This is a genomic window from Hwangdonia sp. (genome assembly GCF_048381975.1).
Lineage (GTDB): Bacteria > Bacteroidota > Bacteroidia > Flavobacteriales > Flavobacteriaceae > Hwangdonia > Hwangdonia seohaensis.
In genome coordinates this window covers 1-115343 of sequence record NZ_JBLWYT010000005.1, presented here as the reverse complement: position 1 = coordinate 115343, position 115343 = coordinate 1, and the positions used below count along the sequence as shown (strand labels likewise).

General features: G+C 34.5%; 96 protein-coding genes. 56 read left to right on the top strand and 40 right to left on the bottom strand.

Going from position 1 to position 115343, the window contains the following annotated elements; all coding sequences use genetic code 11:
* Positions 1–111 precede the first annotated feature (111 nt).
* The 16 genes from ACN5J7_RS10575 to ACN5J7_RS10500 all read left to right on the top strand — a co-directional run bounded on the left by ACN5J7_RS10575 (position 112) and on the right by ACN5J7_RS10500 (position 18169).
* The gene (locus ACN5J7_RS10575) at positions 112–744 is read left to right on the top strand and encodes a sugar transferase (RefSeq protein ID WP_418603865.1); all 633 of its coding nucleotides are present in this window, start codon (positions 112–114) and stop codon (positions 742–744) included.
* Positions 745–826: 82 nt separating this feature from the next.
* The gene (locus ACN5J7_RS10570) at positions 827–1471 is read left to right on the top strand and encodes an acetyltransferase (RefSeq protein ID WP_418603864.1); all 645 of its coding nucleotides are present in this window, start codon (positions 827–829) and stop codon (positions 1469–1471) included.
* On the top strand, positions 1471–4134 hold the full coding sequence (locus ACN5J7_RS10565; protein ID WP_418603863.1) for a peptidoglycan bridge formation glycyltransferase FemA/FemB family protein: 2664 nt from the start codon (positions 1471–1473) through the stop codon (positions 4132–4134). Before ACN5J7_RS10570 ends, ACN5J7_RS10565 begins: the two co-directional genes overlap by 1 nt.
* 155 nt (positions 4135–4289) lie before the next feature.
* Positions 4290–5342 (top strand): sugar-transfer associated ATP-grasp domain-containing protein, encoded by a 1053-nt coding sequence (locus tag ACN5J7_RS10560; RefSeq protein ID WP_311938415.1) that lies wholly within the window; start codon positions 4290–4292, stop codon positions 5340–5342.
* 3 nt (positions 5343–5345) lie between these two features.
* Positions 5346–6650: a CoF synthetase gene (locus ACN5J7_RS10555; RefSeq protein WP_418603862.1), complete on the top strand. Its 1305-nt coding sequence runs from the start codon at positions 5346–5348 to the stop codon at positions 6648–6650.
* Between the two features lie 103 nt (positions 6651–6753).
* The gene (locus ACN5J7_RS10550) at positions 6754–7455 is read left to right on the top strand and encodes an acetyltransferase (RefSeq protein ID WP_418603861.1); all 702 of its coding nucleotides are present in this window, start codon (positions 6754–6756) and stop codon (positions 7453–7455) included.
* A 43-nt stretch (positions 7456–7498) separates the two neighbouring features.
* Entirely contained in the window at positions 7499–8746 is a 1248-nt protein-coding gene (locus ACN5J7_RS10545) for a GNAT family N-acetyltransferase (protein WP_418603860.1), read from the top strand.
* Positions 8747–8972: 226 nt separating this feature from the next.
* Positions 8973–10181 carry a GNAT family N-acetyltransferase gene (locus tag ACN5J7_RS10540; protein WP_418603859.1) on the top strand — a complete coding sequence of 403 codons (1209 nt, stop codon included), beginning with the start codon at positions 8973–8975 and terminating at the stop codon, positions 10179–10181.
* Between the two features lie 10 nt (positions 10182–10191).
* Complete coding sequence (locus ACN5J7_RS10535) at positions 10192–11367, top strand: GNAT family N-acetyltransferase (RefSeq protein WP_418603858.1); 1176 nt, start codon at positions 10192–10194, stop codon at positions 11365–11367.
* 17 nt (positions 11368–11384) lie between these two features.
* Positions 11385–12320 carry a GNAT family N-acetyltransferase gene (locus ACN5J7_RS10530; protein ID WP_418603857.1) on the top strand — a complete coding sequence of 312 codons (936 nt, stop codon included), beginning with the start codon at positions 11385–11387 and terminating at the stop codon, positions 12318–12320.
* A gap of 9 nt (positions 12321–12329) precedes the next feature.
* Positions 12330–13502 (top strand): GNAT family N-acetyltransferase, encoded by a 1173-nt coding sequence (locus tag ACN5J7_RS10525; protein ID WP_418603856.1) that lies wholly within the window; start codon positions 12330–12332, stop codon positions 13500–13502.
* Between the two features lie 8 nt (positions 13503–13510).
* On the top strand, positions 13511–14674 hold the full coding sequence (locus ACN5J7_RS10520) for a GNAT family N-acetyltransferase (protein WP_418603855.1): 1164 nt from the start codon (positions 13511–13513) through the stop codon (positions 14672–14674).
* Positions 14675–14849: 175 nt separating this feature from the next.
* Positions 14850–15797 (top strand): hypothetical protein, encoded by a 948-nt coding sequence (locus ACN5J7_RS10515; RefSeq protein WP_418603854.1) that lies wholly within the window; start codon positions 14850–14852, stop codon positions 15795–15797.
* A 15-nt stretch (positions 15798–15812) separates the two neighbouring features.
* Positions 15813–16643, top strand: coding sequence for a cupin-like domain-containing protein (locus ACN5J7_RS10510; RefSeq protein ID WP_418603853.1), 831 nt, complete (start codon positions 15813–15815; stop codon positions 16641–16643).
* Positions 16633–17151 carry a hypothetical protein gene (locus ACN5J7_RS10505; protein WP_418603852.1) on the top strand — a complete coding sequence of 173 codons (519 nt, stop codon included), beginning with the start codon at positions 16633–16635 and terminating at the stop codon, positions 17149–17151. Before ACN5J7_RS10510 ends, ACN5J7_RS10505 begins: the two co-directional genes overlap by 11 nt.
* Positions 17135–18169, top strand: a complete 1035-nt coding sequence (locus ACN5J7_RS10500; protein ID WP_418603851.1) for a hypothetical protein — start codon at positions 17135–17137, stop codon at positions 18167–18169. Before ACN5J7_RS10505 ends, ACN5J7_RS10500 begins: the two co-directional genes overlap by 17 nt.
* Positions 18170–18176: 7 nt before the next feature.
* On the opposite strand, the gene ACN5J7_RS10495 is transcribed toward ACN5J7_RS10500, so the two are convergent.
* From ACN5J7_RS10495 to ACN5J7_RS10480, 4 genes are all read right to left on the bottom strand, one after another.
* Entirely contained in the window at positions 18177–19112 is a 936-nt protein-coding gene (locus ACN5J7_RS10495) for a hypothetical protein (RefSeq protein ID WP_418603850.1), read from the bottom strand.
* A 31-nt stretch (positions 19113–19143) separates the two neighbouring features.
* Positions 19144–20496 carry an MBOAT family O-acyltransferase gene (locus tag ACN5J7_RS10490; protein ID WP_418603849.1) on the bottom strand — a complete coding sequence of 451 codons (1353 nt, stop codon included), beginning with the start codon at positions 20494–20496 and terminating at the stop codon, positions 19144–19146.
* Positions 20497–20815: 319 nt separating this feature from the next.
* The gene (locus tag ACN5J7_RS10485) at positions 20816–21295 is read right to left on the bottom strand and encodes an Lrp/AsnC family transcriptional regulator (protein WP_311938443.1); all 480 of its coding nucleotides are present in this window, start codon (positions 21293–21295) and stop codon (positions 20816–20818) included.
* Positions 21296–21365: 70 nt separating this feature from the next.
* Positions 21366–22514 (bottom strand): M14 family zinc carboxypeptidase, encoded by a 1149-nt coding sequence (locus ACN5J7_RS10480; RefSeq protein WP_418603848.1) that lies wholly within the window; start codon positions 22512–22514, stop codon positions 21366–21368.
* Positions 22515–22806: 292 nt separating this feature from the next.
* Between ACN5J7_RS10480 and ACN5J7_RS10475 the strand changes: the two genes are divergently transcribed.
* Together ACN5J7_RS10475 and ACN5J7_RS10470 are read left to right on the top strand one after the other, a co-directional pair.
* A complete protein-coding gene (locus ACN5J7_RS10475; protein ID WP_418603847.1) occupies positions 22807–23178 on the top strand; it encodes a helix-turn-helix domain-containing protein in 372 nt (123 codons plus the stop codon).
* Between the two features lie 65 nt (positions 23179–23243).
* Positions 23244–23612, top strand: coding sequence for a DNA topoisomerase IV (locus ACN5J7_RS10470; RefSeq protein WP_418603846.1), 369 nt, complete (start codon positions 23244–23246; stop codon positions 23610–23612).
* Between the two features lie 157 nt (positions 23613–23769).
* Here ACN5J7_RS10470 and ACN5J7_RS10465 read toward each other — a convergent pair whose 3' ends face one another.
* Together ACN5J7_RS10465 and ACN5J7_RS10460 are read right to left on the bottom strand one after the other, a co-directional pair.
* Entirely contained in the window at positions 23770–24273 is a 504-nt protein-coding gene (locus ACN5J7_RS10465) for a hydrolase (RefSeq protein WP_418603845.1), read from the bottom strand.
* Between the two features lie 13 nt (positions 24274–24286).
* Complete coding sequence (locus ACN5J7_RS10460) at positions 24287–25048, bottom strand: MBL fold metallo-hydrolase (RefSeq protein ID WP_418603844.1); 762 nt, start codon at positions 25046–25048, stop codon at positions 24287–24289.
* A gap of 96 nt (positions 25049–25144) precedes the next feature.
* Between ACN5J7_RS10460 and ACN5J7_RS10455 the strand changes: the two genes are divergently transcribed.
* Positions 25145–26623 (top strand): TonB-dependent receptor, encoded by a 1479-nt coding sequence (locus tag ACN5J7_RS10455; protein ID WP_418603843.1) that lies wholly within the window; start codon positions 25145–25147, stop codon positions 26621–26623.
* A 167-nt stretch (positions 26624–26790) separates the two neighbouring features.
* Here ACN5J7_RS10455 and bcp read toward each other — a convergent pair whose 3' ends face one another.
* The gene (bcp, locus tag ACN5J7_RS10450; RefSeq protein WP_311938458.1) at positions 26791–27243 is read right to left on the bottom strand and encodes a thioredoxin-dependent thiol peroxidase; all 453 of its coding nucleotides are present in this window, start codon (positions 27241–27243) and stop codon (positions 26791–26793) included.
* A 36-nt stretch (positions 27244–27279) separates the two neighbouring features.
* Here bcp and ACN5J7_RS10445 point away from each other — a divergent pair, with 36 nt between their 5' ends.
* Positions 27280–27939 (top strand): endonuclease III domain-containing protein, encoded by a 660-nt coding sequence (locus ACN5J7_RS10445; RefSeq protein WP_418603842.1) that lies wholly within the window; start codon positions 27280–27282, stop codon positions 27937–27939.
* Positions 27940–28172: 233 nt separating this feature from the next.
* On the opposite strand, the gene ACN5J7_RS10440 is transcribed toward ACN5J7_RS10445, so the two are convergent.
* Positions 28173–28757 carry an RNA polymerase sigma factor gene (locus ACN5J7_RS10440; RefSeq protein WP_418603841.1) on the bottom strand — a complete coding sequence of 195 codons (585 nt, stop codon included), beginning with the start codon at positions 28755–28757 and terminating at the stop codon, positions 28173–28175.
* 233 nt (positions 28758–28990) lie between these two features.
* Between ACN5J7_RS10440 and uvrA (ACN5J7_RS10435) the strand changes: the two genes are divergently transcribed.
* Positions 28991–31774: an excinuclease ABC subunit UvrA gene (gene uvrA / locus ACN5J7_RS10435; protein ID WP_418603840.1), complete on the top strand. Its 2784-nt coding sequence runs from the start codon at positions 28991–28993 to the stop codon at positions 31772–31774.
* A gap of 62 nt (positions 31775–31836) precedes the next feature.
* Here uvrA (ACN5J7_RS10435) and ACN5J7_RS10430 read toward each other — a convergent pair whose 3' ends face one another.
* Positions 31837–32409 carry a porin family protein gene (locus ACN5J7_RS10430; protein WP_418603839.1) on the bottom strand — a complete coding sequence of 191 codons (573 nt, stop codon included), beginning with the start codon at positions 32407–32409 and terminating at the stop codon, positions 31837–31839.
* Between the two features lie 114 nt (positions 32410–32523).
* Positions 32524–33600, bottom strand: coding sequence for a DUF3667 domain-containing protein (locus tag ACN5J7_RS10425; RefSeq protein WP_418603838.1), 1077 nt, complete (start codon positions 33598–33600; stop codon positions 32524–32526).
* 167 nt (positions 33601–33767) lie between these two features.
* On the opposite strand from ACN5J7_RS10425, the gene ACN5J7_RS10420 reads away from it, so the two are divergent.
* On the top strand, positions 33768–34475 hold the full coding sequence (locus ACN5J7_RS10420; RefSeq protein ID WP_418603837.1) for a hypothetical protein: 708 nt from the start codon (positions 33768–33770) through the stop codon (positions 34473–34475).
* Between the two features lie 79 nt (positions 34476–34554).
* Here the strand turns inward: ACN5J7_RS10420 and ACN5J7_RS10415 are convergent, their stop codons facing one another.
* Positions 34555–35955, bottom strand: a complete 1401-nt coding sequence (locus ACN5J7_RS10415) for a Gfo/Idh/MocA family oxidoreductase (protein WP_418603836.1) — start codon at positions 35953–35955, stop codon at positions 34555–34557.
* 379 nt (positions 35956–36334) lie between these two features.
* Between ACN5J7_RS10415 and ACN5J7_RS10410 the strand changes: the two genes are divergently transcribed.
* The gene (locus ACN5J7_RS10410; protein WP_418603835.1) at positions 36335–37570 is read left to right on the top strand and encodes a hypothetical protein; all 1236 of its coding nucleotides are present in this window, start codon (positions 36335–36337) and stop codon (positions 37568–37570) included.
* Between the two features lie 187 nt (positions 37571–37757).
* Here the strand turns inward: ACN5J7_RS10410 and ACN5J7_RS10405 are convergent, their stop codons facing one another.
* The 4 genes from ACN5J7_RS10405 to ACN5J7_RS10390 all read right to left on the bottom strand — a co-directional run bounded on the left by ACN5J7_RS10405 (position 37758) and on the right by ACN5J7_RS10390 (position 43390).
* Positions 37758–39215 (bottom strand): polysaccharide biosynthesis C-terminal domain-containing protein, encoded by a 1458-nt coding sequence (locus ACN5J7_RS10405; protein WP_418603834.1) that lies wholly within the window; start codon positions 39213–39215, stop codon positions 37758–37760.
* A complete protein-coding gene (locus ACN5J7_RS10400; RefSeq protein ID WP_418603833.1) occupies positions 39215–40495 on the bottom strand; it encodes a glycosyltransferase family 4 protein in 1281 nt (426 codons plus the stop codon). Before ACN5J7_RS10400 ends, ACN5J7_RS10405 begins: the two co-directional genes overlap by 1 nt.
* A gap of 82 nt (positions 40496–40577) precedes the next feature.
* Positions 40578–43007 carry a hypothetical protein gene (locus ACN5J7_RS10395; RefSeq protein WP_418603832.1) on the bottom strand — a complete coding sequence of 810 codons (2430 nt, stop codon included), beginning with the start codon at positions 43005–43007 and terminating at the stop codon, positions 40578–40580.
* Between the two features lie 119 nt (positions 43008–43126).
* Positions 43127–43390, bottom strand: coding sequence for a DUF4834 family protein (locus ACN5J7_RS10390; protein ID WP_418603831.1), 264 nt, complete (start codon positions 43388–43390; stop codon positions 43127–43129).
* A 166-nt stretch (positions 43391–43556) separates the two neighbouring features.
* On the opposite strand from ACN5J7_RS10390, the gene ACN5J7_RS10385 reads away from it, so the two are divergent.
* Positions 43557–44561, top strand: a complete 1005-nt coding sequence (locus ACN5J7_RS10385) for a transporter (RefSeq protein ID WP_418603830.1) — start codon at positions 43557–43559, stop codon at positions 44559–44561.
* A gap of 28 nt (positions 44562–44589) precedes the next feature.
* The gene (locus tag ACN5J7_RS10380) at positions 44590–45711 is read left to right on the top strand and encodes a GNAT family N-acetyltransferase (protein WP_418603829.1); all 1122 of its coding nucleotides are present in this window, start codon (positions 44590–44592) and stop codon (positions 45709–45711) included.
* Positions 45712–45817: 106 nt separating this feature from the next.
* On the opposite strand, the gene ACN5J7_RS10375 is transcribed toward ACN5J7_RS10380, so the two are convergent.
* The 3 genes from ACN5J7_RS10375 to ACN5J7_RS10365 form a co-directional block, all read right to left on the bottom strand.
* Positions 45818–47077, bottom strand: a complete 1260-nt coding sequence (locus tag ACN5J7_RS10375; protein ID WP_311938487.1) for an aminotransferase class I/II-fold pyridoxal phosphate-dependent enzyme — start codon at positions 47075–47077, stop codon at positions 45818–45820.
* 229 nt (positions 47078–47306) lie between these two features.
* A complete protein-coding gene (locus ACN5J7_RS10370; protein ID WP_311938489.1) occupies positions 47307–48347 on the bottom strand; it encodes a cysteine synthase family protein in 1041 nt (346 codons plus the stop codon).
* A 78-nt stretch (positions 48348–48425) separates the two neighbouring features.
* Positions 48426–50486: a S9 family peptidase gene (locus tag ACN5J7_RS10365; protein ID WP_418603828.1), complete on the bottom strand. Its 2061-nt coding sequence runs from the start codon at positions 50484–50486 to the stop codon at positions 48426–48428.
* Positions 50487–50702: 216 nt separating this feature from the next.
* Here ACN5J7_RS10365 and ACN5J7_RS10360 point away from each other — a divergent pair, with 216 nt between their 5' ends.
* Entirely contained in the window at positions 50703–51026 is a 324-nt protein-coding gene (locus tag ACN5J7_RS10360; protein ID WP_418603827.1) for a YbaB/EbfC family nucleoid-associated protein, read from the top strand.
* Positions 51027–51059: 33 nt separating this feature from the next.
* On the opposite strand, the gene ACN5J7_RS10355 is transcribed toward ACN5J7_RS10360, so the two are convergent.
* The 3 genes from ACN5J7_RS10355 to ACN5J7_RS10345 all read right to left on the bottom strand — a co-directional run bounded on the left by ACN5J7_RS10355 (position 51060) and on the right by ACN5J7_RS10345 (position 54400).
* A complete protein-coding gene (locus tag ACN5J7_RS10355; protein ID WP_418603826.1) occupies positions 51060–52124 on the bottom strand; it encodes a glycosyltransferase in 1065 nt (354 codons plus the stop codon).
* Positions 52125–52413: 289 nt separating this feature from the next.
* Complete coding sequence (locus tag ACN5J7_RS10350) at positions 52414–53313, bottom strand: beta-1,6-N-acetylglucosaminyltransferase (RefSeq protein ID WP_418603825.1); 900 nt, start codon at positions 53311–53313, stop codon at positions 52414–52416.
* A gap of 55 nt (positions 53314–53368) precedes the next feature.
* Complete coding sequence (locus ACN5J7_RS10345; protein ID WP_311938500.1) at positions 53369–54400, bottom strand: glycosyltransferase; 1032 nt, start codon at positions 54398–54400, stop codon at positions 53369–53371.
* A 133-nt stretch (positions 54401–54533) separates the two neighbouring features.
* Between ACN5J7_RS10345 and ACN5J7_RS10340 the strand changes: the two genes are divergently transcribed.
* The 3 genes from ACN5J7_RS10340 to ACN5J7_RS10330 are packed head-to-tail and all read left to right on the top strand — an operon-like array spanning position 54534 to position 56708.
* Positions 54534–55229, top strand: a complete 696-nt coding sequence (locus ACN5J7_RS10340; RefSeq protein WP_311938501.1) for a hypothetical protein — start codon at positions 54534–54536, stop codon at positions 55227–55229.
* Between the two features lie 38 nt (positions 55230–55267).
* A complete protein-coding gene (locus ACN5J7_RS10335; RefSeq protein ID WP_418603824.1) occupies positions 55268–55954 on the top strand; it encodes a hypothetical protein in 687 nt (228 codons plus the stop codon).
* A 34-nt stretch (positions 55955–55988) separates the two neighbouring features.
* Positions 55989–56708, top strand: coding sequence for a hypothetical protein (locus ACN5J7_RS10330; RefSeq protein WP_418603823.1), 720 nt, complete (start codon positions 55989–55991; stop codon positions 56706–56708).
* On the opposite strand, the gene ACN5J7_RS10325 is transcribed toward ACN5J7_RS10330, so the two are convergent.
* From ACN5J7_RS10325 to ACN5J7_RS10305, 5 genes are all read right to left on the bottom strand, one after another.
* A complete protein-coding gene (locus tag ACN5J7_RS10325) occupies positions 56705–57304 on the bottom strand; it encodes a hypothetical protein (RefSeq protein WP_311938506.1) in 600 nt (199 codons plus the stop codon). The genes ACN5J7_RS10330 and ACN5J7_RS10325 overlap by 4 nt on opposite strands.
* A gap of 58 nt (positions 57305–57362) precedes the next feature.
* Positions 57363–58028: an HAD family hydrolase gene (locus tag ACN5J7_RS10320; protein ID WP_311938508.1), complete on the bottom strand. Its 666-nt coding sequence runs from the start codon at positions 58026–58028 to the stop codon at positions 57363–57365.
* Positions 58018–58986 (bottom strand): ATP-grasp domain-containing protein, encoded by a 969-nt coding sequence (locus ACN5J7_RS10315; protein ID WP_418603822.1) that lies wholly within the window; start codon positions 58984–58986, stop codon positions 58018–58020. The genes ACN5J7_RS10320 and ACN5J7_RS10315 overlap by 11 nt, the downstream gene beginning before the upstream one ends.
* A gap of 18 nt (positions 58987–59004) precedes the next feature.
* On the bottom strand, positions 59005–60024 hold the full coding sequence (locus ACN5J7_RS10310; protein ID WP_418603821.1) for a glycosyltransferase: 1020 nt from the start codon (positions 60022–60024) through the stop codon (positions 59005–59007).
* Between the two features lie 202 nt (positions 60025–60226).
* Complete coding sequence (locus tag ACN5J7_RS10305; protein WP_418603820.1) at positions 60227–61246, bottom strand: threonine aldolase family protein; 1020 nt, start codon at positions 61244–61246, stop codon at positions 60227–60229.
* A gap of 95 nt (positions 61247–61341) precedes the next feature.
* On the opposite strand from ACN5J7_RS10305, the gene prfB reads away from it, so the two are divergent.
* The 4 genes from prfB to ACN5J7_RS10285 all read left to right on the top strand — a co-directional run bounded on the left by prfB (position 61342) and on the right by ACN5J7_RS10285 (position 65991).
* A protein-coding gene (prfB, locus tag ACN5J7_RS10300; RefSeq protein WP_418603819.1) for a peptide chain release factor 2 occupies positions 61342–62452 on the top strand; the annotation gives its coding sequence in 2 pieces (ribosomal slippage) (positions 61342–61404 and positions 61406–62452; 1110 coding nt in all).
* Positions 62453–62499: 47 nt separating this feature from the next.
* The gene (locus ACN5J7_RS10295) at positions 62500–63117 is read left to right on the top strand and encodes an HAD family hydrolase (protein WP_418603818.1); all 618 of its coding nucleotides are present in this window, start codon (positions 62500–62502) and stop codon (positions 63115–63117) included.
* Entirely contained in the window at positions 63117–63458 is a 342-nt protein-coding gene (gene arsC / locus ACN5J7_RS10290) for an arsenate reductase (glutaredoxin) (protein ID WP_418603817.1), read from the top strand. Before ACN5J7_RS10295 ends, arsC begins: the two co-directional genes overlap by 1 nt.
* 82 nt (positions 63459–63540) lie before the next feature.
* Positions 63541–65991, top strand: coding sequence for a TonB-dependent receptor domain-containing protein (locus tag ACN5J7_RS10285; protein ID WP_418603816.1), 2451 nt, complete (start codon positions 63541–63543; stop codon positions 65989–65991).
* Between the two features lie 163 nt (positions 65992–66154).
* Here the strand turns inward: ACN5J7_RS10285 and ACN5J7_RS10280 are convergent, their stop codons facing one another.
* Both ACN5J7_RS10280 and ACN5J7_RS10275 read right to left on the bottom strand, forming a co-directional pair.
* Positions 66155–66337 (bottom strand): hypothetical protein, encoded by a 183-nt coding sequence (locus ACN5J7_RS10280; protein WP_418603815.1) that lies wholly within the window; start codon positions 66335–66337, stop codon positions 66155–66157.
* Positions 66338–66503: 166 nt separating this feature from the next.
* Positions 66504–67145 carry a peroxiredoxin gene (locus tag ACN5J7_RS10275; RefSeq protein ID WP_311938522.1) on the bottom strand — a complete coding sequence of 214 codons (642 nt, stop codon included), beginning with the start codon at positions 67143–67145 and terminating at the stop codon, positions 66504–66506.
* A gap of 177 nt (positions 67146–67322) precedes the next feature.
* On the opposite strand from ACN5J7_RS10275, the gene fumC reads away from it, so the two are divergent.
* A complete protein-coding gene (gene fumC / locus ACN5J7_RS10270; protein ID WP_418603814.1) occupies positions 67323–68720 on the top strand; it encodes a class II fumarate hydratase in 1398 nt (465 codons plus the stop codon).
* A gap of 138 nt (positions 68721–68858) precedes the next feature.
* Here the strand turns inward: fumC and ACN5J7_RS10265 are convergent, their stop codons facing one another.
* Together ACN5J7_RS10265 and ACN5J7_RS10260 are read right to left on the bottom strand one after the other, a co-directional pair.
* A complete protein-coding gene (locus ACN5J7_RS10265; RefSeq protein WP_418603813.1) occupies positions 68859–69467 on the bottom strand; it encodes a Crp/Fnr family transcriptional regulator in 609 nt (202 codons plus the stop codon).
* 168 nt (positions 69468–69635) lie between these two features.
* On the bottom strand, positions 69636–70520 hold the full coding sequence (locus tag ACN5J7_RS10260; RefSeq protein WP_311938527.1) for a chromosome partitioning protein ParA: 885 nt from the start codon (positions 70518–70520) through the stop codon (positions 69636–69638).
* An 86-nt stretch (positions 70521–70606) separates the two neighbouring features.
* Between ACN5J7_RS10260 and ACN5J7_RS10255 the strand changes: the two genes are divergently transcribed.
* On the top strand, positions 70607–71626 hold the full coding sequence (locus tag ACN5J7_RS10255; protein WP_418603811.1) for a formimidoylglutamase: 1020 nt from the start codon (positions 70607–70609) through the stop codon (positions 71624–71626).
* Positions 71616–72080, top strand: a complete 465-nt coding sequence (locus ACN5J7_RS10250) for a GNAT family N-acetyltransferase (protein ID WP_418603810.1) — start codon at positions 71616–71618, stop codon at positions 72078–72080. The genes ACN5J7_RS10255 and ACN5J7_RS10250 overlap by 11 nt, the downstream gene beginning before the upstream one ends.
* Positions 72081–72261: 181 nt before the next feature.
* Here the strand turns inward: ACN5J7_RS10250 and rpsA are convergent, their stop codons facing one another.
* A complete protein-coding gene (gene rpsA / locus ACN5J7_RS10245; RefSeq protein WP_418603809.1) occupies positions 72262–74094 on the bottom strand; it encodes a 30S ribosomal protein S1 in 1833 nt (610 codons plus the stop codon).
* Between the two features lie 344 nt (positions 74095–74438).
* On the opposite strand from rpsA, the gene ACN5J7_RS10240 reads away from it, so the two are divergent.
* Entirely contained in the window at positions 74439–74819 is a 381-nt protein-coding gene (locus tag ACN5J7_RS10240) for a LysM peptidoglycan-binding domain-containing protein (protein ID WP_311938535.1), read from the top strand.
* Positions 74820–74928: 109 nt separating this feature from the next.
* Here ACN5J7_RS10240 and cmk read toward each other — a convergent pair whose 3' ends face one another.
* The 4 genes from cmk to ACN5J7_RS10220 all read right to left on the bottom strand — a co-directional run bounded on the left by cmk (position 74929) and on the right by ACN5J7_RS10220 (position 80320).
* Complete coding sequence (cmk, locus tag ACN5J7_RS10235) at positions 74929–75624, bottom strand: (d)CMP kinase (RefSeq protein WP_418603808.1); 696 nt, start codon at positions 75622–75624, stop codon at positions 74929–74931.
* 188 nt (positions 75625–75812) lie between these two features.
* Positions 75813–76832, bottom strand: coding sequence for a type IX secretion system protein PorQ (gene porQ, locus ACN5J7_RS10230; RefSeq protein ID WP_418603807.1), 1020 nt, complete (start codon positions 76830–76832; stop codon positions 75813–75815).
* Between the two features lie 205 nt (positions 76833–77037).
* Entirely contained in the window at positions 77038–79488 is a 2451-nt protein-coding gene (gene lon / locus ACN5J7_RS10225; RefSeq protein WP_418603806.1) for an endopeptidase La, read from the bottom strand.
* A 181-nt stretch (positions 79489–79669) separates the two neighbouring features.
* Positions 79670–80320: a rhomboid family intramembrane serine protease gene (locus ACN5J7_RS10220; protein ID WP_418603805.1), complete on the bottom strand. Its 651-nt coding sequence runs from the start codon at positions 80318–80320 to the stop codon at positions 79670–79672.
* A 54-nt stretch (positions 80321–80374) separates the two neighbouring features.
* Here ACN5J7_RS10220 and ACN5J7_RS10215 point away from each other — a divergent pair, with 54 nt between their 5' ends.
* Positions 80375–81256, top strand: a complete 882-nt coding sequence (locus ACN5J7_RS10215; protein WP_418603804.1) for a lysophospholipid acyltransferase family protein — start codon at positions 80375–80377, stop codon at positions 81254–81256.
* Positions 81257–81390: 134 nt separating this feature from the next.
* Here ACN5J7_RS10215 and glmM read toward each other — a convergent pair whose 3' ends face one another.
* Positions 81391–82779, bottom strand: a complete 1389-nt coding sequence (glmM, locus tag ACN5J7_RS10210) for a phosphoglucosamine mutase (protein ID WP_418603803.1) — start codon at positions 82777–82779, stop codon at positions 81391–81393.
* An 81-nt stretch (positions 82780–82860) separates the two neighbouring features.
* Between glmM and ACN5J7_RS10205 the strand changes: the two genes are divergently transcribed.
* The 12 genes from ACN5J7_RS10205 (at position 82861) to ACN5J7_RS10150 (ending at position 102599) form a co-directional block, all read left to right on the top strand.
* Complete coding sequence (locus ACN5J7_RS10205) at positions 82861–83457, top strand: ACP phosphodiesterase (protein WP_418603802.1); 597 nt, start codon at positions 82861–82863, stop codon at positions 83455–83457.
* Complete coding sequence (gene ggt, locus ACN5J7_RS10200; protein WP_418603801.1) at positions 83454–85157, top strand: gamma-glutamyltransferase; 1704 nt, start codon at positions 83454–83456, stop codon at positions 85155–85157. Before ACN5J7_RS10205 ends, ggt begins: the two co-directional genes overlap by 4 nt.
* An 88-nt stretch (positions 85158–85245) precedes the next feature.
* Positions 85246–85974, top strand: coding sequence for a hypothetical protein (locus ACN5J7_RS10195; RefSeq protein WP_418603800.1), 729 nt, complete (start codon positions 85246–85248; stop codon positions 85972–85974).
* Positions 85975–86158: 184 nt separating this feature from the next.
* Positions 86159–89422: a VCBS repeat-containing protein gene (locus ACN5J7_RS10190; protein ID WP_418603799.1), complete on the top strand. Its 3264-nt coding sequence runs from the start codon at positions 86159–86161 to the stop codon at positions 89420–89422.
* A gap of 13 nt (positions 89423–89435) precedes the next feature.
* Positions 89436–90770, top strand: coding sequence for a vanadium-dependent haloperoxidase (locus ACN5J7_RS10185; RefSeq protein WP_418603798.1), 1335 nt, complete (start codon positions 89436–89438; stop codon positions 90768–90770).
* A gap of 121 nt (positions 90771–90891) precedes the next feature.
* Positions 90892–93723 carry an excinuclease ABC subunit UvrA gene (gene uvrA / locus ACN5J7_RS10180; RefSeq protein WP_418603797.1) on the top strand — a complete coding sequence of 944 codons (2832 nt, stop codon included), beginning with the start codon at positions 90892–90894 and terminating at the stop codon, positions 93721–93723.
* A 92-nt stretch (positions 93724–93815) separates the two neighbouring features.
* A complete protein-coding gene (locus ACN5J7_RS10175) occupies positions 93816–93983 on the top strand; it encodes a lmo0937 family membrane protein (protein WP_311938561.1) in 168 nt (55 codons plus the stop codon).
* Between the two features lie 142 nt (positions 93984–94125).
* Positions 94126–94815 (top strand): TIGR00730 family Rossman fold protein, encoded by a 690-nt coding sequence (locus tag ACN5J7_RS10170; RefSeq protein WP_311938564.1) that lies wholly within the window; start codon positions 94126–94128, stop codon positions 94813–94815.
* 133 nt (positions 94816–94948) lie between these two features.
* On the top strand, positions 94949–97753 hold the full coding sequence (locus ACN5J7_RS10165) for a metalloprotease (protein ID WP_418603796.1): 2805 nt from the start codon (positions 94949–94951) through the stop codon (positions 97751–97753).
* A gap of 170 nt (positions 97754–97923) precedes the next feature.
* On the top strand, positions 97924–100335 hold the full coding sequence (locus ACN5J7_RS10160) for an alpha-ketoacid dehydrogenase subunit alpha/beta (protein ID WP_418603795.1): 2412 nt from the start codon (positions 97924–97926) through the stop codon (positions 100333–100335).
* A 79-nt stretch (positions 100336–100414) separates the two neighbouring features.
* On the top strand, positions 100415–102019 hold the full coding sequence (locus ACN5J7_RS10155; protein ID WP_418603794.1) for a class I SAM-dependent methyltransferase: 1605 nt from the start codon (positions 100415–100417) through the stop codon (positions 102017–102019).
* A gap of 109 nt (positions 102020–102128) precedes the next feature.
* Positions 102129–102599, top strand: coding sequence for a hypothetical protein (locus ACN5J7_RS10150; protein ID WP_418603793.1), 471 nt, complete (start codon positions 102129–102131; stop codon positions 102597–102599).
* Between the two features lie 90 nt (positions 102600–102689).
* Here ACN5J7_RS10150 and ACN5J7_RS10145 read toward each other — a convergent pair whose 3' ends face one another.
* Positions 102690–103613 (bottom strand): hypothetical protein, encoded by a 924-nt coding sequence (locus ACN5J7_RS10145; protein WP_418603792.1) that lies wholly within the window; start codon positions 103611–103613, stop codon positions 102690–102692.
* A 348-nt stretch (positions 103614–103961) separates the two neighbouring features.
* Between ACN5J7_RS10145 and pheT the strand changes: the two genes are divergently transcribed.
* From pheT to ACN5J7_RS10130, 3 genes are all read left to right on the top strand, one after another.
* On the top strand, positions 103962–106388 hold the full coding sequence (gene pheT, locus ACN5J7_RS10140; RefSeq protein ID WP_418603791.1) for a phenylalanine--tRNA ligase subunit beta: 2427 nt from the start codon (positions 103962–103964) through the stop codon (positions 106386–106388).
* A 102-nt stretch (positions 106389–106490) separates the two neighbouring features.
* Positions 106491–106715, top strand: coding sequence for a DUF2007 domain-containing protein (locus tag ACN5J7_RS10135; RefSeq protein ID WP_311938580.1), 225 nt, complete (start codon positions 106491–106493; stop codon positions 106713–106715).
* A gap of 12 nt (positions 106716–106727) precedes the next feature.
* Positions 106728–106964, top strand: a complete 237-nt coding sequence (locus ACN5J7_RS10130) for a putative signal transducing protein (protein WP_418603790.1) — start codon at positions 106728–106730, stop codon at positions 106962–106964.
* 101 nt (positions 106965–107065) lie between these two features.
* Here ACN5J7_RS10130 and ACN5J7_RS10125 read toward each other — a convergent pair whose 3' ends face one another.
* Positions 107066–108691 carry an ABC-F family ATP-binding cassette domain-containing protein gene (locus tag ACN5J7_RS10125; protein WP_418603789.1) on the bottom strand — a complete coding sequence of 542 codons (1626 nt, stop codon included), beginning with the start codon at positions 108689–108691 and terminating at the stop codon, positions 107066–107068.
* Positions 108692–108891: 200 nt separating this feature from the next.
* On the opposite strand from ACN5J7_RS10125, the gene ACN5J7_RS10120 reads away from it, so the two are divergent.
* Positions 108892–110313, top strand: coding sequence for a TlpA family protein disulfide reductase (locus ACN5J7_RS10120; RefSeq protein WP_418603788.1), 1422 nt, complete (start codon positions 108892–108894; stop codon positions 110311–110313).
* Between the two features lie 121 nt (positions 110314–110434).
* Here ACN5J7_RS10120 and fsa read toward each other — a convergent pair whose 3' ends face one another.
* The gene (gene fsa, locus ACN5J7_RS10115; protein ID WP_311938589.1) at positions 110435–111088 is read right to left on the bottom strand and encodes a fructose-6-phosphate aldolase; all 654 of its coding nucleotides are present in this window, start codon (positions 111086–111088) and stop codon (positions 110435–110437) included.
* Between the two features lie 170 nt (positions 111089–111258).
* Positions 111259–112263, bottom strand: coding sequence for a beta-ketoacyl-ACP synthase III (locus ACN5J7_RS10110; protein WP_311938591.1), 1005 nt, complete (start codon positions 112261–112263; stop codon positions 111259–111261).
* A gap of 292 nt (positions 112264–112555) precedes the next feature.
* On the opposite strand from ACN5J7_RS10110, the gene htpG reads away from it, so the two are divergent.
* Both htpG and ACN5J7_RS10100 read left to right on the top strand, forming a co-directional pair.
* Positions 112556–114466: a molecular chaperone HtpG gene (gene htpG, locus ACN5J7_RS10105; protein WP_418603787.1), complete on the top strand. Its 1911-nt coding sequence runs from the start codon at positions 112556–112558 to the stop codon at positions 114464–114466.
* 276 nt (positions 114467–114742) lie between these two features.
* On the top strand, positions 114743–115343 hold a 601-nt coding region (locus tag ACN5J7_RS10100; protein ID WP_418603786.1), incomplete at its 3' end, for a DEAD/DEAH box helicase family protein.

Genomic DNA, 115343 nt, shown 5'->3' with positions numbered 1-115343 from the left:
AGTATAAACGGAATTTTATTGAGATAATCCCATAGTATAAAAGATAATTTTATATTTGATTTATTATTTAACCAAAACCTCATTGAAATTTTATAACCTACCGCTCTTCTAATGAATTATAGGACCACATTTAAACCCATATTAGACTTTCTAGTTTCAATAATATTAATTACGCTGCTGTCGCCAATAATAATTATTACTACAATTTTACTCTGGTTTGCAAATAGCGGAAAGCCATTTTTTCTTCAAAAACGCCCTGGAAAAAATGAAAAAATATTCAACATTATCAAGTTTAAAACCATGACGGATAAAACAGATTCGGAGGGAAAGCTACTTCCCGATTCAGATAGGTTAACCTCAATTGGTATGTTTGTTAGAAAAGCGTCCATTGATGAAATACCTCAATTATTTAATGTAATTAAAGGAGATATGTCCATTATTGGCCCAAGACCGTTATTACCTCAATATCTGCCATACTACACCAAGGAAGAACGAAAAAGACACCATGTAAAACCTGGCATTACCGGTTTAGCCCAGGTAAATGGAAGAAATTATTTAGATTGGGTTCCTAGATTAAAGCTTGATGTAGAATACGTAAATACCGTTTCATTTAAAGTGGATTTTAATATATTGATGAAAACTATATATAAAGTGCTGGCATCAAAAGATGTTGCTATTGATGCTACCAAATCACAGCCCTATTTAGATGAATTACGACGAGGACAAATAAATAATAAAGCTTAAATTAGAAGCACATAAACATTTAATGTTAGTTATTAGATTAAGTCATTAATTTTAAAAAGAATTCCAGACCGAAAACCTATTTATGATTAGTTTAAAAGAAAACAATAAAGTACGAATTTATGGAGCGGGCGGTCATTCGCAAGTTATAAAGGAAGTTTTGCAAGAAAATGACTTTAATGTTGTTGAAACTTTTGATGATAACCCATCAGGAAGCCACCATGCGTCTAAAAACGTTGTTATGGGTGCTAGAGGAGATTTAAAAAAATTCCCTCATAATGGGCCTCCGGTAATCATAGCTGTTGGTATAAACTCAGATAGGGCCGAAATTGCAGGCTTTTTAAAATGCAAGTATGAAAAAGCCATCCATAAATCTGCAATAATATCATCTACTTCAAAAGTTGGAGAAGGTACTGTAGTTTTTGCTGGAGCGATTATACAGCCCAACACAACAGTGGGAAAACACGTAATTGTTAATACCGGTGCAAGTATTGACCATGACAATGTTATTGGGGATTTTGCACACATATCGCCTAAAGCAGCTTTGTGTGGCCATGTAGAAGTTGGTGAAGGTTCACACGTGGGTGTTGGTGCCGTTGTAATCCCAAAAGTTAAAATAGGTAAATGGTGCACTATTGGAGCTGGTACCATAGTTATAACGGATATACCCGATTACTGTACTGTTGTTGGCAACCCTGGAAGAATAATAAAAACAAACACGCCTAAGTAATGTTTAGAGACCCTAACAAAATATCAGACATTTCCTTTATTGGTTCCGGAATTTCGGCATCATTCACTATTTTAAATTTTTTAGACCTTATTAAAAATGGTCCAAAATTAAAAAATAGACTATCCATACATGTCATTGATAAATACCCTGAGTTTAATACAGGCATTCCTTACGGAGCTAGGTCTGGTAAATCAACACTTTTAATAACATCGTTGAGAAACTTTTTACCAGAACCAGAGCTTACCAAATTTATAAAATGGCTAAATGTAAATAAGGATTGGCTTTTAAAGGAATTTAAAAATGAAGGCGGCATTTTATCTGAGAAATGGTTAGATATAAATGGTGTTGATATACAAAACAATAAATGGAAAGATATTTTTATTCCACGTCGTTTTTTTGGCTATTATATTAACGAAATGGTTGAAAGTAGTATAAAAGAATTATCAAGCAATAAAACCATTGAGATTAATTACATAACCGATGAAGTTATAAACCTAAGTAAAGAAAACAACACCTATACCATTACTTTAGAAAACAATAAGCCTGTTTTATCAGAAAAGGTTATTCTATCCGTGGGCTCATTACCCGTAAATAACTTATGGAAGAATGAAGCCTTAATTGAAGAAGAAAACTTAATGTTTATCAACACCCCGTATGATCCTCAACTTGAAATCACGTTAAAAAACGTTAAGCATTTTATAAAAAACAGAGCAGACAAAGGAACTAACGTGCTAATAATTGGTGCCAATGCAAGTGCACTTGAGTTATTGTATAAATTAAACGATGTTTCAAAAGCTGGAGATCATACTCCAAATAATTTTGTGTTTCTATCTACCCAAGGAAGGGCTCCAGACGCGATAATAGATGAAAAAAGAAAAAAGGAATTTAAACCAATTCATTTAAATAAACTTCAAAATGCAAGCACTTTAAGTGCAGATTCTATAGCGGAAGCCACATTTAAGGATATTGATTTATCAGATGAAATTAACTTAGGTGCGGCGTCCACGGTCGAAATTATATCATCGGCCTTTGGTAGTTTATTGGAAAAACTTAACGAAACTGAACTTGAAAAATTTGCCTGTTATTACGGTAACGAAATAGGAAAAAAACAACGGTGCGCAGGTGTCCATTACTCCAACACGATAGAAATGCTTAAAGCGGACAGGCGTTTTGAGCATATTGCAGGCAGGTTTGTCGACCTTCAAGAAAACAATAACAATTACTTTTTAAAGTATCTCGACACAAACACTAAGGAAGTAAAAACATATAACAAAGAATTCAACTTAATATTTAACTGTATTGGCGGCAAAAACCTAACTCAAAACGATATCCCTAAATTAATTTTAAATTTAATAGAAAATGGTTATTGCAAACCAAACGAGTCAAAAATTGGATTCCACGTTAACCACAATCTTGAAGCATCAAACAATTTGCACGTCATGGGACCTCTGTTAGCAGGTAATGTAATTGATAATAAAGCTGTTTGGCATGTTGAGCACTGTGGTAGAATAATTTGGATATCTCAAATACTCGCTAAAAATTTATATAATTACTTTCTTGAACAGGATAATAATGCAGAAGTTTCTCAAGCTAAAATTATTCACAAAGAAAAAGAAACCAATAAATCATACTTCGAAGCGGTTATTAATAAGAAAGACTGGGATACTTTTTTAGATAGTATAGAGTCTTATGATTTTTATCATACCTATGATTATCACAAATTATCGGTGTCGGAAAATGAAACACCAATATTATTGAAATATGTAAATAAAGAAGTCCAAATTGGTCTGCCGTTAATTATTCGTGATATTCCAAACTCCAAATACAAAGATGCTACTTCTGTTTATGGCTATGTTGGCCCGATTTCCAAAGGGCTAGATGCCTCTTTTAACAATTTGAAATTTTCAAAAGGGATAACTAATTATTTCAATAACAATAATATTATATCAGTTTTTTCTAGGTTAAACCCGTATATAGAGCATCAACATGCCATATTAAATAATTTTGGGGAAATCTTCCCGCAAGGCAAAGTGGTAAACATAGACCTGACTTTGGATTTTGATTCACAACGAAAAAACTATAGAAACAGACTTAAAACCCACATTAATAAAGCAAGAAGATTGTGTACAGTTAAAGCATCCTCTTCAAATAAAGATTTACAAAAATTTATTGAGCTGTATAATGAAAATATGGATCGCGTAAACGCTAAAAAATACTATTATTTTAGCCAATCTTATTTTGAAAATATTCTAAAAAGCAACGATTTTGAAACTACTATATTATCTGTAGTCGATAACAAATCTGGAGAAGTTATTGGTGCTAGTATGTTTATTGCTACTAATTCTATTTTGCAATACCATTTATCTGGATCAAAAAACGAGTATTTGCATTTAATGCCCACAAAATTATTGATTGATGAAATGAGGGTAATCGCCAATGAAAAAGGATGTTATAATTCTTTTAATTTAGGTGGCGGATTAGGCGGTAGAGATGACGATTCATTATTTCATTTTAAATCGTCGTTTTCAAAAGATTTCAAACAATTTAATTTATGGAAATTCATTGTGAACCAAGAAATTTATGATGAGCTCGTAGAAATCCATAAAGTTAATGCTAATTCGGATTATTTCCCAAATTATAGATCTAACGAAGTAATCAAATAATATTTATAAATATACACACTGATGTTTTGGTACTGATAATGAAAAAAATTAAAAAAATCGATTTCCTGTATATAACATCAATTATATGTCTAGAATATTGTGTTAAATGACTTTAATATGTTATTGTTATACAAGTATTTAAACAAGACCATAAAATGTTATCAAGAATTAAAAATCTAAATGTATTTTTAAATGATTCGGACAAAAAAAGTTTTTTAAAAATAATCAAAGAAGTTATCCATTTTTCATGGATAAAAAAAGCACTACCAACCGATTATTTTAGAAAGTATTTGTACCGAAGAGATGTGACTGATTACACAAGTTACTTATCGTTCAAGGAATACAATAGCATTTTGTCATCTAAACAATTAGTGTTTCCAGAAATATCTGCATTGCTGAATAATAAATTAAGTTTTAGTTTATTGTGTAAAACAAATCATATTAAAACTCCTAAATTATTTAGTTATCATATAAAAAACAGATTTTATTTTAATGATAAAATTTTTGTGATACATACCGAAAATGATCTTTTAAGTTTTTTTGAAAACGTATTCGAAACACAAAATATTGATGCGCTTTTTTTAAAACCTCTTCAAGGTATTGGAGGCCAAGGTTGTATACTATTAAATAAAAACAATTTAAAAAACAAAATACAACACGCTAAAAAATCACTTTTAAAAGCCAGTTATTTACATCAAGAGTGCATTGAACAACATACAGAGATAAACAAAATACACGCTAAATCTATAAACACATTACGATGTGTCACCTATATAGATAAAGAAAACAAAATACACATTGTTTCAATTTTTATGCGATTTGGTGTTGGAAATAGTGTGACCGACAACGTAACTAGTGGTGGTTTTTATATAGCAGTAAATACTGAAACGGGGGTTTTACAAGGCCAAGGAAGGCAAAGTGTTGTTATGGGGGGCAATGTATTTAATAACCACCCAAATTCAAATTTTAAATTAGATGGCTTTAAAATCCCATATTTTACAGAAGCTTGTGATTTGGTAAAATATGCCGCTTTATATTTTCCTAGCAGAATTATAGGTTGGGATGTCGCCATAACCCACACTGGCCCTATAATTATTGAAGGGAACCATAATCCGGATTTACAAACTTCAGACACTGCGTACGGCGGCTATTGCAAAAGCCCTATTATAAAAGAGATTTTAAAAGAAATCAATACATTACCTGCTTAAAATATGATACCTTTTTCAAATCCTAGATTATTTATTTTTAATGCATTAGACGCTTTCAATGGAAATAAAAAAAGACAACAATTTAACGATGTAAAGACTATTATAGAAAACACGTCATTAAACGGTATTCATAATAAAACAATCCAATACCTTTCAGAAATTTTAAACCATGCTTGTAATACTACCCCGTTTTACACTAAATATACAGGAATAGAACAGTTAGAAGATTTTCCCGTAATTGATAAAAATATTATTAAAGCTAATTTTAAGACATTCGAATCTGCCGTGTATAAAAATCTAAAAAAAACAACGGTAAAAACAAGCGGATCTACAGGTACACCATTTAAAGTTTATCAAAACATCAATAAAATAAACCGCAATGAGGCAGATAATTTATATTTCTCTCAAAAGGCAGGTTACACGATTGGCAATAAACTCTTTTATTTTAGAATGTGGGATGCATTCGGCAAAAAAAGTTTTCTAGCAAAGTGGGCACAAAATATTGAACCTATAGACGTATTTGATTTAAACGACACCTATTTAAAAAAATTTATTGCAAAATTAAAAAAGAATAAATCAGCAAAAAGCTGGATAGGTTATGCCTCAGCATTCGATCAAGTTTGTAAATACTTAAACAACATTAAAGCAAAACCCATAAATTGTAATTTAAAATCGGTGATTGCTATTTCTGAAAGCTTATCCCCTAGCACAAAAAAGGCTTTAAAAAAATATTTCAATGTTGATACCGTGTCGAGATACTCTAATGTTGAAAACGGTATTATTGCACAACAATTTCCTAATACTTCCTATTTTGTAATCAATTCAGCAAGCTATTATGTTGAGATTTTAGAACTCAATTCAAACAAGCCGGTAAAACTTGGTGAAAAAGGTAGAATTGTAATCACCGATTTATTTAATTATTGTATGCCCATGATTCGATACGACACTGGAGACATTGGGTGTATGGACCATGCAGATGGTAAGCTCGTTTTAAAACAAATTGAAGGTAGGAAAATTGATGTTATAACTAATACCAAAGGCGAAATAATAGCTAATAACCTACTTTTATTAATTAATAAATATCACGAATTAAATCAATGTCAGCTTATTCAAAAAACAAGGAATAAATATATCTTTAAAATAAATATTGATGGAGAATTTAAAAACGAAAAAAAGTTTGTTGACGAGTTTAAATCGTATTTAGGAAATAATGCCATAATAGAAATACATTATGTTAACGAAATCCCTTTATTGGCATCAGGAAAAAGAAGAGTTATGGTAAATGAAACAATTAAAGCAAAAGCATAAAAAAACTTAAAATAATTAAGGTATGCGCAAGTAAACAGAAAATATAACATTGCTCAACAGAAAAAAACTATATTATAGCGTTTAATAATAAATCAAAATCAATTTGACAATTTCAAATAAACATAATATTGTAATTATAGGCGCATCAGGGCATGCTAAAGTTATTATTGATATAATTGAAAAGTTAAATCAGTATACTATTGTTGGTTTAATAGACTCCTTTAAGCCTATTGGAACAAAATTATTTAATTATAAAATAATTGGCAGAAAAGAGCATATTCCTGAGTTAAAAAAAACACATAACTTTAATAAAGGCATTATAGCCATAGGTGATAATTGGGCACGTAAAAAAAACCATGAAAAGATAACCACAATCGATCCGGGTTTTGAATTTATCAGTGCCATTCACCCAAATGCTGTTATTGGAAAAAATGTAAATATTGGTAAAGGTACCGTTATCCTTGCAGGAGTTATAATTAATAGTGATGCTACTGTTGGTGAGTTTTGTATTATTAATACCAAAGCTTCGCTTGGGCACGATAGTGAAATAAAAAAATACTCAAGCTTAGGGCCAAATGCTACAGTTGGTGGTCATGTATCAATTAAAACCTGCACTTATATTGCTATGAGTGCTACTATAATACAAAGCATTAAAATTGGTAAACACTCCATTGTAGGTTCTGGCGCTTTAATTGTTAGAGATGTGCCAGATTTTAGTATGGTTTATGGTGTACCCGGAAAATTTATTAGAAAAGTAGCTAAAGCTGAAAAATACTTTTATCATAAAAACAATACCAATCCATAATTTTCGTCGTAAAATTGATTTTACCAAACAATTAAGCAAACTCATGATAAAAAGCAACCCTTTTTTTTCTTCAACCTTTATTAAAAAATGGCATAGACATTTTAATACTGAAAAACCATTATATAGTTTTGATTTTATCAAAAACATTTCTTTTTATAAACCTAGGTCCTTTCCCCTATTTATCAATTCAGGTAAAAATTTAACAAAAGGGGTTTCGTATAGTTTAGATGATGAAAGCGCAGCAACCGATTTTAAGTCCAAATGTTTTTTAATCTACGATGTTCCAAAATTTTTTAATGTTAAAACCAACAGCGGTAACAAAAACCTAAAAGTAAAAAAGGCAAAACAATACCCTGGTTTTTTAATTCATTTAGATAAACATAAAGATTTTAACACGTACTTTAAATCTACTTTTAGCAAAAGTAGTGTGCAAAAATTTAGAAGATACAATAGGCGTTTGGAACATTGCTTTTCAATAACCTATAAAATGTATTATGGAGAAATTGACAAAAAAGAATACGATTTTGTTTTTAGCTACTTTAATAAATTATTGACCAAAAGATTTGATGACAAACAAATAACAAACAATAATTTGAATCCTGAGGAATGGAATTTTTATTACGATGTGGTTTATCCTTTAATTTTAGAAAAAAAAGCCTCTCTTTTTGTTATTTATAATGATGGTATTCCTATTACCGTTAGGCTAAACTATTTTTCAGAAGACATTATTTTTGATGCCATTACAGTTTTTGATATTGATTACAGCAAATTTCACATCGGAAAAATTTCAATTATGAAAATATTGGAATGGGCTTTTAATAACGATTTTAAAACATTTGATTTCACCAAAGGGTATTTTGATTACAAAGAGAGCTGGAGTGATTTAAAGTACGATTTTGAATATCATATTTATTACGACTCCAAATCTGTAACCGCTGCATTAATTGCTAATTACCTTTATCTATTTTTTAAACTAAAACAATCTTTAAGAGAAAAAGACATAAACACAAAGCTGCATAAGGCATTGTTTTTCCTTAAAAACAACAAAAGTAGCAATGCCAATAATTACCACATAAAACCAATTATTAATAGTAAGGATTTTGAGCCTGAAAAAACACAAGAAATTGATATTAACAGTACTGAAAACACTTTTTTAAGAAAGATCGTTTTCGATTACCTGTATACGAGCTCAGAAAACCTAAAGCATATTAATTTGTATAAATGTAAAACCGCTTCAAATAGCTATATATTAACAGGTAATAAAGACTCTCAATTAATTACGCACAGCTAATTGCGAACCTTCTAATAGTTACTAATTTGATCTATTTTTATGTATTTAAAAAACTAATATTTCACTTTTTTTTCAAACTCCACTTGGTCAATTATTATTACTTTTTATCTAATAAAGAATAAAATTACATATTATAATAATTACCTTTAAAATGAAAAATACAACTTTTGTTTTTTTTAGTTTTATTAGCCAAAAATTTACCACATAATTATCAACTAAATTATTAATGATTAAAAAAATACTTAATGTTGGGCATTACAGCTTTGATTATTTTGAGAACAGAAAACTACCTGCTTTTTACAGTAGCATTCAATATAAACTTAATGGTAAAGTTGTAACTTATAAGGAATTTGAGGGTATCAAAATTTCAAATGAAAATAAGTTATATCGCGTTTACAATATTCCGCCTTATCTGGATTTATTGTTAGAAAACACAAATACCTACCGTAAAATAAGCCTTCCTGAAATTGACAAAGGTCTGTTGGTCGACATTAGCAAATTTGCTACTATTGAAGATTATACAGCAAAACAATTTAACTCCAGAAAAAGAAAACAAATTCGATCTGCTTTAAAACGAGCAGAGACTTGCTTTAATATTGATTATAAATTTTACTATGGAGAAATTAATAAGGAACAGTATGAGTTTTTATTAAACACGGCGTACACTTTTATAACACGACGGTTTAATCAAATTAATAAAAAACATTTTCATCTGTCCCGTTGGAATTTAATTAAAGAGAATTTATTCCAATTGATTTTAGAGAAAAAAGCCTCCATTTTTGTGATTTATGATAATGACAAGCCTATAAATATTTGTTTTAATTATCATTTTAATAAAATCACGTGCAATGTACTTGCCAGCTACGATATAGATTACGCAAAATTTAGTTTAGGCAGTATTGACCTCTATAAACAGTTGGAATGGAATATCAATAACGATTTTGAGATTTTTGACCTGTCCATGGGAGCATCAGAATACAAATTTAAATGGAGCAACAACCATTACGATTTAAGCCATAATATAATTATCAAAAAAAAATCGGTTATCAGTAATCTTTTGGCGTTGCTGTTGTGTTGCTATTTAAAATTAAAATTTTATGTTTTTAGGTATTACTACAAACATCCAAACAATAAGTTACTCTTCTTTTTAAACAGATTTATACCAAGTCCAACAAATGATAGTAATCAAAATATTGAAAAACCCGTAGAAATCGAATCAAAAACCATTGACGCTTTTAATTTTGAATCGGACAGCCAAGAAAAAATTGACATTGAAACCGAAACTTACGAATTTTTAAGAAAACCAATTTACGATTTTTTACACGCAAACCCTCAGTTAAAAAACAACGTTTTGGTTTATAAACTAAATAATGAAGAAAAGAGCTATATTATAAAAGGAACCAATAAGATACAAAAACTTATAATTACTAATTAGGTATAAAAATATGGCATCAAAATATGTTTCTAGATCAAATTTTTACTCAGATATTTTTGAAGAAAATGCGATTCCATCTATATATGAAAAAATTAAACTAAAAGGTGATGACGAAGCGTTTTATAGCCCTGAAACCAAATTATTACCAACATCAAAAATATATGCTTTTGAGTTGGTTCCCAATTATTTTGAACTCCAGGTTAAAGATGGTTTTTTTTGTACAGAAGTATTTCAAAAATATGGATATGCCATAAATTTAACGGGTTACAACTCGGTTGACAGTTACATAAAATCTGAGTTTAAAACGAGTATAAGAAAAAATTTTAATCGTACAAAAAACAAATTAGAAAACTGCTACAATATAAAGCACGAATTTTTTTACGGCGCAATAAGCAATGAGCAATATTATGCGCTAATGCATGCTTTACACGACATGCTAATAAAAAGGTTTAAAGAGCGAAACGACAGAAACCCTGTACTAGAAAATTGGGCGTATTATGAAAATAACACACTCCAGCTCATAGCAAGTAAAAAAGCATCCTTACTTGTTGTTTTTAGTGATAATGAGCCCATTGCAATTACCTTAAATTATCATCAAAAAAAAGTGATATACAGCGCCATTGCATCATATAATATAGATTTTTACAAATATAGCCTTGGCAATCTTATGATCTACAAGCTTGTTGAATGGTCGGTTTTAAATCATTATAAGCTTATCGATTTGGGCTACGGAAACTTTAGCCACAAACAAATTTGGAACAATAAACAATATAGCTTTAACCACCATGTAATACGTACAGAAAAAGAATGGTTTGGCAAAGTGTATGCCATTTTTATAAAATATAAATACCAATTAATAAACTATTTGCTTTCTAAAAAAGTAAACGTTTTATACAAAAACTTTAAACAGTTTTTTAAAGGTGTTCCGAATGAAGAGCCATTGGAATCTTTCGAAATTAAAACTATTAAAATCAACCACTTATCAAGTGATGAGATTGAAAAACTAAACCAGATTAATTTTAAAAAAGATGATTATTTATTCTTGAGAAAATCAATTAATGATTTTATTTACACTAATAACAATCACATTGATAATATGTCTATTTTTAAGGCAAATACCGAGGACAATGTTTTTTATTTAAAAGGAGAAAAATGTTCAATAAAATTAACCTATACCAGAGATTAAGGTTTTAACTATATAAAATGGCACAATTAAAAAGAGAACAATTTATATATGATTTTTATATGAACAGCAAAGCAATAGTCCCAGGTTGTTATGAGTATGTTTATATAAACAACAAGGCTTTTTTAAACAAAGATGCCTCTAAACCAAATCAATTAAGCGATGTTATTTATGTAAGCTTGTTCCCTACTTTTTTGAATTCTAAAATTGTAAATGAGTCTGGGTTCCACTCAAAAAAAATTATACATCACGGCATTACAGGTGCTGGCATTCTGTTGGATGAAAGTTATACCGTCGAATCTTATTTGGCTAAACATACAAAATCACAACTTAGGACCAACTTAAGAAAATCGTTTAAACTGCTTGAAAAATCTTGTAAAGTAAAATACGAATATAACTACGGGGAAATCTCTGAAGAGAAATGTGATTTTTTACTCAAATCGCTTCGCGAAATGATTGAAAAAAGGTTTAAAACTAAGAACACACAGCATGTTTTTATGATGGAATGGGATAAAAATATTAAGGATTTACGAGAATTGATAAATCAAAAGAAATCATCATTATTTGTGATTTATGATGATGATAAACCCATTAGCATATCATTAAACAGGCACATAAACAACAGTATTCTTTTTAACGAAACGCACTCTTATGATGTGGGATATGGTAAATTTGGACTTGGGCACATAAATAATTATATGCTTTTAAAATGGTGCATTGATAACCACTTTGATTTTTTAGATTTAGGCATTGGCGTTTTTGATAATAAGAGAAAATGGTACAATACATTTTATAAAGTGGAATATCACCTATACTATAAAAAAAACTCTGTTAAAGCAAAAGCCATCGCCCTAATGGAAAGCTATAAAATCCACTTTAAAAATTTTATAAAGTCGAAGAACATTATGGGTTCGATTAAAAAAATAAAAGCTTCTTTTACCAATAAAGGAAATTAAAAACTTATTATGGCGCTTTTAAATAAAGAAGATTTTTATAACACGTTTTTTCAAAAAGACAAAATATCACCGGTATTTTCTAAACTATTTTATAAATACAATAATTCAAAATTTTACAATTCAGAAAGCACAGAGATAAATAAAGATAAACCCAAGGTAAATTTTATAAGTTTATTTCCAAAATATCTCTACCCAGAAATTGCAAATACCAACAATGTTACAGTAAAAAAGATTCAGCAAAATAAACTTGATGGGTTTGCTATTGTAATTGATGGCGTTAAAAATGTCGACACGTATTTGGCAAACACCTTTAAATCTAGCACTCGTGGGCCCATAAAAAAGAAAATCAAGCGTTTAGAGTCTTGTTTTAACATACATTATAAAATGTTTTATGGCGACATTACTGAAGTCGATTACAATATTATAATGCCTCAGTTAAAAACCATGATTAAGCGCAGGTTTATTCAACGGAACAATACAAACGAAGCTTTGGGAAAATGGGATTCGTATCTCAACACTACACTATCGCAAATCAAAACAAAGGAAGCTTCGCTTTTTGTGCTTTATTCAGACAATGAGATTATTGGCATTTCGCTTAATTACCACGTTAACAAAGTTTTTATCGGTCATATTATTGCTTATAATATCGATTATTCAAAATTTGGCTTAGGTAACACTATAGTTTATAAATTATTGGAGTGGAGCATAAAAAACGATTACGCTATCTTTGATATGGGTAATGGCGCCTTAGATTACAAACGGATTTGGAGCAATCTTTCATATAATTACGAATATTATATAGTTTATAAGAAATCGTCGTTTTTAGCCTTGTTTTTTGGACAACTTCAAGTTTTTAAAGTACAGTTTAAAAACCTTTTAAAGAAATATAATGTTGTTGATAATTTCAGAAAAATTAAAGCACACCTTTTAGGGAAAAACAAACAAGATGTAAACCTTAAAAAATCACTTAGTTTTGAAGAAATTAAAGCCGAAGTTTTTATACAATTAAAATTAACAAAAATTGAATTTCATAATGTTGCAAACAATCTCTTAAAAAAAGCAGTAATAGATTTTACATTTGCACATCGAGATCATATAAATGATATCGAGGTTTTTAAAGTAGATCATTCGACTTTTATTATAAAAGGGACAAAGAACATACAAAAAATTATAATCGATTAAAACACAAAATGGGATTATTTAATACATATGATTTTTACAATACACTATCAAAAAAGCATAGAGTGTTTGATAGCTATGAAAAATTACATCTTGCTCATAATAATTACGAGATTTATAGTGCAGATGCTGGAAACAATTCCGTTGCTTCAAAAAAAGTGCACACTTTTGATTTGTTTCCCTCCTACTTAAAGCCCACGTACAGAAATAATGAGCAGAAAATAGTAAAAAATATTCCGCAAAAAAAAATTATTGGATATGCTATTCGAATCAATGATAACAAGGGATTTGATGACTTTTTTAAAAACGAGTTTAGCAAAAGCTTTAGAAGCAACACAAAGCGCTTTGTAAATAGATTTGAAGCTTGTTTTAATGCGAGCTATAAAATGTTTTATGGCAACATTGATAAAACTGAGTATAACGACCTAATGAGCGCATTGCACACCATGCTTACCAAAAGGTTTAACCAGCGTGAAGAATCAAACAAAATGCTTGATAACTGGGAGTTTTACTTAACCACAACATACAAAAATATCAACTCTAAAAAAGCATCGTTATTTGTTATTTACCACGATAATATTCCGGTACAAATATCGCTTAACTACCATTTTAACAACATTCTTTTTATAGCCATTCCCTCTTATAACATTGATTATGCAAAGTTTTCTTTGGGAAACATTTCCATTTATAAATTATTGGAATGGGCAGTAACCCAAAAGTATGATCTCTTGGATTTAGAGTATGGTTATTTGGAGTACAAGCGCCGGTGGAGTAATTATATTTACGAATTCGAACATCATGTTATTTATTCGAAAAATAATATTCAAGCTACTTTTATGGCTACTCGCTCCATTTTAAAACTTAAACTTAAAAACTTCTTCAAAACAATAAATGTAGATGAACTAATTAAAAATTTAAAAAGTTATTTCTATAAGCAAAAATCAACGTTTAAGGATATAGCTTACAAGACTGAATCCATTGATTTTGATAACGCAAACAATCTAGATTCCTTAAATATAAATAGTCCGAAAGTTGAGGATATTAAAAAGGCCATGTTCGATTTTCTGTTTGTAAATAAAGAGCATGTCAACGATTTAAAAATCTACGAAGTGGTCTCTTTTAAAGAATATGTTTTTTGCGGTAAAACTGTGTCACAAAAAGTCGTTGTTTTATAAGTAAGCATGTTTTTGTTCAAAAAATTTACACAAATATTTTAAAGAATTTAAAATGTCTTTTTTTAGGAAAAACCTCTATTAAAAGCAAAAAGAATGTATTTAAACGATTATTGATTTAATACTTGTAAATTGTAATTATATTTACCTTACAACTAAACTTCTATGCTTTAAAAAAATGAAATTATTAATTGGTAAAATGATTTTATATTTTATTCTAATCTTGGTATTCTTGGAAGTTTGCGTGCGTGTATTTCATTTATATTTTGAATATCCAACTTATTATATTAACGAATTGAATGTAAAAACATATTTACCAAAACAGCAAGGGTACTATGTTACTGGCAACAGGCGCATGAAATATGCAAAATATAATATTAACGACAGTGGCTTCAATTCCTATAAAGAATATAACCCTAGTAACACTACAACAGATATTGCTCTTATAGGCGACTCATTTATAGAGGGTTTTCATCAAGATTACCATAGATCTATTGGAAAAAAAATAGAAACCAAATTAAAAAACACGGTAAACGTTTTTGAATATGGGCACTCTGGCTACGATTTGGCCGATCAATTACACCTTATTCAAGCCTATCAAGAACATTTTAAAAACATTGATTATATTTTTATTTATATTAAGTTCAATAACGATTTAAAACGAGGTAAATACACTCCCAATCAGTGGCGGGTGGACTTACAATACTCTACCACCTTTCAAATTAGAGACAAAATTAAACTAACCACCTATGCCGAAGGTATTGGTGTTTTTGAACCAATCTTAAGGTTACGGGATAGGTTTTTTGGAATTGTACCCGAAACATATGAAGACGAGGCAGTTTCTGAAGCTGATGCCAAAAAATATTTAGATAATCTTAAAACATTAATAGATACATTTGGATTTGATAAAACCAAAACTACCTTTCTGCTCGATAAAGACAAAACCAGTACATATTTTTTAGATTATTGCGATAAAATGGGCTATAATTATATCGATTTTAGCAAGGCATTTAAACAATCGGAAAAGCCCACTACTTTAATATACGATATGCACTGGAACAATCATGGCAGAGCTTTAATAGCCAACAGTATAGTTGATTATCTGAATAAAAAAATTAGTAACTAAAAACACCATCGGGAAATGAATATTTTAAATGACATTTTATCTCAAAGCATACCCATTGAAGAAATCACATCATTTGATTCCTCTATCTTTAAAAAAAAATATTACAATAAAAAACCAGTTGTTTTTAAAGGTCTGGCCAAAGATTGGGGCGCGACAAAAAATTGGGATTTAGATTTTTTATTGAACTTAAAAGAAGATAAAGATATTCTTTTACTATCTGGTAATTTTATACAAGACGATAACCGCTACACAAAAGCATCCTTTAAAGATTATATTAAAAAATTAAAAACGGCTGATGCCAATAAAGAGTCCTTTAAAGATTACTTAACTACACTGAATATTTTTAATTATTACCCACATTTAAAAAATGCGATCGATTTTTCGTTTTTTGAAAGCTATAATAAAATAAACGACGTTACAGCTTGGATTGGGCCGTCAAACACAGTGTCTGGGTTTCATAACGACACAGGAAAAAACATGTACGCCCAAATAAAAGGCAAAAAAATGTTTATCATCAGTTCTACAAAATTTAACAAAAAGATGTATCCGAGTGCTAAATACATCAATGGCGCAATAGCCAGTCAAGTTGATATAAATAATTTTGATGAAAGCAAGTTCCCTAAATTCAAAGAGGTGGAATTTTTAAGTGTTACGTTGGAGCCCGGAGATGTTCTGCATGTGCCTTCAAAGTGGTGGCATTATGTACAGTCGTTAGACACTTCAATTAGCATAAGTAATTTTGGTTACTCAAAACAGGAAATGTTTATTATAAAAGCAATTGATTATTTGCACAGACGAGGATACTATAAATCTAAAAATTGTTTTTGCTGTAATAATGAGAAATAAGTTATTTGAAAAAAAGGCATATTTTAAAATTGTTACTGCACTAATATTGGTGCCAAATATCTTTGTGGCTATTTTGGGTATTGAGAGCTTTCCGTATACCTGCGCTCCCATGTTTGGGCATTATATTGATGATAACACAGATTTATACCTATTTAAATTTGAAGGTGTAACCGATTCCACACAAGTTGATTTAACGAGGTATTACGGTAAGTCTGAAGATCTTTTTATCAGGCATTTTTTTAGCAAAGTTTACGGTTCAACTCATGCCATTTCACCTTTTGATAGCAAATTGAGCGAAAGCAAATCCGATTTTCAAGATAGGATGGATGCCTTTTTCAACTATTATTCTGGTTTTATTTTAAGTGAATACAACCTCTCGTTTAACCAAATAAGTTTATCTGTTAAAAGCGTAGACCAAAATAGAAACATCATTAAATACTTTAAACCTATTGGCTATTTCGATTATAGCGATAAAAAATACCATGCGTTATATGAAAATAGGAATTAAGCTAATTGGTTTACTAAGGTTGGTAATAGCACAACCTTTAAGCATTTTAAGATTTTCGCTTTCAATATTAATGGGGAAATATGTATTGGAACGCCTTAACGCTATTTTTCAGTTAGAAAATAACATTCAGTATGCTTTATCAAAAACTTGGTTTACCAGCCTTTTGCCCGATGCGTTTTTAGTACTGGATTCAAACCTTTACACAACCGTTAAGTTTTTAATTATAGTTTCTGCTTTTGGTGCGGCCCTGGGCATTTTAGGCAGACTAAATTTATTGGTATTGGCCTTTTTATGTTATTACGTATTCGGGGTTGGCGAGGGTATTGGGGTTTTTGATCATCACACTTCTTTACCAAGTCAGGTTATTTTCGCTCTTGCGCTTGTGCCCGGATCCATGAAGCTATCAATTGATTATCTTTTAATGCATTTTTATTATAAACGTAAAAACAGGGTTTTAGATTTTGCAAGCAATCCAAAGTGGGGTTTAAATTTAGTTTTGGCTTTGGTAGCCATTACTTACTTTTCTGCCGGAGTTTCGAAGCTTAGATATGGCCATGGGGTATCTTGGTTGGATGGCTCGACTTTAGGGTTTTACTTAAAGGAAAGAACCATAAAATATGAAGGAGGCGAATCGCAACTCATTATTGGTGATAGCAAAATTAAAGAGAATGAAAAATGGAAGGATGAATTTGGTTTTATAGCTCATACTTACGGCAACTTTCAAACGAACAAAAAACTGAATGATATTGCCGAATATATAGCGAATAATAAATTTCTGGTAGTTGCCCTCTCAATTGGTTCGGTTTTATTTGAATTACTCGCTTTTGTAGTGTTTATTAACTCAAAATACAGAAACATATATCTTATATCTGCCATTGTTTTCCATCTGTCCATAGGCTCTTTAATGGGTATTTCATTTAGGCAGTATCGATTGATTTGCTTTTTCTTAATAGATTGGGATTATTATTTAAGATTTACATTTAAAAAACTTAAAATGCAGCATCTTTTAAATGGGTGAAGAAATGTTATTTGCCTGCATTGTTTTTAACGTAATCGGCTATTACCGAAGCCACAATTTCCCTGCCGTGGTTATTCCAATGGCGGTCGTAAATTAAATCGGTTGGTCTGCTAGACTTTTCAAAAACCGCTCCAAAATCAAGGTATTTGTATCCCATCTTTTCACAATGTTCGACAAAAAGGGGGCTGGTTTTTCTTTTGTCAAATAAAAAGACATTTTTTTCTTTATTAAAACCATAGGTTTTGACTAGCGTTTTAAAATTATCTAAATATTCAGCGTCGAATTTATCGCTGATATTATCACTATCAGATATAAAAGTATCAAAAGTTTCTTCATTAAAATTTGACCCGTACCAAAACCTTCTAAAAGCATCAAAAAGACCTATGGCATTAGCGTACTTAAGCAACCTAATTTGTCTTTTAATCTTAAATTTAAAAGAATGTTTTAAATTCACTAAACGATGGTCTGGCTTAATTTCAGTTCTTTTTAAATCATTTTCAAATTTCATATAAATAAAAACATAATCTATAAGATCAAATTGATCTTTGTAAGATTTTATTATATGAAACTGGTCCGCCATATCATATCCGCCTCGACCATATTCGAACACCTTTGTCCCATCATTTAAATAGTTTTCAACTTTTTTTCCTGTGGAATCATAAAAATGCTGATTGAAACCTTCAATAAAAGAGTCGCCTATTAGTGCAATCTCAACTTCATTTGCTGTTGGAATAAACTCCCTATACGAATTATAACCAAAATTATTAATTCTGAATTCTGCAAAATTCTGTCTTCTATTTCCAGTAACCGAAAATCCAGTTTGTCCTGGTACTGTTTTTTGAATATCATATTCATCAATATACAAGTGCAAAGGCACATCATTATATAAATGAAAGAGCCGTACAAGGCCTTCTAAACATAAAAGGATTAGAAATATGTACAAACAAGTATTTAGAACAAACCTTTTCACGATTTTAAAATTGAAAATATATAAACGACCTATCAATGCCATCATCATAAAACAACATCATCAATAAAACCACTATCGCATAAGCTATAAACCTAACGACTTTAGATTTGAACTTAAAGGGTACGCGTTCATCTTTTCTCATCCTATATTCATAAATTACAAATACCGCTATTAGAATGTAATAATCGATCATCCTGTAACCCATGGGATGGTAATACACTTCGTAACTAAAATCAGAAACTATTCTTTTTATAAAAGCAAAGGCATCGGTGATGGATTCCGATCTAAAAAATATTCTTGAAAAAGTTACAATTCCAAAGGTTAATATAACTTGGCCAATTTCTTTAAGCGAAGGAAAAAAGGAGTGCTCTCCCACTACATTGTTTTTATAAATGGTGTTTCGGCCCAATAGAAAAACAGGGATAAATGCCAAGGCATGAAATGCACCCCAAAAAATAAAGGTCCAATTGGCACCGTGCCAAAAGCCACTGACAAGAAAAATAATAATAATATTTCTAACCGATTTAAGCTTGCTAACACGCGATCCACCTAAAGGTATATAAACGTAATGCCTAAACCATGTTGAGAGCGATACGTGCCACCGCTGCCAGTATTCCGCGACATTTCTCGAGAAATTTGGGAATTTAAAATTAGACATTAATTCTATCCCAAAAAGTTTGGCGGTACCAATGGCAATATCAGAATAACCGCTAAAATCGCCGTACACTTGAAAGCTAAACATTGTAACTCCCAAAATGAGTGTAGAGGCCGGATAATCGGCATAATTGGCGAAAATATCATCAACCATTGGCCCAAGAGAATCTGCAATAACCACTTTTTTAAATAATCCCCACAATATCAATTTAAGCCCGCTAACGGATTGGTCGTAACTAAATGTTCTTTTATGGGTAATTTGCGATAACAGGTTCGAGGCACGCTCAATGGGTCCTGCCACTAACTGTGGAAAAAAACTAACGAAGGCGGCAAAGGACAAAAAATCTCTTGTGGGCGTTAATTTTTTATAATAAATATCGAACGAATACGACATGGTTTGGAAGGTATAAAACGATATACCTATTGGTAATATAACACGCAATGTCCACGTACTTTGCATGTTATAGCCAAACATTGCGAACATGTCCACCCAAGAATCAACGAAGAAATTGAAATATTTAAAAAAGCCTAAAAGCCCAACATTGAAAATAACCGTTACCCAAAGCCATGCTTTTCGAGCGGATTTTTTTTCATTGGCATGAATTTTTAACCCAACAAAATAATCTACTAATGTGCTGAGCAATATTAATGAGAGGAATCTCCAATCCCACCAGCCATAAAATAAATAACTGGCAAAAAGCAATAACCAATTTTGTGATTTTAAACTTTTTTTAAAAACTATCCAATAGAGGAAAAAAACTATTGGTAAAAAAATAAAAAACTCTAAAGAATTAAATACCATATGGGTTAGTCAAATTGGTTGGTAAAATCCGAAAATCAATTATTATTGTTATAAAAATGACGAAACTTACATATTAAATCAAAAAATTTCTTTGAAATGCTTAAATAGTTACACAAGAAGCATTTTAGGATTAAACTATATGCAGAAAAGTAGATTTTATGTATAAAAAAAGCCCTTTTTGAAGGGCTTTTTTTATTACTGATCTTTAATTTAAAGCAAATTACAACTCATTAAAAATAGAGTGCATCAAACGTTTTTTGTCGTTTAGGCTTTCTTCAAGCGATATCATGGTTTCTGTTCTGTAAACACCTTCAATATCGTCAAGCATAAAAATAACTTCTTTGGCGTGCTCTGTGCTTCTGGCTCTAATTTTACAGAATATATTGAATTTTCCTGTAGTTATATGTGCCACCGTTACAAAAGGAATATTGTTAATGCGTTCTAACACAAATTTAGTTTGAGAGGTGTTATTTAAAAATACGCCAACATAGGCAATAAAAGAGTAGCCTAATTTTTTATAATCCAATGTTAAGGATGACCCTCTAATAATTCCGGATTCTTCCATTTTTTTTACACGCACATGAACTGTACCTGCAGAGATTAATAATTTTTTTGCAATGTCTGTAAACGGAATTCTTGTATTATCGATTAACATATCAAGAATTTGATGATCGATTTCGTCTAATTTAATTTTCCCCATAATTAATTATTCTTAAATAAAAAGCAAAATTACTACATTTTCATCAAAAAATACATATTATTTCTGTCTTTTATTGCCATAATAATGCGATTTTATTGTTATTTATTATTACGAAATCGTTTTCGTTATTAACTTTTACGCAATCACCACGCTCATCCAATACAACCAAATTATTGGCATCAAACTCTTTATGCCCATAAAAGCCCGTCAATTTTTCAATTTTTACGATTTTTGGGATAAACTCAATTTTGCCATGTATTAGTTTTTCTTGATGCACAATGCCGATATCCACTACTCTATCGTCATCTGTTTTGGTATTTCGTATAATCACATCAAAAAAACATTTTTCGTTTTCTGGAATATCAAAATAAGCCTCATATAAATCTCCTTCAACCATATTATTGGCTATATAGTCCAGTGATTGCATCATAGCCATATAAATATACTCTCGCGTTATTTCTCGGGCGTAATCCTTCTGAAAATGTCCCGCTTCAAACAAAATAGTGGGTACATTTTCACTCTGAAACGTATCACCAACACAATTCAAATTAAATACATCGTCGTAAACACCAACTTGATTGGGTATTACTTTCTGAAGCACTTTATTCATAACTCCAATAATTTCCATGGCAACCTTCCGATTTGCCGTAATTGTACAATCTTTATCCTGTGCTGGCGACAGAAAAGAAACCGTAGCCGATTTATTCGTTTTTCCAGCACTAAAAATAGTACGTTGCCCATGCAGGTTATAGCAGAAATGAGGTTTGAAATCGTTAAAAACAGCCCTTAACAGCTTACTTTCCGGTTGAGATAAGTCTTGGGCGTCTCTATTCAAATCTACCGCATTTGCATTCACCCTAGTGTACGCTGTGGCGCCATCTGGATTTAAAATGGGAATGATGTATAAAGTACAGGCTTTTAAAATATAGTTAAGTTCCGATTTTTTATCTAAAAGTGTATTTAAAACGTCGAATAACGCCTTGGTCGTGGTCGATTCGTTGCCGTGCATTTGCGACCACATCAATATTTTTTTTTCGCCATTACCAATTTTTAAGGAATAAATGGGTTGCCCTAAAACCGATTTTCCAATAGTATTTACATCTATTATTTTTTCTAAGTCATTTAATAAAGGTTCAATATTAAGATTGGTAATATACCGATGGGTGAGACTATTTTCTTTGTGCTTTAAAAACAGTGATTTTAAATGTGCTACGTTCATTGAAATTTTTTAATATACAAATGTAAACATTTACTAATTTACATTTGTAAACAAGTAAAACTATCATTTTTGTATACATTAGTTAACAAAAGTAACACACGAAATGGTTAGAGATCAATAAATTATGCGGAATTTTTAATAATGTAAATTTATATACTCATTTTCAGATATTTAAATGTTACTATATAAACTATTGGTTCAGTATATTGTGATTTATTTAAGGATGTAAACACTACTTTTAAAATTAATTCGTTACATTTGTAACACAACTTATTTAAAACTCGTGTTTACAATGATAAACAATGAAGCTTTCGTAAAACGACTCCAAAAAGTAATAGATTATTACGGTGAATCTGCTTCCTCTTTCGCAGAAAAAATCGGTGTACAGCGATCTAGTATTTCGCACATTTTGTCGGGCAGGAACAAACCGAGTTTAGACTTTGTTTTAAAAGTACTTTCCTCCTTTCCGGAGGTTGAGTTGTATTGGCTATTAAATGGCAAAGGCGAATTTCCTTCAAATAAAAATATAGCCAATACAACTACTAAACCCCAGGAATTAAAAATTGAAGACACTTTGAAGCCTGATAGCGAAAACGGAAAAAAAATTGAGCGTATTGTTATTTTTTACTCTGACGGCAGTTTTGAAAACTTTCAAAACGACTAGCAATTTTAGCTTAAAAGGTCGCAAATAAATTCTTTGTTTAGTAGCTTTGCCCAAAAATATATGTTATGCGTTTATTCTGTTTTATATTGTTGTTTAGCCTATTGAGCTGCTACGAAACTTCCAGGGATTGCAAAGCCTATAAAACAGGTGAGTTTTATAGCGAGGTTTCCATAAATGATGTGCTGTATAAATCTACTTTTAAAAGAAGTGGGGATTTACAAATTGAAACGTACAATAAAAAAATAGATTCTTCTAAATTGCGATGGATAAACGATTGCGAGGTTATTTTTAAAACCATTAATCCTAAAAACAGAGCCGAAAGAAAGGATGTGCACTTAAAAATTTTAACCACAACCGATTCATCGTACACGTTTGAATATTCGTATGTAGGCGAAACAAAGAAACAAAAAGGCGTAGCTTACAAAATCAAGTAAATTATCTGATTGTCCTTAATGATACATAATTGGTTCGTCACCTTGTACTTGTTTCAAGGTCGTATTCAACAAATGATTGTATGTCAAATAATTATGAGATGCTGAAACGAGTTCAGCATGACGTTATGTTCATTACTGATTACGGGTATACAATAAATTAATTATCAAAAGGATATAAAAACGATTCTACCAGATTGAATTTTAGTTGCCTGTCTTCTGTTATTTCGTAGGTTAAAAATATTTCGCCCCAAAATTCGCCATCCGAAAAATCGGCAATAATCCATTTATGATTTAACATCTTTACCGTATTAATCATCATTCTTCTGCCTTCACTTGCAGCATAAGGTACAATGGGGTGCTGTCCGCTGGTTTCGTTTAATTTATAAAGTTCATCTTTAATAAAGGGAATCAATTCATCTACATTATACCCATCGTTTTCAAAATAACTGATGGCATCTTCATTTCTATATAAATTAAAATGCGAGAGATTTAATATATCATCCTGCAAAACTGCTATGGAATCATTATATTTTATTGATTTTGATTTATACTTTTCCAGTTTATTGTTCATGTCTTCAAAAATTCGTTTGGAGTTAACATACTGAAACAGTACCAACAATACCGAAAACACAAATAAATACATAAAAATTTTTTGCTTCATTTTATTACTTTTTTTAAAGGGTTATTTGTAAGCCGTCATAGGCCAGAAAAACATTTTTTGGCAGTGATTGTTGTACCTCGTCATGAAAGCCCAATAAATGGCTTATATGTGTAAAATAGACTCTTTCGGGCTTTATTTTTTCAACAAATCGCAAGGCTTCTTCTAAATTAAAATGGGAAATATGCGGCTCTATTCTCAGTGCATTTACTACCAAAATCTTAAGGTTCTTCAGTTTTTCCATTTCTTTCTCTTCTATTGTTTTCACATCGGTTAAATATGCAAAATCCTTGAACCTGTAGCCAAAAACCTGGACAAAGTAATGGTTAACGTTGATGGGCACAACTTCAATTCCAGATAAGTGAAACGGTTTGTTTTCAATTCTATTAACTATTACCGTTGGCGCACCGGGATATTTGTTTTCGGTTTTAAAGATATAATCAAAACGATTTTTTATGGATGCAATAACGCGTTGGTGGGCATAAATATTCATATCGCCATTCATATAACACAGCGGCCTGATATCGTCCAGTCCTGCAACATGGTCCGAATGCTCATGCGTAAATAAAATACCATTAATTTTTTCGCATTTACTGCGCAGCATTTGCTGTCTGAAGTCCGGGCCACAATCTATCACGTAAGCATAATCATCCCATTCTATTAAAGCAGACACCCTTAACCGTTTATCTTTAGGGTTATCACTTAAGCATACAGGGTGTTTGCTTCCAATAACTGGAATGCCTTGAGATGTACCCGTGCCAAGAAATGTAATTTTCAAGAAAGTAATATTTAATCACAAAAATAAACTTATTTTTTTGTAAGCTATAGTTATTTGATACCTTTGTAAACATTAGCAACAACTCAAAAAAAAACTATGGAAATTACCATAAAGGGTGATAAGGAATTTGATGATATACCGTCGTTAAAATCTAAAGCTTTAAGAATAAATTTAAACGAAAATATTTACGGCACATTTGCAGAAATTGGTGCGGGTCAAGAAACTTGCCGTCATTTTTTTAGAGCGGGTGGAGCATCTGGTACGATTGCAAAAGCGATGTCGGCTTACGATAAAGATTTTAGTGATGCCATTTATGGTATTGAAGATGATAGACGCTATGTAACCGAAGCGCGTTTGCGCAAGATGCTTTCGCATGAAATGAACCTCATGGAAAAGCGTATTACCAGAGAAAAACACCCGAATAAGATATTTTTTACCTACGCCAACACCGTTGCTACCATAGATTTTTCAAAGAAGTTTAAAGGCCATGGCTGGGTAGGAATTAAATATCAAGTTGAAGCCGATGGCGGTTATAACGAAATAATATTACATGTTCGTTTTAAGGAAACCGATGCACGCTTACAACAAGAAACGTTGGGCGTTTTGGGCACAAATCTTATTTATGGCGCTTTTTACAAATACAACGAACCCAAAAAATTACTGCGTTATTTATACGACCATTTAGATCAAGATCAATTGGAAATTGACACCATTAACTTTTCGGGCCCTGTTTTTAAGGATGTAGATAATAGGTTAATGAGTTTGCAATTAGTTAAAAATGGCATGACCGATGCCGTAATGTTCGGTCCCGATGGCAACAACGTACTTCCGGCGAGAGTGTTGTACAAAAAAAACATACTGGCTTTACGCGGTAGTTTCAGACCCGTAACCAAAGTCAATATGGCCATGTACGAGAAATCATACGAAATGTTTGTAAAAGAAAACAAAGTTGATGAAAATAAAACAGAGGTTGTTTTTGAAATTACTTTATCAAACTTACGAGCCGAGGGCGAAATAGACGAACAGGATTTTATGGATAGAGCCGATTTACTGTGCTCGCTCGGACAATCGGTAATGATTTCCAATTTCCAAGAATATTATAAAGTGGTTGAGTATTTTTCAACCTATACAAAAGCAAGAATGGGACTTGCCATGGGCGTTAATAATTTGATTGATATTTTTGACGAAAAGTACTATCGTCATTTAAGTGGTGGGATTCTTGAAGCGTTTGGCAAATTGTTCTTTAAAGATTTAAAAGTGTATTTATACCCTATGCTCGATCCGGAAACCGGTGAACTTATTAATAGTGAAAACTTGAAGGTTTACCCACGAATGAAAGAGCTTTATAAATTCTTTAAATACAACGGAAAAGTGATTGACATTAAAGAATACGACGAAAGTATTATGAGTATTTTTTCAAGGGAAATTCTTCATAAAATTGAAAATGGCGAACGAGGATGGGAAGATATGCTACCTGAAGGTATCTCAGATTTAATTAAAGATTATAGGTTGTTTGGCTACACGCGCAAACCATTAAAACCTATTCGCATTAAAAAAAGAGCGGTAAAAAAATAACGGCTTATTTTGATACATACGAAAAAAAAGCTGTCTGAAAAGTTATCATCGTTGTCCGTTTGAATGCCGTATAAATCTATAATATCTTGATTTTCAACGTATTTATACTGCGCTCAACATGACATTCGTCGTTAAATTATTCTTTTCAGACAGTTCCTTTTTGGTGCTTACTCCAATATTTGTGCGGCGTGGTCTTTGGTTTTTACTTTATCTATAACACGTTCCACTAGGCCTTTTTCATCAATAATAAAGGTTTTTCTGTGAATACCGTCAAACTCCCTACCCATAAACTTTTTGGGCCCCCAAACGCCAAAGGCATTAATTACGGTTTTATCTTCGTCTGCCAATAACGGAAACGGAAAATTATATTTCTTTTTAAAATTAGATTGCTTTCGTGCAGAATCGGCGCTTACACCTAACAACTCATAGCCTTTTTCTTTTAAAACCTCATAATTATCCCTCAAATTACATGCTTCTGCGGTACAGCCCGGTGTATTTGCCCTTGGGTAAAAAAACACGATTAGCTTTTTTCCTTTGTAATTACTTAATGAAACCGTGTTTCCCTGTTCATCTTTAGCTGAAAAATTAGACACAGCATCACCTTGTTTTAGTGTATTCATAATCTTAACTTTGATTTTTAAGCAAAAATACGACTTATGACCAAGAAAGAGAAAGTGAACTTTGTTATTAATACATTATACAAGCTTTATCCAGAAATTCCCGTTCCTTTAGACCACAAAGACCCATATACATTACTTATAGCAGTATTGATGTCTGCGCAGAGCACCGACGTTCGTGTAAATAAAATAACGCCTTTACTTTTTGAGAGGGCCGACAATCCGTACGATATGGTTAAACTTTCGGTTGAAGAGATTCGCGACATTATAAAACCCGTTGGGCTTTCACCCATGAAAAGCAAAGGCATCCATGGTTTATCTGAAATTTTAATTGAAAAACACGATGGCAAAGTCCCAAAGAGTTTTGAAGCTTTAGAAGCACTTCCAGCCGTAGGGCATAAAACAGCTAGCGTAGTGATGTCGCAGGCATTTGGTGTGCCTGCTTTTCCTGTAGACACGCATATTCATCGATTAATGTACCGATGGAATTTAAGCAATGGCAAAAACGTAGTGCAAACCGAAAAAGATGCAAAGCGCTTGTTTCCAAAAGAATTATGGAACGAATTGCATTTACAGATTATTTGGTACGGACGCGAGTATTCTCCAGCACGCGGTTGGGATTTGGAGAAAGATATCATCACAAAAACAATAGGTAGAAAAAGCGTTATTAACGAATACTACAAACAAAAAAAGTCCTGATTTTTTTAAATCAGGACTTTTCCATTAAACTTAATTTAGAAGCGCTTCAAACTTCATTTTATTACAATTTATAACACTTAAAGCCTTGGAATAATTTAGAAGAAAATTAACCGTTTCTTCCTTCGGTTTTAGATCGTTTAAATTTTTAATAGAATTTTCAGTGTAAAGTTTTGCCATTTCAATAAATTATAAGTTATTTATTAAGCTAACGCAGCAAAACTTACTTTATTGTACTAATTGGTTAAAACTATATTGTGCTTGTCTATTATTTTTCGCAAATTAATTAAAGCATAACGCATACGCCCCAACGCCGTGTTTATACTTACGCCTGTTCTTTCCGAGATTTCCTTAAAACTCATATCGTTGTAAATACGCATCATTAGCACCTCTTTTTGGTCTTCGGGCAACTCATTAACCAATCGTCTTACATCGTGTTCAACCTGTTCTTTTATAATGGTTTTTTCAGCATTCAAACTCGTATCGCTAAGCACGGAAAAAATACTAAAATCGCCACTGTTATCAAATTTTGGCATGCGGTTGTTCTTTCTAAAAAAGTCAATAACCAGATTATGCGAGATACGCATCACCCACGGTAAAAACTTGCCCTCTTCGTTATAAGCCCCGCGTTTAAGCGTTCTGATAACTTTAATAAATGTGTCTTGGAAAATATCTTCAGCCACATCCCTATCGTAAACTTTTGAATAAATAAAACTGTAAACTTTTTGCTTGTGCCTTGTGATGAGAATTTCTAAAGCACTTTCATCACCTTGAATATAACTGCTAACTAATGTAGCATCAGAAATATGTTTGTATTTCATAATCATTACTTTTAATGCATCGAAGCAAAAGCCTCATTGCTTGGGGTTAAGTTTTTAAAAGTAATGTTATGCTATAGGCGAGAGTTGTTTTTTAATTGATAAACCAAATATAACAACAATCGTTCCTAAAAAACAAAAAAAATCTATTTTTTTTAACAATCCTTTAAACAATAATCTATTTTTTAAGCTGATTTACTTATAGTATCTTTGCAAAATTATCCTTTTAAAAGCTTATGATTCCCAATATTTCTGAAGTAAACCCTAAACAAAACATCATCATTAAAGGTGCAAAATTGCATAACCTAAAAAATATTGATGTAATTATTCCTAGAAACAAATTGGTGGTTATTACGGGATTGTCGGGTTCGGGAAAATCCAGTTTAGCTTTTGATACGCTTTACGCGGAAGGACAACGGCGCTATGTGGAGAGCTTATCGAGCTACGCACGCCAATTTTTGGGCAGACTAAACAAGCCCAAAGTAGATTACATAAAGGGTATTGCACCGGCCATTGCCATTGAGCAAAAAGTGAATTCTACCAACCCTCGATCAACCGTTGGCACCACGACCGAGATTTACGATTATTTAAAACTTTTATTCGCCAGAATCGGGAAAACGTATTCGCCGGTTTCTGGAAATGAGGTGAAAAAAGATACGGTTTCAGATGTTTTAAAGTATTTAAAAACATTTCCCGAAGGTGAAAAATTACTGCTCCTCGCCCCTATTCATTTGGAAGAAGGCCGTAGTATGAGTGACAAACTTCAAGCTTTGAACCAACAAGGCTATGCCAGAATTAAAATCAACAATACCGTTATTAGAATTGATGAAGCAAAAGATGTTTCCGATAAAGAAAACATCTATTTAGTTGTCGACAGAATTATAATTAGAGACGAAGAAGATTTTTTCAATCGATTGGCCGATGCCATTCAAACCGCTTTTTTTGAAGGTAAGGGAACCTGTATTGTAGAAACGCTTGCTGATAACGGGCAACGGGAATTCAGCAACATATTTGAATTGGATGGCATTACTTTTTTAGAGCCCAATGTGCATTTATTCAGCTTTAATAATCCGTACGGCGCTTGCCCAAAATGCGAAGGCTATGGCGATATTATCGGTATTGACGACGATTTGGTTATTCCAAACACTGGGTTATCGGTTTACGAAAACGCTATTTTTCCTTGGCGTGGTGAAAGCATGAGTTGGTACAGAGATCAATTGGTAAATAATTCGCATAAGTTTGATTTCCCTATCCATAAGCCATATTTCGAGTTAAGCGAGGCTCAAAAGCAACTTATTTGGACGGGCAACAAGCATTTTGAAGGTTTGAATTCCTTTTTTGCCGAACTGGAATCTAAAGCTTATAAAATTCAAAATCGTGTGATGCTATCGCGTTACCGCGGAAAAACAAAATGCAAAACCTGTAATGGCAAACGCTTACGAATTGAAGCCAATTACGTAAAAATTGCGGGTGCGACCATTACTGATTTAGTGGAAATGCCGCTGGATAAATTGGCTATCTTTTTTAAGCAATTGGAGCTAAACGACTATGATGCGCAAATTGCCAATAGACTTTTAAAGGAAATTAATAACAGGCTATTATTCCTTTCGAATGTCGGGTTGGATTACTTGACTTTAAACCGAAAATCGAATACACTTTCAGGTGGCGAAAGCCAACGTATCAATCTCGCCACATCGTTGGGCAGCAGTTTGGTTGGCTCGATGTATATTTTAGACGAGCCCAGTATTGGCCTGCATCCAAAGGACACCGAGCGTTTAATTTTGGTTTTAAAACAACTGCGCGATTTAGGCAATACGGTTATTGTTGTGGAACACGATGAGGACATTATGAAAGCCGCCGATAGCATTATTGATATTGGTCCGGAAGCCGGTACTTTTGGTGGTCATGTGGTGGCACATGGCACTTATGCTGATATTTTGGCGTCGGACTCCTTAACGGCTCGATACCTTAATGAAACATTAAAAATTGAAGTTCCCAAAACACGAAGAACCTCTAAATATTATGTTGATATTATTGGAGCGCGCGAAAATAACTTGAAAAATATCGATGTTCGGTTTCCACTGGATATGCTCACGGTAATTACTGGTGTTTCCGGTAGCGGAAAAAGTACTTTGGTCAAAAAGATTTTGTACCCAGCTTTACAAAAAAAATTGACCGATTTTGGTGATAAACCTGGTCAGTTTACAGCTTTAGAAGGCAATTTTGGCAACATTAACCATATTGAGTTTGTAGATCAAAATCCAATTGGGCGTTCCTCACGATCAAATCCGGTAACTTATATTAAAGCTTACGACGATATTCGTGCTTTATTTTCAAAACAGAAATTAAGCCAAATACGAAACTACCAGCCCAAACATTTTTCGTTTAACGTAGATGGCGGACGCTGTGAGACTTGTAAAGGCGAAGGTGAAGTAACCATTGAAATGCAATTTATGGCCGATGTACATTTGGAATGCGAAACCTGTAAAGGCAAACGCTTTAAAAAAGAGGTTTTAGAAGTAACATTTGCCAATAAAAGTATCGATGATATTTTAAACTTAACCATTGACGATGCCGTTGCCTTTTTTGAAACCAATAAGCAAACAAAAATAACAACCAAATTAAAACCTTTACAGGATGTTGGTTTAGGTTATGTTACTTTAGGACAAAGTTCTTCTACCCTTTCTGGTGGCGAAGCACAGCGTATAAAACTCGCTTCGTTTTTAGGCAAAGGAAACACAAAGGAAAAAGCTCTTTTTATTTTTGATGAACCCACAACGGGATTGCATTTTCATGATATTCAAAAACTTTTAAAATCGTTTAATGCGCTGATTGAAAAAGGACACTCGATTATTGTTGTTGAACATAATTTAGAGCTTATTAAGTGTGCCGACCATATTATTGATTTAGGGCCAAATGGCGGCGAAACCGGTGGAAAATTAGTTGCGGCAGGCACTCCTGAGGAAATTATAAAAATTAAAACTTCAGAAACCGCTAAGTATTTAAAGGATAAACTATAATAAAAAAGAAAAGCACTCATTTGCAACAAGCACTTTTCCTTTCCTTGAAAATTTAGAAAATATTAAAACTTATACCCTAGCCCAACTTGAATTCCTCTTAATTTCACGGAGTTTCCTCCTGGGTTTTTCAACAAGTTAGTTAATCCTAAATCGTACCTGGCATTAACATTGAATTTTTCATCAATATCATAAGCTGCACCAAAATCAACTCCAAAATTAAAAGACTTCCATCCGTTTGGAGCATCCAATAAGAAGCCTAGATTTGGTCCTGCTAAAAGGCTAAAAGCATCAGCAACATTATATTTTACTAAAATAGGAGCTTGAATTTCATTCAAATTCTTAACCAGAAGAAAATCTATTTCTGGTTGAAGCTCAAAGTCTTCACTTAAGGTTAAATCGGTAAAATAAATGCCAATGAGAAAACCCGATGTCGAGTTAGAATTGGAAGCCCTTAAGCTATTGGAAGCAGAGGCTTTACTTGTGGTGGCTGATTTTGAAGTATTAGGCGCTAGCGCAACTCCAGATGATGAAAAGCTACTGCTTTCTTCACGAGCAAGATAAGCAGCTCGGGTACTACAGGAAACTAATAACAAGGTAATAAAACAAAAAGAAATGAGGTTGGTAAAATTTTTCATAATTAAATGTTTTAGGATTAATACGATTCAATATACTAAATATCAAGCACTTAATAAAGCGTCAAAATATATTATTACTCACAAAAACCTTATTAACAAGAAATTTTAAAGCGTTTAATAAAACAAAAATCCTACGAAAAATATAATAACTATGGCAACAGGAATAACAATCATTAAATAAATAAAAGAAGCCAATCCAGACTTAAATAAGCTTAAAAACCAACCCTGTTGATAAAAATGCTTTATGGCCATTAATAGATAAAAATAGGTCGACAACGTGATTAAAAAATCTATCCAATCGGGCAAATCCCATATATAATTAAAGATGAGCAAAATGCTAAACACGGTAAACAAAAACGAAAAGAAATAAAAACTAAACACTAAATGATGGGCATAAGTGCCTCGGTTGAAAAACAACAATTTTAAAATCAATGCGAAAATGGGCAAGAGAACAAACAGTGAAATGGGTATGGTATCAATGGCAGCTTGCATTATTTGTCCGCCATTGCGCTGTTTATAAAACTTAAGGCTTTGCTCGTAAAACTTTCTTTTAATAAATCCTGCGTCATCATTCATTCCCATAGCCTTAAAAATAGTATCATTGGTAGCGTTTGCTGCTATTAGCGAATCAACTTCTTTGGTATTAAAATCAAATGATGTTCCATAGTTCTTCTTTCCATTTGCTTCTTTTTTTATTAAAGAATCCAATAGTTTTACTTGATTTTCATCTATTCCAGTTAGTCCTTTTTCCTTTAATGGCATTAAAATACTATCTAGTTTTACAGAATCCAGGACCTTTTTCGCTTTTACTTTTGCACTATCAGAAATTATTGGCTTTTCCAATGTTTTCTTTAGTGCCGTATCTAACTCTTCAACTGTATCTCTTACCACAACTACAGTCAATAAAAAGAAAAACACTACCGAAATAAACAAATAGAGTTGTGCCGGATGTAAATACTGTAAGCGTTTACCACCAATAAATTTGCTTGCCAAATAACCTGGTTTTAAAAGCAACGGCAAAAAACTTTTAAAAAAACGTGCGTCGAACGAAAAATAGTTGGTTATAGTATTGTAGAACAAAACACCAATGGTAAGCTCGTCTTTTGCTTTTTGTCCACAATGCGGGCAAAAAGCAAAGCCTTCTTCAAAATTTTCTTCACAGTTTTTGCAAGTTTCGTATTGCTTTTCCATTAAAATGATTGGTTTCTATAAAAGTAAAAAAAAGTAATTACAAATACAGAATACTAAAAACCTGACAATGAGAAACTTACGATTTTGGCACATTAATTGAAAACCATAAAGTAAATAGCGTAAGCCGAAAAGCTAAAGAGTAGGCAGAAATTAAATCCTATATGATTATGAAAAGATTATTACTATTATTTACAGGCTTGTTAATAGGATTAACAACAGTATCAGCAACAGAGCTAAACCACCAAAAACAAAAAACCAAGTTAGATAAAACAAAACGCTATCGTTACGCGCAACCTATTATGTTTGTTGAACGCGGTATCGAATTTTTAGTTTTTCCTGACGGAAGTTTTGATTTTAATACAAATTACGAAGACACTTTTTATAACGATTCGTATTACAAAACACGGGCTTCTAAAAGAAGTAGTGTGAACATTACTTATGGGACACCTGGTAAACGTTTTAAGTACACATCTAAAAGATATCGAAATAGAGGGGTTTCTATCTCTCATGATAGAGATGGCAAAGTAAGGCGCATTGGCAATTTGTTTTTAAACTACGATAGATATGGCAAGCTTAAACGAGTAGGCTCCATTTATATGAGCTATAAACGTAATGGCACTTTAACCCAAGTTGGTGGTTTAAGAGTAAAGTACAACCACTGGGGAGAAATTGTTTTTACCCGAGGACAAGTAAATCGTTTTAGTAATAGCTGTAATATTTGTGGTGTAAGCAGTTGTAATATGGACCATAACCACGGAGATAGAGATTATGACGAGGACGATTGGTATGACAATGATTATGATGATAACGATGACAATTACTACTATTACAAACAGAATGGTAAAGTAAAAAAGCAAAAAAAGAGAAAGCATTAAAGCCTTTTTTTGCTCATAAATTGAAAAACCCCCTTAGCCATTATGGCTAAGGGGGTTTTTTATTAATATTGAAAATGCATTATTTTAATATAGCAAGTGGCTCGGTGGTTTTCCATTTTCCTCTGGTAAAATCCGGAAAGACTTGAGGTGCACCACCTTGAGCAACCGATCTTTCACTTAAAGGCGCTACAGCACTCCAATGGCAACCTTCGTAAACATTTTGGTCTAATGGTTCGCCGTTACGTAAACATTCAATAGCCCTGAATAGCATCATAAAATCCATGCCGCCATGGCCTCCCATTTTTTTAGCTAACTCACCAACGCGCTTATATAATGGGTGCTCGTATTTTTCGTAAATTTTTTCTAATTGCTCACCTTGAGCCCAACTATGGTGGTCTTTGGTGGCACCTTCTATACCACCTTCTAAAGCTACTCGCGTTGGGAAACCAGCTAAAGTGCCTTTGGTGCCTTGCACTAAATTATGACGCGAATAGGGTCTCGGACTGGTTTCGTCCCATTGCACCATGATGGTTCTGCCTAAAGTGGTTTTTATAATCGATGTATTTAAATCGCCCCCTTTATAATCCAGCTTATTCCATTTATGGTCTGCTGGATAATTTTTTTCAGCATACTGTTTTCTACCCAAAGAAGGTGTTGAAAACGATACCAAACTATTAAAATTATCTTCACCTCTAGCCAGATTCATATATTGCGCCACAGGACCTAAACCATGTGTTGGATAAAGGTTGCCGTTTCTTTTGGCATAATGAGGCGTTCGCCAGGACCCCGTACCTCTTTCCTGCTCTTCCATTTGGAATCTTAATTCGTGTATATAAGAAGCTTCACCGTGTAGAATATCGCCAATAACACCTTGTCTGCACATGTTTAAATACAAAAGCTCGTCTCTTCCGTAATTCACATTTTCCAACATCATACAGTGCTTTTGGGTCTGCTCGGAGGTAAACACAATATCCCACATTTCTTCTAAAGTTACCGCAATTGGCACTTCTACAAAGGCATGCGCGCCTTTTTTCATTGCCTCAATAGCCATTGGTGCATGGTTTTTCCAGTTTGTTGAAATAAAAACAGCGTCTGGTTTTATTTCATCAAGCATGGTTCTCCATTTATCTTCGCCACCATAGTAAAGGGCAATGTTTTTATGGCGCTCTCCGTTTCCTATGGCTTTACATTTTTTTGCCGATCGGTTAGCATAATCTTCATACAAATCGCTTATAGCCACTATTTCCGTACCCTCAATAGTTGCTAATTGTGCGGCATGACTACTACCACGCGCACCAACACCAATTAAGGCAACGCGTACTTTATTTAATTTTGGTGCCGCAAATCCGCCCATATATTTTCCCTCGTGGTCAAAAAATGGGTGGTTGCTTGGGTAAGCAGGCAACATGCTCCCTAAACCCAAGGCAACACCTGTAAGCGATGTTTTTTTAATAAAACTTCTTCTGTCTAAATTTTTCATTACTATGATTTTATATGTTTTCTACATTAGCCGAATTGAGTTTTGAAAGTTACTTTATTTTTGCTGTTTAATACAAATACTTTTTTGGCAGTTGCTAATAGGTATTTGTTGAAGTTGATGAAGAAGAAACTAGAGATCTTATAAGGTTTCGAGTTTTTTTATTACGATTATATGAATCGACACAAAATAAATTTATTATTTGACACCCAATATATTACATATTTCATAAATTTTTCGTACAAAACCAATCAATTCCATTTCAACTTAAAAATAAGTTATCAACCATTGTTCGTTGATTTTAAAGGCTTTAGAATACGTTCCCGTTTTTTGGCACGTTGTTTGTAAATACATAAGCGTAACACAATTAAAACACACAATTATGAAAAAATTTATATTCTTATTAGCAGGTTTGGTCCTTTCAGGGTTTACTGCTACCGCAACCACAACCAACGCCACAGCAAATTCAACAGCAACTTATTATGGAGGTTATGGCAATTCTTTCATTTTTGTAGAAGATGGTATTGAGTTTTCGGTGTTCCGCGATGGGCAATTCGATTTTAATATTTTAAGAGGCAACTCGCGTTTGGGCGTGTCTATTGGTTCGCCAAATGTTAGCATCAGTTTTAATTCGGGTTACGATTACAACGCTTACGTGCAATACGATGAGTACGGTGCCATTATTCAAATAGAAAACACCCCAATTTATTATGATTACTACGGACGTGTAAGTCAAGTTGGTAATGTAAATATTCACTACAACAGACATGGTTATATTTCGCGTGTTGGTGGTTTATATGTGCATTATAACCGTTACAACCGCTACTCACATTTTTCTGGATTTATAAACATTTATAACAGGCATTATGTTTACAAACCTTGGCACAGGTATTACAGTGTTCCGGCTTACGATTACTGCGTAGTTTACAACAGACCTTATAGACAATATTACAACCCGGTTCGATACACGTACAGCAGACCGTTTTATAACAACTACAGACCAAGAACCGCTATTGCCACAAGACGTGGACATAAAGTTTATAGAAATAGAAATTATGCAACGGTTAACCGAAGCACTAGAAATAAAACAGAAATAAACAGACGTGCCAATTCTAGACGAGATGTGGCTCAAGTAAATGCGTCAAGACGAAATAATACTTCGACCGTAAACAGAAATACTAGAGCTAATTCTGAAAACGTTAATAGAAGAACATCGACAAGACGTGATGATGCTAGAACAAGTACAACTAGAACCAATACACGTGCAAATGATAATAAAAGAACCAGAGAAAGCGTTACTAGAACTACAAGACCAAATGTAAATAATACCAGAACAGTAACCAGAACTAGAAATACTTCGGTTACCAGAAAACCAAATAACGCAAATACTCGTACATATAGTAAAAGAGAGAAAACAACTAGAAATACACAACGTGTAGCTACAAGAACTACTCAAAACAAACCTAGAACTGCGCAACGTACAGTAACTAGAACGAGTAAACCGAAAACGACACAAAGAACCGTTTCAAGGTCTACAAAAAGTAAACCAAGAGCAACACAAAGCAGAAGTAACTCTAGTAATAAAAATACAAGATCGACTTCGAGAAGAAGATCATAACAATTTTGGTTGGTTAGTTGGAAAGCCCCACGATAAGTTTGCCTCAAAGCAAATTCGTGGGGTTTTCTTTTTTCAATGAAACCCCATGTTTAAAAAATTGCGAAACCATGCATTGCAAATTGATGGTTGAACTAGAGTCTATCTAAATGGCAAAATTTACGTCAACCTGAGCTTGCCTGTGCTGAATTTATTTACGTTGTATTACTTTATCAATAAGCTCAGTGATGTTTTCCGAAAACTTAAACAAATAAATAACGAGACCGTATAAAACGGTGATAACTGCCGTCTTTAAAACGATGTTAAGGATTGGGTGAAAAGAAAAATCCCAGAAATAAAACAGTAATACCCCAATAAGAATACACATTCCTATTTTTAAAGTATTTGCACTAAAAGGCAGCATTTTAAATTTTCTGTAAACAAAAAACAGCTTAATGGTGTTATATAAAAATACAGCTAAAAAGGTAGCTAATGCGGCGCCATTAATACCGTAAAGCGGTATAAAAAGGATGTTCAAAAGAATCATTACAATTACCAAGATCACCCCGAAAAACAACACCATTCTGTAATAATCGCTATTGAACAAAATAGCATTATTGCTTCCTAAAATGGCGTCATATAATTTAGAAACGCTGATTATAAAAACCACAAATAATCCATTGTTGAATTCTTCTGGAATGATGTTGTAAAGCTGATTGATATTGAGCACAATTAACAAAAAGATAAATCCGCTAACAATAAACAGGTTTAGCGAACTTCGTTTGTATAAATCCTTTAAGGAATCAAAATCCCTTTCGTTTAAATATTTGGCCGATAATGGCAACAATATTTGATGCATTGAGCGTTGCGGCACCGCAATAACGGCGGCAATAAAAATAGCCACGTTGTAATATGCAATTTGCTCGATTGGAATATAATGCCCCAACATTACTTTATCAATATCCAACAGAATCGTAGCGATGGAACCCGCAATAATGATTAAAAACGAATATTTTAAAATAGGGCTTAAATAAGCAACTTTTTTAAAGATGATAACAGGGAGCTTAATACTGAATGCGTACAACTTCATCACAAGCATTCGCAATACATAAACAACTACCAATCCCACCATAAACTGCTCTACATCAACCACGTTAAAATACAAACAGAATAGTAAAATCATAGTACCAACACGATGGAACACTTCTTTCATAAAATTACCAAACACGGTTTGCATTTGCACTTTGGTCCACGCAAAAAACACTTCAAAATACGCTAAAGAAATGGCGATAAATACCGTATGCCACAAATAATTTTCTATGATGGGGTTTTCAGTCGATAAAAATCCCCCAATCATGTCGTAACTAAAATGTGTAATGATAATGAGCGGAAAAATAATCAACAAAGGCAAAAACAACATTAAAGTCAAAAAGCTATTTAACGACACGCGTGTTTTAAATGAGGTATAAAATTTCACCAAAGTGTTGTGCACGCCAAAGGCCATTAACGGCATAATAACATAGGCCAAAGACAGCATGTAGCCTACCATACCATAGTATTCGTCGCTTAAAAACTCGGTGTACAGAAACAAGGTATTTATTGCACCAACAAAAAAACCCAAATACGTGGATATGATGTTTTTAAAAGATTGCGTTGCAACAATGCCCATTATAATAATTTAGATAAAGATGCGGTTAACGATTTTCTGCTATATTTTTGCAAGCTAATGGCATGCGACTGTAATGCGTTGTTTTTATAGGCTTTATAATGTGTTAATATAGTTGTTTTTAACGATTCATAATCATCGTAATAAAAGTAGTTGCCGGTATTGGTTTCTTTTATGATTTTTTCGACATCCGACCCGTTTGGTCCCAAGGCTAAAATAGGTCGGTTTGAAACCATATATTCAAATAATTTACCAGGAATAATTGATTTAGTGTCTTCTGAATCAATCTCAATCAACAACAATACTTGTGATTTTTTTTGAAATTTAATCGATTCATTGTGTGAAACATAACCCACATTATTTGTATAATCACTTAAATTATTTTTTTCGATTGAACGAAGCACATCTTCGCTAACTGCACCAACAAAATTAAGTTGAAAATCTTTAGCAAAACCATCATTCGTTTTAATTAAATCGCTTAAAACCTGCCAAAGAACTTTGGGGTTTCTTTTGGATAATAACGACCCAATATGCGCCATTGAAAAAACAGTATCCAACTCAACCTTTCCAACGGACTCATAATCGTACCCATTTGTAATCACCTCGATAGGCTTTGTGGTATGGCTTTTAAATTCTTTTTTAGTCACCGAACTGGTCACAATAATTTGATCGGCAGCATTAAGAACTTTTTTTTCAAGCGTTTTATGTTTTTGTTGTGCGCTTTTAGTTAGCTTTAGTTGTTTGTGATAACCAATCGTAGTCCACGGGTCTCTAAAATCTGCCAACCACTTTACCCCTAGTTTTTCTTTTAATTGCAACCCAATAAGATGCAAGCTGTGTGGCGGACCGGTAGTGATCACGGTACTTATATTGTTTTCAGAGATATAATTCGAAAGATAAGCTACTGAAGGCTTTACCCAGTTTTTACGAGCATCTGGAATAAAAAAGTTACCACGGATGTAAAGCATCACTCTTTCAATAAAACTTTGCTTATTTTTCTCAGAAATAATCCCCTTACTAATGGTTTTTGATGCCTTTTTGGAAAACAACCCAGCTAATTTATAAGGTTCCTTTATGGGGTGTTTTAGTATCGTTAAGTCTTCTGAAACTTCATCAATTAAACTTTCATCTACCAAAGGATAATTTGGGTTTTCCGGAATATAAACAATAGGCTCCACTTGATATTCTGGCAAGTATTTAACAAACTTTAACCAACGCTGAACACCCGGACCACCTGATGGTGGCCAATAATAGGTTATGATGAGTACTTTTCTTTTTGCCATCTTTGTCATTCCCTCAAAGAAGGGAATCCATTTTTAATTTAGTTTCAATTTTAAAGATTCCTGCCTTTGCAGGAATGACAAACTATTTCTTTTTAAATTCATAAAACAAACCAGCCAAAAGCAATAATCCAAAAAGGACGGAACTTGCCAATGCAATTTTACTACCTGTTTTAACAACATCTGGATCGAAACTAAACTCAATTATGTGTTTGCCTGCTGGAATCTCCATGCCTCGCAACGTGTAATTTACACGCATGTGCGCTGCTTCCTTTCCATCAATAAATGTTTTCCAACCGTTACCGTAGTACACCTCGGAAAATACTGCAAACCCATCATTTGAATTATTTGACTCGTATTTTAGATAATTCGGTTTGTTTTCAATCAATTCAATTGAAGCTAGAGAATCAACATCAAAGGAGTTATAAGCCCTACTTTCTTTCAACAAATCTTTCGGCTTGTTAACATAGGTGTAAATTGCTTTATTCTTATTATCTAAACTATCTAATGCGTTAATTTCCTCATTTGCAGAATTAACGCGTTCTAAGGTTTTTACAAACCACGCATTTCCGTTGGCTTCTTCGTTGGTGTAAGGCACAGGATTACCGTTATCGTCTTGAACAATAATGTACTTTGTGTTTAACATATTAAGCACATTGATGTTGTTTTGTGAAATATACCAATCGGAAACCTCTCTGTAACGTTTCAACCCTGCAGCGTGATAACCGCTTAATGAATTGTGGTAATACGATGGTTTTGACTGCCCAGAAACCAAATCCAACACCCTAAAATGTGTTGTGTCTTTTAGTATTTCCTTATCGGCCTCGCTTTTAGTGAAAGGTTGATTAACCTGCATTGCCGAAACAAAATTATCGTTGTTTACATAGCGCCTATCAACACCTACTAAATCAAAAAGAATAAGTGCAGCAAACGCCACCATAGCCCATTTTTCCTTTAGCTTGTCTTTTAAAAAAGCCCAAATAACACCAGCAGATAGCAGCACCAAAATCAGCGTTCTCATGGTATCTTGGGTGAAAATCGCCTTTCTATCGGATTTGATCGCATCAATAAATGCCTGACCGTAATTTTGGCGGTAAAACCCATCGTTTACGCCAGCAAAATCGAAGGATGATTTAAACAACAGAAACAGAATAGCTACACCACCGGTTATCATTGCCGAAAACTTTAAAGCTTTTAGTTTCTCTTCTTTCTTTTCAAAATCGTTAAATAATTTAACTAATCCGAAAATCGCTAAAACCGGAATGCACAATTCTAAAATAACTTGAATGGAACTTACGGCTCTAAATTTGTTGTAAAGCGGCACGTAATCAATAAAAAAGTCCGTTAAAAACCCTAAATTCTTTCCATAGGATAACAATAGCGATAGTATGGTACCGCCAACGAGCCACCATTTTAAGCGGCCTTTTACCAGAAATAAGGCAAATACAAACAAAAACAAAACAACGGCCCCTATGTAAGCCGGAGCCTCAACAATGGGTTGATTGCCCCAATACATGGGCGCGCGCTTCGATTCTTGTAAAGCCTGTGTTGGCGATGCGCCTAATTTCCTGTAAGCCTCGTAAGTAGCGGAGTCTTTCCCGAGGTTCTCACCGTTTCCGCCACCCATAAAACGCGGAATGTAAAGATTAAACGTTTCTAAAATCCCGTAACTAAACTGGGTAATATAGTCTCTATCCAAACCTGAAGTTGCCTCTTTTGGCGTGCCATCGGGATTAATGGTCAATTCACTTTTACCACGTGTGCTTTCTTTTACATATTCTTTAGTGGCCAGAATCCCGGTCGCATTTAATGCAATCGACAAAAAAACCGCAGCAAATAAAATACCGACAGATTTAAAGTAATGCGGCAATATCTTCTTTTTATAAGCATCGATTAAATAAGCGATTCCCAATACGATAACCAATAGCATTAAATAATAGGTCATTTGAAAATGGTTTGCCACAATTTCCAAACCCATAGCGACAACGGTGAGTAAAAAACCAGTTATGTATTTTCGTTGGAACGTGAGCAGAATACCGCTTAAAACCAACGGCATGTAAGCAATGGCGTGTGCTTTACTATTATGTCCAACCCCAAGAATGATGATTAAATACGTTGAAAACCCAAAGGCCAAAGCACCAATGGCGGCGAGCTTAAAATCGACTTTTAAAACGAGTAAAAGTACATAAAAACTCAACAAATACAGAAATAAATAGTCGGCCGGTCGGGGTAAAAACCGCAAGGCCAAGTCTAATTTTTTAATATAGTTATGCGGATACTTCGCACCCAATTGATAAGTTGGCATCCCACTGAATGCACTATTTGTCCAATAGGTTTCCTCTCCGGTTTCAGCACGAAAATCCTTTTGCTGTTTACTCATGCCAATATATTGCACGATATCGCTTTGAAAAATCTGTTTCCCTTTTAAAACAGGGCTAAAATAAGCTAAAGAAAGTATTACAAAACCTACTAAAACAAGTAAGTGCGGAAGTGTTTTTTTAAATGAAAATTGCATGAAAATGTGTTAAAAACAATGGTTGTGAAATTAACTATTATTTTCGAGATATACTTAACCTAAAAGAATCAAAATTTAATTGTTAAGATTTCGGTCTGTACGAAAATGGCAAAAGAAGATTATTCTATTTCTTCAAAATCCACATAATCGCCCACTTTTTTATTTGATGCTTTAGTGTTTGGCATTTTATCAATAGTCACTTCGCCTTCGCGTATTGGCTTTTCTTGTCCTTGTTTTCCTCTGAATTGCCCAAATTGTTCACCAAATTGTTTTTCGGCTTTTTTAGCGGCATATTTAATCAAAAAAGGTGCAAATATTCTAGAAAGAACTTTAATGCCATAATATACCAACACAATAATAAGTATGGTTCTTAATAAACCCATTATAGACTTTTTTTAAAAATTTATACAAAAATACGATTCTAAACATTTAAAAAACCCTTAAAAATGATAAAAAAAGTATAAAATATCTATATTTGAGCATCCTATATAATAATTAGTGAAAGTATTACATAACTATAAATTATAGATATTTTACAAAACATTCATTATGAACCCAATCAAATCTACCTTAATTTTACTACTAAGCTTAGTTAGCACACAGGCTTTTAGTCAATATACAGATGTTATTAACTCCAACCGACCAGGTGTTTCACGTAGTGCATTTTCTGTGGGAACAAACGTTGCGCAATTTGAAGTTGGCCCATATATCATAAAAGAAAAAAGAACGCCCGCTATGGCTTTTGAAGTTTCTGGTTTTGGAGTGGATTTTGCAGCACGATACGGCTTGCTTTGGGAAGAACTGGAGTTAAATGTGGAAGGCACGTATCAAAACGACACCAAAACATACACCTCTAATTTAGCAGCTGAAGATGCGCGTTCAAATTTTAAATTTGTAAGTGTTGGTGCAAAATATTTGATTTATGACCCTTATAAAAATTCCGAGAACGACAAGCCTAATTTATATAGCTGGAAAGCTAATAATCGCTTTAAATGGAGCTCGTTAATTCCAGCTGTTTCAGTTTATTTGGGCGCAAATTACGACACCAAGCAAAACCCATACACAGCCCCCGGAATTGAAGGTTTTAGCCCTAAAGTTATGGTGGCCACCCAAAATAATTTTGCCGGCGGTTGGGTTATGGTAATTAATTTAATTAAAGATAGAATTGGCACAGATCAGTCCGATTTTCAATACATACTAACCCTAACGCATTCCTTTAGCCCAAAATGGGTAATATTTGGGGAGGCACAAGGTATTAAAAGTGATTTTTATGCCGATAATTTGTTTAGATTTGGGGGCGCTTATTTATGGGGGAAGGACTTTCAGCTGGATACTGCCCTTACCTTTAACACCAAAGACACACCATCTGTTTTTAGCGTTAACTTAGGGGCGTCGTACAGATTGGATTTTCATAAGGACAAAGAAATTGACAACGGCAATTCCGCCGAAGATGAATTAGAAAGAAAATCAAGAAGAAACAAAAAAGTCAAAAATAAAGACGCTGCAGAATCAAAGAAAAAGCAAAAAAGAAGAGATACCGATTTTGATAATTAAAACAGTCAAGATTTTTCGTTAATAATATATGATTACACTTAAAGAAGTAACCACCAAAAAAGGCCTAAAAACTTTCGTAAAGTTTCCTTTTAAGCTTTATAAAGACTCGAAATACTGGGTACCTCCTATCATTTCAGAAGAAGTAAGAACATTAAATAAAAATGTAAATCCAGCATTTAACGATGCCGATGCGCGCTTTTTTTTAGCTTATAAAGACAATGAGATTGTTGGCAGAATTGCTTGTATTATCAACTGGATAGAGGTCAACAAACAAAACCAAAAGAAAATGCGCTTTGGATGGTTTGATGTTATTGACGATATTGAGGTGACTAAAAAACTGTTGGAAAAAGTCAATGAAATTGGAAAGGCCAATAATTTAGAATTTATCGAAGGCCCTGTAGGGTTTTCCAATTTGGATAAGGTTGGCGTGCTAACGCATGGCTTTGATGAAATAGGCAGCATGATTACATGGCACAACCACCCGTATTATGCGACACATTTTGAAAAACTAGGTTTTGAGGTTGCAAAAACCTACTCTGAGAACAAAATGGAGTTTAAAAATATTCTTCCTGAGTATTTCTCGAAAATCCAAGATTTAATAAAAAGACGCTACAAATTAAAGGCTTTGAATTTTACAAAGAATAAGGATATTATGCCTTATACCGATGAAATGTTTGAGGTTTTCTCAAAATCGCACGCAACACTTTCTTCCTTTGTAGAAATCAACCACGAGCAAAAAGCGTATTTTAAAAAGAAGTTTATTGGTTTTTTAAATCCGGAATACGTGAAGTTTGTATTGGACAAAGATGACAAATTGATTGGTTTTGGCATTGTAACACCCTCGTACGCTGAAGCTTTACAAAAAATGAAGGGTAAATTATTCCCTTTTGGAATAAAGCACTTATTGCACGCTAAAAAGCATGCTAAAACCGTAACTTTTTATTTAATCGGGGTTTTACCAGAATATCAAAACAAAGGTATTACGGCTATTATTTTTGAAGAATTTTATAAAACCTTTAAGGAGAAAGGTATTGAGTTATGCGTTAGAGGACCTGAACTGGATGACAATGAAGCTATCCATAAACTTTGGAAAAACTTTAAGCCCGTAACCCATAAAAGACGATGTACATTTAGAAAAGACATCTTGTAAAAGATATCGCTTTTAAGCACAAAAAAAAACAGACGATTCTACGTTAAAAGAAAAATCCGATTCATTTTAATGAATCGGATTTTTTTATATTCTAAATACGTTGTAATTACTCGCCCATGGCCGCCATTACCGCTGCCGATAAACGCTTGTACGTTCCGTTTTCCAATCGGTCTCTAATCGCATCAAAAGCATCTAAGGTTTCTTCAACATCTTTTAAAGTATGTGTTGCCGTAGGAATCATTCTAAGTAAAATCAATCCTTTAGGTATCACCGGGTAAACCACTATAGAACAGAATATTCCGTAATTTTCACGCAAGTCTCTAACCAACGCCATAGCCTCTGGAATACTACCTTTTAAATACACTGGGGTAACGCAACTTTGAGTTGTACCAATATCGAAACCACGTGCTTTTAATCCAGATTGTAAGGCGTTAACAATAGTCCATAAATCCTGTTTTAACTCTGGCATTGTTTTTAGCATTTCCAAACGTTTTAATGCCCCAACCACTAACTGCATTTGAAGTGATTTAGCAAACATTTGAGAGCGCAAATTGTATTTTAAATAATCAATAATTTCTTGGTCGGCGGCAATAAAAGCGCCCGTACTCGCCATAGATTTTGCGAATGTTGCAAAATACACGTCAATCCCGTCTTGAACGCCTTGCTCCTCTCCTGCTCCGGCGCCTGTTTTTCCTAATGTCCCGAAACCATGGGCATCATCAACAAAAAACCTGAAGTTATATTTCTTTTTAAGTGCTACTATCTCTTTTAAACGCCCTTGTTCCCCGCGCATTCCAAATACTCCTTCGGAAATAACCAAAATACCGCCACCGGTTTGTTCGGCCATTTTGGTAGCGCGCTCTAAGTTTTTTTCTAAACTTTCAACATCGTTATGCTTATATGTAAAACGTTTACCCATGTGTAAACGTACCCCATCAATAATACAGGCGTGTGCATCGACATCGTAAACTATAATATCATCTTTAGCAACTAAAGCATCAATGGTAGATACCATGCCTTGATAACCAAAATTTAAAAGATAAGCCGCTTCTTTATTAACGAATTCAGCCAATTCATCTTGAAGTTTTTCGTGCAAATCTGTGTGACCAGACATCATTCTTGCTCCCATAGGATAAGCCGAACCGTAATCTGCTGCTGCTTGTGCATCCACTTTTCGAACTTCGGGGTGGTTTGCCAAGCCTAAATAATCGTTGATACTCCAAGTGATGACATCTTTCCCCTGGAACTTCATGCGATTTGAAATCTCTCCTTCTAATTTTGGAAATACAAAATACCCTTCAGCTTGAGATGCCCATTTACCTAACGGACCTTTATCCTTGTAAATCTTTTCGAATAAATCTTTCATTTATTATAAATCTTTTTTGCTATGAAAAAACAAACATGTGTAACACTTTAATTGTGCAGATGTACGCTTTTAGTTCTTTAGTTAGTTGCTGCAAAATTAAATATTTAAATTGTTTGAACATAATTTTTAAGGTTCAATTATTCATTATATCATTTCTTGATTGATATTAAACCAAAAAAAGAGCCTTATTTTAAAAATAAAGCTCTTTTTAGTATATATTTTATGTTCATTATTTTATGTATTGAACCGTTTTTTCCGTTTCGTGGTTAACACTATCAAAAAAGCCTTGTTCGTTCATCCATTTATCACTGTAAACCTTACTCATATAGCGCGATCCGTGATCTGGAAATATAATAACAACATTGTCGTTTTCATTAAATTCGCCAATTTCATCCAATTGAGCAACCGCTTGCATGGCAGCTCCAGAAGTATAGCCCACAAACAACCCTTCGGTTTTTGCAATTAATCTTGCAGTGTGCGCACTTTCTTCATCGGTTACTTTAACAAACTCATCAATGGTATCGAAATCTGTTGCGGTTGGAATTAAATTTTTGCCCAAACCTTCAATTCTGTACGGATAAATTTCTTTTTCGTCGAACTCTCTGGTTTCGTGGTATTTTTTAAGCACGGATCCAAAAGCATCAACACCAATAACTTTAATGTTTGGGTTTTGCGCCTTTAAATACTTAGCTGTTCCGGAAATGGTTCCACCAGTACCACTACACGCCACCAAGTGTGTGATTTTGCCTTCGGTTTGATTCCAAATTTCCGGACCGGTAGAAAGGTAGTGTGCATCAATATTCAATTCATTGAAATACTGATTGATATAAACCGAACCTTTAATTTCTTCGTGCAAACGTTTAGCGACTTGGTAATACGATCTTGGATCGTCTGCGCTAACGTGCGCGGGACAAACATAAACCTTGGCGCCCATGGTTTTGAGCATGTCTATTTTATCTGCCGACGATTTAGAACTTACTGCCAAAACACAATCGTAGCCCTTAATGATACTAACCATGGCGATACTAAAACCTGTATTGCCCGAAGTAGTTTCAATGATGGTATCACCTGGGTTAAGAATTCCTTTTCGTTCTGCTTCTTCTATAATGTGTAATGCTATTCTATCCTTTGAAGAATGACCTGGATTAAAAGCTTCTACTTTAGCAAAAAAGTTGCCTTTAAATTTTGATGTGATTTTATTAAGTCTAATAAGCGGTGTGTTGCCTATTAAGTCTAATACATTATCAAAAACCTGATTGTTTTGTTTCATAAATGCTTTTTAAAAGCTACTCAATATTACTAAAAATATTTGTAACTTAAAACTTGGCAAAAATAAGCAATTTTTTTGTTATGCACTAATTCCTTCTAAATCTAAAATAAAAGCATACTCTAAGGCTACTTCCTTTAGGCTTTCAAAGCGCCCCGAAGCACCACCATGGCCAGAATCCATATCGGTGTGCAATAATAATTTGTTATGGTCTTTTTTTAATTCCCTTAATTTCGCGACCCATTTTGCGGGTTCCCAATATTGCACCTGCGAATCGTGCAAACCTGTTGTTACCAACATGTTCGGATAGTGTTTGGCTTCTACATTATCATACGGTGAATAGGATTTCATGTAATTATAAAATTCTTTTTCATTTGGGTTTCCCCATTCATCGTATTCTCCGGTGGTTAACGGAATGGTATCATCGAGCATGGTAGTAACGACGTCAACAAACGGAACCGCTGCTAAAATACCGTTGTACAATTCTGGGTTCATGTTTATTATAGCGCCCATCAACAAACCACCTGCCGAACCACCGTAAGCGTAAAGGTGTTTGCTGGAAGTATATTTTTGCTCGATTAAATATTTAGAGCAATCAATAAAATCTGTGAATGTGTTTTTTTTGGTCAACAGTTTCCCGTTTTCGTACCAATCCCTTCCCAAATACTCTCCACCGCGGATGTGCGTTATGGCGTAAATAAATCCACGATCCAATAAACTCAAGCGTATCGTTGAAAAAGAAGGGTCGATTGTAGAACCGTAAGAGCCATAAGCGTATTGCAATAACGGGTTTTTACCGTTTAACTTTACCCCTTTTTTATAAACCAACGATATGGGTATTTTTACACCATCTCTTGCCGTTGCCCAAAGGCGCTGGGATTTGTAATTTTCTTTTTTAAAATTACCACCCAAAACAGCTTGTTCTTTTTTTATTTCGCTTTGTTTGGTTTTTAGATTATAATCAATAATAGCATTCGGATGCGTTAGTCCACTATATCCGTAACGTAGAGTATCACTGTTAAAATCCGGGTTGGTGCCAATATAAGTGGTGTAGGTTTCTGAATTGAACGGCAAATAATAATCTTCACTCCCATCCCATTTAATAATACGAAGTTTATTGAGTCCATTTTCGCGTTCGTTAACCACTAAAAAGTTTTTAAAAATTTCAATATCTTCAATTAAAACGTTTTTTCTGTGCGGTATAACATCTTCCCAAAATTCTTTTTCCGTGGTGGTTGAACTTGTCTTTGAAAGCTTGAAATTAGTGGCTTTATCAATGTTTGAAATGATATAAAAGGCATCGTTAAAGTGTGCAATGTTATATTCTAAATCCGTAATTCTTTTTTGAAATATTTTGAAATCACCGTCAGGCGTATCGGCATTTAAAATGCGGTATTCCGAACTCAACGTACTCGAAGACCCTATAATGATGTATTTTCTGGATTTCGATTTATAAACAAAGGTGTTGAAGGTGTCGTCAGTTTCATGGAAAACCTCGATATCCTCGTTTGTTTCGGTGTGCAGTTTATGTTTAAAGATTTTAAAAGAGCGCAGTGTAACCTCGTCTTTCATGGCATAAAATAAGGTTTTGTTATCGTTTGCCCAAGTTACGCTTCCCGTGGTATTTAAAATTTTATCGGCGTAAACCTCCGCTGTTTCCAGATTTTTAATTTGAATGGTGTATTGGCGTCTGCTTACCGTATCGGTTGAAAACGCTGCCAATTTATTATTTGGGCTAATGGCAATGCTTCCTAAATTAAAATAGGCTAAACCTTGGGCCATGCGGTTGCAGTCGAATAAAATTTCCTCTTCCGCTTCTAAACTTTCCTTTTTTCTGGCATAAATGGGGTAATCGCTGCCTTTTTCAAAACGCGTAATGTACCAATAGCCATTAAGCTTGTAAGGTACGCTGGTATCGTCTTCTTTAATGCGCGCCTTCATTTCTTCAAATAAATCCTTTTGAAAACCTTCCGTATGCTGCATCATCTGTTTTGTGTATGCGTTTTCTGCATTTAAATACGCTATGGTTTCGGGGTTTTCCTTATCGTTCAACCAATAATAATTATCGATTCGGGTATCGTTATGAACCTGTAATGCTTTCGGTATTTTTTTAGCTATTGGTGGCTGAATTGTATTTTTCAAATGAAGCTGTTTTTATTCTTGAATTAAGGCCTCAAAAGTACATGATTTTTTTTCATTTAGAAATTGACAAAAAACTAAATGAATAAAATTATGAACTAACATAGTGGTTACTGAAGTGAAATTAAATTTTGGGTTTTTTTGATACAAAATTTAATTTTACAGAAGAAAAATAGAAAAATTAAATAGTTTTGTATTGTAAAACAAAAATTTAAAATTATGTTTGGAGATATGATGAATATGATGGGGAAACTTAAAGAAACCCAGAAAAAAGTTGAAGAAACAAAAAAGCGCTTGGATACGGTTTTAATAGACGAAAAAAGCAGCGACGGATTGTTGAGCATAACTTTAACGGCAAACCGAACCATTAAGTCTGTTGACATTGCTGATGAACTACTTGAAGACAAAGAACAACTTGAAGATTACCTGGTTTTAACCTTAAATAAAGCTATTGAAAAAGCCACCAAAGTTAATGAAGCGGAATTGGCTGCCGTTGCCAAGGAAGGTATGCCGAATATTCCGGGGATGGATATGTTTAAGTAAAGCGTTGGTTTTTACAACACTTCAATCTCAACCTTAAAAGCGCGTGTTTTTTCCTAAGACATTCTTAGAGTTTAAAATATATTTTCTAGACTTAGAACGATAAGCTTTAAGAACAAAATACAGTGTCCATTTATTATTGAGCAAGCTTTTTAGTACTTTATAATGTAATGCGCTAAACTCTTCGGCGTTAAAATGTTTTATGGGGTAAGCGCCAACAGCTTCACACTTTGTCAAATTATGCTTAATTTCCTTAAAGTTTAGGTTGCCCTTAACCATTTTTGTAATAGTAAAAAAAACAAATACATCCCTTCTAAAATTAAAATTGTTGATTATTGTTTTTTTGTGTTCGATTTCTTTTTCTTTTACTTCGTCAATAAGTCTGCTAAAGTCATCAATTAAAGCTACAAAATAATCTATAATTCGTTTTTTTGCTTTATCGCTCCCACTTCTAACGGTTGATTCTGACGATTGAAAATACCTATAAATCTTAACAGGGAAATAGGCTACTTTTTTAGCTTCTAAAAATAATTTGAGTGTAAACACCACATCGCCATCGTAATCAGTTCTATCAAAAGTTACTTGGTGCTTGTTTAAAAAATCTTTTTTGATAAAATACCACCAAATTTCAATTCTAAGATTTTTATTGTCACGTAGAAATTCGGTGCCTGTTACTATTTTTGATAACTCTGAGTCCTCTAATGTGCTATCTAATGTGTTTACTTCTCTACTTCGGGTAATCAATGTATCAAACCCGACAAGATCCAATTGATTTGAAACAGCAAAATCAAGTACCGTGTTTAATGAATTATTAGCTACATAATCATCAGCATCAACAAAATAGATATATTCTCCTTTAGCTAATTTCAGCATTTTATTTCTTGTAAACACAGCTCCCCTATTTTCTTGGGAATAGATAAAGATATTGCTATGGTTTTTCGAGAATGTTTCTGCTATTTGCAAGCTATTATCTGTAGAGCCATCATTAACAACAATAATCTCATAATCCCGAGTGCTTATACCTTGAGCCAACAAACTGCTAAGACATTTTTCAATGTAGCTTTCTACATTGTACATGGGAATAAGAATACTTAACTTCATATTTCTAAACAAGGCGATTTGGCTTTTTATGATTTCCCGTAGACACTACAAACATAGTTATTACTAATTAAAATAAAATATAAAATTTATCTGCCTAATACTGTTTCGCGTAAAACATTTCTTTGGGTACTGATTTAATATTTTTCTGTGCTAACCAAACCCCATAAGGCCTGTTTAAAAACCACTGCATCCTTATTGAGCCAGCATTTATTTTTCAAACTACTTATAAATTATAGCAGAACCGTTTTGGGTCAATGCTTTTATATTTGAATATATATAATTGTATTTTTTAATTACCCACTTTTCTGGAGTTTAAAATAGCATGTTTTAAATCATCTGAAAAAGGAACATCAAATTTTCTTGCAAATAATTTATTTGAATTCTTTATTTTCTCAAAATCACTTAGGTCCAAAAGTGCAGGTGATGGATTGTACTTACCTATTCTTTCAGGACTCCAATCAATATACCTTAAATTATCGTTAATTACATTTTTAGCATACGCCGAATTCATTATTACTGTTTGAAAATAGATTTCATCCGAGGCTAAAGTATATTTCATTCTTTTTAATAAATACGGATTTTCTTTGGTATAACCAATTACATATTGAAGTGTGTCTCTAGTTAGGCTCCACCAACTTGAGCCGCCATAATATTTTTTAATTTTACTTGGAAAAGACCTTTTTATTGAAAGTTTTTTTTGAATTTTGACTAAAAACAAGATCTCTTTCTTAAACTTATGTGCATAAGAAATATCAAAAAAATAATAATACAAAAACCTATCGAAACCTCCATTTTCGTTTTTCCATTTTTCCCTTGGCAATTCAAAGTTTTCTAAATAATCATGTTTTATAGGGTTATCAAATAATTTTTTAAATTCAGTAATACTTTTAACAGGAAAATCTTGTCCGCTTATTAAATGAAAATAAACATTTTCTTTAGTCTTAATAGCTTCTTCAGCTAATAACAAATAACAATTTAATTGATTCGTGCCTCCCCAATTTACAGTGTATTTGCGGGATAATAATTTTAAATTACCAGCCGCATTTAATTTTCTAACAAAACTTTTAGGTAATTTTGTTTTCTTGTCGATATGCAAGTATATTTCAAAAACGTCATCATTAAAGAAATTTATTATCTCGAGTAAGTGATCAAAATTTTTATAGGCAGCGATTAAAATGGCTTGCTTCATTTTCGAACTCGTTTTTAACTAAAATTATTAACAATTAATTGAATGATTAACCACATTAATAAAGCTTTATCAATTTTAGCTTATGCATTGCTCTCAATGGGTACAAAAATAAATAGAACAGATACTTATGGTTAAATACAAAAGCTGTTATTTTGATTTTTCGATGATTGTATACGTCGCCTATAAAGTTTGTTAAAGGATAAACGTTTATTTTCTCTAAATCTCTTAGGATTTCATGAATTTTTGGTATTGAAATTTTTAGCCTAATTAGTTTAAAGAACATAAAATAAATACTAACAGTGCTTTTAAATTTTATATTTTTAATAATCGCATCAGCATCTTTTATTTCCTTTTTTGCAATTTCGTTTATAAGTGTATCAAAACGGTAAGCTAAACTAACATAATCTGCAACAACTTTTTTTATGTGTGTTTGGTCCTCGTTGTTCATTATGGAATTAGGAGATTTAACATATCGATGAATTGCTATTGGTAAAAACATGGTACGGTTTGCTTCTAAAAAAATTTTAATGGTAAAAATGGCATCTTCCATAAATTTACCTTCTTCAAATTTTAGATTTGTTTTTAATAAAAACTCACGCTTTAATATGTACCACCATGCCTCTAATCGGTTGTTTTTATTTTTTGCCAAAAATTCATTTCCGGTAATTACCTCAATATTCCCAATAGGTTTCAGCTGGTATGAAAACAAATCCACCTTATCAGTAGGGAGGGTTGAAAACCCAATTATATCTAAGTCGATTTTTAGTAGATATTCTAAAAGTATTTCCAAGGTGTTAAACGCTATGTAATCATCGGCATCAATAAAATAGATGTAATCGCCTTTTGCGAGGTGCATGCCAATATTTCGAGTAGCTCCCAGGCCTTTGTTTTTTTGGCAATGGACAGAAATGTTACCGTGTTTATTTTTGAATTGTTCTGCTATAGCAATGCCATTGTCAGTAGACCCATCATTTATAAGTATTATTTCATAATCAGATTTGGGTAGGTTTTGATTTGTTAAACTAGTCAAACATCGTTCTAAATGGTCTTCCGCATTATAAAAAGGAACAACAATACTTAATTTCATATGAGAGATTAGAATTAAGCTGTCAATTTAATAAGAAAAAAAAAATATACCATTAGTAATAGACAAACAGCATATATATACTTTAAATTTGTTATTATTACATGTAATAAAAAAAAATGACCAATATATTTAAATGAAGTTTTTTTATAAGCACCTTAACTTAGTCCGTTATAACCTTTCAAAAAAAACAGGGCGATTTATTTTTATTTCACCAATACTGTTAACTGGAATTATTGGTTTATTGATGATTACCAAGGCTACAAGAGGATTTGGCTTTTGGTTGCTTGAAGAAAACGCGCCCGTAGAATTATTAACATTTGCTTTTTTAATTACGGGCTCTTTTTTCGGAGTTTGGTTCAGCATTCGTTTTAAAATAATTTTAGGTCGTTTTAATTTTATATTCTATCTATTCTTTGCTATGGGTTTGTTTTTAGTTGCCATGGAGGAAATAGCTTGGGGCCAATGGTTTTTTAATTTTGACACTCCAAAAGATTGGGCAAATATTAACATACAGAAAGAAACCACTCTGCATAATATTGAGGGCTTACATGGATACAACGAAAACTTGAGGCTTATTTTTGGTTTAGCTGGTTTAATGGGAATGTTTTTAGGTCGTTTTAAACTATTTAAAAACATTAGTGTTCCTAAGGTTTTGTTTTTTTGGTTTTTTATAATTTTTTTACATTCGTTGTTAGATGTTTTAACCCAAATGGATGACAACAAGCAAGTAATGCAACGAATTTCTGAGCTAGTTGAAATGTTTATTGGTGTAAGTGCTTTTTTATATCTATACTTAAACTACAGACGTATAAAAATGGATGCAAATTAAAACATCAACAAACTATTTATAATGAATAAATTTTTAAAATGCTGATATCTAAAGACATTGCTCCTATTAATAAAAAGACAGCAACATTAATTGTTTTCACCCCAATAGTAGCCACTCTTTTTATTGTGTTAACCCTAGCAGTACCTCCATTCAGAACGTTTGGATTCTCTTTATTAAAGGAAAATAATGTTGTAGAGTTGTTAACATTCGCCACGTTTCTCATTGGCGGTATTTTCGGTTTAATTAATACCTTTAAGCATTCTAAGTATTTAGGAATAGGATTTTCTACCTTTTATGGCATATTTTCTTTTTTTTTAATTTTAATAGCAATGGAAGAAATTGCTTGGGGACAATGGTTTTTTGGGTTTAAAACTCCAGAAAATTGGATAGAAATTAATGCTCAAAAAGAAACAACTTTGCACAATCTAAAGGGTATGCAAGGTAATACTGAATTTCTTAGATTGGCTTTTGGAGTAGGCGGATTAATAGGAATATTACTAAACAAGTATTCAATTTTAAAAAAAATAAACGTGCATAGCATTCTTGCGATTTGGTTTATAATCATTACTTTACATGCGATTGTAGATATTTATTCAGACTTTATAGAGCTTGATAAAACCTTGGATTTATTTTTAACACTTTCATCAGAATTTATTGAATTGCTTATTGCGGGTAGCGCCTTTTTATACCTTTGGATTAACACAAAACGAATACTACAAAATTAATTAGCCCGATAACATTTCGGTAAAAGCACTATTTATGCCAATTAAAAAAATTTCACAGGGTTTAATCAATAATTATAATGTATCTAAAAAAGCGGCCATGTTTATTTTTTTTCTCCCCATGGCACTAATTATTTGTTATAATATTTTACTTGCAGTTCCTACGTGTAGAAGTTTTGCTTTTTGGTTACAGGATGAAAACAAACCAATTGAAACTTTAACATTTCTGTTTTTTTTATTTGGTGGCATATTGGGTATATATTTAGCTATTAAAATGTCAAAATACTCTGAAAAATTAATGGTTCTTTTTTATGTATTCTTTTCTATTTGCTTAATTTTAATAGCTATGGAAGAAATTGCCTGGGGGCAATGGTTTTTATTTTTTGACACACCAGAATATTGGAAAAAAATGAATACACAGGGTGAAACCACCATTCATAACTTAAAAGGTTTTCATGGACATAATGAAATCCTTCGATTACTTTTTGGCTTTGGTGGAATACTTGGTATTGCTTTAGGCAAGTATGCTATGTTTAAAAAAATTGGGGTCCATATAATTTTGTTACCTTGGTTTATAATAATCATTTTTCATTCCATTGCAGATATATTTACCAACTCCGAAAATATCAGTAATAGCATTTATAGAGGGCTGCAAGCCAATTCTGAACTTATAGAATTACTGATCAGCATAAGTGCTTTTCTATACTTGTGGTTAAACTCAAAAATGTTGAAAAAGTATTATACCGTAAATACTTAACTTAGTTCGTATTTTAAGTTAAAAATATACCACAATAATATACTCAAAACAATCATTTCTCCACCATCTTCAATAACCGCAAGTTTGTTTTCTCCAAAAGGTAACGCAATGTGAAGCACATCTATAAAAACACCAAAAAAGGCCAACGCAAAAACCAAAACAGCAAGATTCTTTATCACTATCTTTTCTTCAATTTTCCCTTTTATATAAGTGAATAAGAATAAAATTAGAAATGCAAAACCAACTAAAAAAGAAACTAAAATTTCACCAAAATCCACAGAGCGTAAATTAAACCTTGGTTGAATGTTAAAATAATTTGCTAAATATTCACCAACATTTTCATGGATGCTTAACGAATCATCTAGTAATAAATATAAAAAAAATGCGGACCATATTAGATAAGTCAGTTTTTGTTTGTCTACAAATACAAAAAACAATAGTAAAAAGCTCCAATATTCTTTTAGGTATTGGAATATTTCTGAATAACCAAAATCTTTTTCTAACGAAAAATAAGAATTTCCATCAATCATTCCATAAACATAAAATGTATGTAATGCAATAAATATTAAATCGGTTGAAATTAATATTAAAAGCAAACCTTTTCTTTTGCTAAAAAAAGTTTTTGTATTGTTGAAAATCTGATTCAAATTCATATTAAAAAACAATTTCGATTAGCTCTGAAAACTTTGAAATATTATGATGTGCCAAAAACTGTTTATTAATATTCGATGTGTTTTGGGTATGAATATTCTGTCCGTTATCTTTTAAGCATATGGTTGTCCAACCTAATTTGTTTGGAGTTATAAAATCTTTTTTAATATTGTCTCCAATGTAATAATACTTAGCGTTTCCGAATAATTTTTCAAAATGTTTATAATTATTGATATTTGGTTTTTCGCTACCAAATTCTTCTGATATTAACATTTCAGAAATCCAAGTATCCAGTTTTAATGCTTCTATTTTGCTTCGTTGCTGGACACTTCTACCATCTGTAATAAGCCCTATGTTTACTCCCCGTTTCTTTAATTCGTTAAGCACTTCAACTTTATCTTTCGTTAATTTTAATTTTGGTTTGTGATTTCTATAAACATCAAGTAATTCCGATACACTTAAGGGCACATTATACTTTTTAATTACGGATTCAAATACATTATCATTGTTATAAAAATAGGTTAGCATTTGATTGTAAATCGTATTAGGTAATACGGAAATGGCTTTGCTGATTATTAATGAAATTTCATTATATGCGGATTTTAAATAATCAATTTCATTGTACAAAGTATCGTCTAAATCAAAAACAACTACCTTTTTAGTCTTCAAAATCACGTATTAAAATTTCATCATCGTAGCGCAACATTAACAAATTGTTTTCCCAGTCATCAAAATACGCTATGCTTTGTCCCAAGATATATTCTTGAATTATCCATTTCGGATAATTTCCACCGGCCAAATAGGATAGCGGAAAGCCACCGCCAAATCTCGGATTTATTTCTATGCCCTTAATAGCTTTCGTTTCTTTGTGCATAAACAACTGTACGGTTACACAGCCCCTTGCTCCTTCTAAATACGAGAACTTTTCATCAATAAGGTTTTTTATTTCATTGTTTCTAGTTAGTCCTTTGCTCACTTCTCCTCCTCTTACTTCTATGCGTTTGCGCGGAATGGCGCATTTTAGTTCGTTGGATTTATTGTAATATAAATCGCAGGTATATTCATCGTATAGATCATGATCCAAATACTCAAAAAATTGAAGCTTTTCATTCTGTAAAAGATAATCTGAAATCTGGTGCTTATTAGTGATAATATGTGTGCTAACGCTATTGCTGCCCACCAGTGGTTTTATAAATAAAGGGAGTTTATAGTTTTGCTTTGAATAAATCTCGGGAACACTTACATTTAGCTTGTTAAACAACTTGTGTGTGCTCAACTTATTGTTACATGTTTTAATAAAATTTTCGCTTGATAAAACTAGCTGTACGTTAATGTCTGAAAACTTTTTGCGGTTTTCGGACAACCCCAATAATTCAGTATCAAGCGTGGGAATGACAAGCGAAATTTTGTTTTGTTTGCAAATTTCCAATAGCGCATCTATATATCCACTATTGTTTATTTTATAAACTTCAAATGCTTTATGGGCCACTTGTGCTGCCGGTGAAAGTTTTGGGAATGCATCCGCAACATAAACCTTGCCTTCACTGTTAATCGCCTTTAACTCTTTAATAAAAGCTTTTACCAAAGAAACCCTTCTGCCAGCAGATGTTATTAAAATATTACCCATGTATTATTTAGTGTTTTTTTAATTATTTCGCTTTAATATGGGGTTGGTTACCATGAATATGAGATAATATAAGTGCTTATTACTAAACAGTTTCGATAAAAAAGAATACGTAAATCCGTTGTAATCTTCTCCAACAAACGCATTTAACTTATAGGCATTAACACTTTTCATCTTATCTAATAAAGGTATGATATCTTGTTTTTTAAAAGTTGACTTCAATATTCTAATCATCATAAAAAAAACAAATGATTGTTGTCTGGATTTTAATCGTGCAATACTTCTTTTATCGCAATTTTCATTTTGTTCTAATTTTTTTATTATGGTATTGTAAACAACTGCTGCATTAGAGTTATCATTAATAATTTTTAAATAATGACTAGGCTCCTTATTCGTCATCGCAGAACCTTTAATTTTAACATGTCTATGTACATCAAAAGATAAATTAACCATGCGCTTTACTTTTACAAAAAGTTGTGCTGTAAAAATGGCATCTTCCATCCACCGGCCTTCAATAAACTTGAGGTTTATTTTATCAATAAATTGTTTGCTTATTATGTACCACCATATTTCATTTTTAAAACTATGATTCGCTATGTATTCTAACCCCGATATAACTTTGGGAATAATGGAATTTAAATCATTAAAACGTGATCGATTCAGTGTTAACGATGTTGTTCCTTGAGAATTAAAGGTTAAAACCTCTGGTTTAAGCTCAAGAGCTGTATCGATTAAAGTTTTTAGAACATGATCTGCTATATAATCATCTGGATCTAAAAAATAAATATAATCGCCATTAGCTAAAGACAATCCTTTGTTTCGTGCCGCCCCAACACCTTGATTTTCTTGATGGTAAACAAAAAAGTTAGCATGCAATTTACAATAGCGTTCTGCAATAGAAACACTGTTATCTTTTGAACCGTCACTAACAATGATGACCTCATACTCATCTTTACCAATATCCTGATTTACTAAACTATCCAAACATCTTGATATATGTTTTTCTACATTGTAAACCGGAATAATTATGCTTAATTTCAAATCAATAAATTGGTTTTGAAAACGAATATAAATAATTATAAGCCATCAAAAGCTATGGGTAAGGCTATTCTTCATATATACTCGATGAATGACAATACAAAGTAAAACACTACTGATTACTAGATAAATCCGATCAAAACTGAATAAGGGTTTTCATAAACAAAAGATAAAAATTTTTGCCGTGTTGTATCTGAAAACTAAATCATATAATTTTTAAAATACTTAGAAACTCATCATGCATCGCATCCGTATAATCCAAATGCGTAACGATACGCAGTTTGCCACCGCCCATGCCAATAATTTTGATGTTTTTGTCGGCCAGTTTCTGCATAAAACGGGGTTCGTTTATATCTTTGTTTAGCTCAAAAATTACAATATTGGTTTCAACGGGTTCTACTGTTTTAATGATGGGTAACTTTGTTAATTCCTCGCCTATTTCCTGAGCTTTTTTGTGGTCTTCGTTTAATCTTTCAATATTGTTGTCTAAAGCATAAAGTCCGGCTGCTGCTAAATACCCTACCTGACGCATACCTCCACCAAAAATTTTTCGAATCCTTATGGCGTTGCGCATAATAGCTGTATCGCCAACCAAAACGGATCCGATTGGGCACCCCAAACCTTTACTTAAGCACACCGAAATAGTATCGAACACTTCGCCATATTGTTTTGGGGTTTCATTTTTCGCAACCAAAGCATGCCATAATCTCGCGCCATCTAAATGAAACCCCAGATTATGATCATCGCAAGTTTTCCTGATTTTTAAAATCTCTTCAAAATCCCAACAGGCGCCACCACCTTTATTGGTCGTGTTTTCAATTTCTACTAAACTGGTTAACGGACTGTGATAAAAGTCTGGCGGATTTATAGCTTCTAAAACCTGGTTTGCTGTAAACATGCCCCGATTGCCATCAACTAGTTTACAAGACACACCGCTGTTAAACGATGCACCACCACCCTCGTAATTGTAAATGTGTGCATATTTGTCGCAAATTACTTGGTCTCCAGGATTGGTGTGCAATTTAATTGCCGCTTGATTGGCCATGCTTCCGGTTGGGAAAAACAATGCTTTTTCTTTTCCGAACATTTCGGCAATGCGTTCTTCTAAAGCATTAACGGTTGGGTCTTCTTTATATACATCGTCGCCAACTTGGGCTTGCATCAAGGCATCTAGCATGCCTTGAGATGGTTTGGTAACGGTATCGCTTCTTAGGTCTATTATCATTAATAATCAATTTGTGTATAAAGCTATAAAATTATCTTAGTATTAGTTTTATTCTGTATGTTTAAATTCTATTTTTGTTCAAAATAATTAAAAGCATGATTACTTCCGATCAAATAAAAAACCTAAACACCCGCCTTGATAAACTAAGGCACTATCTTTGACATTGATGCCAAACTTATAGAACTACAAAACGAAGAAGAGCAAACCTTCGACCCCAATTTCTGGAACGACTCAAAAGCGGCCGAAGTGATAATGAAATCGATTCGGGTTAAGAAAAAATGGGTAGCAGATTACAACACTGCCAAAACCCTTGTTGAAGATTTAGAAGTGCTTTACGAGTTTTACAAAGAAGATGAAGCCACTGCAGAAGAAGTACAAGCCCGCTTTGATAAAGCCGTAACGCTTTTAGAAGATATCGAGTTTAAAAATATGCTCTCTGAAGAAGGTGATAGCCTAAGTGCCGTATTGCAAATTACGGCTGGTGCCGGCGGTACCGAAAGCTGCGATTGGGCAAGTATGCTTATGCGGATGTATTTAATGTACGCCGAAAAAAACGGGTTTAAAGTAAAGGAACTCAACTTTCAGGAAGGCGATGTTGCGGGCATAAAAACGGTGACTTTAGAAATTGATGGCGATTTTGCCTTTGGTTGGTTAAAAGGCGAAAATGGGGTGCACCGTTTGGTGCGTATTTCGCCCTTTGATAGCAATGCGAAGCGCCATACCAGTTTTGCTTCGGTTTATGTGTATCCGCTGGTTGATGATACGATTGAAGTGGAAATTAATCCCGCAGATATTGAGATTACCACGGCGCGCTCTAGCGGTGCGGGTGGGCAAAACGTAAACAAAGTAGAAACAAAAGTGCAGCTTACGCACAAACCCACGGGCATTCAAATTTCATGTTCCGAAACCAGGTCGCAGCACGATAATCGCGCCCGGGCCATGCAAATGCTGAAGTCGCAATTATATGAAATTGAATTGCAAAAACAACTGGCACAACGCGATGATATTGAAGCCGGTAAAATGAAAATTGAATGGGGAAGCCAAATCCGTAATTATGTAATGCATCCTTATAAACTGGTAAAAGATGTGCGAACAGCCCACGAAACCGGTAATGTTGACGCCGTTATGGATGGCGATATCAACGCCTTTTTAAAAGCCTATTTAATGATGATGGGACAAAAAGAAGAAGACAATTCGCAATTATAACGTCCTGCAAGGTTTTTGAACCCTTGTAGGTCTAAACACCAAAAAAAATGAAGAAAATAGATACCATAATTTTCGACCTTGGCGGTGTGCTCATCGATTGGAACCCCGAATATGTTTTTTTAGATGTATTTAATGGCGACCGAAAAAAAATGCAATGGTTTTTCGATAATATTTGTACCAGCGATTGGAACGAAAATCAAGATGCGGGTTATCCTCTAGCTAAGGCTACCAAAGAGCGCGTGGCGCTATTTCCGGAATGGAAAAAAGAGATTGAAATGTTTTACGGACAATGGGAAACCATGTTGGGCGACGCTATTTCCGGAACGGTTGATATTCTTAAAAAACTAATAGATTCGAAACAATACAAAGTGGTTGCGCTTACCAATTGGAGCGCCGAAACCTTTCCTATTGCTTTAAAAAAGTTTGACTTTTTACATTGGTTTGATGGGATTTTGGTTTCGGGTGAAGAAAACACCAGAAAGCCATTTGGTGAGATTTATCATTTAACCCTAAACCGTTTCAATATAAAAGCGGCACATTCCGTTTTTATTGATGATAATTTAAGAAATATTGAAGCTGCCAATAATTTGGGCATCAATGGGATTCATTTTAGTTCACCCAATCAACTTATTCAACAATTAAAAACCTTTAATATCAATTTATAATGATAAAAATATACCATAACAATCGCTGCAGTAAGTCGCGTTGCGGCCTTGAAATCTTAGAAAATTCAGGAAAGGAATTCGAAATTGTTAAATATTTAGACGATACCCTTTCCGCGAAAGCGCTAAAAGAAATCATATCACTTTTAAAAATAAAGCCCATTGATTTAGTTAGAAAAAACGAAGCCATTTGGAAAGAAAACTATAAAGGCAAAACGCTAACCGATGCCGAAGTTATCAACGCCATGGCAAAACATCCAAAACTTATTGAGCGACCCATAGTAATAAATGGTAAAAAAGCCGTAATTGGAAGGCCACCCGAACTTATTTTGGATATAATTTAGAGGTTTATCTTTTAACAAATCTTTAACCAATACAACTTAAACCATAGGTTATTTTTGCTGTCTAATACGGTAAAACCAAACCATGAACAAATTATTTATTTTTGCTTTCGCTTTTATTTTATGTATTGCCAACAGTAATGGGCAACCTAAAAATTTAGAAACTCCAACAGCGCCCTCTCCTATTATTAAAGAGGTATTAATAACAGGAAAAGTTATTGATAAAGAAACCCAGGAACCTTTAGAATACGCAACTATTGCTTTTTATAGTAAAAAGGAAGAAAAGATAGTTACCGGAGGTATTACCGATATTAACGGTAATTTTAGTATTCCGGTAAAAACCGGTGTTTACGATATATCGATTGAATATATTGCATTTAAAACCCAAAAAATATCGAATAGAGAATTAAAAAGCGATGAAAATATTGGTGTGTTTTCGTTAGAAGTAGATTTCGCATCTTTAGGCGAAGTGGAAATTATTGCTGAACGCACCACGGTAGAAATTAAACTCGACAAAAAAATATACAACGTTGGTAAAGATTTAACGGTTAGCGGCGGTACCGTTAGCGATGTATTGGACAACGTGCCCTCGGTTTCTGTTGATGCCGAAGGAAATGTAGCATTAAGAGGAAACGATAACGTACGTATTCTTATTAACGGTAAACCTTCTGGTTTAGTAGGTTTGAATTCTACCGATGCCCTAAAACAATTACCGGCAGAATCTATTGAAAAAGTAGAAGTTATCACGTCGCCCTCAGCTAGATATGAAGCTGAAGGTACCGCTGGAATTTTAAATATTATTTTACGTCGTAGCAAATTACTCGGGCTTAACGGTGCTGTTACCGGAAATGTTGGACACCCTGATGCCGCAGGCATTTCGGGGAATGTGAATTACAGAACGGGAAATATCAACCTGTTTAACACAACATCTTACAGATATAATGAATCTATTGGTCGGTGGTACAACGATGTAAAATATAACGACATCAATACGCCCGATTTAGACGAAAAAAGAGATTGGACCGATGTTAGAAAAGGCTTTACCACAAACGCTGGGATTGAATGGTATATAAACGATTCGGCATCTTTAACATCTTCAATTGTTTACAACAACGGTAATAGCAATAACAATTCTATCAACAATCTTGTGCAGTTTAACAAACTTAACAACACCACAAGCAGAAGTGTTAGATTGGACCCTGAAAGAGAAGATGGCGAAACCATACAATATTCATTGAATTTTACAAAAGATTTTGATAAAACAGATCATAAATTAACTTTCGATTTTCAATTTGAAGATTCGAATGAAGATCAAAATTCATTAATAAACGTTGATGGCACCGATACCGATTTTGTAACGACGCTCGACAATCAATCCAACGTGTTATTACAATCGGATTACACCCTACCAATTGGCGAAATGAGTCAATTTGAAATGGGTTTCCGAGGCGATTTTAGCGACCGCTCAACAGATTACACGGTGGAGTTATTAAACACAAACACAGGAGATTTTGAGGTTAGCGAAGACCTTTCAAACCTATTCAATTTCAAACAATATGTTACCGCTGTTTACACCCAATACGGTAGTAAAATTGATAAGTTTTCTTTTTTATTGGGATTACGATTGGAAAATACCAGAACCACTTTAGACCAACCAACAAGTGGCGATTTTAAAAGAAAGAACCTTACGGGCCTATTCCCTACTGCAAACTTAAATTACGAATTTAGTGATAGCGAAAGTATGACGTTGGGTTATAACCGACGCTTAAGAAGGCCTCGTGGATTTATGTTAAATCCGTTTCCATCACGCTCTAGTTTAACCAACGTGTTTCAAGGTAATCCAGATTTGGACCCCACTTATTCTGATAAATTTGAGCTGGGTTATTTAAACAGATTTGGAAAATTTACCCTAAGCACCGCTATTTATTATGAGCATTCAACAAATGTGATGTCGTTTGTAAGTAGAGAAACTGGTGAAACCGTTATTATAGATAACGAAGCTTTCCCTGTAATTCAGAGAGGGCCGGTTAATCTAGCCACCGACAAACGCTCAGGTTTCGAGTTTAATTTAAACTATAGCCCGACCCGTAACTGGCGTGTAAATACCGATTTTAACCTTTATAAATTGAAAAGAGCCGGTGAGTTTAATGGTATCGATTTAAGCTCGGACGCTTTAACTTGGAGAGCGCGTTTAACCAATAAATTAACCTTACCTTACAAAATCGATTGGCAAACCAATATGAATTACAGAGGACCAAGTGATGACGCCCAAAACAATAGAAAAGGACGATTCTCTGCAAATATGGCGTTTAGCAAAGATTTGTTTAAAGATAAAGCTTCAATTGCATTTAATGTTAGAGATGTATTAAACAGTGCCGTATTTATAAACCATATTAAAACCGACACGTTTACTGCGGACCAAGAAATACAGTTTAGAGGTGGCCGTACTTACAATTTAGCGTTTACCTATAGGTTTAATCAAAAGAAACAACGTGAGCGCAATCGTGATTTTGAAGGTGGCGATATGGAAATGTAATGTGAACGAGACTTTTACACCGCTACGCTGATAATTACTAAACTTTTAGTTCTAGCAATCAATACCATACCTTAGTAAATGGTTTTACTTGAACAATAAACAATTTTAACAAAAAAAGGAAGCTAAAATTAGCTTCCTTTTTTTATTATATAAACTTTATGTTTTAAGCAGCTTCAGCTTCACGCTTTGCTTTTCTTTCTTCTCTCATTTCTTTTAATCTTTCCATTAAAGCACCACCAATCCAATAAGGAATTACAAAAGTTAACAAAAAAATCATTAACCAAAAACCGATTGTTAAAATGGTTAAAAACGCTAAAAATCCTAAATATTGATCAAAATCAAACATAATTTGTAAGTATCTTATTAAAAATCTTATGCAAAGATATAATAAACCGATTTGTTATACAATATCAAAATTAAAATTAATGAACAATTTTATTATATCATCCATTTGGATTTCAAAAGAGATTAAATCACAAATCCTATAATTTCTTGCGATTAAAATCTTTTTACTAATTTAAATTAGGCTGAGGCGTCATTCTTAAATAAGGCTTAACTTCTTTAAATCCTTTGGGAAATATAGCCGGTATATCGGCCGTTGCCACTGCCGGAACCACCACACAATCGTCTCCGTTTTGCCAATTGGCCGGTGTTGCTACTTTATGGTAAGCCGTTAGTTGCAGCGAATCGATAACCCGCAACAGTTCATCAAAATTTCTACCGGTTGAGGCTGGATACGTTATAATCAGTTTTACCTTTTTATGGTTATCAATCACAAAAACCGAGCGTACCGTAAGATTACTATCGGCGTTTGGGTGAATCATATCATAAAGTTTTGAAACCTTTTTGTCTTCATCAGCGATAATGGGGAAATTAACCGTTGTGTTCTGCGTTTCGTTAATATCCTTTATCCATCCGTGATGCGATTCAACATCATCAACACTTAAAGCGACTACTTTGGTGTTGCGCTTATCAAATTCATCTTTGTATTTGGCTACAGCGCCTAACTCTGTCGTGCAAACTGGTGTGTAATCCGCTGGGTGAGAAAACAAAACACCCCAACTATCGCCTAACCAATCATGAAAATCAATTTTCCCTTCTGAAGTTTGTGCGGTAAAATTCGGTGCTTCATCACCTAATCTAATGGTTGCCATAATATATAATTTTTATGATTAAACTGTAATCCTACTAAATTAATAGATTTTAGTCAAAACACGCAAAAAGTTTCGTTATTTATATGTTAAAAAGAAGTCGCAAAAACAAACAATTATCATAATATAAACAAAGCAAAAACAATTAACTTTGTAACTTACATTTAATCTATTATTACTATGAGCTACAGAATAGAAAAAGATACGATGGGCGAAGTAAAAGTGCCTGCCGATAAACTTTGGGGTGCACAAACCGAGCGCTCTAGAAACAACTTTAAAATTGGAGCACCCGCGTCGATGCCCTTGGAAATAGTTTACGGTTTTGCTTATTTAAAAAAAGCAGCAGCTTACACCAACTGTGAATTAGGTGCGTTGCCTATTGAAAAGCGCGATTTAATTGCACAGGTTTGTGACGAAATTTTGGAGGGAAAACACGACGACCAATTCCCATTGGTTATTTGGCAAACAGGTTCTGGTACCCAAAGTAATATGAATGTAAATGAAGTGATTGCAAACCGCGCGCATCAATTAGCTGGAAAAACCATTGGCGAGGGTGAAAAAACCATCCAACCCAATGATGATGTTAACAAATCGCAATCTTCAAACGACACCTTTCCAACGGGCATGCATATTGCCGCTTATAAAAAAGTAGTGGAGACGACAATTCCTGGCGTTAAACAATTACGAGATACCTTAGCTAAAAAAGCCGAGGCCTTTAAAAATGTCGTTAAAATTGGGCGTACCCACTTAATGGATGCCACACCGTTAACGCTTGGACAAGAATTATCGGGTTATGTAGCGCAACTAAATTATGGCATTAAAGCTTTGGAAAACACCTTGCCACATTTAAGTGAGTTAGCTTTAGGCGGAACTGCTGTTGGTACGGGATTAAACACACCAAAAGGCTACAGCAAACGCGTTGCCGAATATATTGCAGAATTTACAAAGCTGCCATTTGTTACCGCACCAAATAAATTTGAAGCCTTAGCTGCTCACGATGCCATTGTGGAAACCCATGGGGCTTTAAAGCAGTTGGCGGTATCATTAAATAAAATTGCAAACGATGTTAGAATGATGGCTTCGGGACCACGCTCTGGTATTGGTGAAATTACAATTCCAGCCAACGAACCCGGAAGTTCTATTATGCCTGGAAAAGTAAACCCAACCCAATGTGAAGCTTTAACCATGGTTTGCGCGCAAGTTATGGGTAACGATGTTGCTATTGGGGTTGGCGGCATGCAAGGGCATTACGAATTAAATGTTTTTAAACCGGTTATGGCGGCAAATCTTTTACAGTCGGCCCAATTAATTGGAGATGCTTGTGTAAGTTTTGATGTGAATTGTGCTGTTGGCATTGAACCCAACCAAGAGGTAATCACAAAATTGTTAAATAATTCGTTAATGTTGGTAACGGCATTAAATACCAAAATAGGGTATTATAAAGCAGCTGAAATTGCAAATACCGCCCATAAAAACGGTACCACATTAAAAGAAGAAGCCATTAACTTAGGTTATGTAACAGCAGAGGATTATGATGCTTGGGTTAAACCAGAAAATATGGTTGGAAGTTTAAAATAATATTTTACTTAAACACATAATATAAAAAAACAGGTAATAATTTACCTGTTTTTTTGGTTGGTTTGCTATCAATTGTCCATTGTATTTCACAATTAACAAGGAAAATCTGAATCAAATATATCATTTCCCTTATTATTATTAATTAACATTTGTTAATTGATTGTTTATTTTTTTTCTAATTCTACTTAATTGTACCGAAGTTATGCCCAAATACGATGCAATATGGTATTGAGATATTAATTCGTTTACATCAGGTATCTGCTCCTGTAATTGAAGATAACGCTCGGTAGCATTTAGCGATATAGACTCTACCAATCGCTTTTCATATTTTATATATAAATTTTCTAAAATCTTGGTATACAATGATTTTAAAACTGAATTTGTTTCACACAAATCCATTATTTTATAATAATTGATCTCATACACTTTACAATCTGTTACCGCTTCAAAAACAAAGGTGGACGGTTCTTTTTTCATTAAAGCCGTTAATGAAGCCACAAAACTAATAGGTAAATAAAAACTTTTATTAAACTCCTTGCCAGACTCGGTTATTAAATAACATCGAATTATTCCTGAAACAATCATGAATGCCTTTGACGGGACATCGCCCAATTTTACGAGCTGCGTTCCTGCCTTTATTCTTTTAAAAGTGGTTATTTTTTTAATTTCATAAAAATTCTCTTCTGATATATCCGAAATAGAATTTAAAAAAGTAAAGTTTCTGTGCATTATTGTTTGGGTTCGCATTTAGCAAAATCTAAAATAACACCTTCCTCTTCATTAATAATTAGTTTATCTACAATTGGCATAAAAACTTGTTTATGTGCTTATTTCATTTTAAAAACTCAAAAAAAACCATAAAAAAACCCCAAGTAAAAACTTGAGGTTTTGCTCTTAAGTGTTATATAATGATGTTTACTTTAAGGTAAACTCTGAGCTAGAAACTAAATCCTTTTCGTTAAATACATTAACTGTATAACGTCCTTTTTCAAACTTGCTATCTCCCTTAGAGGCTACAAACTCACAAATATTAAGGCTTCCGTTTTCGTAGTTAAACTTACTAATAATGCTGTAGTTTAATGTTTTTTCTCCAAATTGTACTTGTTCGTTAGAACCTAGCGTATTGTTTTTTGGGTCGATAACCTGCACATACAATTCTTGATCTCCAGCTTGTACCAAAGCATTTTTAGCTACCGTGAAACACACTCTAATTTTATCAACTCTACTTGCTCTTTCAGTTGGAATTAATTTACCAGAAGTTCTTTCAATTACCCCAAATCCTTTTAAGCCTACAGTATTTAAAACCGCTGCATTTTCAACAACTTCAGCTAAAGCCGTGTTTTGTACCAATAAAGAATCTGTAAACATGGTGCGCTCCTCCAAGCGTACTCTTGTGCTATCTAAAGAAGTTGCTAAGTACGAGTTTTCTACTCTTAACGAATCGTTTTGAGCTAACAATACATCCATTTCTTTTTGAAGCGATGCATATTTTTGCTTATATCTCCATAAACTTTTTACGTTGGTTTCAGATATCTTTAATGAATCTATCAACCCTTGAATACGTGATCTAGCATCAATTAAGTTTTGGTTTGCTACTTCGTTTTCTCCAATGGCCTCATCGTATTGTTTAGCCATGGCATTTAAATCGTTCATCACCAACTGCTTTTGCTCCGTTAACTCCTTGGTGTTTTTATCGCTTTCACTTTTTAAATTGAAAGTGTAAAACAATGTTCCTAAAAATAGAACCAAAGCGATTCCTAAAGCCACTTTTAATCCCGTACTACTTTTGCTATTTTCCATAATTTTTACTTGTTTTAATTGTTTGTTTCTAATGTTTTTAATAAATATTGATTAATTTTAATACTTCTAATTAAAGTTAACCATCAATGGATAAACTCGTTTTATTTAACCCTACTACACGTAATAAATTATTAAATAAACGCTCTGGCGAATCCAAATTTGGAGAACATATTAAAACGTTAACCAGCATTTCCAATATATACGAACAACTTAAAAATTTGGATGTTACGCATGTCATAATTGGTTTGCCCGAAGATGTTGGTGTGTTTGCTAACCACGGAAAACAAGGGGCTTCACGGGCTTGGGAGGCCACATTAAAAATTTTATTAAATATTCAAAGCAACACATTTACAAAGGCAGATTCTGTTTTGATTTTAGGGCATTTGGATTTTACCGAGGAATTACTAGCCGTTTCAAAACTCAACCAAAATAAAAAAAGCGAAATTAAAAAAGCCAGAAAAATTGTGGAGCGCATCGATAATGATGTTGCCCATATTGTGCAACTCATTATAGCCACAGGCAAAAAAGCCATCGTAATTGGTGGCGGGCACAACAATGCGTATGGCAATATAAAAGGCACATCGCTGGCTTTAAACAGGTCTATAAATGTTGTAAATTTTGATGCGCATTCAGATTTCAGACCGGAAGAAGGCAGGCATAGCGGCAATGGTTTTAGTTACGCTTTCGCGGAAGGATTTCTTAAAAATTACTTCATCTTCGGATTGCATGAAAATTATACTTCCCAAGCTGTTTTGAAATCCCTGAACGACACAAAATCCTTAAAATACAATACGTTTGAAGATTTACAAATAAAAGATGAACTGAACTATCTTGATGGGATGTCTCACGCCTTAAACCATGTCTCAAAAAAACCATTTGGCATTGAAATAGATTGCGATGCCATTGAAAACATACCGAGTAGCGCCATGACACCAAGTGGGTTTAGCGTTAATCAAACCAGGCAGTTTGTCAACTTTTTTGCAAAACATGAAAACGCCACCTATTTACATATTTGCGAAGCTGCACCAAAAAAGAAAAGCGCAAATTTGGTTGGTAAACTCATTACCTATTTAATCACCGATTTTATAAAAGCCGATGCCCATTAAAATTATCCCTTTTGATAAAACCTATGCAAAAGACTTTTACGAGTTAAATATTGAATGGCTAAAAACGTATTTTTACGTTGAACCTTTTGACGAAGCTGTTTTAAGCCATCCGGAAACGCATATAATAGATAAAGGCGGACATATATTTTTTGCAAAACTGGACAACGAAATTGTTGGTACCGTGGCACTAATGCCTTTGGGCAACAAAGGACTTTTCGAGTTAACCAAAATGGCCGTTTCGCCAAAACACAGAGGATTTAAAATAGGACAACAACTCATGCAATATTGCATTGATTTTGCAAAATCCATAGGACTTCCAAAGCTTATACTCTACTCCAACACAAAACTTGAAAACGCCATTTATATTTACAGAAAATACGGTTTTGTTGAAATCCCCGTAGAACCAAACAGCCCTTACAAACGTAGCAATATTAAAATGGAATTGGTGTTTTAGGTTTTTTACAACATCTTTTATGAAAAGTGGTTTAAAGCTAAAAACCAGTAATTCTCATTTACTAAATAATTACTCCGTTTCGCTACAAAACAACACAAAAAAAGCCTTCAATTTCTTGAAGGCTTTAGTTTTACAAACGGATTTCCGTCGGTACGGAAATGAACAAAATAATGTTTTTCAATTATTTCTTTCCGTCCATTTTATCTTTAAGCGCTTGTAACGCATCGTTCGCATCACCCAAAGTTGGTTTTGCTTCAGCAGCTTGAGAAGCTTGCTTCTTAACAGCAGCTTTTACATTCTTAATCTCTTCAGCTTTAAAAATAGCTGTATGAGATGCTACAACACGTTTAAACTCTTTGTTAAATTCAATGATTTTGAATTCAGTTTCTTCACCTTTCTTAAGCTTAGAACCATCTTCTTTCTCTAAATGACGAGAAGGTACAAAAGCAACGATATCTTCGTTAAACTCAATAGTAGCGCCTTTGTCAACTATTTCAGAAATAGCAGCTTTGTGAACTGTGTCTAAAGCGAATTCAGTTTCATATTTATCCCAAGGGTTTTCAGTGGTTTGTTTATGACCTAAACTTAATTTACGTCCTTCAACATCCAATTCCAATACCACAACATCTAACTTGTCGCCAACGGCACAAAATTCAGATGGATGCTTAATTTTCTTAGTCCAAGATAAATCTGAGATATAAATCAATCCGTCGATACCTTCTTCCAATTCAACAAAAACACCAAAGTTTGTAAAGTTACGTACAATACCTGTGTGCTTAGAACCTAATGGATACTTAGAAGTAATATCGGTCCATGGGTCTGGAGTTAATTGCTTAATACCAAGCGACATTTTACGGTCTTCTCTATCTAAAGTTAAGATTTGCGCTTCAACCTCGTCTCCAACAGAAACGAAATCCTGGGCAGAACGTAAATGAGTTGACCACGACATTTCCGATACGTGAATTAATCCTTCAACACCATCGGCAACCTCGATAAACGCACCGTAATCTGCAATTACAACAACTTTACCTTTTACTTTATCACCAACTTTTACAGTATCGGCTAAAGCTTCCCATGGGTGTTTGCTTAATTGTTTTAATCCTAATTGGATTCTTGATTTGTTCTCATCAAAATCAAGGATTACCACATTAAGTTTTTGGTCTAATTCTACGATTTCGTTTGGATGGTTAATTCTAGACCAAGATAAATCTGTGATATGAACCAATCCATCAACGCCACCAAGATCGATAAATACTCCGTAAGATGTAATGTTTTTAACAACACCTTCAAGTACTTGACCTTTTTCCAATTGACCAATAATTTCTTTCTTTTGCTCTTCAATATCAGCTTCAATTAAAGCTTTATGAGAAACTACTACGTTTTTAAATTCGTGGTTAATTTTCACCACTTTAAATTCCATAGTTTTATTTACGTACTGGTCGTAATCTCTAATTGGCTTCACGTCAATTTGAGAACCTGGCAAGAATGCTTCGATGCCAAAAACATCTACAATCATACCACCTTTAGTTCTGCATTTAACAAAACCGTTAACGATTTCGCCAGTTTCGTGTGCTTTGTTTACTCTGTCCCAAGCCTTAATTACCCGCGCTTTTCTGTGAGATAATACCAATTGTCCTGTTGCATCTTCACGCACATCAATCAATACCTCTACTTTGTCGCCTTCTTTTAAGTCTGGGTTGTAACGAAATTCGTTTAAGGAAATTACACCTTCAGATTTTGCGTTGATGTCTATAATGGCATCACGATCTGTAATGTGCACTACGGTACCTTCAACCACTTCATCATCTAAAGTGTCAACGAAATTTTCGGCTACTAATTTTTCAAATTCTTGTAATTGTTTGTCATCAACTTCATCAATTCCTTCTTCGTAATTGTGCCAGTTAAAGTCTTTTAAGAATTTTTCAGGATTTGCTTTTGCTTCAGATACTACTGGAGCTTCAACGGTTGCAGCATCGGTTGCTTCAACTTCAGTTTGTTTTGCTTTTTCAGCCATTTAAAAAAATTGTGCAATGCAACTTTAAGTTTTTCGCTTTACTGAAACGAGTTCAGCACATGTCGCGGAAACGCTATTACATTGCGGTTTTGTATTCTGTATGTTTTGGAAGATTTAAGCAAATATCACACAGAAGTGTTATTTTTGTTATAGTTTCATTCCTTTTATCTTTCCAATAATTCGCTAAAAGGAGTGCAAAAATACATATTTTCAACAAATTAGCCTAATTTGATTTAATTATTTTAAACCTCTGATTATTAGAATGGTAAATAAACCAAATAAATGCGCTTTTTGAACCTCCTTTTACTATATTTAGCTAAAGAAACCATTTAACACAATAGACTATGCGCACGAAAGCTAAATACCAACCCGTACTCGATTTAGGACAAGAATTAAACATACAAAACGGTGATGTAAAAGAAGAAAATGGTGTTTTAAAAGTTTGGGGGACCGCAAATACACCTTACGAAAAAAACCTGCTTTGGGATAAAATTAAAGCCATTGGTGGCGAAAACCCAACCGATATTGTTGCAGATATAAAAGTAGCTAACGCTAGTGTTTTCCATAGGCATACGGTAAAAAGCGGCGAAACTTTGGGTAAAATAGCAAAACAGTATTATGGCGATGCCATGAAGTACAAAACTATTTTTAAAGCCAATTCTGATATTTTAAAGAACCCGGATTTAATCCATCCCAATCAAGAATTGATTATTCCGAATCCATAAACCAATTACATTAGCATATTTTAAAGCGGATTTTTTTTAATTTGAAGATTCGCTTTTTTATGCCATAAATTCTCAAATAATGTAGAAGAGTGAATATTATGACAAAAAATTATTCACAATCCTTCAAAGTCATTTGAACGAGTTGCAAAATCTTATCAAATTGTTCCTGTAATGACATATTTGAATTATTGATTTCTACGGCATCATCAGCTTTTACCAAAGGCGAATCTTCTCTATTGGAATCTATGTAATCACGCTCTTTTACATTCTCTAAAACCGCATGGTAATCAACATGGTCGCCGCGTTCCAAAAGCTCTTCATAACGCCTTTGGGCTCTGGTTTCGGCCGAAGCCGTCATAAATATTTTAAGCTCCGCATCGGGAAAAACAACGGTACCAATGTCGCGCCCGTCCATAACCACGCCTTTATCTTTCCCCATTTTCTTCTGTTGTTCTACTAATTTTTGCCGAACTTCGGATATCGCAGCTACTTTACTAACAAAGCTTGAAACCTCTAAAGTGCGTATTTGTTTTTCAACATTTTTATCATTCAAATACACTTCGGCAAAACCCAAAGTTTCATTGAATTTAAAATTAATATCAATTTTTGGCAATCGATTTATAAGGGCTTTAATATTAAAATCATCCTCACCAATTAAACCATTTTGCATGGCATAAAAGGTAACGGCCCTATACATGGCACCCGTATCCACATAAACATACCCCAAATGTTTGGCGATTTGTTTTGCAACGGTACTTTTTCCGGTTGAAGAAAAGCCATCAATGGAAATGGTGATTTTTGACATATTTAAAGTTAAAAGTGCCTAAAGTACTTAAAATGCCTAAAGTCACTGGAAAATAATATTCTTTTTTGATGCAGCAAAAATACTTAAAGTGTTCAAAAATGAAAAGCACAATGCACTTTAATTATTTATAAATGAAAACATACGTTTGAGTGAAACTGAATACTGCGACTGTTTACTGAATACTGATTTTATTGTAAATCGATTTGCAAACCAAAAAAATTGGAATTAGCGGCACTGGTGTATTTGGCATGGGTGTAACTAAATCGCATTTTATTCATTTTAATTGAAATCCCTGCCGATAAGCCTGAAAAATTACGCTGGTCTAAAATTCGCAACTCCTCGCCTCTTCTGAAATTATAACCCAATCTGATGTTAAATCCACCTTCCGGAAACAGTTCTGCACCCAAAATCGTGTGCCTAATCACTTGCCCTAAAAACCCAATTTTTTCGTCGGATTGATTTCCACTTAAATCACTTGTAGTTCGCGCCGGATTTGGTCTAGCAATGGGCCAATTTTGAAGGTTCTCGAAGGTTACGTGCCAACGAATGGGCACATGCTCCAAGGTTTGCGACATGCCAAAATCTACTTCAAAAGGCAATGGTTCGTTTAAACCCGCGTAAGTTGTTATTTGGGTTCCTAAGTTTCTAACGGCAACGGCAGCATGAAAATCCAAATCTTCATTGATGTATAATAATCCCAAATCCACAGCCGCACCAAACGAACTGTACTGTTCTAATTTTGAAGTTATCAGCTTTAAATTTCCGCCAAAATAAAAATCGGAATAGCCAATTTGCAACGCATAACCCAAAGATAGAGCCGCCTCGTTACCCGTAAAGCTTCCGGTTTGGTTTCCGTTTTCATCATAACCTTCAAAGGAACCATAATTTATATATGTAACGCCTGCGTGAAAGGTTTGTGTGTGCCTATCAACCGTATACGCATAAGCGGCAGTGCCGTAACCAATTCCGCCTAAATAACTGGTGTAATTAACAGCTAATTGATTATCCATGGCAACATTAATGGTGGCTGGGTTATAAAGGCCTTGGGTAACATCGTAATCCACGTTAGTCAATACTTTACCACCTAAAGCTGCTTGACGTGGCGAGGACACCAAATTAAGAAATTGGTAAGTCGCCTCACCTCCAACTTGGGCAAAAGTTAAGCTGCCTATAAACAAGCAAAAAACAGTGATAATTTTCTTTAGCATATTTACTCGATAATCGAGGTTTGAATGCTCCGAGGTTAAGCTCGAAATCAAAATAAAAACCTTTAAAACCCCGTGTTTTCTCACCGAGGTAGTTTACTGCCACAAAGTAAACAAATCTATCTTAAAACGATAGCATGTGTATTTTATTTTAAAACATAAAAAAACCTCGATTTAAAAAATCGAGGTTTTTAGACTTTAAAATAAATTATAATTTCTTTGGATTCTTTACTTTTTGATTTGTGAGCGCCAATTTAATAACATCGCTCATATCGGATACGTAATGAAAGGTTAAACCTTTTAAATACTCTGGTTTGATTTCTTCAATATCGCGACGGTTTTCCTCGCAAAGTAAAATTTCTTTAATACGAGCGCGTTTGGCAGCCAATATCTTCTCTTTAATGCCACCAACAGGAAGCACTTTTCCACGAAGTGTGATTTCGCCGGTCATGGCTAAACTTTTCTTCACTTTTCTTTGGGTGAACAGCGACACCAACGAGGTTAGCATTGTAATTCCCGCACTTGGACCATCTTTTGGAGTAGCGCCTTCTGGCACGTGAATATGCACGTTGTATTTGTCGAAAATTGAGGCATCAATACCAAATTCATCCGCATTGGATTTTATATATTCCATAGCTATGGTTGCCGATTCTTTCATCACTTTTCCAAGGTTTCCGGTAATGCTTAAATTCCCTTTTCCTTTGGATAAAATAGACTCAATAAACAGAATATCGCCCCCAACGCTCGTCCACGCTAAGCCCGTAACCACGCCAGCAACATTATTGTTTTCGTATTTATCGCGCTCTAATTTCGGACCGCCCAAAACTTCAATAATATCTTCATTTGAAATTTTGATGTTGTAATCTGCTTCCATAGCGATGTTTTTAGCGGCATATCGTACCATTTTCGCTATTTGTTTTTCCAATCCACGAACACCGGATTCGCGCGTGTAACCTTCAACAATTTTTTCCAATTGAGGTTTCGCAATTTTCATATGCTTATCGGTTAAACCGTGCTCTTTTAATTGTTTTGGCAATAAATGACGTTTTGCGATTTCCACTTTTTCTTCAATCGTATAGCCCGTAACATTTATAATTTCCATTCTATCGCGTAAAGCGGGTTGAATGGTAGACAAACTATTGGAGGTTGCAATAAACATGACTTTAGAAAGGTCGTAGCCCATTTCTAAAAAATTATCGTAAAACTCGCTGTTTTGCTCCGGATCTAAAACTTCCAACATGGCAGAAGACGGGTCGCCTTGATGCGAATTTGACAGCTTATCAATTTCATCTAAAACGAAAACCGGGTTTGATGTACCAGCCTTTTTTAAACTTTGAATGATACGCCCTGGCATCGCGCCAATATATGTTTTACGGTGCCCGCGGATTTCAGCTTCGTCTCGTAAGCCACCTAAAGAAATACGAACATATTCTCGCCCTAAAGCTTCGGCAATCGATTTCCCTAAAGATGTTTTACCAACTCCCGGAGGCCCATATAAACAGAGAATAGGCGATTTCATATCGTTACGCAATTTTAAAACTGCCAAATACTCTATGATGCGTCGCTTAACATCTTCCAATCCGAAATGATCGCGGTCAAGAATTTTTTTAGCTCGTTTTAAATCGAATTTGTCTTTGCTAAATTCGTTCCAAGGTAAATCCAAAAACAACTCTAAATAATTGCGTTGAATTGAATATTCGGCCACTTGCGGATTCATGCGTTGCATTTTGGCAATTTCCTTGTTGAAATGCTTTGCCACCTTCTCGTCCCATTGCTTTTCCTTGGCACGTACTTTCATCTCCTCTACTTCTTCATCATGACTAACGCCGCCCAATTCCTCTTGAATGGTTTTCATTTGCTGATGTAAGAAATATTCACGCTGCTGTTGGCTCATATCCATCTGAACCTTAGATTGGATATCGTTTTTAAGTTCCAATTTTTGAAACTCAACATTCATAAACTTAAGCGTTGCCAGTGCACGTTCCTTTAGATTGTTCATTTCTAAAAGTGCTTGCTTTTCATCTACAGAAAGATTCATGTTAGACGATACAAAATTTATCAAAAACGAATTGCTTTCAATATTTTTTATGGCGAAAGACGCCTCGCTCGGGATGTTCGGGTTTTCCTTAATAATCTCCAGCGCCAAGTCTTTAATAGAATCTATAATAGCCGAAAACTCCTTGTTATTTAAGGCGGGTTTTGCCTCAGCCATATCTCGAATGGTTGCATTCATATACGGTTTTTCGGTAATAACCTCGGCAACTTTAAAACGCTTTTTACCTTGAATAATAACCGTTACGTTTCCATCGGGCATTTTTAAAACACGAAGGATTCTCGCTACGGTACCTGTTTCGTAAATATCTTTAGCCGTTGGGTTTTCTACCGATTCGTCTTTTTGGGCCACCACACCAATAACTTTACTGCCTTTGTTGGCATCGTTAATTAGCTTGATTGAGGTATCTCGACCAGCGGTAATGGGGATAACAACCCCCGGAAACAATACGGTATTTCTTAATGAAAGAATAGGTAGCGTTTCTGGCAATTCTTCATTATTTATTTCTTCTTCATCTTCGGGTGTCATTAACGGAATTAACTCTGAATTTTCATCAAATTCCTGTAATGACAAACTGTCTAGTGTTATAAAATTGGATTTCTTCATATATATATTTAAGTCAATTTGTCATTAAAACAAACTGCTTTTTATTTTTTGGGGTTTACAAATAAAAGTAACAATCTGAATATCAGGAATTTAAATAGTATTCTGTAATGATATTCACTATATAAATTCAATAGCTATGCCAATTATCAAATTTCAAAGTCCAAAGTTGGAAAATCAGTAATTACATCTTCCCCATACGCTTTAAAACATACAATAAAATTATGGGCAATGCCAATAAACCAATCATTAACAAACTGGTTTTAAACAGCCATGGGGCTAGTATTAAAGTAATGATATAACCGCCAACAGCACCGCCAAAATGGGCATCGTGACCGATATTACCAATTCTGTTTTTCATGCCGTAAATGGAATAAAGCAAATAACCAATACCAAAAAGATAGGCCGGAATGGGGATAGGTATAAAAAACATGTACAAACTCATTCCGGGTTGCAACAAAATAGCAGAATAAATAATACCGGAAACCGCACCACTCGCCCCAACGGCGCTATAATGGTACTCGTCTTTATGGAAATAAAGCGATAATAAACTCCCCAAAAGCAAACTCCCCACATAAACAATTACAAAGCTAAATGTACCCATGGCATTGATAACCACATCTGCGAAAAAAAACAGGGTGAACATATTAAAAAACAAATGGGCATTATCGGCATGTAAAAACCCCGAACTAAATATTCTTATTTGTTCGCCTCGTTTTACCGCGCCAACATTAAACTTGTATTTTTCAAAAAAGCCATAATCGCCAAATCCTTTATACGATATAATAACATTGGCTGCTATAAGTATTATTGTAATTAAATCTATTTTGCCCATAAATCTTTAAAATGAATTAATATATCTTTGCCGCTACAAATCTAAAATTAATTAATGCAATTTCTAGTTTATATTCTTGTTTATCCGTTTTTGTGGTTAATTTCCATCTTGCCTTTTAGGTTGCTTTATTTACTTTCCGATGGCGTTTATATTTTACTATATCACGTAATTGGTTACAGAAAAAAAGTGGTTACCGATAATTTAAAGCTTGTTTTCCCCAATAAACCTGAAGCTGAATTAAAACGGATTAGAAAGGCATTTTACAAACATTTATGCGACATGTTTTTGGAAATGGCAAAAACGATGAGCATTTCGGAAACGGCATTAAAAAAACGTTTCAAAATTAAAAACCCAGAGGAATTTAAGCGTTTAGAATCTTTAAATAAAAGCATCCTGTTAATGTACGGGCATTATGCGAGTTGGGAATGGTCTTTGGAGCTTCAAAACCATGTAAGCTACAAAGGCTTTGGCGTTTATAAAAAACTTGCTAATAAATATTTTGATGGGTTGATACGCAATATCCGTTCTAAATACAACACCACATTAATTAGTACAAAAGAAACTATTGGTGTTATTAATCAAAATGAAGAAAAAGGTATAAAAAGCGCCATTGCATTTTTAAGCGACCAGTCGCCACGACTGACCAAAGATGTGTATTGGGGTGAATTTATGGGTATAAAAGTGCCCTGTTTTACTGGTGCCGAACGGTTGGCAAAAAAACTGGATTTAACCATTGCTTACTTGAAGGTGAGCAAGGTAAAACGCGGTTTTTATGAGGCTGAAATCATGACGCTTGCCGAACACCCAAAAGACTACAAAAATTATCAACTTACCGATATGTTTTTACGTGAAGTTGAAAAGCAAATTTACGAAGCGCCCGAATATTATTTTTGGACGCATAAACGCTGGAAGCATCGGGAGAAAAAGGCTCAATAGTTTTTTATCAAAAGATACGATGAGCTTTTTTGAGGCACAGCAATCTTATTAAATTAAAAATGATTTTTATACAGATTGCGTATCGCTCCAAAAGGCGCGATACGCACGCAATGAAAGATTAATTATTTCATCGACTAACCTTTAGCGATCTCACCAATCTCCTCAATAAATTTATCGGCTAATCCATCGGCTTCTTCTTGCGATTTTGCTTCGGTATAAATTCTAATAATAGGTTCGGTGTTGCTTTTGCGCAGGTGTGCCCAACTTTCAGCAAAATCAATCTTTACGCCATCAATAGTGGTTAATTGCTCGTTTTGGTATCGACTTTCTATCGTTTTTAAAATACCGTCAACATCCAATCCTGGAGTTAACTGTATTTTCTTTTTACTCATAAAATAATTAGGATAGGTTTTACGCAATGCGCTCACACTTATTTTCCTTTCGGCCAGTAAACTTAAAAATAAAGCCACTCCAACCAAAGCATCGCGCCCGTAGTGTGAGTCAGGATAAATAATACCACCATTGCCTTCGCCACCAATAACCACATTGTTTTTTTTCATCAACTTAACCACATTCACTTCGCCAACGGCACTCGCTTCATAGGTGCCTCCATATTTTTCGGTAATATCGCGTAAAGCTCGGGTAGAGCTCATATTGCTTACCGTATTCCCTGGGGTTTTACTCAACACGTAATCGGCACAAGCCACAAGCGTATATTCTTCACCAAACATATTTCCGTTTTCATCCATAAAGGCCAATCGGTCCACATCGGGGTCTACCACAATTCCAAAATCCGCATTTTCTTCAACTACTTTTTTTGATAAATCCCCCAAGTGTTCTTTTAAAGGTTCTGGATTGTGAGGAAAATGGCCGGTTGGCTCACAAAACAATTTAACAGTATGCACGCCCAATCGCTCTAAAAGCAACGGAATGGCAATACCACCTGTAGAGTTTACGCCATCAACAACCACTTTAAAATTGGCAGCTTCAATAGCTTTTGCGTTTACCAACGGCAACTTTAAAACCTCATCAATATGCAAATCTATATAAGCATCGTTTTTTGTTATTTTCCCTAAGCTGTCCACATCGGAGAATTCCATAGTGTCACTTTCGGCAATTTCTAAAATTTTCGCTCCTTCAACAGCATCCAAAAACTCACCTTTATCATTTAAAAGCTTTAAAGCATTCCATTGTTTTGGGTTGTGGCTTGCTGTTAAAATAATACCGCCATCGGCATGCTCCATAGGAACGGCTATTTCAACGGTCGGGGTTGTCGATAAGCCTAAATCAATCACATGAATGCCCAAACCAACCAAGGTATTCATCACTAAATTCTGAATCATTTCACCGGAAATACGCGCATCTCTGCCCACCACAACACGGTAGTTTTCTTTATTGCGTTGCTGTTTTAACCAAACGCCATAAGCCGATGCAAATTTAACCGCATCAATAGGTGTTAAATTATCGCCTACTTGTCCGCCAATGGTTCCTCGAATTCCTGAAATTGATTTTATTAATGTCATTACCCGTTTTTTATTAAAATTAAATACAAATATACAATTACAAAATGGTAAATGTTAAATCGTAATTCGTAAATTTCGCAAATGAATTACTTAGCGCATATTTATCTTTCGGGTGAAAACGACCTCGTAACCATTGGCAACTTTATGGCAGATGGGATTAAAGGAAAAAAATATAAAAAGTATGCCAAAGATATTCAAATTGGCATTTTATTGCACCGCCACATTGATACCTTTACCGATGCGCACAAAACGGTTAGAAAAAGCACTAAACGGCTGCACAAAAAATACGGACATTATTCGGGTATTATTGTCGATATTTTGTACGATCATTTTCTAGCAAAAAATTGGAGTCGTTATTCCGATATTCCTTTGGAAGACTATGCTAATACGTTTTACGATTCGCTGGAAGAACATTACCATATCCTGCCCATTCGCATTCAAAAAATGATGCCATTTATGATTGCTGACAATTGGCTACTAAATTATGCGTCTGTTGAAGGTATTCAAAGGGTTTTGGAAGGCATGAATAGGCGCACAAAAAACCGTTCGGGAATGGATAAAGCCGTAAATGAATTGGAAGTGTTTTACACCGATTTTGAAGCTGAATTCACTTCTTTTTTTGAAGAACTTATCGAATTTTCCAAACTTAAACTAAAAGAACTAAACAGTAATATATGAAACATTTTATCTCACTTTTTCTGATTGTATTTTTAATTATTTCTTGTAAAAAATCCGGAGCATCGTTAACTGATAAAACTTCAAAGAAAGGTTTAATTACCCAAAAAGCCATGGTGGTTTCCGCACGTGTGGAAGCCTCCAAAATTGGTAGCGATATTCTAAAAAAAGGCGGTAATGCTTTTGATGCTATGGTGGCTACCGAATTAGCTTTGGCGGTTTCCTTTCCCTATGCTGGTAATATTGGCGGTGGCGGTTTTATGGTGTACAGAAAAAATAATGGCGAAATTGGCAGTATTGATTACCGGGAAAAAGCACCGTTGGCCGCAACAAAAGACATGTACTTGGATGCCGATGGTAATGTAATTCCAGAAAAAAGCACTTTGGGCGCTATGGCTGTTGGTGTTCCTGGTACGGTTGCCGGTGTATTTGCTGTACATGAAAAATTAGGTTCGTTACCCATTGAAACTATTTTAAAGCCCGTAATAGATTTGGCCAGAAATGGTGTTGTGGTGACCAAAAGACAGGAAGAAAGAATTAAGTATTTTCAGCCGTATTTTAGAAAGGCAAATAAAGATTCCATTATTTTAGAACAGCCTTGGAAAGAGAACGACACCATAAAATACAATGCTTTAGCAAATACTTTGGAACGTATTTTACAAAATGGCAGAGACGAATTTTACAAAGGTGAAACCGCCAAAAAATTGGCTAATTTCATTCAAGAAAATGGCGGCATTATTACTGAAGAAGATTTAGCAAAATACGAAGCTAAATGGCGCACACCAATTACGTTTGGTTACGACGATTTAAAGGTGATATCCATGTCGCCGCCATCAAGCGGAGGGATTTGTTTGGCGCAAATCATGAAAATGGTTGAGCCTTATCCATTGCATGAGTTTGGGCATAATTCATTAAAATCCATTCAAGTGATTACCGAAGCCGAACGTCGTGCCTATGCCGATAGAAGCTTCTATTTGGGCGACCCAGACTTTGTAAACATTCCGAGTAACACCTTAATTGATGCTGTATATTTAAACGAAAGAATGGATGATTTTTCATTTGAAAAAGCCACAAAATCCAGTGATGTGTCGCATGGCACTATTCAAATTATCGAAAGCAACGAAACCACCCACTATTCTATTGTCGATCAATTTGGCAATGCCATTGCCGCCACAACAACTATAAATGCGGGGTTTGGTTCAAAACTATATTCCGCCGAACTTGGGTTTTTCCTAAACAACGAAATGGACGATTTTAGCAGCAAACCCGGAGTTCCCAATATGTTTGGCGTTACTGGTGGGGAAGCCAATAGCATAGCGCCGCAAAAACGCATGTTGAGTTCGATGACACCGACTATTGTTGAAAAAAACGGCGAATTATTTATGACTTTGGGAACTCCCGGAGGTTCAACTATTATAACTTCCGTTTTGCAAACCATTTTAAATGTACACGAATTTAATATGACCATGCAAGAAGCGGTAAATGCACCTCGATTTCATCACCAATGGTTGCCTGACGAAATTAGGATGGAACCCCATGCTTTTGATGCAGATTTGATTCATCAGCTTAAAAAATTAGGATATATCATTAACGAAAAAGATGCACCCGTAATTGGTAAAGTCGACGGAATCATGGTTTTAGAGGACAAAACGTTAGAGGGTGGTGCAGATCGTCGAGGAGATGATACGGCTGTCGGTTTTTAACATTTTCCCTTCACTTAGTCCCTTATATTTAATAATTTAGTCATCTCATTATCTTTCTTTTAAAGTTAGGTACCAAAGGTTTATTGTTGTGAAGCCCAAATCAAAATCAAAAAAAATATTCAAAATAGTTACGGGGGTTATTATTTTCCTCACCCTACCAAGTATTTTGTTTTTTGGTTTCGTCTTTTTTAAATACAATGAAGATCTTCCAACGGGGATTCAGGGCGAAAAAGCTGATGCTTTGGCTTATAAAATGCTGGAAAGCTTAAATTATGAAGCCTATAAAAACACCAATTATATAGAGTGGACTTTTAAAAAGCGGCACCATTTTGAATGGAAAAAGAGCGAAAACAGATGTGATGTGTTTTGGAAAGAATACCGCGTTAATCTGAACCTTCAAGACTATGCCTTAAGCAAAGTATATGTACATAGTTTTAAAATGAAAGGCGACATGGCGGAAGGGTTAATAGAAGAAGCCATTAAGATTTTTAACAACGATTCGTTTTGGCTTGTTGCACCATACAAAGTGTTTGACGAAGGTGTTGAACGCAGATTGGTAAAATTGGATAACAACGAAGAAGCTCTTTTGGTAACCTACACAACTGGTGGCACAACTCCTGGCGATTCTTATTTATGGCTGTTTGATGAGGCCGGCAAACCGAAAAGCTTTAAAATGTGGACTTCGCTTCTCCCAATTGATGGTTTAGAAGCCACTTGGAGCGATTGGACGACCACCGAAAGTGGCGCCCAATTACCAACATTCCATAAATTGCTGGTTATTGGTATTGAAATGGGTGTTGTAAAAGGGACAATCTAATCGCTATTTTATAGAATTTTATTCCAACAAAGGCATTAACTTATAAACATTGGTTTTTTAATAACCAAACCCCTGCAGCTTCAAATTTACAAGCAAAAAACGTATATTGCTGCGATGTTTTTGCTATGCAGTATTCAGTATCAAGTACAACAAATCAAAGGTTTTAAAATAATGTTTTTCCTAAATGAATAATTTCAAGTTAATAATAGTACTCCTAGGGTTTCTAATGGTATCCTGTAATCAAAAAAAAGACCCATTGTTTATTAGTTCCGCATCGCAAAATACGGGACTCAACTTTAAAAACACCATTACCGAAACCAACGATTTAAACATTTTAGATTACATCTATTTTTACAACGGCGGCGGTGTTGCCATTGGAGATATAAACAATGATGGCTTACAAGATATTTTCTTGTCCGGTAATCAAGTAAAAAACAAACTATACCTAAATAAAGGAAACCTTCAGTTTGAAGATATTACGGATAAAGCCAATGTTGGCGGTAACAGCTCTTGGAATACAGGTGCCATTATGGGCGATGTTAATGGCGACGGTCTTTTAGATATCTACGTTTGTGCGGTTGTGGGCTTAAACGGTTTTAACGGGCATAACGAACTTTACATTAACAATGGCGACGAAACTTTTACCGAAAAGGCAGCCCAGTACAAACTCGATTTTCAATCTTACAGCACTTCTGCAGCGTTTTTGGATTATGATTTAGATGGGGATTTAGACCTCTATCTTTTAAACCATGCGGTACACACTGACGATTCGTACAAAGGGGTTAGCATACGCCAAAAAAGAAATGATAAAACAGGCGATAAACTGCTGCGAAATGATGGCGGGACCTTTACCGATGTAAGCGAAATTACCGGTATTATTGGAAGTATTAGCGGTTACGGTTTAGGTGTTAGCATTGCCGATTTTAATCAGGATGCTTATCCAGATATTTATGTTGGCAATGATTTTTATGAAGATGATTACTATTATTTGAATAATGGCGATGGTACTTTTTCCGAGAAATTAAGAGAGTATTTTGGGCATGCCAGTAGGTTTTCCATGGGAAATGATGCGGCAGATATAAACCATGATGGTTGGCCAGACCTCATGTCGTTGGATATGTTGCCCGAAGACGAAGTGGTTTTAAAATCCTCGCAAGGCGATGATAACGTGCAAACGCAAAACGTTAGAAAACTTATGTTTGGTTATCATTATCAATTTACACGAAATATGCTGCATGTAAATCAGCAAAATTCAAACTATTTGGAAACCGGATTGTTAAGCGGTGTTGCCGCAACCGATTGGAGCTGGAGTTGTCTTTTTGCAGATTTTAACCAAGATGGAATGCAAGATATTTTTGTAACCAACGGCATTTTAAAACGTCCCAACGATTTAGATTTTACCAACTTCTTTTCAAACGATAAAATCCAGAACAATATAAACGATTCCAAATTAATGAATCAGGAAGCTTTGGACGCCATGCCTTCTGGAAAAGTTGGCAATTACATGTTTAAAGGCAGTGAAAACTTAATGTTCAAAGATGTTTCCGATCAATGGATTCCCGATGAAAAATTGGTCTCAGGGGCAACCGCTTTGGCAGATTTGGACAACGATGGCGATTTGGATATTGTGGTAAGTAATCTTAATGAAAAAGTTTCGCTTTACGTTAACCAAACTAATAATCAGCCAATAAACAAAACCAATTACCTCAAAATAAAATTTAATTATACCAACCCAAACGCTTTTGGTATTGGCACCAAGGTTTTCGCATATCACCAGGGCAAACTTCAGTATAAAGAACTATACACGGCTAGAGGTTTTCAATCCTCGTCCGAACCCATTGTTCATTTTGGTTTTGATACGATTAAAAACATAGATTCCTTAAAAATAATATGGCCCAATAAAACGAGCCAAACCATTAAAAATGTGGCGTTGAACCAGACCTTAACCATAAAACCTAGCGGAACAACACCTTTTGATTACAAGTCGCTTTTAAATAATCAAAAAAAACTGTTTAAAAAATTAGATGATAATTTAGGCATTGATTTTACACATGTTGAAGACAAATATCTCGATTTTAACCGACAGAAGCTTATTCCGTACCGCGTTTCCGATCGAGGGCCAGCGGTTGCCGTTGGAGATTTAAATAACGATGGAAAAGAAGATGTTTATTTTGGCGGCTCAAAACAAAAAGCATCGAAAGTGTTTTTTCAAACCGATACTGCCTTTGCCGAAAAAAGAATAAATACTGTGGCTAACGATTCAATAAAAGAGGATGTTGCGGCTATTATTGCCGATTTTAATAACGATGGGAAAAACGATATCATTATTGGATCTGGCGGTGGCGATTATTCAAATAAAACCAAACCACTGCTCGATAGTTACTTTTTACAAAATAATAATGATTTTATAAGTGAAACGTTTCCTGAATTTTACGAAAATGCTTCGGTAATAATTGCAAATGATTTTGATAATGATGGCGATTTGGATGTTTTTATCGGGAGCAATGCCGTGTCAAACGATTTTGGAAGTATTCCCAATTCTTATATTTTAAAAAATGAAAACGGCAATTTTTCAATAGTTGAAAATGAAGCCCTACAAAAAGCCGGAATGATTACCGATGCCGTTTGGGATGACTATAATAATGATGGTCAAGTTGATTTAATTGTTGTTGGCGAATGGATGGCACCAAAATTCTTTAAAAACAATAATGGCGTTTTTACCGAAGAACAGCTTATTGATTCTAGCTTAAATGGACTTTGGCGACAAATTATACCTTTTGATATTGATAATGATGGCGACACAGATTACCTTTTAGGAAATTGGGGCACCAACTCAAAATTTAAAGCTTCTCCCGAACACCCTATGCGTATGTATCACGCCGATTTTGATGGTAACGGGCGCACTGAAACCATATTGTGCACATACCGAAATGGCGCATATTATCCGCTATTGGGTCTGGATGAACTTGCGGGCCAACTGGTTAAATTGCATAAAATATTTACGGCTTACAAAGATTTTGCCGGTCAACCAATTGAGGCTATTTTAGGTAAAAAAAATCTTGAAAAAGCCACTGTTTTGGAGGTTGACGAGCTTAAATCGGGTTACCTAAAAAACGAAAACAATCGCTTTACGTTCGTGCCTTTTAAAAATGAATTGCAAGTATCGCCCATAACATCATTTTTAAGTTACGATTTTGATTCCGATGGACAAGATGAAGTTTTGGCTGCAGGAAATTATTTTGGTGTTACACCCTTTCATGGTAAATTCGATGCCTTCCCGGGTGCACTCATTAAAAATGAAAATGACATGGTTTTAGGCAATAAAATAGGACTCGATTTCAGCGATAAAGCCATAAAAGGTTTAAACATCATTCATTTGGATGAAAAACCGTATTTGTTAGTCACAATCAATAACAGTAAGGCTCAGGTTTACCAACTTTTAAAATAGCTTTTTATAAAATATGAAATTAAAAAAAGTATCAGTATTACTGCTTTCATTGGGTATATGCGTTACTTCGTGCAAAGACAGCGCAGAGCCTATAATCATAACACCCAACCATTTTCATGCTTCGGTAGATAAGGTTATCGAAGTTATGGTACACGATATATTTTCACCGCCCGTGGCTAGTCGAATATTTGCTTACCCCAATATTGCGGCTTACGAAATTATGGCTCAAAACGATAGCACATATCAGTCGCTCAAAGGGCAGATTACTCATTTAAAAGACATTCCCAAGCCCGACGATTCGAAAACAATTAATTATCCATTAGCTGCATTAATGACGCATATTGAAGTTAGTAAACGGTTGATTTTTTCCGAACAACGCATCGAAGCCTTTCGTGATAGCTTATACCACATTTGGGAAACTAAAAATAAAACGGAGTTTGACGCATCAAAAAACTACGCTTTACAGATCTCTAACTTTATTACAGATTGGTTGAATGGCGACAATTACAACCAAACCCGAACCATGAACAAATTCGACCTTGACCCCAATAACGAAGCGCGCTGGCAACCCACGCCACCTGCTTATATGGACGGTTTAGAACCACATTGGGGCAAAATACGTCCGTTTGTTATAGATTCAGCTTCACAGTACAGACCGGTTCCGCCACCTCCATTTTCAATGGATGAAGATTCAAATTTCTATAAAGAACTCAAGGAAGTTTACGACATCAGTAATAAAATAACTGAAGATGGCGATGAATCCGAAGAAGTATTAATAGCCCGATTTTGGGATTGCAACCCCTACGTTTCGGTAACCCGTGGTCATTTAATGTTTGCTGTAAAAAAAATCACTCCGGGCGCCCATTGGATTGGTATCACAAAAATTGCCTGTAAAACCGAAGATGCCGATTTTAACCGTACCGTTTTTGCCTATACAAAAACCTCTATAGCCATTGCCGATGCCTTTATTAGCTGTTGGGACGAAAAGTACCGAAGTAACTTGGTGCGCCCCGAAACGCTGATTAACAAATATTGGGACGACGATTGGAAACCCATTTTACAAACTCCGCCATTTCCGGAATACACGAGCGGACATTCGGTAGTTTCCGGTGCTGCATCAACGGTGTTGACAGCCATTTTTGGAGACGATTTTAGCTTTTTAGACGATACAGAAACTGCTTATGGCCTGCCAATCCGTCCGTTTCCTTCCTTTAATGTCGCCGCTCAAGAAGCCGCTATAAGTAGGATGTATGGCGGTATTCACTATAGAGCTGCTGTAGAAGTGGGCATAGGTCAAGGCATAAAAATTGGTGATTTGGTAAACGCCCGATTACAGATGAAAAATTAGAATTTTTTTTTAGTTATGTATTCGGATTAAGGCAAATATCTAATTCCAAATCTTAATACTCTAAATAAAACTTCACAAGATTTTAACATCTAAAATCGTATCTTTGCAACTTTGCATTTCTATGACCAATTTCGAAGAATCTATTGAAGTAAAAGGCGCACGCGTTCACAATCTTAAAAACATTGATGTGTCCATTCCACGTGAACAACTCGTAGTTATTACGGGTTTGTCCGGTAGCGGAAAATCATCTTTAGCTTTCGATACCATTTATGCCGAAGGGCAACGCCGTTACATTGAAACCTTTTCGGCCTATGCCAGACAATTTTTAGGAGGACTGGAACGACCGGATGTGGATAAAATTGATGGCCTATCCCCCGTTATTGCCATAGAGCAAAAAACAACTAGCAAGTCGCCACGCTCTACCGTTGGCACCATTACCGAGATTTACGACTTTTTGCGCTTACTTTTTGCGCGTGCCAGTGATGCCTATAGCTACAACACGGGCGACAAAATGGTAAGTTATAACGACGAGCAAATTAAAGAACTCATCATTAGTGATTTTAGCGGAAAACGCATCAATATTCTCGCTCCGGTTGTACGTTCCCGTAAAGGGCATTATCGCGAATTATTCGAGCAAATTGGCAAACAAGGCTTTGTAAAGGTGCGAACCGATGGCGAAATTCGGGATATTGTTAAGGGCATGAAACTCGATCGTTACAAAACCCACGATATTGAGATTGTTATCGACAGATTGGTTATTGACCAAACCGTAGATAACGACAAACGACTTACCGAAACCATAAACACGGCCATGTACCATGGCGACGATGTGCTTTTGGTTATCGACCAAGATACTCAAGAAGCGCGCTATTTTAGTCGAAATTTAATGTGCCCATCATCCGGGATTTCATATCCAAATCCAGAGCCAAATAATTTTTCTTTCAACTCGCCAAAAGGCGCCTGTTCAAATTGTAATGGTATTGGGGAGCTGTATCAAGTTAACGAAGGCAAAATTATTCCAGACGATTCGCTGTCCATAAAAAGCGGTGCATTAGCGCCTCATGGCCCAGAAAAAAACTCATGGATTTTCAAGCAATTTGAAACCATTGCGCAACGTTTCGACTTTAAATTAACCGACGCTTTTAAAACTATTCCCGAAGAAGCCAAACACATGATTCTGTACGGTGGCAACGAAAAATTTTCAGTTGAAAGTAAAACTTTGGGCGTTACTCGCGATTATAAAATAGATTTTGAAGGTGTTGCAAACTTTATTGAAAACCAATACAAAACGGCCGAATCGCGGTCTCTAAAACGTTGGGCAAAAGATTATATGGATAAGATTAAATGTCCAGTTTGCGAAGGTTCTCGATTGAAAAAAGAGTCGCTTTACTTCAAAATAAACAATAAAAACATAGCAGAACTTGCCAATAAGGATATTGTGGAATTAGCCGATTGGTTTAACGATTTGCACAATCACCTATCGGAAAAACAATTAAAAATAGCCGAAGAAGTTGTCAAGGAAATTAAATCGCGACTTCAATTTCTGTTGGATGTTGGCTTAGATTATTTAGCCTTAAATAGAAGCTCAAAATCACTTTCAGGAGGCGAGGCACAACGCATTCGGTTGGCTACCCAAATAGGCTCACAATTGGTTGGTGTGCTCTATATTTTAGACGAACCAAGTATAGGATTGCATCAGCGCGATAACGAAAAACTCATCAATTCATTAATCGCGTTACGTGATATTGGGAACTCCATCATAGTGGTTGAACACGACAAGGATATGATTGAGCGATCGGATTACGTAATTGATATTGGTCCAAAAGCAGGGAAATATGGTGGCGAAATAATCAGTATTGGAAATCCGGACGAATTAAAAGCGCACGATACGCTTACTGCCGATTATTTAAACGGCAACAAAGAAATTGAAATCCCCAAAAAGCGCAGACAAGGAAATGGTAAATTTTTAGAGCTTAAAGGCTGTACCGGGAATAACTTGAAAAATGTTTCGGTTAAGTTACCTTTGGGGAAAATGATTGGCGTTACAGGTGTTTCCGGTAGTGGAAAATCGACGTTAATCAACGAAACGCTCTACCCTATTTTAAATGCGCATTACTTTAATGGCGTTAAAAAACCCATGCCCTATAAAAGCATTAAAGGCTTGGAACATATTGATAAGGTTATCGATATTAACCAATCCCCAATTGGGCGAACACCGCGAAGCAATCCCGTAACCTACACCGGAACGTTTAGCGAAATTAGGGCCTTATACGCTAAAATTCCCGAAGCGATGATTCGTGGCTACAAAGCGGGTCGTTTTAGTTTTAACGTCGCTGGCGGACGTTGTGAAACTTGTAAAGGCGGTGGATTGCGAGTGATAGAAATGAATTTTCTTCCCGATGTTTATGTCGAGTGCGAAACCTGTCAGGGCAAACGCTTTAACCGTGAAACCTTGGAAATCCGTTACAAAGGAAAATCGATTAGTGATGTTTTAAACATGACGATTAACGAAGCGGTTTCATTTTTCGAGCATATCCCAAAAATTAGCAGAAAACTTAAAACCATAAAGGATGTTGGCCTGGGCTATATCACATTGGGGCAACAAAGCACAACTCTTTCCGGTGGCGAAGCACAGCGTATAAAACTTGCTACCGAATTAAGCAAACGCGATACGGGTAACACCTTTTATATTTTAGACGAACCTACTACCGGTCTTCATTTTGAAGACATTAGAGTACTCATGATTGTGCTCAACAAACTCGTAAACAAAGGCAATACAGTCTTGATAATTGAACATAATTTAGATGTTATTAAAACAGTTGATCACATCATTGATATTGGCTACGAAGGCGGAAAAGGTGGCGGACAAATCATTGTTGAAGGGTCACCCGAAGACATTATTAAACATAAAAAAAGCTATACGGCTAAGTTTCTTAAAAAAGAATTACAGTAGGTTTTTCATTTTAAAAAGTTAGAATTTATCATCTTTTTTAAATCTCAAATTTCTTTTTTGTATATTTAATTGCTAACACTAAAACAATTATTATGAGAAGTTTACTTTGGCTAGTGGCCGTAATTTGTATTATAGTCTGGATTTTGGGCTTTTTTGGTATTGTTCAAGGAATAGGGACAGGCAGTTTAATTCACATTCTTTTGGTTATTGCAATTATCGCAATACTGTACAACATCATTTCTGGTCGAAAACCATTGTAGAAATATTATCTGATTTAAAAAAGCAAACCATATGGTTTGCTTTTTTTATGTTTATATTCCTTATATCTCCTATTTTCAATTAAATTTGCGAACTTGCAACTTGGCTTTTTAAAAGCATTTTAAAACAAACTATAAATATTATATGAGAAAAGAAAAACACCATAAAGGCTGGAACGAAATTAAGACTAACGATTCATGGGCTATTTTTAAAATCATGGGCGAGTTTGTTAATGGTTATGAAAAACTTAGCAAAATTGGACCATGTATATCCATATTCGGGTCTGCCCGAACAAAACCAGACAATAAATATTACAAACTGGCAGAAAGCATTGCCAAAAGCATTGTAGAAGCTGGTTACGGTGTTATAACCGGTGGTGGCCCGGGCATTATGGAAGCAGGCAATAAAGGGGCACATTTAGGCGGTGGCACTTCCGTAGGATTAAATATTGATTTGCCTTTTGAGCAACACGATAACCCGTATATAGACCCTGATAAAAGCTTGGATTTTGATTATTTCTTTGTGCGCAAGGTTATGTTTGTAAAATACTCCCAAGGCTTTGTGGTTATGCCTGGTGGTTTTGGTACCTTAGATGAACTTTTCGAAGCCATTACACTCATACAAACCCACAAAATTGAAAAATTTCCTATTATTTTAGTAAGCACAGAATTTTGGGAGGGCATTTTAGAGTGGATAAAAACAACCTTATTGGATAAATTTCATAATATTTCTGCTGAAGACTTGGACTTAATTCATTTAGTAGATACCGAAGAAGAAATAATTGAAATATTGGACGCTTTTTATAAAGAAACCGATTTAAAGCCCAATTTCTAGCCACCAAACACCTTATAACCTAAAGGCTTAACCGCTATCCAAACCCTATAATTTTATTATATTGCGACGCCTTATATTATTAACCTTATTAATGTTATAAAATAAATTGAAGTTACGCTTGTTTTTCTGTTTAATGCTTGTCTTTATAAGCAGCTCTCTTTTTGGTCAAAATAAAATTGACCTAAAAGCAGATTTTGATATTGAAAACAGAAAAATTACCATATCGCAAACCATTCAATATAAAAATACCTCGGCAGATGAACTTCAATCCATTTATTTAAACGATTGGAACAATAGCTATTCCACCAAAAAAACACCACTTGCTATTCGTTTTGCCGAAGAATACAACAATCAATTTCATTTGGCAAAAAATGAAGATCGAGGTTACTCGGTTATCACTTCAATAAAACAAAATGGCGAACCTTTAAATTTTAGTCAGCTAAAAAACCAAATAGATGTTATTAAGGTCGACTTAAAAACACCTTTAAAACCCAATGAATCTTATACCATTCATTTGGAATATATCGTAAAAATCCCAAACGATAAGTTTACAAATTATGGGATATCAGAATTGGGCGATTTAAGCCTCAGGTATTGGTATATTACACCTGCTGTTTATAATGGCGCATGGCAATACTATAGCAATAAAAATTTAGATGATTTATTTATTCCAAAAGCCGATTTAAATTTAGAAATCAGTTACCCAAATGGCTACACCATCACTTCAGAATTAAATTTAAGTGAAGTTGTTCAAAATACTAAAAAACAAATAGTTACGCTAAGCGGAAATAATAGAGTTGACAACCGGTTGTTTTTAAATAAAGTTTCAGATTTTGAAACAATTCAAACTCAGGGATTGTCATTGATAACAAATATAAAAAATGGTGAATTGGATGTTTTAGACAAGGTTTTAATAACAGAAAAAGTTACAAAATTCCTTTTGAATAATTTTGGTGATTATCCGCACGAAAAACTACTGTTAACCGATATTGATTACAATAAAGATCCTATTTATGGTTTAAATTTTCTGCCAAGTTTTATTAAACTTTATCCAAATCATTTTCAATACGAATTAAAACTCTTAAAAGTTGCCATTCACAATTATTTGGAAAACACCTTGCTAATAAACCCACGAAAAGACCAATGGCTGTTTGATGGCATACAGATTTATTATTTAATGAATTATGTAGAAGCCCATTATCCAAACATGAAATTTCTGGGGTCATTAGCCGACTTTTGGGGCGTTAGGTCGTTTCATGCCGCAAACATGACTTTTAATGATAAATACATTTTTGCGTTTATGACGATGGCAAGAACAAACAGGGACCAGCCGTTAACCATGGCCAAAGACTCTTTGCTTAAATTCAACTCCAGCATAGCAAACAAATATAAAGCTGGTGCTGGTCTTAAATATCTTGACGATTTTATTAACGCCGATGTTTTAGAAACCACTATAAAATCGTTTTTAGAGCAAAACAAGCTAAAACAAACATCGCCAAAAGCTTTTGAAGCTTATTTAAAAACACAAACAACGAAAAATATTGATTGGTTTTTTACTGACTACATACACACGCGTGCTAAAATTGATTTCAAAATTAAAAACGTTAATAGAACGGAGGATTCAATTACCTTGACCATAAAGAATAAGCGTAATAATAGCATGCCCATTTCTTTATATACTTTGAATAACGACAGCATCATTTCAAAATCTTGGATAGAAAATGTTACCAAAAGCAAAACCCTTACCATACCGCGAAACGATGCCAACAAGTTGGTTTTAAATTACAATCAAGTGATTCCCGAACATAATTTAAGGGATAATTGGAAATCGTTAAAAGGATTTTTCTTCAACAATAAACCCTTCCAATTTAGGCTTTTTAAGGATATTGAAGACCCCAATTACAACCAAGTCTTTTTTATGCCCTTGGCTGAGTTTAACAACATTTACGACGGATTTACTTTTGGTGTAAAGGCATACAATACCACATTGCTCAGAAAAAATTTCAATTACAGGATTCAACCGCGGTATGCTTTAAAATCAAAATCACTAACAGGTTCGGCGTCGGCATCGGTAACGCACTATTTGCAAAACAGCAATCTATATTCCATAAATTACGGTATTCGTGGCGGCTACTCATCGTATGCCAACGATTTGTTTGTTAGAAAAATAATTCCGTCCGTTACCTTATTATTCAGAAATGACGACGATTTTCGTTCAAACAAAAGGCAACGCCTAAAGTTTAGGTATTTGGCTATAAATCGCGATGAAGATGTCAATAATATCTTAAACACCACCGAACCCAATTACAATATTTTTAATGCTAATTATTTAAACTCTAATGACAATCTTATAAATTTCAGCAAATGGTCTACCGATTTACAAATAGCCAAAACATTTAGCAAAGTTTCGTTTAATTACGAATACCGAAAATTATTTGAAAGCAACAGGCAGTTAAATTTACGTTTTTACACCGGTGCCTTTTTAAGCAACAAAACCGATATAACTTCTGATTATTTTAGTTTCGCACTTGATAGACCAACCGATTATTTATTTGATTACAATTATTTAGGGCGCTCTGAGGCCAGCGGTATATTTAGCCAACAATACATTACGGCCGAAGGTGGTTTTAAATCCAAATTGGAAACACCTTTTGCAAATCAGTGGATTAGCACGGTAAATGCCAGCACAACACTTTGGAAATATGTTTTGGTTTACAGCGATATTGGCTTAGTTAAAAACAAATTTAATGATCCAAAATTTGTTTACGATTCCGGCATTAGAATTAATTTGGTCACCGATTACTTCGAAATTTATTTCCCCATATACTCCAACCTTGGTTGGGAAATTGGACAACCACACTACGATCAAAAAATAAGATTTAAGTTTACGGTAGACCCACAATCGCTTTTAGGGCTATTCAGAAGACGTTGGTATTAATTTGTTTGATTTTTTGAGTTATTTTTAGTAAATCGACATTTTTTTTGAGTTATTAATAATTCAAAAAGAATATTATGCGAATTTATAAGAATTACTCAATTTGATTATACATATAATAATTGCAAAAACAACAAATTTTAGCTACTTTTGCAAAAGTAAAACCCTAACCAATGCAAATAATCCCTGATTTGAAAAACAATATTTCTTTTGATGATTTTAAAACAGAGGTTTTAAATGATTATAGCATTGCCGTAAAAAGTCGAGAATGCAGTTTACTTGGTCGTCGCGAGGTATTAACCGGTAAAGCAAAATTCGGCATTTTTGGCGACGGGAAAGAAGTACCTCAATTGGCCATGGCCAAATCTTTTTTAAAGGGTGACTGGAGGTCTGGGTATTATAGAGACCAAACCTTTATGATGGCTATTGGAGAGCTTACCATCGAGCAATTTTTCGCAGGACTCTACGCCAACACCAATTTGGATTTAGAACCGATGTCTGCTGGTCGCCAAATGGGAGGCCACTTTACAACGCACAGTTTAGATGATAAGGGCAATTGGAAAGATTTAACCAAACAATACAACTCCAGTGCAGACATCTCTCCTACTGCAGGCCAAATGCCACGATTGTTGGGTTTAGCGCAGGCTTCAAAAATATTCAGACAAGTAAAAGGTATTGATACAACCCTTTTTTCCAATAACGGAAATGAGGTAGCTTGGGGAACCATAGGGAATGCGAGTACTAGCGAAGGCTTGTTTTTTGAAACCATTAATGCGGCGGGTGTTTTACAAGTTCCCATGGTTATTAGTATTTGGGACGATGAGTACGGCATTTCAGTACATGCTAGACATCAAACAACAAAGGAAAACATTTCAGAAATTCTAAAAGGATTTCAACGCGATAACGAGCAAAAAGGTTACGAGATTTTACGCGTAAAAGGTTGGGATTATGCCAATTTAATCGAAACTTATCAAGAAGCTTCCACCATTGCCAGAGAAGAGCATGTTCCGGTACTTATTCACGTAACAGAGTTAACGCAACCGCAAGGACATTCTACCTCGGGGTCGCACGAACGCTATAAATCTCCAGAGCGATTGGAATGGGAAAAAAACAACGATTGTAATTTAAAAATGCGCGAGTGGATTATTGAAAGCGGTATCGCCACAAATGAAACGCTTACCGAAATTGAACGCGACATAAAAAAAGAAGTTAGAGAAGCAAAAAAGAATGCGTGGTTAACCTTTTTAAAACCCATTCAAAAAGAGCAAAAAGAATTAATTTCAATATTAAACAATGTTGCTGCTTCTAGTATAAATGGTGTGTTTATCAAACCTATTATTGCCAATTTATCTGCTCTAACAGAACCTGCCAGAAAAGATGTTTTATCCTTAGCCAGACAAGCGTTAAGGCACACTTTGGGTGAGAACAACGAAGCCAAACAACAGCTTGTAAACTGGGTTAACTCTATGTTTGAGACCGTACAGCCTAAGTTTAGTTCGCATTTATATTCTGAATCTGAAAAATCTACGGTGCTTGTTAAGGAAGTAAAACCGACTTTTGATGCAGATACCATTCAAGTTGATGGCCGTATTATTATCCGTGATAATTTTGATGCCATTTTTGAAAGCTATCCCGAAGCCTTAATTTTTGGAGAAGATTCAGGGAATATTGGTGATGTAAATCAAGGATTAGAAGGCCTACAGGAAAAATACGGAGAGCTAAGGGTTGCCGATGTTGGCATTCGCGAAGCTACTATTATTGGTCAAGGTATTGGTATGGCGCTACGCGGTTTAAAGCCGATTGCCGAAATTCAGTACTTAGATTATATACTTTACGCATTAAACGTAATTAGCGATGATTTGGCTACGCTGCATTACAGAACCAAAGGAAAACAAAAAGCACCGTTAATTATAAGAACACGTGGACACCGGCTTGAAGGCATTTGGCATTCGGGTTCGCAAATGGGCGGCATCCTTAATTTGGTTCGTGGCATTCATGTTTTGGTACCAAGAAATATGACTAAAGCAGCTGGTTTTTACAACACGCTTTTACAAGGTGACGACCCCGCTTTAGTGGTTGAATGCCTCAATGGGTATCGATTAAAAGAAAAAATGCCTAATAATTTAAGCGAAATAAAAACACCTATCGGTGTGGTTGAGACCCTAAAAACCGGAACAGACATTACTTTAGTGTCTTACGGCTCCACCCTTCGTATTGTAGAGCAAACGGCAAAAGAATTGCTATCGGTTGGCATTGATGCCGAAGTGATTGATGTGCAATCGCTATTGCCTTTCGATTTAAATCACGACATCGTTAAAAGCATCGCTAAAACCAATCGCGTAATGGTTATAGACGAGGACGTTCCTGGTGGCGCTTCGGCTTATATTTTAAATGAAATATTAAACACTCAAAACGCCTATCAGTATTTAGATGGCCAACCAAAAACCTTAACGGCAAAAGCGCACAGACCCGCTTATGGGAACGACGGTGATTATTTCTCAAAACCATCAGCCGAAGATATTTTTGAAGCCGTTTACGAGGTAATGCACGAAGCCAATCCGGAAAGTTATCCTAAACTCAGATAATTAAAACGCTTTATCATATTAAAAACCTTTCCTCATCAAAGTCGAAAGGTTTTTTATATATTTATGCTAAACCGCAAACATGCTCACTAAACACGATAAAGAACAACTCCGCGCTATTATTTTCAGGCATTTGGATGGTATTGCCACGGCAACCACAGCCTATGCGCTGCACAAAAAAGGAGTGTTGCAATATTTGTTGGAACATAAAAATTCCAGTCTTAAAAATATAAGCAAAGAATTTAACGCCAATGCCGGTTATCTCAATGTGGCATTGCGTATTTTATGTGCCCAAGGTTGGTTGAATCAACAAGTAGACAATTCTACCAACACGGTAAGTTTTGAAACAAATGCGCAAAGCGAAAAGGCTTTTAAACTTGTGCCTTTATATGAAGACGCCGTGAATCTGTTAAACTATTCGGTTAAATTTCCAACCGAACGTATCGGTCCGGACGCTTTTCATGTGTTAGAGAAAATATTCAGGAAATATGAAAACGATTTTGGACTTTCAAAGGTAGAAGACCTCACAATCGAATATCAAATATTAAAACATATCGAAGGCGTAATTGCGGCTCCAATTATAGTTTTGTTAGGCGTAAATGGCTTATTTCATAAATATTTTATGGAAGCCTCGTTTAGGGCACAAGAATACCATTCTAATCCAGAAAGCTTTAAAAAGATTCTTGACTTTTTAAGTCATTTAGGTTGGTTCTCAAAAAAGAAAGACACTTATCAATTCACAGACGAAGGTTTGTTTTTTGCAAAACGCGCGAGTGCTTACGGTGTTACGGTTTCGTATTTACCAACTTTTGTGGCATTGGACGAGCTTATTTTTGGTAATCCGTTGATTTTAAAAACCGAATCGGTAAACGACACCGAAAAGCATGTGGACAGGGAAATAAATGTTTGGGGAAGCGGTGGCGCGCACTCTACCTATTTTAAAATTATTGATGAAATCATTATCGAACTATTCAACAAACCAATCGACGAGCAACCCAAAGGCATACTGGATATGGGTTGTGGCAATGGCGCTTTTATCCAGCATATTTTTGATGTGATTGAATACAAAACGCTGCGCGGAAAACTACTGGACGAGCATCCGCTATTATTGGTTGGTGCCGATTTTAACCAAGCCGCCTTAAAGGTTACACGTGCCAATTTAATTAAAGCTGATATTTGGGCAAAAGTGATTTGGGGCGATATTGGGCGCCCCGATTTATTGGCCAAAGATTTAAAAGACGACTACAGTATCGATTTAAAGGATTTATTGAATGTACGCACGTTTTTAGACCACAATCGTATTTGGGAACCTCCAAAAACAACAACCAATAGAATTAGCAATTCAACGGGTGCCTATGCTTTTCAAGGCAAGCAAATAAGCAATAATTTGGTTGAAGATTCACTCCTGGAGCATTTTATAAAATGGAAGCCTTATGTGGAGCGTTTTGGCCTATTAATTATAGAATTGCATACCATAAACCCCAAACTTACTGCGGCCAACTTGGGTAAAACCGCAGCCACAGCTTACGATGCCACACACGGTTACAGCGACCAATATATTTTAGAAGTCGATGTATTCAACAAAGTTGCAGCCCAAGCTGGTTTACGTCCGGACACCAATTATTTTACAACGTTTCCAAACAACGAATTGGCAACCGTAAGTATTAATTTATTAAAAGGAAATTAGTTTTTTTGTCATTCCTGCGTGTTACATTGAGCTTGTCGAAATTCAGGCAGGAATCCATTATTAATCAATACGTTTAATTCCGCTTTTGCGGAAATGAAAAATATTCTAAATGAAAGCCGTTTCAGTAACAGTAATAAAAAAGGAATTACAACACCGGTCGACGGACGAACTCATGGAGCTTTGTTTGCGTTTATCGCGTTTTAAAAAAGAAAACAAAGAACTGCTCACCTATTTGCTGTTCGAATCGTCTGACGAAAACGGATATATTGAATCGGTTAAAAACTACGTTGATGAAGAGTTTGAATCCATTAACACCAAAAGCTATTTTTATATCAGAAAAAGTGTCCGGAAAATCCTGAAAAACATAAAAAAGTATGTACGGTATTCACAAAAAAAGGAAACCGAAGTGGAACTACTCCTCTACTTTTGCCAGAAATTGAAAAGCTTTTCACCAAGTATAAAATACAGTGCACAATTGCAAAACACCTATAACCGACAAATCCTTTTAACAAAAAAAATAATAGCGACCCTGCATGAAGATTTACAGTACGATTATAATTTGATGCTGGAAGATTTATAGGTTGTTGAAAAATTTATTTACCATTACACATTTTTAGTTGATTTTGTAAAAATTATCGCGATTTATCCATTCGGGTTTTATTTGCTAAATTCATTGCTTAAAAAACTCAAAATACGAGTCAATAGGAATGCTATCCAAGTTTTCAATAACAATTTCTTCTCCCGAAACCAAAGTGAGAAATAGCGTAACAGTCCACCACCCTTTTGATGAATACGATTGGATATCTTTTAAACCAACAACTCTATTTTTTGTTGGGAAAAATATGTTTTTATTCGACATCACAAATGAATTTGCTACCGTAGAAACAATAAACTCATCACCTTCAAACTTGTGTACTTTAATAAAATCTTCAATTAGTTTCTCGTCCTTCTCCGTATATATTTTGTAGAACCCTTCAAAACTTGCTTTTTCCGCATACAACTGTCTGTTTTTATCCAACTTTTCAAGATCGCCCGAAAGCCATGTGTTGTAACTAAAGGCTACCATATTCTTTATTGGATTTTCAAAATTAAGAGCAACTGGTTTGCCGATATTAGGTGGATTGGGATCAAGTATGCCTCCATCCAAATCATTTATTTCGGCTTTATATTTTCTCGTTCTTTTTTCTAATTCCTGACCTATTTCAATCAAATTACGCCTGCCAATAAGCGTAGGTATTTCCATTTCAATATCTCTATCTTTCGATTGGATAAAAATTGCTGCATCGAACCCTACAGCTGGTTGAAAAGTAATGTTGCTAATCTCATTAAAAAATAATTTATCAAAACCCATTGATATACTATCCGCATCAATACAAACATTTTGTTTAAGGCTTTTAATAAGTTTAATTAACTCCGTTGCACCGTAATATAATAAAGCCAAAGACGCTATTGGGCCAATTACAATTCCAGCTTTATAGTAAAAGGATTTATCAATGAAAACCAAATAAGGTATAAACAAAGCCAAGAATAATATTGCTGCTGCTTTTATAGCTCTAATTACCAACCAAAATTTACCGACTTTATATTCTTTCATAACTACCAGTATTTACATATTGCTAATTTACTTAAAATAAGATTGTTAAGTATTAAATTTAGGTGTAATTAACTTATCACACAAAAATTAAGTTGGTAATGAAAACAGCACTATTGCTTAGTGAAAATTTTAAACAGTTTCATTTCAATATATTGAAAAAAAAATACCAGGATGATTTAAAATTATTCAATAAGCAATTGCTCAAAAAACAATCCAATTTATATTTTAAATCCATAAACTTGGTTAACAAAACCATTTTTCCCCTATTTACCCTCACAAAACATAAAGCATAGTTTGAATGCTAACTGCAATATTTTATCTTTGCTCCCTTAAATAGTAAAATGATTTATGAAGATTTCATATAACTGGTTAAAACAGTTTATTAAAACGGACTGGACGCCAGAACAAACCAGCGAATTGCTTACCGATTTAGGACTAGAGGTTGAAGGTATTGAACCCTACCAATCGGTAAAAGGCGGATTGGAAGGTGTGGTTATTGGCAAAGTTTTAACCTGCGTTAAACACCCAAATGCTGATAAATTAAAATTAACCACGGTTGATATCGGTGCCGATGCGCCCTTGCAAATAGTTTGTGGCGCACCCAATGTAGCGGCCGGACAAAAAGTACCCGTGGCAACCATTGGAACAACCTTGTATACATCTGAAGGTGAGAGTTGGACCATTAAAAAAGGGAAGATTCGCGGTGAGGAAAGTCACGGTATGATTTGTGCCGAAGACGAGCTGGGTTTAGGAACATCGCACGATGGCATTATGGTTTTGGATGAGAAAATAAAAGTGGGAACACAAGCTGCGGATATTTTTGATATTGAAAACGACCAGGTTTTTGAAATTGGATTAACCCCAAACCGCGCCGATGCGATGAGCCATTACGGAACAGCACGCGATTTAAAAGCAGGATTGATTCAAAAGGATATTAAATTAGAGCTTATCACGCCATCGGTTAGTGCGTTTCGCGTTGACAATCGCACCTTAAAAACTGATATTGATGTACAAAATAAAGATTTGGCGCCTCGCTACTGCGGTGTTACCATTTCTAAAATAAAGGTTGCAGAATCTCCAAAATGGTTACAACACCGCTTAAAAGCTATTGGTTTAAGCCCAATTAACAATATTGTTGATGCCACCAATTACGTGTTACACGAACTGGGGCAACCGCTTCACGCTTTTGACGCTTTAAAGATTTCGGGCAGTAAAATTGAAGTTAAAACGGTTAAAGCAGGCACAAAATTTACAACCTTAGACGGTATTGAACGTGAGTTACACGAAGACGATTTAATGATTTGCGACACCGAAAAACCCATGTGTATTGCTGGTGTTTTTGGTGGTATTGATTCCGGTGTTACCGAAAACACAACCAGTATTTTTTTAGAAAGCGCTTTTTTCAATCCCGTAAGCGTTCGTAAATCGGCAAAACGCCATGGTTTAAACACCGATGCCTCGTTTAGGTTTGAGCGCGGTATCGACCCTAATATTACCGAATATGCTTTAAAGCGCGCCGCTTTATTAATTCAAGAAGTTGCAGGTGGTGAAATTACCAGTGATTTAATTGATGTGTATCCAAAAAAAATTGAGGATTTTCATGTGCGTATGAGTTTTGATAATGCCAAAAAATTAATCGGTGAAGAAATTCCGGAAGAAATTATCAAACGCATTTTAACCTCATTGGATATTAAAGTAAATAATGTTACCGAAACCGGACTGGGCTTAACCGTTCCTGCTTACAGAAACGATGTACAGCGCGAAGCCGATATAATCGAAGAAATTTTGCGTGTTTACGGTTATAACAACATTAAAACTACCGAAAAATTAAACGCTTCAATTTCCAGTACATCACGTTTTGAAGACCATAAAATTCAGAACGTTGTCGGCAATCAATTAGCGGCCCAAGGGTTTTACGAGATACTTTCAAATTCGCTAACAAACCCCAATTATGTGGCCTTAAGCGAGCAGTTAAAGGAAGAACATAATGTTACCATGCTTAATCCTTTAAGTAACGATTTGTCGGTTTTGCGCCAGTCTTTACTGTTTTCTGGTTTAGAGGCAATTTTACACAATATCAATAGGAAACGACAGGATTTAAAATTCTTCGAATTCGGAAAAACCTATCATCATTACAACGATACCAGAGCTGAAAACAAACATTTAACACTTTTTGCAACGGGCAATCAAAACAAGGAAAGTTGGCATGATGCTTCCAAAAAAAGCGATTTCTTTTTCTTAAAAGGAAGCATTGTTTCGCTATTGGACCGTTTGGGTATTTCTCGATTTAATGAAACACCCGTTAAAAACGATGTGTTTAGCGAAGGGCTGAGTTTAAATTTTGGTAAAACCAAATTGGTCGATTTTGGTTTGGTAAAAAAATCGGTTTTAAAACATTTTGATATTTCGCAGGAAGTATTGTTTGCCGATTTTAATTGGGATGCCATTTTAGATATTGTAAAACGCCACAAAATAACATTTAAAGCCATACCTAAATACCCGGAAGTGCGTCGGGATTTTGCCCTATTATTAAACGAAGCCGTTACTTTCGATTCCATTTACAAAATAGCAAATCAAAGCGAGAAGCAATTGCTGAAAAGTGTGAATTTATTTGATGTGTATCAAGGTAAAAATCTGCCAAAAGGCAAAAAGAGTTACGCCGTTAGTTTTACGTTGCAAGACGAAAACAAAACGCTTACCGATAAGCAGATTGATAAGATTATGAAAAAGCTTCAATCGAATTTCGAAAAACAATTGGGTGCCGAATTAAGATAATTCAAACCTAAAATTCATTTAAAAAAGCCAGCGAACGCTGGCTTTTTTTGTATCCAAAATTTTCGTATCTTTAATAAAAGGAACTTTTTAAAACCTATCGTTATGGCTGAATCTAATTACATTAAAATTTTCACCGGAAGTCTTATTGACGTGCAACGTATAATTTCTGATTTGGAAAAAATAGATATTAGCCCCGTTATTAAAGACCAAAATGAATCCGGGCTTGACCCAAAGATTTATGGCGGTCATTTGCTCAAGGAAATTTATGTTCACAAAGACGAACTTGACAAAGCCCGTGACATTATTGAAAATATAGATTCCAATTAAAAACCCATCACTATGTCCAATTCCAATTATATAAAAATTTTTACTGGAAACTTTATTACCGTACAACGCATTGTTTCCGATTTAGAAAAAACAAATATTCGTCCCGTTGTAAAAGACCAATCAGAATCTGCGCGTTTAGCAGGTTTTGGCCCATCCATTCCTGGTCAACAAGAATTATATGTTCATAAAGACGAGCTCGATAAAGCTGTTGAAATTGTTGAAACTATAACTTCTGAGTTTCAAGATTAGGTTGTGTGATGCCTTAGCATTGACGGTTCAACTGCGCTCACCACAAACTTAATGTTGGAGCTCACCTCCCACTATTTCGGGAGTGGTAACGCCCAAAAAAATTAAACAGTTACGGCATACATTTTATTACGCAGTTCCTTTATTTTGGGATCTTGCATGTACTCATCAAAAGTGGTGTGCCTGTCTATAATGCCATTTGGTGTTAATTCCACTACCCTATTACCCACGGTTTGTGCAAACTCATGGTCATGTGTTGTAAACAATACCGTGCCTTTAAAGTTTTTAAGCGAATTGTTAAACGCCGTTATACTCTCTAAATCCAAATGGTTTGTAGGTTCATCGAGCATTAAAACATTAGCTCTGGTCATCATCATTTTACTAAGCATACAACGCACTTTTTCGCCTCCGGATAATACCGATGATTTTTTAAATGCCTCTTCGCCGCTAAAAATCATTTTACCCAAAAACCCTCGAATATTCACTTCTTCGCGCTCTTCTTCGGTTTGTGCCCATTGGCGTAACCAATCAATAAGTGTTAAATCGTTGTTGAAATATTCGCTGTTATCCAATGGTAAATAGGATTGCGTTGTGGTAACGCCCCATGCAAATTTACCGGCATCGGCCTTTTCTTTATTGTTTAATATTTGATAAAATGCCGTTGTAGCTCTGGAATCCCTTGAAAAAACAACCACTTTTTCGCCTTTATTCAAATTAAGGTCGATGTCTTTAAATAACACTTCGCCATCTGTAGATGCTGCTAAACCAGTAATATTTAGTATTTGATCGCCTGCCTCTCTATCGCGTTCAAAAATAATGGCTGGATAACGACGGCTTGTTCGTCTGATATCGGCTATATTCAACTTTTCAATCATTTTCTTTCTACTGGTGGCCTGTTTGCTTTTTGCAACATTGGCAGAAAAACGACGAATAAATTCTTCCAGTTCCTTTTTCTTTTCTTCAGCTTTTTTGTTTTGTTGCGCGTGCTGTCTTGCGGCCAATTGAGACGACTCGTACCAAAAGGTATAGTTTCCTGAATAATGATTTATTTTTCCGAAATCAATATCAGAAATATGGGTACAAACGGCATCCAAAAAGTGACGGTCGTGAGACACCACAATAACACAGTTTTCGTAATTCGCCAAGAAATTTTCCAACCAAGAAATGGTTTCGTAATCCAAGTCGTTGGTAGGCTCATCCATAATCAACACATCCGGGTTCCCAAACAATGCCTGTGCCAATAACACACGTACTTTTTGCTTTCCGTCTAAATCGGCCATTAAAGTATAGTGAAATTCTTCTTTAATACCCAAGTTTGATAGCATTGAAGCGGCATCGCTATCGGCATTCCAACCATTCATTTCTTCAAACTGCACTTGAAGCTCTCCAATTTTCTCAGCATTTTCATCGGTATAATCCGCATACAATGCATCAATTTCAGTCTTTATTTTAAATAAGGGTTTGTTCCCCATTAAAACGGTTTCCAAAACGGTATGCTCATCATATAAATTATGGTTTTGCTCCAAAACCGACATACGCTTACCAGCCTCTAAAGACACATGTCCGGATGTTGGATCCATCTTACCGGAAATAATCTTTAAAAAAGTGGATTTTCCAGAACCATTTGCACCAATAATGCCATAGCAATTACCATTATTAAAGGTGGTATTTACTTCATCAAAAAGTACACGCTTCCCGAATTGCACTGATAAATTAGAAACTGATAACATAGTTTGTATTTAATTTTTTGCAAAAGTATAAAATCTTAACCGTAAGACGAAACATCCTTAACTTATTTTTAAACCGTAGTTGCCCATGTAAAATCCTTGTAGTATAATATTTAACAACGCCTTAACAGCAGTTTATAAATACAAGCTATATTTTTGTTACATATAGCATTTACGCTAAAATATTTTTTTCGAAGGGGACTATGAAATTCTATTATTATACACTGCTTATTGCAATCACACTACTGGGTTGTAAAAAAGATTACGCCAAAGATAATGGTGATTATGCTTTTTTTGGTGGTGAAATTATTAACGCAAACAATAATTATGTGGTGCTGTCAAAATCAAAACGCATTATAGATACGATTAAACTTGATGGCAATAACAGATTTATTTACAAAGTGGATAATTTACAACCTGGACTTTATAATTTTAAACATGGTGGCGAATTTCAAATGGTTTTATTAGAACCAAGTGACAGCATTATGTTTAGGCTAAACACCTTAGAGTTTGACGAATCGTTGGTTTACACTGGCGAAGGCGCCAAAAAGAACAACTATTTAATCAATGAGTTTTTAAGAAACGAAATAGAGGAAAAACAGATTTTTAAATTCTGTCAGTTAAATGCGGAAGACTATCAAAAAGAAATAGATTCCATAAAAGACAACAAATTAAAAAAACTTAAGAAATTTAAAAACAAGTACGACACATCGGATTTGTTTAACAAAATTGCACAGGCAAACATAGATTACAACTACTATTTTAACAAAGAAATATACCCGTTTGTACACTACGGCGGTAACAAAAATGATATTTTGGAATCTTTGCCAAAAGACTTTTACAGTTACAGAAAAAACATAGATTACAACGACGCGTTTCTAAAGGATTACTTTATTTACAGCACGTTTTTACGTTGGAACTTTAATAATATCGCGCTTAGCGAACATTATAAACACGCTGAAAAAAACCATTTTAAAAGCTCAGACGTTTGTTATAATTTAGACCGATTAGCGCTTATTGATAGCCTAGTAACTGATCTTGAAATTAAAGAAGATTTACTGCATCATTACACCGTAAACTTTTTAAACAAAAGCAAGAATGAGAAAAACAACAATGCCATTCTTAATTTTTATATCAGTAAAAGTTCTAATGCTGAAGGCAAAGCAATGATTACGCAATATGCCAAGGCGTTGCATAACTTAAAAACCGGTGAAACCTTCCCAGAAACGGTGCTTATAGATACGAGAAACTCTGAAACCAGTGTCGATGCCATTATAAATTCGCCAACCGTAATTTGCTTTTGGTCGCAAACCTATTACGACCATTTTAAAGAGAGCCAGCATAAAATTTATGAGTTAAGCACAAAATACCCAGAGGTAAAATTTATAGTTATTAATGTTGACAGTTACGGTATGGATTCCGCATTAAAAGCCTTAAAACGGAACAGCTTCACCTTTAAAAACCAGTACCAATTTAAGGACCCAAAAGCATCAAAAGAAGTTCTGGCCATTTACCCCATAACAAAAGCTTTTATAATTGATAAAGATCATAAAATAGTAAACAGCAAAACCAATATTTTTGCTAGAAATTTTGAAGAACAGCTTTTAGGTTTATTGAATAGGTAAAACTAAGATTTTAAAATCTTTACGGTTTTTAATAAAGCTTACAGACTAAAATATATTGCAAACAAAAAGCCTCAACTTAAATTAGTTGAGGCTTTTTTATATCAGAAAAAACTAAAGTATTTTAGTTCCCTTTTTTGTAGTCTTCTAAAAATTTGGCTAAACCAATATCGGTTAATGGGTGCTTTAACAAACCTTCAATTGAGCTTAACGGACCTGTCATAACATCAGCACCTAATTTGGCACAATCGATAACATGCATGGTGTGGCGCACCGAAGCTGCTAAAATTTGGGTTTCAAAATTATAGTTATCGTAAATATGTCTAATTTCTGAAATTAAGTTCAAACCGTCGGTAGAAATATCATCCAAACGTCCAATAAATGGCGACACATAAGTGGCTCCAGCCTTTGCAGCTAATAAGGCTTGACCTGGTGAAAACACTAAAGTCACATTGGTTTTTACGCCTTTTTCAGAGAAATATTTACAAGCCTTAACACCATCTTTAATCATGGGCAGTTTTATAACAATCTGCTCGTGCAGTTCAGCCAAAGCTTCACCTTCTCTAACCATACCTTCAAAATCTGTCGAAATCACTTCGGCACTCACATCGCCATCAACAATATTGCAAATATCAACATAGTGCTTTAAAATATTGTCGTGTCCGGTAATGCCTTCTTTAGCCATTAACGACGGATTTGTTGTTACCCCGTCAAGTACACCAAGGTCTTGTGCTTCTTTTATCTGATTTAGATTTGCTGTATCAATAAAAAATTTCATTCGTATAAATTTAGTTGTGCAATTTTTTTGCGAATTTACGATTAAATAAAAGCTTTAAACGAAGATTTACTTAAAATATATTAACAATTCAGAATATAACCGTTTAAGGGATTGTATGTAAAAAATCCTTTTGCTTTTTGCCAATAAAATCTTCTAAATTACTTTGAGTTTTACCATTTTATAATGGCACTCGCCCAGGTAAATCCGCTACCAAATGCCGCCAGTACCACATTATCGCCAGTTTTAATTTTGCCTTCTTCCCAAGCTTCGGTTAGGGCAATAATTACCGATGCTGCTGTGGTATTGCCATATTTTTGAATGTTATTAAAGACTTGATCATCACGTAACGCAAATTTCTTTTGAATGAATTGTGCAATGCGCAAATTGGCTTGATGCGGAATCAACATATCGATGTCCTCTTTTTGTAGGCCGTTTTTTTGCAGACCTTCCATAATAACCTCGCTAAAACGAACCACGGCATGCTTAAAAACAAAGGTGCCATCCATATATGGGAAATAAGACAAATCTTCTTCTTCAGATTCTAAAATCTGCGGTACCCAATGCTTGATGCTTGGCGATTCCACAATAAGTTTATCGGCGTACTTCCCTTCACTGTGCAGGTGTGTTGAAAGGATGCCTTTTGTTGTATCTTCTTCTCTCGACAGTACACAAGCGCCGGCGCCGTCGCCAAAAATAACGGTAACACCACGGCCTCTTGTGGTTTTATCCAATCCATTGGAATGGTACTCTGCACCAACCACCAATATGTTTTTATACATACCCGTTTTAATAAATTGGTCGGCTACCGAAATGGCATATACAAAGCCCGAGCATTGGTTTCTAATATCAATGGCTCCCACGTTTTTTAATCCTAATATTTCTTGGATTTGTACACCACAACCCGGAAAATAATAATCGGGTGTCATGGTGGCAAATACGATAAAATCAATGTCATCATTGGTTAATCCCGAACGCTCAATGGCCACTTTAGAGGCTTTTGCGCCCATAATTGCCGAAGTATCGTCGGTTCCTTCTTTAATCCAGCGGCGTTCTTTTATACCTGTGCGTTCTTGAATCCACGCATCGTTGGTATCCATCATTTTTGATAAATCGTCATTAGTCACCACATGTTCAGGAAGATACTTTCCTAAACCTATTATTTTTGAATTGTACATATTAAATATTACTTTTTGTCATTCCCGTTAAGACGGGAATCGCTTTAATCGAAAAACCAAAGTACAAAATAATACCATCAATTTCCAAATATTAACAATATGGTATTTTTAAGCTGTTTTTTGGAATTTTCTTTTTCAAATAAAAAGTTGTGTCAGTTTGTCATATTTTATCAATTGGCATTTTTGTTGACTATTAAAACAAAGTGAATTTAAACTAAAATTAATCAGATTCCCTCCTTTACTGAAACTAGTTCAGCACATGCGAGGGAATGACAAATAAACTATTATCATTATGACAAAAGGAAATATTAATGTTTCGGTAGAAAACATCTTCCCCCTCATTAAAAAATTCTTGTACAGCGATCACGAAATATTTTTACGTGAGCTAATAAGTAACGCTACAGATGCCACGCTAAAACTAAAGCATTTAACCAATATTGGCGATGCCAAGGTTGAATATGGCAATCCGCAAATTGAGGTTAAAATTGATAAAGAAGGTAAAAAACTTCATATTATCGACCAAGGCTTGGGTATGACTGCCGATGAAGTTGAAAAATACATCAATCAGGTGGCATTTTCTGGAGCCGAAGAGTTTTTAGATAAATATAAAGATTCGGCTAAAGATTCTGGCATTATTGGCCATTTTGGTTTAGGTTTTTACTCCGCTTTTATGGTGGCCGAAAAAGTTGAGATCATCACAAAATCTTATAAAGGTGAAACGGCAGCGCATTGGACCTGCGATGGCTCGCCAGAATTTACTTTGGTTGAAGCCGATAAAAAAGAACGAGGTACAGAAATCATTCTTCATATTACCGACGATGACAAAGAGTTTTTAGAAGAAACTCGCATACGTGAGCTATTGTTAAAGTACAACAAGTTTATGCCCGTTCCTATTAAGTTTGGAACCAAAGAAATAAACGACCCCGACTTTACGCCTAAAACAACAAAAGACAAAGACGGTAAAGAAACTACCGAACCTCATAAACAAATTACGGTTGATAACATTATTAACAACCCAAACCCTGCGTGGACCAAGCAACCGGCAGATTTAAAAGATGAAGATTACAGCAATTTCTACCGTGAGTTGTACCCGATGCAATTTGAAGAGCCGTTGTTTAACATTCACCTAAATGTAGACTATCCGTTTAATTTAACCGGGATTTTATATTTCCCGAAAATGACGAACGATTTAAACATTCAAAAAGATAAAATTCAGCTGTACCAAAACCAGGTTTTTGTAACCGATAATGTTGAAGGTATTGTACCGGAATTTTTAACCATGTTGCGTGGTGTTATCGATTCGCCGGATATTCCGTTAAACGTTTCGCGTTCGTATTTACAAGCTGATGGTGCCGTTAAAAAGATTTCATCGTACATCACCAGAAAGGTTGCCGATAAATTAAAATCGTTGTTCAATAACAACCGTGAAGATTTTGAAGCCAAATGGAACGATATTAAAATCGTGATTGAATACGGTATGCTTTCCGAGGAAAAATTCTTTGAAAAAGCCGATGCCTTCGTGTTATATCCAACGGTTGATGGCACATACTATACGTACGAAGAACTGTTCAATAAGATTAAAGCAAAACAAACCGATAAAGACGATAAATTAGTTATCCTTTACGCTTCTAATAAAGACGAGCAGCACAGCTACATCGAGGCTGCAAAAGCCAAAGGCTACGAGGTATTGCTATTGGATTCGCCCATCGTATCGCATTTAATGCAAAAGCTGGAAACCTCGAAAGAGAAAATTTCCTTTGCACGTGTTGATGCCGATCATATCGATAAAATAATTCAGAAAGACGAAACCAAGATTTCTAAGTTAGATGAAGAGCAAACCAAAACATTAGACGCACTTTTAAAAGAAGTGATTCCTTCTGAAAAATTTGTGGTACAGTTAGAGCCTATGGATAGTGATGCAGCTCCGTTTATGATTACGCAACCCGAGTTTATGCGCCGAATGAAAGAAATGCAAGCTACCGGTGGTGGTGGCATGAACATGTTTGGCAGCATGCCGGAAATGTATAATTTGGTTGTAAATACCAACTCGCCATTGGTGGGCGACATTTTGGATACCAAAACCAAAAAGAAACAAGAACGTTTAATAAATCAGAGTTTGGATTTAGCTCGATTATCTCAAGGTTTACTTAAAGGTGAAGAGTTAACAAACTTTATTAAGCGTAGTTACGAGATGATAAAGTAAGTTGCCGTCATTGCGCCAGGACGCATTTTGCCTGCACTGAGCTAGTCGAAGTGTGGCAATCTCATACATTAAAACTATAAGTTTTTTCGTTTACGCGAAAATTTATAATAACCAAAACCACTTTGTGAAAACAGGGTGGTTTTTTTGTTGTAGCATTTTCTTGAATTTGTCAGAAAAAAAAGATAACTTCGTTTAACATTAGATATAAAACATTAAAACGATTTCATATCAAGTAGTTGTAGCCAATACAAATAACCAACTTCAAAAATTTAATCCATGGCTTTTTTTATTGAAAATAAAGAATTATTTAAACTACAACCAGAGGAAGGAAATGGATTAAGAAAGTGCCAATTAGGTGCAATTTGGGCATTAAAAAGTCATTTTACAACATCATCAAATGACATTGCCTCTTTAATTAGTATGCCAACCGGTTCAGGAAAAACGGCATTGATGATGGCTACTTGTTTTGAATTAAATCTACAAAAAATACTAATCGTAGTTCCTTCTAAAATTCTTCGTAGGCAAATAGCTGAACAATTTAGAACTTTACAAGTTCTGAAAAGCAGTAATTGTCTTCAAAGTGAAATTGAAGAGCTAAAAGTTTACGAAGTAACAAAAAGACAAAAAACACGAGAACAATGGGAGCTGATTTTAAACGAATATGATGTTATTGTTGCGCATCCGAATAGTATATCTCCATATTACAAAGACATTGAACCAATTCCAGTCGACTTAATAGATGCAGTCCTAGTTGACGAAGCTCATCACGAACCTGCAGAAACATGGCGTAAACTAAACGATTTTTATTCTGATTTAAAAAGAGTCTTTTTTACTGCAACACCCTTTAGGCGAGATAGGAAAAGAATGAAAGCTAAAT

What these genes read in the sequence shown, in the direction of transcription:
- ACN5J7_RS10575 (WP_418603865.1), top strand. Translation starts at nt 112, where the DNA reads ATGAATTATAGGACCACATTTAAACCCATATTAGACTTTCTAGTTTCA.
- ACN5J7_RS10570 (WP_418603864.1), top strand. Translation starts at nt 827, where the DNA reads ATGATTAGTTTAAAAGAAAACAATAAAGTACGAATTTATGGAGCGGGC.
- ACN5J7_RS10565 (WP_418603863.1), top strand. Translation starts at nt 1,471, where the DNA reads ATGTTTAGAGACCCTAACAAAATATCAGACATTTCCTTTATTGGTTCC.
- ACN5J7_RS10560 (WP_311938415.1), top strand. Translation starts at nt 4,290, where the DNA reads ATGTTATCAAGAATTAAAAATCTAAATGTATTTTTAAATGATTCGGAC.
- ACN5J7_RS10555 (WP_418603862.1), top strand. Translation starts at nt 5,346, where the DNA reads ATGATACCTTTTTCAAATCCTAGATTATTTATTTTTAATGCATTAGAC.
- ACN5J7_RS10545 (WP_418603860.1), top strand. Translation starts at nt 7,499, where the DNA reads ATGATAAAAAGCAACCCTTTTTTTTCTTCAACCTTTATTAAAAAATGG.
- ACN5J7_RS10540 (WP_418603859.1), top strand. Translation starts at nt 8,973, where the DNA reads ATGATTAAAAAAATACTTAATGTTGGGCATTACAGCTTTGATTATTTT.
- ACN5J7_RS10535 (WP_418603858.1), top strand. Translation starts at nt 10,192, where the DNA reads ATGGCATCAAAATATGTTTCTAGATCAAATTTTTACTCAGATATTTTT.
- ACN5J7_RS10530 (WP_418603857.1), top strand. Translation starts at nt 11,385, where the DNA reads ATGGCACAATTAAAAAGAGAACAATTTATATATGATTTTTATATGAAC.
- ACN5J7_RS10525 (WP_418603856.1), top strand. Translation starts at nt 12,330, where the DNA reads ATGGCGCTTTTAAATAAAGAAGATTTTTATAACACGTTTTTTCAAAAA.
- ACN5J7_RS10520 (WP_418603855.1), top strand. Translation starts at nt 13,511, where the DNA reads ATGGGATTATTTAATACATATGATTTTTACAATACACTATCAAAAAAG.
- ACN5J7_RS10515 (WP_418603854.1), top strand. Translation starts at nt 14,850, where the DNA reads ATGAAATTATTAATTGGTAAAATGATTTTATATTTTATTCTAATCTTG.
- ACN5J7_RS10510 (WP_418603853.1), top strand. Translation starts at nt 15,813, where the DNA reads ATGAATATTTTAAATGACATTTTATCTCAAAGCATACCCATTGAAGAA.
- ACN5J7_RS10505 (WP_418603852.1), top strand. Translation starts at nt 16,633, where the DNA reads ATGAGAAATAAGTTATTTGAAAAAAAGGCATATTTTAAAATTGTTACT.
- ACN5J7_RS10500 (WP_418603851.1), top strand. Translation starts at nt 17,135, where the DNA reads ATGAAAATAGGAATTAAGCTAATTGGTTTACTAAGGTTGGTAATAGCA.
- ACN5J7_RS10485 (WP_311938443.1), bottom strand. Translation starts at nt 21,295, where the DNA reads ATGGGGAAAATTAAATTAGACGAAATCGATCATCAAATTCTTGATATG.
- ACN5J7_RS10480 (WP_418603848.1), bottom strand. Translation starts at nt 22,514, where the DNA reads ATGAACGTAGCACATTTAAAATCACTGTTTTTAAAGCACAAAGAAAAT.
- ACN5J7_RS10475 (WP_418603847.1), top strand. Translation starts at nt 22,807, where the DNA reads ATGATAAACAATGAAGCTTTCGTAAAACGACTCCAAAAAGTAATAGAT.
- ACN5J7_RS10470 (WP_418603846.1), top strand. Translation starts at nt 23,244, where the DNA reads ATGCGTTTATTCTGTTTTATATTGTTGTTTAGCCTATTGAGCTGCTAC.
- ACN5J7_RS10465 (WP_418603845.1), bottom strand. Translation starts at nt 24,273, where the DNA reads ATGAAGCAAAAAATTTTTATGTATTTATTTGTGTTTTCGGTATTGTTG.
- ACN5J7_RS10455 (WP_418603843.1), top strand. Translation starts at nt 25,145, where the DNA reads ATGGAAATTACCATAAAGGGTGATAAGGAATTTGATGATATACCGTCG.
- bcp (WP_311938458.1), bottom strand. Translation starts at nt 27,243, where the DNA reads ATGAATACACTAAAACAAGGTGATGCTGTGTCTAATTTTTCAGCTAAA.
- ACN5J7_RS10445 (WP_418603842.1), top strand. Translation starts at nt 27,280, where the DNA reads ATGACCAAGAAAGAGAAAGTGAACTTTGTTATTAATACATTATACAAG.
- ACN5J7_RS10440 (WP_418603841.1), bottom strand. Translation starts at nt 28,757, where the DNA reads ATGAAATACAAACATATTTCTGATGCTACATTAGTTAGCAGTTATATT.
- uvrA (WP_418603840.1), top strand. Translation starts at nt 28,991, where the DNA reads ATGATTCCCAATATTTCTGAAGTAAACCCTAAACAAAACATCATCATT.
- ACN5J7_RS10430 (WP_418603839.1), bottom strand. Translation starts at nt 32,409, where the DNA reads ATGAAAAATTTTACCAACCTCATTTCTTTTTGTTTTATTACCTTGTTA.
- ACN5J7_RS10425 (WP_418603838.1), bottom strand. Translation starts at nt 33,600, where the DNA reads ATGGAAAAGCAATACGAAACTTGCAAAAACTGTGAAGAAAATTTTGAA.
- ACN5J7_RS10420 (WP_418603837.1), top strand. Translation starts at nt 33,768, where the DNA reads ATGAAAAGATTATTACTATTATTTACAGGCTTGTTAATAGGATTAACA.
- ACN5J7_RS10415 (WP_418603836.1), bottom strand. Translation starts at nt 35,955, where the DNA reads ATGAAAAATTTAGACAGAAGAAGTTTTATTAAAAAAACATCGCTTACA.
- ACN5J7_RS10410 (WP_418603835.1), top strand. Translation starts at nt 36,335, where the DNA reads ATGAAAAAATTTATATTCTTATTAGCAGGTTTGGTCCTTTCAGGGTTT.
- ACN5J7_RS10405 (WP_418603834.1), bottom strand. Translation starts at nt 39,215, where the DNA reads ATGGGCATTGTTGCAACGCAATCTTTTAAAAACATCATATCCACGTAT.
- ACN5J7_RS10400 (WP_418603833.1), bottom strand. Translation starts at nt 40,495, where the DNA reads ATGGCAAAAAGAAAAGTACTCATCATAACCTATTATTGGCCACCATCA.
- ACN5J7_RS10395 (WP_418603832.1), bottom strand. Translation starts at nt 43,007, where the DNA reads ATGCAATTTTCATTTAAAAAAACACTTCCGCACTTACTTGTTTTAGTA.
- ACN5J7_RS10390 (WP_418603831.1), bottom strand. Translation starts at nt 43,390, where the DNA reads ATGGGTTTATTAAGAACCATACTTATTATTGTGTTGGTATATTATGGC.
- ACN5J7_RS10385 (WP_418603830.1), top strand. Translation starts at nt 43,557, where the DNA reads ATGAACCCAATCAAATCTACCTTAATTTTACTACTAAGCTTAGTTAGC.
- ACN5J7_RS10380 (WP_418603829.1), top strand. Translation starts at nt 44,590, where the DNA reads ATGATTACACTTAAAGAAGTAACCACCAAAAAAGGCCTAAAAACTTTC.
- ACN5J7_RS10375 (WP_311938487.1), bottom strand. Translation starts at nt 47,077, where the DNA reads ATGAAAGATTTATTCGAAAAGATTTACAAGGATAAAGGTCCGTTAGGT.
- ACN5J7_RS10370 (WP_311938489.1), bottom strand. Translation starts at nt 48,347, where the DNA reads ATGAAACAAAACAATCAGGTTTTTGATAATGTATTAGACTTAATAGGC.
- ACN5J7_RS10360 (WP_418603827.1), top strand. Translation starts at nt 50,703, where the DNA reads ATGTTTGGAGATATGATGAATATGATGGGGAAACTTAAAGAAACCCAG.
- ACN5J7_RS10355 (WP_418603826.1), bottom strand. Translation starts at nt 52,124, where the DNA reads ATGAAGTTAAGTATTCTTATTCCCATGTACAATGTAGAAAGCTACATT.
- ACN5J7_RS10350 (WP_418603825.1), bottom strand. Translation starts at nt 53,313, where the DNA reads ATGAAGCAAGCCATTTTAATCGCTGCCTATAAAAATTTTGATCACTTA.
- ACN5J7_RS10345 (WP_311938500.1), bottom strand. Translation starts at nt 54,400, where the DNA reads ATGAAATTAAGTATTGTTGTTCCTTTTTATAATGCGGAAGACCATTTA.
- ACN5J7_RS10340 (WP_311938501.1), top strand. Translation starts at nt 54,534, where the DNA reads ATGAAGTTTTTTTATAAGCACCTTAACTTAGTCCGTTATAACCTTTCA.
- ACN5J7_RS10335 (WP_418603824.1), top strand. Translation starts at nt 55,268, where the DNA reads ATGCTGATATCTAAAGACATTGCTCCTATTAATAAAAAGACAGCAACA.
- ACN5J7_RS10330 (WP_418603823.1), top strand. Translation starts at nt 55,989, where the DNA reads ATGCCAATTAAAAAAATTTCACAGGGTTTAATCAATAATTATAATGTA.
- ACN5J7_RS10315 (WP_418603822.1), bottom strand. Translation starts at nt 58,986, where the DNA reads ATGGGTAATATTTTAATAACATCTGCTGGCAGAAGGGTTTCTTTGGTA.
- ACN5J7_RS10305 (WP_418603820.1), bottom strand. Translation starts at nt 61,246, where the DNA reads ATGATAATAGACCTAAGAAGCGATACCGTTACCAAACCATCTCAAGGC.
- ACN5J7_RS10295 (WP_418603818.1), top strand. Translation starts at nt 62,500, where the DNA reads ATGAAGAAAATAGATACCATAATTTTCGACCTTGGCGGTGTGCTCATC.
- arsC (WP_418603817.1), top strand. Translation starts at nt 63,117, where the DNA reads ATGATAAAAATATACCATAACAATCGCTGCAGTAAGTCGCGTTGCGGC.
- ACN5J7_RS10285 (WP_418603816.1), top strand. Translation starts at nt 63,541, where the DNA reads ATGAACAAATTATTTATTTTTGCTTTCGCTTTTATTTTATGTATTGCC.
- ACN5J7_RS10280 (WP_418603815.1), bottom strand. Translation starts at nt 66,337, where the DNA reads ATGTTTGATTTTGATCAATATTTAGGATTTTTAGCGTTTTTAACCATT.
- ACN5J7_RS10275 (WP_311938522.1), bottom strand. Translation starts at nt 67,145, where the DNA reads ATGGCAACCATTAGATTAGGTGATGAAGCACCGAATTTTACCGCACAA.
- fumC (WP_418603814.1), top strand. Translation starts at nt 67,323, where the DNA reads ATGAGCTACAGAATAGAAAAAGATACGATGGGCGAAGTAAAAGTGCCT.
- ACN5J7_RS10265 (WP_418603813.1), bottom strand. Translation starts at nt 69,467, where the DNA reads ATGCGAACCCAAACAATAATGCACAGAAACTTTACTTTTTTAAATTCT.
- ACN5J7_RS10260 (WP_311938527.1), bottom strand. Translation starts at nt 70,520, where the DNA reads ATGGAAAATAGCAAAAGTAGTACGGGATTAAAAGTGGCTTTAGGAATC.
- ACN5J7_RS10255 (WP_418603811.1), top strand. Translation starts at nt 70,607, where the DNA reads ATGGATAAACTCGTTTTATTTAACCCTACTACACGTAATAAATTATTA.
- ACN5J7_RS10250 (WP_418603810.1), top strand. Translation starts at nt 71,616, where the DNA reads ATGCCCATTAAAATTATCCCTTTTGATAAAACCTATGCAAAAGACTTT.
- rpsA (WP_418603809.1), bottom strand. Translation starts at nt 74,094, where the DNA reads ATGGCTGAAAAAGCAAAACAAACTGAAGTTGAAGCAACCGATGCTGCA.
- ACN5J7_RS10240 (WP_311938535.1), top strand. Translation starts at nt 74,439, where the DNA reads ATGCGCACGAAAGCTAAATACCAACCCGTACTCGATTTAGGACAAGAA.
- cmk (WP_418603808.1), bottom strand. Translation starts at nt 75,624, where the DNA reads ATGTCAAAAATCACCATTTCCATTGATGGCTTTTCTTCAACCGGAAAA.
- porQ (WP_418603807.1), bottom strand. Translation starts at nt 76,832, where the DNA reads ATGCTAAAGAAAATTATCACTGTTTTTTGCTTGTTTATAGGCAGCTTA.
- lon (WP_418603806.1), bottom strand. Translation starts at nt 79,488, where the DNA reads ATGAAGAAATCCAATTTTATAACACTAGACAGTTTGTCATTACAGGAA.
- ACN5J7_RS10220 (WP_418603805.1), bottom strand. Translation starts at nt 80,320, where the DNA reads ATGGGCAAAATAGATTTAATTACAATAATACTTATAGCAGCCAATGTT.
- ACN5J7_RS10215 (WP_418603804.1), top strand. Translation starts at nt 80,375, where the DNA reads ATGCAATTTCTAGTTTATATTCTTGTTTATCCGTTTTTGTGGTTAATT.
- glmM (WP_418603803.1), bottom strand. Translation starts at nt 82,779, where the DNA reads ATGACATTAATAAAATCAATTTCAGGAATTCGAGGAACCATTGGCGGA.
- ACN5J7_RS10205 (WP_418603802.1), top strand. Translation starts at nt 82,861, where the DNA reads ATGAATTACTTAGCGCATATTTATCTTTCGGGTGAAAACGACCTCGTA.
- ggt (WP_418603801.1), top strand. Translation starts at nt 83,454, where the DNA reads ATGAAACATTTTATCTCACTTTTTCTGATTGTATTTTTAATTATTTCT.
- ACN5J7_RS10190 (WP_418603799.1), top strand. Translation starts at nt 86,159, where the DNA reads ATGAATAATTTCAAGTTAATAATAGTACTCCTAGGGTTTCTAATGGTA.
- ACN5J7_RS10185 (WP_418603798.1), top strand. Translation starts at nt 89,436, where the DNA reads ATGAAATTAAAAAAAGTATCAGTATTACTGCTTTCATTGGGTATATGC.
- uvrA (WP_418603797.1), top strand. Translation starts at nt 90,892, where the DNA reads ATGACCAATTTCGAAGAATCTATTGAAGTAAAAGGCGCACGCGTTCAC.
- ACN5J7_RS10175 (WP_311938561.1), top strand. Translation starts at nt 93,816, where the DNA reads ATGAGAAGTTTACTTTGGCTAGTGGCCGTAATTTGTATTATAGTCTGG.
- ACN5J7_RS10170 (WP_311938564.1), top strand. Translation starts at nt 94,126, where the DNA reads ATGAGAAAAGAAAAACACCATAAAGGCTGGAACGAAATTAAGACTAAC.
- ACN5J7_RS10165 (WP_418603796.1), top strand. Translation starts at nt 94,949, where the DNA reads ATGCTTGTCTTTATAAGCAGCTCTCTTTTTGGTCAAAATAAAATTGAC.
- ACN5J7_RS10160 (WP_418603795.1), top strand. Translation starts at nt 97,924, where the DNA reads ATGCAAATAATCCCTGATTTGAAAAACAATATTTCTTTTGATGATTTT.
- ACN5J7_RS10155 (WP_418603794.1), top strand. Translation starts at nt 100,415, where the DNA reads ATGCTCACTAAACACGATAAAGAACAACTCCGCGCTATTATTTTCAGG.
- ACN5J7_RS10150 (WP_418603793.1), top strand. Translation starts at nt 102,129, where the DNA reads ATGAAAGCCGTTTCAGTAACAGTAATAAAAAAGGAATTACAACACCGG.
- ACN5J7_RS10145 (WP_418603792.1), bottom strand. Translation starts at nt 103,613, where the DNA reads ATGAAAGAATATAAAGTCGGTAAATTTTGGTTGGTAATTAGAGCTATA.
- pheT (WP_418603791.1), top strand. Translation starts at nt 103,962, where the DNA reads ATGAAGATTTCATATAACTGGTTAAAACAGTTTATTAAAACGGACTGG.
- ACN5J7_RS10135 (WP_311938580.1), top strand. Translation starts at nt 106,491, where the DNA reads ATGGCTGAATCTAATTACATTAAAATTTTCACCGGAAGTCTTATTGAC.
- ACN5J7_RS10130 (WP_418603790.1), top strand. Translation starts at nt 106,728, where the DNA reads ATGTCCAATTCCAATTATATAAAAATTTTTACTGGAAACTTTATTACC.
- ACN5J7_RS10125 (WP_418603789.1), bottom strand. Translation starts at nt 108,691, where the DNA reads ATGTTATCAGTTTCTAATTTATCAGTGCAATTCGGGAAGCGTGTACTT.
- ACN5J7_RS10120 (WP_418603788.1), top strand. Translation starts at nt 108,892, where the DNA reads ATGAAATTCTATTATTATACACTGCTTATTGCAATCACACTACTGGGT.
- fsa (WP_311938589.1), bottom strand. Translation starts at nt 111,088, where the DNA reads ATGAAATTTTTTATTGATACAGCAAATCTAAATCAGATAAAAGAAGCA.
- ACN5J7_RS10110 (WP_311938591.1), bottom strand. Translation starts at nt 112,263, where the DNA reads ATGTACAATTCAAAAATAATAGGTTTAGGAAAGTATCTTCCTGAACAT.
- htpG (WP_418603787.1), top strand. Translation starts at nt 112,556, where the DNA reads ATGACAAAAGGAAATATTAATGTTTCGGTAGAAAACATCTTCCCCCTC.